Origin of the sequence: Streptomyces sp. NPDC007896 (assembly GCF_042959425.1) — a bacterium.
Taxonomy (GTDB): domain Bacteria; phylum Actinomycetota; class Actinomycetes; order Streptomycetales; family Streptomycetaceae; genus Streptomyces.
On the sequence record NZ_JBIBKX010000013.1, the window covers coordinates 259,076 to 365,798 of the forward strand.

The 106,723-nt window shown below is 70.0% G+C and carries 111 protein-coding genes and 1 pseudogene; 55 read left to right on the top strand and 57 right to left on the bottom strand.

Going from position 1 to position 106,723, the window contains the following annotated elements; all coding sequences use genetic code 11:
* The 3 genes and pseudogenes from ACFZDJ_RS36070 to ACFZDJ_RS36080 form a co-directional block, all read left to right on the top strand.
* Positions 1-498, top strand: a 498-nt coding sequence (locus tag ACFZDJ_RS36070; protein ID WP_391065287.1) for a pentapeptide repeat-containing protein, incomplete at its 5' end; no start/stop codon positions are given.
* A gap of 513 nt (positions 499-1,011) precedes the next feature.
* A pseudogene (locus ACFZDJ_RS36075) lies at positions 1,012-1,323 on the top strand (tyrosine-type recombinase/integrase); the annotation flags it as partial.
* Positions 1,324-1,380: 57 nt separating this feature from the next.
* A complete protein-coding gene (locus tag ACFZDJ_RS36080; protein ID WP_390930724.1) occupies positions 1,381-1,653 on the top strand; it encodes a ribosomal protein L7/L12 in 273 nt (90 codons plus the stop codon).
* Between the two features lie 100 nt (positions 1,654-1,753).
* Here the strand turns inward: ACFZDJ_RS36080 and ACFZDJ_RS36085 are convergent, their stop codons facing one another.
* Positions 1,754-2,515: a phosphoglyceromutase gene (locus ACFZDJ_RS36085; protein WP_168492988.1), complete on the bottom strand. Its 762-nt coding sequence runs from the start codon at positions 2,513-2,515 to the stop codon at positions 1,754-1,756.
* Positions 2,516-2,667: 152 nt separating this feature from the next.
* Between ACFZDJ_RS36085 and ACFZDJ_RS36090 the strand changes: the two genes are divergently transcribed.
* Entirely contained in the window at positions 2,668-3,921 is a 1,254-nt protein-coding gene (locus tag ACFZDJ_RS36090; RefSeq protein ID WP_391065291.1) for an MFS transporter, read from the top strand.
* A gap of 71 nt (positions 3,922-3,992) precedes the next feature.
* Here ACFZDJ_RS36090 and ACFZDJ_RS36095 read toward each other — a convergent pair whose 3' ends face one another.
* On the bottom strand, positions 3,993-4,418 hold the full coding sequence (locus tag ACFZDJ_RS36095) for a DUF2000 family protein (protein ID WP_390930730.1): 426 nt from the start codon (positions 4,416-4,418) through the stop codon (positions 3,993-3,995).
* Between the two features lie 49 nt (positions 4,419-4,467).
* Between ACFZDJ_RS36095 and ACFZDJ_RS36100 the strand changes: the two genes are divergently transcribed.
* Together ACFZDJ_RS36100 and ACFZDJ_RS36105 are read left to right on the top strand one after the other, a co-directional pair.
* Entirely contained in the window at positions 4,468-5,268 is an 801-nt protein-coding gene (locus ACFZDJ_RS36100) for a helix-turn-helix domain-containing protein (RefSeq protein WP_391065294.1), read from the top strand.
* A gap of 22 nt (positions 5,269-5,290) precedes the next feature.
* Positions 5,291-5,929: an SAM-dependent methyltransferase gene (locus ACFZDJ_RS36105; RefSeq protein WP_391065297.1), complete on the top strand. Its 639-nt coding sequence runs from the start codon at positions 5,291-5,293 to the stop codon at positions 5,927-5,929.
* 1 nt (position 5,930) lies between these two features.
* Here ACFZDJ_RS36105 and ACFZDJ_RS36110 read toward each other — a convergent pair whose 3' ends face one another.
* From ACFZDJ_RS36110 to mshA, 3 genes are all read right to left on the bottom strand, one after another.
* On the bottom strand, positions 5,931-7,616 hold the full coding sequence (locus tag ACFZDJ_RS36110) for a glycosyl hydrolase family 28-related protein (RefSeq protein WP_390930737.1): 1,686 nt from the start codon (positions 7,614-7,616) through the stop codon (positions 5,931-5,933).
* Between the two features lie 138 nt (positions 7,617-7,754).
* Positions 7,755-8,246 (bottom strand): YbjN domain-containing protein, encoded by a 492-nt coding sequence (locus ACFZDJ_RS36115; protein WP_384914538.1) that lies wholly within the window; start codon positions 8,244-8,246, stop codon positions 7,755-7,757.
* Positions 8,247-8,299: 53 nt separating this feature from the next.
* Positions 8,300-9,637, bottom strand: a complete 1,338-nt coding sequence (mshA, locus tag ACFZDJ_RS36120) for a D-inositol-3-phosphate glycosyltransferase (RefSeq protein ID WP_384914541.1) — start codon at positions 9,635-9,637, stop codon at positions 8,300-8,302.
* 255 nt (positions 9,638-9,892) lie between these two features.
* Here mshA and ACFZDJ_RS36125 point away from each other — a divergent pair, with 255 nt between their 5' ends.
* From ACFZDJ_RS36125 to ACFZDJ_RS36135, 3 genes are all read left to right on the top strand, one after another.
* Positions 9,893-10,714, top strand: a complete 822-nt coding sequence (locus ACFZDJ_RS36125; RefSeq protein WP_390930740.1) for a class I SAM-dependent methyltransferase — start codon at positions 9,893-9,895, stop codon at positions 10,712-10,714.
* Positions 10,715-11,116: 402 nt separating this feature from the next.
* A complete protein-coding gene (locus ACFZDJ_RS36130; protein ID WP_391065300.1) occupies positions 11,117-12,211 on the top strand; it encodes an NlpC/P60 family protein in 1,095 nt (364 codons plus the stop codon).
* 390 nt (positions 12,212-12,601) lie between these two features.
* Positions 12,602-13,936 carry a SpoIIE family protein phosphatase gene (locus ACFZDJ_RS36135; RefSeq protein WP_391065303.1) on the top strand — a complete coding sequence of 445 codons (1,335 nt, stop codon included), beginning with the start codon at positions 12,602-12,604 and terminating at the stop codon, positions 13,934-13,936.
* A 131-nt stretch (positions 13,937-14,067) separates the two neighbouring features.
* On the opposite strand, the gene ACFZDJ_RS36140 is transcribed toward ACFZDJ_RS36135, so the two are convergent.
* The 5 genes from ACFZDJ_RS36140 to ACFZDJ_RS36160 form a co-directional block, all read right to left on the bottom strand.
* Positions 14,068-14,403, bottom strand: a complete 336-nt coding sequence (locus ACFZDJ_RS36140; RefSeq protein WP_075026970.1) for a DUF2516 family protein — start codon at positions 14,401-14,403, stop codon at positions 14,068-14,070.
* A 206-nt stretch (positions 14,404-14,609) separates the two neighbouring features.
* Positions 14,610-15,200, bottom strand: coding sequence for a hypothetical protein (locus ACFZDJ_RS36145; protein WP_390930746.1), 591 nt, complete (start codon positions 15,198-15,200; stop codon positions 14,610-14,612).
* 99 nt (positions 15,201-15,299) lie between these two features.
* Entirely contained in the window at positions 15,300-15,827 is a 528-nt protein-coding gene (locus ACFZDJ_RS36150) for a helix-turn-helix transcriptional regulator (protein ID WP_101404299.1), read from the bottom strand.
* Between the two features lie 111 nt (positions 15,828-15,938).
* Positions 15,939-17,378: a rifampin monooxygenase gene (gene rox, locus ACFZDJ_RS36155; RefSeq protein WP_390930760.1), complete on the bottom strand. Its 1,440-nt coding sequence runs from the start codon at positions 17,376-17,378 to the stop codon at positions 15,939-15,941.
* Between the two features lie 278 nt (positions 17,379-17,656).
* Positions 17,657-18,433: an SDR family oxidoreductase gene (locus ACFZDJ_RS36160; protein ID WP_384914564.1), complete on the bottom strand. Its 777-nt coding sequence runs from the start codon at positions 18,431-18,433 to the stop codon at positions 17,657-17,659.
* A 60-nt stretch (positions 18,434-18,493) separates the two neighbouring features.
* Between ACFZDJ_RS36160 and ACFZDJ_RS36165 the strand changes: the two genes are divergently transcribed.
* Both ACFZDJ_RS36165 and ACFZDJ_RS36170 read left to right on the top strand, forming a co-directional pair.
* Complete coding sequence (locus ACFZDJ_RS36165) at positions 18,494-19,390, top strand: sigma-70 family RNA polymerase sigma factor (RefSeq protein ID WP_390930763.1); 897 nt, start codon at positions 18,494-18,496, stop codon at positions 19,388-19,390.
* Positions 19,391-19,763: 373 nt separating this feature from the next.
* The gene (locus ACFZDJ_RS36170) at positions 19,764-20,612 is read left to right on the top strand and encodes a nitroreductase/quinone reductase family protein (protein ID WP_391065308.1); all 849 of its coding nucleotides are present in this window, start codon (positions 19,764-19,766) and stop codon (positions 20,610-20,612) included.
* A gap of 82 nt (positions 20,613-20,694) precedes the next feature.
* On the opposite strand, the gene ACFZDJ_RS36175 is transcribed toward ACFZDJ_RS36170, so the two are convergent.
* Positions 20,695-22,812 (bottom strand): HelD family protein, encoded by a 2,118-nt coding sequence (locus tag ACFZDJ_RS36175; RefSeq protein ID WP_391065311.1) that lies wholly within the window; start codon positions 22,810-22,812, stop codon positions 20,695-20,697.
* An 81-nt stretch (positions 22,813-22,893) separates the two neighbouring features.
* Positions 22,894-23,499: a TetR family transcriptional regulator gene (locus ACFZDJ_RS36180; protein WP_390930767.1), complete on the bottom strand. Its 606-nt coding sequence runs from the start codon at positions 23,497-23,499 to the stop codon at positions 22,894-22,896.
* A gap of 129 nt (positions 23,500-23,628) precedes the next feature.
* Here ACFZDJ_RS36180 and ACFZDJ_RS36185 point away from each other — a divergent pair, with 129 nt between their 5' ends.
* A complete protein-coding gene (locus ACFZDJ_RS36185; protein WP_391065314.1) occupies positions 23,629-24,603 on the top strand; it encodes a zinc-binding dehydrogenase in 975 nt (324 codons plus the stop codon).
* A gap of 88 nt (positions 24,604-24,691) precedes the next feature.
* Here the strand turns inward: ACFZDJ_RS36185 and ACFZDJ_RS36190 are convergent, their stop codons facing one another.
* Together ACFZDJ_RS36190 and ACFZDJ_RS36195 are read right to left on the bottom strand one after the other, a co-directional pair.
* Positions 24,692-26,971, bottom strand: coding sequence for a phosphotransferase (locus ACFZDJ_RS36190; RefSeq protein WP_390930770.1), 2,280 nt, complete (start codon positions 26,969-26,971; stop codon positions 24,692-24,694).
* 182 nt (positions 26,972-27,153) lie between these two features.
* A complete protein-coding gene (locus ACFZDJ_RS36195) occupies positions 27,154-28,068 on the bottom strand; it encodes a GntR family transcriptional regulator (RefSeq protein ID WP_391065316.1) in 915 nt (304 codons plus the stop codon).
* A gap of 191 nt (positions 28,069-28,259) precedes the next feature.
* On the opposite strand from ACFZDJ_RS36195, the gene ACFZDJ_RS36200 reads away from it, so the two are divergent.
* A complete protein-coding gene (locus tag ACFZDJ_RS36200) occupies positions 28,260-28,460 on the top strand; it encodes a hypothetical protein (protein WP_390930774.1) in 201 nt (66 codons plus the stop codon).
* 76 nt (positions 28,461-28,536) lie between these two features.
* Here ACFZDJ_RS36200 and ACFZDJ_RS36205 read toward each other — a convergent pair whose 3' ends face one another.
* Together ACFZDJ_RS36205 and ACFZDJ_RS36210 are read right to left on the bottom strand one after the other, a co-directional pair.
* Positions 28,537-29,325 carry an HAD family hydrolase gene (locus ACFZDJ_RS36205; protein ID WP_385378351.1) on the bottom strand — a complete coding sequence of 263 codons (789 nt, stop codon included), beginning with the start codon at positions 29,323-29,325 and terminating at the stop codon, positions 28,537-28,539.
* Positions 29,274-30,128: a GntR family transcriptional regulator gene (locus tag ACFZDJ_RS36210; protein WP_391065318.1), complete on the bottom strand. Its 855-nt coding sequence runs from the start codon at positions 30,126-30,128 to the stop codon at positions 29,274-29,276. The genes ACFZDJ_RS36205 and ACFZDJ_RS36210 overlap by 52 nt, the downstream gene beginning before the upstream one ends.
* Positions 30,129-30,369: 241 nt before the next feature.
* Between ACFZDJ_RS36210 and ACFZDJ_RS36215 the strand changes: the two genes are divergently transcribed.
* Positions 30,370-30,558 carry a hypothetical protein gene (locus ACFZDJ_RS36215; protein WP_054232404.1) on the top strand — a complete coding sequence of 63 codons (189 nt, stop codon included), beginning with the start codon at positions 30,370-30,372 and terminating at the stop codon, positions 30,556-30,558.
* 18 nt (positions 30,559-30,576) lie between these two features.
* Here the strand turns inward: ACFZDJ_RS36215 and ACFZDJ_RS36220 are convergent, their stop codons facing one another.
* Positions 30,577-31,485, bottom strand: a complete 909-nt coding sequence (locus tag ACFZDJ_RS36220; protein ID WP_168493032.1) for a FadR/GntR family transcriptional regulator — start codon at positions 31,483-31,485, stop codon at positions 30,577-30,579.
* A gap of 170 nt (positions 31,486-31,655) precedes the next feature.
* Between ACFZDJ_RS36220 and ACFZDJ_RS36225 the strand changes: the two genes are divergently transcribed.
* Positions 31,656-31,841, top strand: coding sequence for a hypothetical protein (locus tag ACFZDJ_RS36225; RefSeq protein WP_054232402.1), 186 nt, complete (start codon positions 31,656-31,658; stop codon positions 31,839-31,841).
* 225 nt (positions 31,842-32,066) lie between these two features.
* Here ACFZDJ_RS36225 and ACFZDJ_RS36230 read toward each other — a convergent pair whose 3' ends face one another.
* The 3 genes from ACFZDJ_RS36230 to ACFZDJ_RS36240 form a co-directional block, all read right to left on the bottom strand.
* Complete coding sequence (locus ACFZDJ_RS36230) at positions 32,067-33,359, bottom strand: GNAT family N-acetyltransferase (protein WP_391065321.1); 1,293 nt, start codon at positions 33,357-33,359, stop codon at positions 32,067-32,069.
* A gap of 389 nt (positions 33,360-33,748) precedes the next feature.
* Positions 33,749-34,726 (bottom strand): asparaginase, encoded by a 978-nt coding sequence (locus ACFZDJ_RS36235; protein ID WP_384914599.1) that lies wholly within the window; start codon positions 34,724-34,726, stop codon positions 33,749-33,751.
* Between the two features lie 238 nt (positions 34,727-34,964).
* Complete coding sequence (locus ACFZDJ_RS36240; RefSeq protein WP_390930782.1) at positions 34,965-35,684, bottom strand: AmfC protein; 720 nt, start codon at positions 35,682-35,684, stop codon at positions 34,965-34,967.
* A 236-nt stretch (positions 35,685-35,920) separates the two neighbouring features.
* Between ACFZDJ_RS36240 and dtd the strand changes: the two genes are divergently transcribed.
* Entirely contained in the window at positions 35,921-36,358 is a 438-nt protein-coding gene (gene dtd, locus ACFZDJ_RS36245) for a D-aminoacyl-tRNA deacylase (protein ID WP_384914605.1), read from the top strand.
* A 13-nt stretch (positions 36,359-36,371) separates the two neighbouring features.
* Here dtd and ACFZDJ_RS36250 read toward each other — a convergent pair whose 3' ends face one another.
* The 6 genes from ACFZDJ_RS36250 to ACFZDJ_RS36275 form a co-directional block, all read right to left on the bottom strand.
* A complete protein-coding gene (locus tag ACFZDJ_RS36250) occupies positions 36,372-37,337 on the bottom strand; it encodes a YgfZ/GcvT domain-containing protein (protein ID WP_390930784.1) in 966 nt (321 codons plus the stop codon).
* A gap of 9 nt (positions 37,338-37,346) precedes the next feature.
* A complete protein-coding gene (locus ACFZDJ_RS36255) occupies positions 37,347-37,784 on the bottom strand; it encodes a Fur family transcriptional regulator (RefSeq protein ID WP_168509426.1) in 438 nt (145 codons plus the stop codon).
* A 73-nt stretch (positions 37,785-37,857) separates the two neighbouring features.
* Positions 37,858-38,433 (bottom strand): heme-binding beta-barrel domain-containing protein, encoded by a 576-nt coding sequence (locus tag ACFZDJ_RS36260; RefSeq protein ID WP_390930786.1) that lies wholly within the window; start codon positions 38,431-38,433, stop codon positions 37,858-37,860.
* Between the two features lie 247 nt (positions 38,434-38,680).
* Complete coding sequence (locus tag ACFZDJ_RS36265; RefSeq protein ID WP_391065324.1) at positions 38,681-39,682, bottom strand: hypothetical protein; 1,002 nt, start codon at positions 39,680-39,682, stop codon at positions 38,681-38,683.
* Positions 39,679-40,488 carry a hypothetical protein gene (locus tag ACFZDJ_RS36270; RefSeq protein WP_391065428.1) on the bottom strand — a complete coding sequence of 270 codons (810 nt, stop codon included), beginning with the start codon at positions 40,486-40,488 and terminating at the stop codon, positions 39,679-39,681. Before ACFZDJ_RS36270 ends, ACFZDJ_RS36265 begins: the two co-directional genes overlap by 4 nt.
* 14 nt (positions 40,489-40,502) lie before the next feature.
* A complete protein-coding gene (locus tag ACFZDJ_RS36275) occupies positions 40,503-41,303 on the bottom strand; it encodes a hypothetical protein (RefSeq protein WP_391065327.1) in 801 nt (266 codons plus the stop codon).
* A 99-nt stretch (positions 41,304-41,402) separates the two neighbouring features.
* Here ACFZDJ_RS36275 and ACFZDJ_RS36280 point away from each other — a divergent pair, with 99 nt between their 5' ends.
* Positions 41,403-41,765 carry a DsrE family protein gene (locus tag ACFZDJ_RS36280; RefSeq protein WP_390930792.1) on the top strand — a complete coding sequence of 121 codons (363 nt, stop codon included), beginning with the start codon at positions 41,403-41,405 and terminating at the stop codon, positions 41,763-41,765.
* 37 nt (positions 41,766-41,802) lie between these two features.
* On the opposite strand, the gene ACFZDJ_RS36285 is transcribed toward ACFZDJ_RS36280, so the two are convergent.
* From ACFZDJ_RS36285 to ACFZDJ_RS36320, 8 genes are all read right to left on the bottom strand, one after another.
* Entirely contained in the window at positions 41,803-42,063 is a 261-nt protein-coding gene (locus tag ACFZDJ_RS36285) for a DUF3099 domain-containing protein (protein ID WP_067371511.1), read from the bottom strand.
* Between the two features lie 88 nt (positions 42,064-42,151).
* Entirely contained in the window at positions 42,152-42,439 is a 288-nt protein-coding gene (locus ACFZDJ_RS36290; protein ID WP_054232391.1) for a DUF1416 domain-containing protein, read from the bottom strand.
* A gap of 30 nt (positions 42,440-42,469) precedes the next feature.
* Complete coding sequence (locus tag ACFZDJ_RS36295; protein ID WP_390930794.1) at positions 42,470-43,309, bottom strand: rhodanese-like domain-containing protein; 840 nt, start codon at positions 43,307-43,309, stop codon at positions 42,470-42,472.
* A 140-nt stretch (positions 43,310-43,449) separates the two neighbouring features.
* On the bottom strand, positions 43,450-43,530 hold the full coding sequence (locus ACFZDJ_RS36300) for a putative leader peptide (protein ID WP_350310325.1): 81 nt from the start codon (positions 43,528-43,530) through the stop codon (positions 43,450-43,452).
* A 250-nt stretch (positions 43,531-43,780) separates the two neighbouring features.
* Positions 43,781-44,533 (bottom strand): LmeA family phospholipid-binding protein, encoded by a 753-nt coding sequence (locus ACFZDJ_RS36305; RefSeq protein WP_391065330.1) that lies wholly within the window; start codon positions 44,531-44,533, stop codon positions 43,781-43,783.
* Positions 44,534-44,706: 173 nt separating this feature from the next.
* Positions 44,707-45,885, bottom strand: a complete 1,179-nt coding sequence (locus ACFZDJ_RS36310) for a hypothetical protein (RefSeq protein WP_391065333.1) — start codon at positions 45,883-45,885, stop codon at positions 44,707-44,709.
* 8 nt (positions 45,886-45,893) lie between these two features.
* Complete coding sequence (locus tag ACFZDJ_RS36315; RefSeq protein WP_101404270.1) at positions 45,894-46,148, bottom strand: MoaD/ThiS family protein; 255 nt, start codon at positions 46,146-46,148, stop codon at positions 45,894-45,896.
* 69 nt (positions 46,149-46,217) lie between these two features.
* Positions 46,218-47,126: an alpha/beta fold hydrolase gene (locus ACFZDJ_RS36320; protein WP_390930801.1), complete on the bottom strand. Its 909-nt coding sequence runs from the start codon at positions 47,124-47,126 to the stop codon at positions 46,218-46,220.
* Positions 47,127-47,411: 285 nt separating this feature from the next.
* Between ACFZDJ_RS36320 and ACFZDJ_RS36325 the strand changes: the two genes are divergently transcribed.
* Both ACFZDJ_RS36325 and ACFZDJ_RS36330 read left to right on the top strand, forming a co-directional pair.
* Positions 47,412-48,203, top strand: a complete 792-nt coding sequence (locus tag ACFZDJ_RS36325) for a winged-helix domain-containing protein (RefSeq protein ID WP_384914639.1) — start codon at positions 47,412-47,414, stop codon at positions 48,201-48,203.
* Between the two features lie 71 nt (positions 48,204-48,274).
* Positions 48,275-49,297 (top strand): LacI family DNA-binding transcriptional regulator, encoded by a 1,023-nt coding sequence (locus ACFZDJ_RS36330; RefSeq protein ID WP_101404267.1) that lies wholly within the window; start codon positions 48,275-48,277, stop codon positions 49,295-49,297.
* Positions 49,298-49,438: 141 nt separating this feature from the next.
* On the opposite strand, the gene ACFZDJ_RS36335 is transcribed toward ACFZDJ_RS36330, so the two are convergent.
* Positions 49,439-51,184, bottom strand: coding sequence for a trypsin-like serine protease (locus tag ACFZDJ_RS36335; RefSeq protein WP_391065335.1), 1,746 nt, complete (start codon positions 51,182-51,184; stop codon positions 49,439-49,441).
* 369 nt (positions 51,185-51,553) lie between these two features.
* Between ACFZDJ_RS36335 and ACFZDJ_RS36340 the strand changes: the two genes are divergently transcribed.
* From ACFZDJ_RS36340 to ACFZDJ_RS36355, 4 genes are all read left to right on the top strand, one after another.
* Complete coding sequence (locus ACFZDJ_RS36340; protein ID WP_390930806.1) at positions 51,554-52,765, top strand: trypsin-like peptidase domain-containing protein; 1,212 nt, start codon at positions 51,554-51,556, stop codon at positions 52,763-52,765.
* 34 nt (positions 52,766-52,799) lie between these two features.
* A complete protein-coding gene (locus ACFZDJ_RS36345; protein ID WP_391065337.1) occupies positions 52,800-53,048 on the top strand; it encodes a hypothetical protein in 249 nt (82 codons plus the stop codon).
* Between the two features lie 176 nt (positions 53,049-53,224).
* A complete protein-coding gene (locus ACFZDJ_RS36350; protein WP_390930809.1) occupies positions 53,225-53,956 on the top strand; it encodes a response regulator in 732 nt (243 codons plus the stop codon).
* A complete protein-coding gene (locus ACFZDJ_RS36355) occupies positions 53,953-55,434 on the top strand; it encodes an ATP-binding protein (RefSeq protein WP_391065340.1) in 1,482 nt (493 codons plus the stop codon). Before ACFZDJ_RS36350 ends, ACFZDJ_RS36355 begins: the two co-directional genes overlap by 4 nt.
* Here ACFZDJ_RS36355 and ACFZDJ_RS36360 read toward each other — a convergent pair.
* The 5 genes from ACFZDJ_RS36360 to ACFZDJ_RS36380 form a co-directional block, all read right to left on the bottom strand.
* The gene (locus ACFZDJ_RS36360; RefSeq protein ID WP_391065342.1) at positions 55,428-55,826 is read right to left on the bottom strand and encodes a hypothetical protein; all 399 of its coding nucleotides are present in this window, start codon (positions 55,824-55,826) and stop codon (positions 55,428-55,430) included. The two genes, ACFZDJ_RS36355 and ACFZDJ_RS36360, sit on opposite strands and share 7 nt — an antisense overlap.
* A complete protein-coding gene (locus ACFZDJ_RS36365; RefSeq protein ID WP_390930815.1) occupies positions 55,823-56,110 on the bottom strand; it encodes a hypothetical protein in 288 nt (95 codons plus the stop codon). Before ACFZDJ_RS36365 ends, ACFZDJ_RS36360 begins: the two co-directional genes overlap by 4 nt.
* Positions 56,111-56,151: 41 nt before the next feature.
* Positions 56,152-56,379, bottom strand: coding sequence for a DUF397 domain-containing protein (locus ACFZDJ_RS36370; RefSeq protein ID WP_391065344.1), 228 nt, complete (start codon positions 56,377-56,379; stop codon positions 56,152-56,154).
* A complete protein-coding gene (locus ACFZDJ_RS36375; RefSeq protein WP_391065347.1) occupies positions 56,376-57,209 on the bottom strand; it encodes a Scr1 family TA system antitoxin-like transcriptional regulator in 834 nt (277 codons plus the stop codon). Before ACFZDJ_RS36375 ends, ACFZDJ_RS36370 begins: the two co-directional genes overlap by 4 nt.
* A gap of 219 nt (positions 57,210-57,428) precedes the next feature.
* Positions 57,429-57,698: a hypothetical protein gene (locus tag ACFZDJ_RS36380; protein ID WP_391065349.1), complete on the bottom strand. Its 270-nt coding sequence runs from the start codon at positions 57,696-57,698 to the stop codon at positions 57,429-57,431.
* 17 nt (positions 57,699-57,715) lie between these two features.
* Here ACFZDJ_RS36380 and ACFZDJ_RS36385 point away from each other — a divergent pair, with 17 nt between their 5' ends.
* The 5 genes from ACFZDJ_RS36385 (at position 57,716) to ACFZDJ_RS36405 (ending at position 60,044) form a co-directional block, all read left to right on the top strand.
* Complete coding sequence (locus tag ACFZDJ_RS36385; protein ID WP_391065351.1) at positions 57,716-58,021, top strand: hypothetical protein; 306 nt, start codon at positions 57,716-57,718, stop codon at positions 58,019-58,021.
* A 131-nt stretch (positions 58,022-58,152) separates the two neighbouring features.
* The gene (locus ACFZDJ_RS36390; RefSeq protein WP_390930825.1) at positions 58,153-58,479 is read left to right on the top strand and encodes a DUF6247 family protein; all 327 of its coding nucleotides are present in this window, start codon (positions 58,153-58,155) and stop codon (positions 58,477-58,479) included.
* A complete protein-coding gene (locus tag ACFZDJ_RS36395) occupies positions 58,476-58,715 on the top strand; it encodes a hypothetical protein (protein WP_390930827.1) in 240 nt (79 codons plus the stop codon). Before ACFZDJ_RS36390 ends, ACFZDJ_RS36395 begins: the two co-directional genes overlap by 4 nt.
* A gap of 232 nt (positions 58,716-58,947) precedes the next feature.
* On the top strand, positions 58,948-59,166 hold the full coding sequence (locus ACFZDJ_RS36400) for a hypothetical protein (protein WP_390930829.1): 219 nt from the start codon (positions 58,948-58,950) through the stop codon (positions 59,164-59,166).
* 173 nt (positions 59,167-59,339) lie between these two features.
* The gene (locus ACFZDJ_RS36405) at positions 59,340-60,044 is read left to right on the top strand and encodes a response regulator (RefSeq protein ID WP_391065354.1); all 705 of its coding nucleotides are present in this window, start codon (positions 59,340-59,342) and stop codon (positions 60,042-60,044) included.
* Here ACFZDJ_RS36405 and ACFZDJ_RS36410 read toward each other — a convergent pair.
* The 4 genes from ACFZDJ_RS36410 to ACFZDJ_RS36425 all read right to left on the bottom strand — a co-directional run bounded on the left by ACFZDJ_RS36410 (position 60,020) and on the right by ACFZDJ_RS36425 (position 64,260).
* Entirely contained in the window at positions 60,020-61,774 is a 1,755-nt protein-coding gene (locus ACFZDJ_RS36410; protein ID WP_390930833.1) for an ABC transporter transmembrane domain-containing protein, read from the bottom strand. The genes ACFZDJ_RS36405 and ACFZDJ_RS36410 overlap by 25 nt on opposite strands.
* 92 nt (positions 61,775-61,866) lie before the next feature.
* Entirely contained in the window at positions 61,867-62,007 is a 141-nt protein-coding gene (locus tag ACFZDJ_RS36415; protein WP_390930835.1) for a hypothetical protein, read from the bottom strand.
* A 71-nt stretch (positions 62,008-62,078) separates the two neighbouring features.
* Positions 62,079-62,216: a hypothetical protein gene (locus ACFZDJ_RS36420; RefSeq protein ID WP_168509444.1), complete on the bottom strand. Its 138-nt coding sequence runs from the start codon at positions 62,214-62,216 to the stop codon at positions 62,079-62,081.
* A gap of 244 nt (positions 62,217-62,460) precedes the next feature.
* Positions 62,461-64,260: a 5'-nucleotidase C-terminal domain-containing protein gene (locus tag ACFZDJ_RS36425; RefSeq protein WP_391065357.1), complete on the bottom strand. Its 1,800-nt coding sequence runs from the start codon at positions 64,258-64,260 to the stop codon at positions 62,461-62,463.
* A gap of 270 nt (positions 64,261-64,530) precedes the next feature.
* Between ACFZDJ_RS36425 and mshD the strand changes: the two genes are divergently transcribed.
* The gene (gene mshD, locus ACFZDJ_RS36430) at positions 64,531-65,457 is read left to right on the top strand and encodes a mycothiol synthase (RefSeq protein ID WP_390930840.1); all 927 of its coding nucleotides are present in this window, start codon (positions 64,531-64,533) and stop codon (positions 65,455-65,457) included.
* 118 nt (positions 65,458-65,575) lie between these two features.
* Here mshD and ACFZDJ_RS36435 read toward each other — a convergent pair whose 3' ends face one another.
* The 5 genes from ACFZDJ_RS36435 to ACFZDJ_RS36455 all read right to left on the bottom strand — a co-directional run bounded on the left by ACFZDJ_RS36435 (position 65,576) and on the right by ACFZDJ_RS36455 (position 70,500).
* Positions 65,576-66,163, bottom strand: coding sequence for an ABC transporter (locus ACFZDJ_RS36435; protein WP_391065359.1), 588 nt, complete (start codon positions 66,161-66,163; stop codon positions 65,576-65,578).
* A gap of 257 nt (positions 66,164-66,420) precedes the next feature.
* Complete coding sequence (locus ACFZDJ_RS36440) at positions 66,421-67,995, bottom strand: ABC transporter permease (protein ID WP_390930844.1); 1,575 nt, start codon at positions 67,993-67,995, stop codon at positions 66,421-66,423.
* Entirely contained in the window at positions 67,992-68,852 is an 861-nt protein-coding gene (locus tag ACFZDJ_RS36445) for an ATP-binding cassette domain-containing protein (RefSeq protein WP_391065362.1), read from the bottom strand. The genes ACFZDJ_RS36440 and ACFZDJ_RS36445 overlap by 4 nt, the downstream gene beginning before the upstream one ends.
* Positions 68,849-69,799: a zf-HC2 domain-containing protein gene (locus ACFZDJ_RS36450; RefSeq protein ID WP_391065431.1), complete on the bottom strand. Its 951-nt coding sequence runs from the start codon at positions 69,797-69,799 to the stop codon at positions 68,849-68,851. Before ACFZDJ_RS36450 ends, ACFZDJ_RS36445 begins: the two co-directional genes overlap by 4 nt.
* A 158-nt stretch (positions 69,800-69,957) precedes the next feature.
* A complete protein-coding gene (locus ACFZDJ_RS36455; RefSeq protein WP_060895010.1) occupies positions 69,958-70,500 on the bottom strand; it encodes an RNA polymerase sigma factor in 543 nt (180 codons plus the stop codon).
* 189 nt (positions 70,501-70,689) lie between these two features.
* Here ACFZDJ_RS36455 and ACFZDJ_RS36460 point away from each other — a divergent pair, with 189 nt between their 5' ends.
* The 11 genes from ACFZDJ_RS36460 to pstB all read left to right on the top strand — a co-directional run bounded on the left by ACFZDJ_RS36460 (position 70,690) and on the right by pstB (position 82,440).
* Positions 70,690-71,076: a GntR family transcriptional regulator gene (locus ACFZDJ_RS36460; protein ID WP_391065365.1), complete on the top strand. Its 387-nt coding sequence runs from the start codon at positions 70,690-70,692 to the stop codon at positions 71,074-71,076.
* Positions 71,073-71,960 carry an ATP-binding cassette domain-containing protein gene (locus ACFZDJ_RS36465; protein ID WP_390930848.1) on the top strand — a complete coding sequence of 296 codons (888 nt, stop codon included), beginning with the start codon at positions 71,073-71,075 and terminating at the stop codon, positions 71,958-71,960. The genes ACFZDJ_RS36460 and ACFZDJ_RS36465 overlap by 4 nt, the downstream gene beginning before the upstream one ends.
* A complete protein-coding gene (locus tag ACFZDJ_RS36470; protein ID WP_391065367.1) occupies positions 71,957-72,982 on the top strand; it encodes an ABC transporter permease in 1,026 nt (341 codons plus the stop codon). The genes ACFZDJ_RS36465 and ACFZDJ_RS36470 overlap by 4 nt, the downstream gene beginning before the upstream one ends.
* Positions 72,979-73,935, top strand: coding sequence for a hypothetical protein (locus ACFZDJ_RS36475; protein ID WP_391065370.1), 957 nt, complete (start codon positions 72,979-72,981; stop codon positions 73,933-73,935). The genes ACFZDJ_RS36470 and ACFZDJ_RS36475 overlap by 4 nt, the downstream gene beginning before the upstream one ends.
* 316 nt (positions 73,936-74,251) lie before the next feature.
* A complete protein-coding gene (locus ACFZDJ_RS36480) occupies positions 74,252-76,483 on the top strand; it encodes an RNA degradosome polyphosphate kinase (protein ID WP_384914717.1) in 2,232 nt (743 codons plus the stop codon).
* Positions 76,464-77,591: a CHAD domain-containing protein gene (locus ACFZDJ_RS36485; protein WP_391065373.1), complete on the top strand. Its 1,128-nt coding sequence runs from the start codon at positions 76,464-76,466 to the stop codon at positions 77,589-77,591. The genes ACFZDJ_RS36480 and ACFZDJ_RS36485 overlap by 20 nt, the downstream gene beginning before the upstream one ends.
* Before the next feature lie 10 nt (positions 77,592-77,601).
* Entirely contained in the window at positions 77,602-78,024 is a 423-nt protein-coding gene (locus ACFZDJ_RS36490) for an NUDIX hydrolase (RefSeq protein WP_168493086.1), read from the top strand.
* 273 nt (positions 78,025-78,297) lie between these two features.
* Positions 78,298-79,434, top strand: coding sequence for a phosphate ABC transporter substrate-binding protein PstS (gene pstS, locus ACFZDJ_RS36495; RefSeq protein ID WP_390930856.1), 1,137 nt, complete (start codon positions 78,298-78,300; stop codon positions 79,432-79,434).
* A gap of 104 nt (positions 79,435-79,538) precedes the next feature.
* Positions 79,539-80,549 carry a phosphate ABC transporter permease subunit PstC gene (pstC, locus tag ACFZDJ_RS36500; RefSeq protein WP_384914727.1) on the top strand — a complete coding sequence of 337 codons (1,011 nt, stop codon included), beginning with the start codon at positions 79,539-79,541 and terminating at the stop codon, positions 80,547-80,549.
* The gene (gene pstA / locus ACFZDJ_RS36505; RefSeq protein ID WP_390930858.1) at positions 80,546-81,610 is read left to right on the top strand and encodes a phosphate ABC transporter permease PstA; all 1,065 of its coding nucleotides are present in this window, start codon (positions 80,546-80,548) and stop codon (positions 81,608-81,610) included. The genes pstC and pstA overlap by 4 nt, the downstream gene beginning before the upstream one ends.
* Positions 81,611-81,663: 53 nt before the next feature.
* Positions 81,664-82,440, top strand: a complete 777-nt coding sequence (pstB, locus tag ACFZDJ_RS36510; protein WP_101404245.1) for a phosphate ABC transporter ATP-binding protein PstB — start codon at positions 81,664-81,666, stop codon at positions 82,438-82,440.
* A 436-nt stretch (positions 82,441-82,876) separates the two neighbouring features.
* Here the strand turns inward: pstB and ACFZDJ_RS36515 are convergent, their stop codons facing one another.
* Positions 82,877-83,875: an inorganic phosphate transporter gene (locus tag ACFZDJ_RS36515; RefSeq protein WP_168493092.1), complete on the bottom strand. Its 999-nt coding sequence runs from the start codon at positions 83,873-83,875 to the stop codon at positions 82,877-82,879.
* Positions 83,876-83,880: 5 nt separating this feature from the next.
* Positions 83,881-84,501, bottom strand: coding sequence for a DUF47 domain-containing protein (locus ACFZDJ_RS36520; protein WP_054232360.1), 621 nt, complete (start codon positions 84,499-84,501; stop codon positions 83,881-83,883).
* Between the two features lie 422 nt (positions 84,502-84,923).
* On the opposite strand from ACFZDJ_RS36520, the gene ACFZDJ_RS36525 reads away from it, so the two are divergent.
* On the top strand, positions 84,924-85,241 hold the full coding sequence (locus tag ACFZDJ_RS36525; protein WP_391065434.1) for a metal-sensing transcriptional repressor: 318 nt from the start codon (positions 84,924-84,926) through the stop codon (positions 85,239-85,241).
* A 43-nt stretch (positions 85,242-85,284) separates the two neighbouring features.
* Here the strand turns inward: ACFZDJ_RS36525 and ACFZDJ_RS36530 are convergent, their stop codons facing one another.
* Complete coding sequence (locus ACFZDJ_RS36530) at positions 85,285-85,470, bottom strand: hypothetical protein (RefSeq protein WP_067371445.1); 186 nt, start codon at positions 85,468-85,470, stop codon at positions 85,285-85,287.
* Positions 85,471-85,602: 132 nt separating this feature from the next.
* On the bottom strand, positions 85,603-86,442 hold the full coding sequence (locus ACFZDJ_RS36535) for a hypothetical protein (RefSeq protein ID WP_391065376.1): 840 nt from the start codon (positions 86,440-86,442) through the stop codon (positions 85,603-85,605).
* 117 nt (positions 86,443-86,559) lie between these two features.
* On the opposite strand from ACFZDJ_RS36535, the gene ACFZDJ_RS36540 reads away from it, so the two are divergent.
* Positions 86,560-86,733 carry a hypothetical protein gene (locus ACFZDJ_RS36540; protein WP_390930864.1) on the top strand — a complete coding sequence of 58 codons (174 nt, stop codon included), beginning with the start codon at positions 86,560-86,562 and terminating at the stop codon, positions 86,731-86,733.
* 190 nt (positions 86,734-86,923) lie between these two features.
* Positions 86,924-88,495, top strand: a complete 1,572-nt coding sequence (locus ACFZDJ_RS36545) for an FAD-binding protein (protein WP_391065379.1) — start codon at positions 86,924-86,926, stop codon at positions 88,493-88,495.
* 44 nt (positions 88,496-88,539) lie between these two features.
* Here the strand turns inward: ACFZDJ_RS36545 and ACFZDJ_RS36550 are convergent, their stop codons facing one another.
* From ACFZDJ_RS36550 to ACFZDJ_RS36560, 3 genes are all read right to left on the bottom strand, one after another.
* Positions 88,540-89,241 carry a phosphatase PAP2 family protein gene (locus ACFZDJ_RS36550; RefSeq protein ID WP_390930868.1) on the bottom strand — a complete coding sequence of 234 codons (702 nt, stop codon included), beginning with the start codon at positions 89,239-89,241 and terminating at the stop codon, positions 88,540-88,542.
* 190 nt (positions 89,242-89,431) lie between these two features.
* Entirely contained in the window at positions 89,432-90,439 is a 1,008-nt protein-coding gene (locus ACFZDJ_RS36555; RefSeq protein ID WP_282190020.1) for a bifunctional lytic transglycosylase/C40 family peptidase, read from the bottom strand.
* A gap of 202 nt (positions 90,440-90,641) precedes the next feature.
* Positions 90,642-91,400, bottom strand: a complete 759-nt coding sequence (locus tag ACFZDJ_RS36560; protein ID WP_391065382.1) for a trypsin-like peptidase domain-containing protein — start codon at positions 91,398-91,400, stop codon at positions 90,642-90,644.
* 359 nt (positions 91,401-91,759) lie between these two features.
* On the opposite strand from ACFZDJ_RS36560, the gene ACFZDJ_RS36565 reads away from it, so the two are divergent.
* From ACFZDJ_RS36565 to ACFZDJ_RS36615, 11 genes are all read left to right on the top strand, one after another.
* Positions 91,760-92,605, top strand: coding sequence for a Scr1 family TA system antitoxin-like transcriptional regulator (locus ACFZDJ_RS36565; protein ID WP_391065386.1), 846 nt, complete (start codon positions 91,760-91,762; stop codon positions 92,603-92,605).
* Between the two features lie 72 nt (positions 92,606-92,677).
* Entirely contained in the window at positions 92,678-92,914 is a 237-nt protein-coding gene (locus tag ACFZDJ_RS36570; protein ID WP_168509466.1) for a DUF397 domain-containing protein, read from the top strand.
* A complete protein-coding gene (bla, locus tag ACFZDJ_RS36575; protein ID WP_391065389.1) occupies positions 92,836-93,810 on the top strand; it encodes a class A beta-lactamase in 975 nt (324 codons plus the stop codon). Before ACFZDJ_RS36570 ends, bla begins: the two co-directional genes overlap by 79 nt.
* A 372-nt stretch (positions 93,811-94,182) precedes the next feature.
* A complete protein-coding gene (locus ACFZDJ_RS36580) occupies positions 94,183-95,550 on the top strand; it encodes a peptidase S8 (protein ID WP_391065392.1) in 1,368 nt (455 codons plus the stop codon).
* 376 nt (positions 95,551-95,926) lie between these two features.
* Entirely contained in the window at positions 95,927-97,264 is a 1,338-nt protein-coding gene (locus tag ACFZDJ_RS36585; protein WP_391065395.1) for a peptidase S8, read from the top strand.
* Between the two features lie 562 nt (positions 97,265-97,826).
* Positions 97,827-98,135, top strand: a complete 309-nt coding sequence (locus tag ACFZDJ_RS36590; protein WP_054232206.1) for a hypothetical protein — start codon at positions 97,827-97,829, stop codon at positions 98,133-98,135.
* 186 nt (positions 98,136-98,321) lie between these two features.
* Positions 98,322-99,182, top strand: coding sequence for a hypothetical protein (locus tag ACFZDJ_RS36595; RefSeq protein WP_391065398.1), 861 nt, complete (start codon positions 98,322-98,324; stop codon positions 99,180-99,182).
* Positions 99,172-100,506, top strand: a complete 1,335-nt coding sequence (locus tag ACFZDJ_RS36600; RefSeq protein ID WP_391065400.1) for a hypothetical protein — start codon at positions 99,172-99,174, stop codon at positions 100,504-100,506. The genes ACFZDJ_RS36595 and ACFZDJ_RS36600 overlap by 11 nt, the downstream gene beginning before the upstream one ends.
* Positions 100,503-102,062 (top strand): SCO6880 family protein, encoded by a 1,560-nt coding sequence (locus ACFZDJ_RS36605; protein ID WP_168509470.1) that lies wholly within the window; start codon positions 100,503-100,505, stop codon positions 102,060-102,062. Before ACFZDJ_RS36600 ends, ACFZDJ_RS36605 begins: the two co-directional genes overlap by 4 nt.
* A 14-nt stretch (positions 102,063-102,076) precedes the next feature.
* A complete protein-coding gene (locus ACFZDJ_RS36610) occupies positions 102,077-103,501 on the top strand; it encodes an ATP-binding protein (RefSeq protein WP_067371420.1) in 1,425 nt (474 codons plus the stop codon).
* A 1-nt stretch (position 103,502) separates the two neighbouring features.
* The gene (locus ACFZDJ_RS36615) at positions 103,503-105,017 is read left to right on the top strand and encodes a type IV secretory system conjugative DNA transfer family protein (RefSeq protein ID WP_390930885.1); all 1,515 of its coding nucleotides are present in this window, start codon (positions 103,503-103,505) and stop codon (positions 105,015-105,017) included.
* A gap of 40 nt (positions 105,018-105,057) precedes the next feature.
* Here ACFZDJ_RS36615 and ACFZDJ_RS36620 read toward each other — a convergent pair whose 3' ends face one another.
* On the bottom strand, positions 105,058-105,600 hold the full coding sequence (locus ACFZDJ_RS36620; protein ID WP_391065403.1) for a GNAT family N-acetyltransferase: 543 nt from the start codon (positions 105,598-105,600) through the stop codon (positions 105,058-105,060).
* Positions 105,601-105,723: 123 nt separating this feature from the next.
* On the opposite strand from ACFZDJ_RS36620, the gene ACFZDJ_RS36625 reads away from it, so the two are divergent.
* Positions 105,724-106,485 carry a CDP-alcohol phosphatidyltransferase family protein gene (locus tag ACFZDJ_RS36625; RefSeq protein WP_168509473.1) on the top strand — a complete coding sequence of 254 codons (762 nt, stop codon included), beginning with the start codon at positions 105,724-105,726 and terminating at the stop codon, positions 106,483-106,485.
* The last annotated feature ends 238 nt before the right edge of the window (positions 106,486-106,723 follow it).

Genomic DNA, 106,723 nt, shown 5'->3' on the forward strand with positions numbered 1-106,723 from the left:
CGGCTTGCCCGCGTCCGGCTTGCCCGCGTCCGGCTTGCCCGCGTCCGGCTTGCCCGCGTCCGGCTTGCCCGCGTCCGGCTTGCCCGCGTCCGGCTTGCCCGCGTCCGGCTTACCCGCGTCCGGCTTACCCGCGTCCGGCTTACCCGCATCCGGCTTACCCGCATCCGGCTTACCCGCATCCGGCTTACCCGCATCCGGCTTACCCGCATCCGGCTTACCCGCATCCGGCTTGCCCGGGCCGATCTGAGTGCCACCAATGCTGTTGCCCTGGCCGCCATTTATTGTGTTGTCGACATGTATCGAGTTGTCGACAATGCTTGTCACATTGTTCGTTACTTGGTTCACTACAGAGGGTGGCAACCCAAGCTTTTGCGCTTCCGCTTTCGCTTCCCGTTGCCCTATTTTGGTCGCCTGCTCCTTGGAAGCGCCACCGCGCACTGCTTGCTGTGCCGCCGCTGTCCCCTTTGCGGTTGCCGTTACGCCGTCAGATGCCGTTGAACCTGCGGCTGATCCCGGCAACGCGCACTGAACTGTACCTACAGAAACGGGACCACCGACAGTGATCCGGGTCTGGATGTCGCCCATCGGTCCCGCCGAGACGCGGGCAATTTTTTCGCCCTTGGTTGTGACGTCATATGCATGATTGGGGGCGAAGCCGTTACCATGTATCACCCCATTTTGCAGGCTGCATGCCGCTACAGGAGCTGCGGCCGGAACGGCGGAAGCCTGGTTGCCCTGGGCGCTCGCAAACCCCGCTGTTCCGGCGAGGATCGCAGCGACGCAGGACAGGCCGGCGATGTGCGTAATGTGCTTCTTCCTTGCCATGCATATCTCCCTTGAATGATCGGCCCAGATGCTGAAATTCACTGCACGTCGGGGCCTCTTGCCTGGTGTCTCGGTTCCGTATGACGGCCGAGTGCTTTACCTGTCATCAGATTGCCGTTTTCGGACACGGAGAGAAAGCAACGAAGAGTCGGGGCTTGACAAACCGCTCGCTGGCGGTGACAGAGGCCGCGCGAAGGCCATGTCTGGCGTACGTCCCTCAACGAGGAGGCGTGGAAACGGGCGCTGGCCGGCGCCGGGGTGATCCCGTTGCCCGAGCGCGGCCTGCCCTACGCCGAGTCCCGCGAGAACGGCATGCACACCCTCCGCCACTTTTACGCCTCGGTGCTCCTGGACGCCGGGGAGAACATCAAGGCCCTCGCCGGGTACCTCGGCCACTCGGACCCTGGTTTGACGCTCCGCGTGTACGCGCACCTCATGCCGTCCAGCCAGGAGCGCACTCGCAAGGCGGTGGCCACTGTCTTCGAGGGGCCCAATTGAGGCGACATGGCGGCTGAGGGCTCGTACTCTCCGGGCCAGAGAGGGACGGGGAGAGCAATGACGGAGTACTTCTTATTGGTGTGCGACGACGTGCCTCATGACGTGCTGCTCACCGATCCTGGCACCCGTGTGCTGGACGTCGCCCAAGTCGTACGTCGACTGACGGGACTGAGTCTCTGGCGCAGCAAGGTTCTGGCAACGCAGGTTCCCGCAATGATTCTCGACGGCGTGCTTCAGGAGGACGCGGAGGCGGCGGTCGCGGATCTCCGCGATGTGGGAGCACAGGCAGAGGTGAGGGCACAGCCAGAGCCGGAATTCCTCAAGCCCTGACGGCCCGGTCAAGCAGCAGACGGCCCAGAGACGGCCCAAGGCCACCGAAAAGCCCCCTACCAGCGGAGAACCCGCAGGTAGGGGGCTTGATCAATTCAGGTTACTTCTTCTTGCCCTGGTTCTTGACCGCCTCGATCGCGGCCGCGGCCGCCTCCGGGTCGAGGTACGTGCCGCCGGGGTTGAGCGGCTTGAAGTCGGCGTCGAGCTCGTAGGCGAGCGGGATGCCGGTCGGGATGTTCAGGCCCGCGATGTCGGCGTCGGAGATGCCGTCGAGGTGCTTGACGAGGGCGCGCAGCGAGTTGCCGTGGGCGGCGACCAGGACCGTGCGGCCGGCGAGGAGGTCGGGGACGATGCCGTCGTACCAGTACGGCAGCATACGGAAGACGACGTCCTTCAGGCACTCCGTGCGGGGGCGCAGCTCCGGCGGGATCGACGCGTAGCGCGGGTCGTTCGCCTGCGAGAACTCGCTGTCGTCGGCGAGGGGCGGCGGCGGGGTGTCGTACGAGCGGCGCCACAGCATGAACTGCTCCTCGCCGAACTCGGCGAGGGTCTGGGCCTTGTCCTTGCCCTGGAGCGCGCCGTAGTGCCGCTCGTTCAGGCGCCAGGAGCGGTGGACGGGGATCCAGTGGCGGTCGGCGGCCTCCAGCGCGAGCTGGGCGGTGCGGATCGCGCGCTTCTGGAGCGAGGTGTGCACGACGTCGGGCAGCAGGCCGGCGTCCTCCAGCAGCTCACCGCCGCGGACTGCCTCCTTCTCGCCCTTCTCGTTGAGATTGACGTCCACCCATCCGGTGAACAGGTTCTTCGCGTTCCATTCGCTCTCGCCGTGGCGGAGGAGGATCAGCTTGTACGGTGCGTCGGCCATACGTCCGAGCGTAATGGAAGCCTTCGTCCCCTCGCGCCCCTGCCCGGAAGGCGGACAGTTGACGGCATCTGTTAATTGAGTGGCCCCCGGAGACCTCCCGCTCGTAAGTTGCCATCAGTACATGAGCCGCTTACATCCGTGGGGGACGACCGATGCCACTCGCCGTCATGCGACGCGCCGCCCGAGAGACCGTCTCGGGGCTCCCCCGCGAGTTCTGGTGGCTGTGGACCAGCACCCTGGTCAACCGACTCGGTGCTTTTGTCGCCACTTTCATGGCTTTGTACCTGACGCTCGACCGCGGCTACTCCGCCTCGTACGCGGGTCTCGTGGCGTCCCTGCACGGCCTCGGCGGTGTCGTCTCCTCGCTCGGCGCGGGCGTGATGACCGACCGCCTCGGGCGCCGGCCCACGCTCCTCGTCGCGCAGACCTCGACGGCCGCGTCCGTCGCGCTGCTCGGCTTTATGCACGACCCGGTGGCCATCGCCGCGGTCGCCTTCCTGGTCGGGATGGCCAGCAACGCCTCCCGGCCCGCCGTCCAGGCGATGATGGCCGACATCGTGCGGCCCGAGGACCGCGTCCGGGCGTTCTCCCTCAACTACTGGGCGATCAACCTCGGCTTCGCGGTCTCCTCCATGGCCGCCGGTTTCATCGCCGAGTTCAGCTACCTCGCGGGCTTCCTCATCGAGGCCGGCATGACCCTCGTCTGCGCGCTGGTCGTCTTCGCGAAGCTGCCGGAGTCCCGGCCGGTGCAGAACGCCAAGGAGGCGAAGGACGACGTCGGCCTCAAGACCGTGCTGCGCGACCGGCGCTTCATGAGCGTCGTCGGGCTGTCCTTCCTCGTCGCCCTGGTCTTCCAGCAGGGCTCCGTGGGACTCCCCGTCGCCATGGGCAGAGCGGGCTTCACACCCGCCGACTACGGCATGGCGATCGCCGTCAACGGCGTCCTCATCGTCGCGCTGCAGATCCCGGTCACCCGTTTCATCCAGCACCGGGATCCGCGCCGACTGCTCGTGATCTCCTCGGTCCTCGCCGGGTACGGCTTCGGGCTCACCGCCTTCGCCGGGTCGGTCGGCGTCTTCGCGCTCACCGTGTGCGTGTGGACCCTGGCCGAGATCGTCCACGCGCCCACCCAGACGGGCCTGGTCGTCCAGCTCTCCCCGACCCACGGCCGGGGCCGCTACCAGGGCATGTACACCCTCTCCTGGTCACTCGCCGCGCTGATCGCTCCCCTGATGTCCGGCGTGGTCATCGACCGGTTCGGGGCCGAGTGGCTGTGGGGACTGTGCGCGCTGGTGGGCACGGTGGCCGGGCTCGGGTACGGCCTGCTGATGCGGCGGCTGCCCACGGAGGAACCGGCGGTGGAGGCCGACCCGACACTCGCCGAGCCCGAGGTCAGCGCGGCCTGACGCCGCCGGGTACGGGGCGAAGACCGTGCCGGCACGCCGAGTACGGCCCACGACCTCGCCGTCGCCCGACCTCACGGATGCATCCGCGCCCCCTTCACCACCTTGTCCACCGCGTTCCGAGGCCCGTACACAGCCAGCCCCACCACATCCAGCCCGGCCGTGGCGACAGCCCGCACCGCCGCCCGGTTGTCCCGGTCGTTGCCGGTGCCGAAGAGATCCGACGTGAAGACGGCCCGGGGCAGCGCACGGCCGAGCGCCCTGCCATGTGCCGCCACAAGGACCTCCTTCGTCCCCTCGAAGACGAGCACAGGCTGGCGGAACATCGGCAGATACCGCACCCCGTCCGCGTCCTCGTACGGCTCCCCGATCACCTCGGGAACCTGCGTACCCAGGCCGCTGACCAGGAAGGACGTGACGTTCAGGCGCTGCCAGGGCTCAAGGTCGTCGCGCAGCAGGACGACGATCTTCGTGTCGAAGCGGATCGGTTCGCTGTTCATACGTCGAGACTGCCGACCGCCGTACGACGCCGTCTTGTACGTTCTTTGCATGGCCGCTCAGCCGGAGGTCTCCGCCTGGCGCCCGCGCGTACCGGGTGTCACGGAGGTCTTCCACGCCCACTTCACCGAGTACACCTATCCGATGCACGTGCACGAGGCCTGGACGCTGCTCATCGTCGACGACGGGGCCGTACGGTACGACCTCGACCGGCACGAGCACGGCACCCCGCACGACACGGTGTCCCTGCTGCCGCCGCACGTCCCGCACAACGGCTCCCCGGTCACCGCGCACGGCTTCCGCAAGCGCGTCGTCTATCTCGACGGCACTCATCTGGGCGAGGACCTCATCGGGTCCGCGGTGGACGGGCCCGACCTGCGTGACCCCGTGCTGCGGCTGCGCGTCGGCCAGTTGCACACCGCGCTCGGTCACCCCGGTGACGAACTGGAGGCCGAGAGCAGACTGACGCTCATCGCCGAGCGGCTGCGCACGCATCTGCGGCCCGGCACTCCCGCCGCCGCCCCGCGCAACTCCCCCACCCTCGCCCGCACCCTGCGCGAACTCCTCGACGGACACCTCACCCAGGGCATCGGCCTCGACGAGGCCGCCCGGCTCGTGCACGCCCATCCCGCCCATCTGGTACGGGCGTTCAGCGGCGCCTATGGCATCGCACCCCACCAGTACCTGATGTCCCGCCGGGTCGACCGGGCCCGCCGTCTCCTCCTCGACGGCCGCCCGCCGGGCGAGGTGGCGTCGGCGACCGGCTTCTACGACCAGTCCCATCTCACCCGGCACTTCAAGAAGTTGGTCGGGGTGACTCCGGGGCGCTACGCACGCTCGGGGCCGGCGTGACCCCCGTGGGTACGCTCCGCACATGGACTGGCATACGTGGCACGACGCGTACGACACTCCCGACTCCTACCTCGGCCGGCGACTGGCCCTCGTCCAGGAACGCGTCCGGCTCGCCCTCGACGAGGCCCCGCCGGGACCCCTCACGGCCGTCAGCGTCTGCGCCGGGCAGGGCCGCGACCTGATCGGCGTGCTCGCCGGGCACCCTCGCCGGCGCGATGTCCGCGCGCGGCTCGTCGAGCTGGACGGGCGCAACGCCGAGGTGGCGGCGCGCGCGGCCGGGGCCGCGGGGCTGTCGGGGGTCGAGGTCGTCGTCGGGGACGCCGCGTCGACCGATCACTACCAGGACCTCGCCCCGGCCGGCCTCGTCCTGCTCTGCGGTGTCCTCGGCAATCTCACCGACGAGGACGTCGAGCGCACCGCCGGCTTCTGCGCACTGCTGTGCGGGCCGGGCGGCACGCTCGTGTGGACCCGGCACCGCAAGGCACCGGACCTCGTCCCGCGCGTCTGCGGCTGGCTGGAGGAGCGCGGATTCGAGCGGCTGTGGGTCTCGGACCCCGCGCTCGGATTCGGCGTCGGGGCCCACCGGTACGCCGGTGAGCCCCGGCCGCTGCCGTCCGGGGAGCGGATGTTCACCTTCGTCGGGTACGACACGCTCGGCTGAATCAGAGGTCCCGCTGGGCCTCGTACAGATTGCGTGGGCGCACGACGTCCGTGGTCCCGTACAGCTCCAGACGGGAGTGCAGGTCGCCGGTGAAGTCGGGGACGTCGATCTGGTCGAACTCGGTCACCTCGTTGAGGCCGACGGTGGCGGAGTAGGGCGCCAGACCGTCGATCTTCATCAACCCCGCGCGGCCGTTCGTGACCCGTACGTTCCAGTGGGTGAAGCGGGCGCCGAAGAGCGGACCGGCGCTCGCGTCGCCGCCGTGGCGGCCGTTGTTGTCGACGGTGATGTCGGTGCGGACGTTGGCGAAGGGCAGGCCCCGGTGGGAGTCGAAGGTGCCCATCCGGAGGTCGCCGCGCGACCAGACGTTGTAGGAGGAGAGGCCTTCCACGTTGATGCCGTGGAGCTGGGTGTTCGGCGGGGCCGGGACCGTGCGCTGTTCGATGGTGAAGTCCTCGACGAGGTTGTCGTGCGAGCCCTCGCGGCAGAAGTACGGGTGGTGCGAGCCGCGGCCCGCCACACGGGTGCGGCGCAGGGTGCAGGCGGAGGCCGCGACCAGGCCGAAGCCGTTGTCGACGTGGCGGACCGTCACGTCGTCGACCCAGCAGTCGTACGCGCACTGGAGGACGACCCCGTTGTAGCCCTTGTCGAGGAGATGCGGGGACTGGGGCGTCTCGACGGCCTCCAGGGTGAGGCCTTCGACGCCCGAGCCGGTCAGCGGCTCGACATGGGTGGTCAGACGCGGGTCCCACTCGGGACGTATGTCGAGGGGCAGCGGGCGCTCCAGGGTGACCTTTCTGCCCCGCACACGCGCGATGCGTACGGGCCACTCGTAGGGGACGTAACTCGTGAGCTTGGTCTTGTCGTCCCAGTAGTACGCCTCGGGACCCGGACCGCCGCCCGCCATGTGCTCCAGGAGGGTGTGGCCGGCGTCGTCGGCGAGCCGCAGGAGGACGAGCCGGCCCGGCTTCAGCGGGCGGGGGTCTGCGACCGTCACCGACCAGGAGCCGCGGGTGGCGGGGGCGACGGTCGTCAGGGTCCCCCACTCGTCGCGCTTGTTGCCGGTCCAGCCCTCGAACGGCCAGGCCCTGTCCTTGATGGCGGCGACGAGGGAGTCCCAACGGGCCGTGGGCGCGAGCCAGATGAGGCCACCCGCCCAGGACCAGGACGACTTGTCGCCGCCGTAGCGGGAGCCGTAGACGCCGATCAGCTCGGTGAGGTTCTTGGTCGCGTACAGCTTCGTACGGTCGCTGCCGGCGCCGCGCAGCACGACGTTCGAGTGGCCGATGCGGATCAGGCCGTCGATGCGGAAGGTGCCGGGCGGGATGAGCACCGTGCCACCGCCGGCCCTTCCGGCAGCGGCGATGGCACGGTTGATCGCGGGCGCGCAGTCCGTGGTGCCGTCGTCCGCGACGGCGCCGTAGGCGCGGACGTCGGCCACGACGGGGCGGCGGGGGAAGCGCGCCGATCCGCCCCGGTAGCCGGCCCTGCCGACGTACGGGATCTGCGGGTGGGTGAAGGGGGTGCGGGTGAACTCCCGCCAGAGGGCGGGAACTTGGCCTGGGTCATGGGGGCGTGCGACAGCGGTCGCGGCCGTCGCCGGTCCGCCGGTCACCGTGGCGGCCGCCACGGCTACGGCACTGCCGAGCAGGCCCCGTCTGGTGATGCTCACATACTCCTTGCTCATACCCGCCCGCCTTCCATCGCACTCCATGGGCATCCATGGATGTGAATGCCGTTCAGATTTGCGTAGGCGGTGAGCATGCCACTGAGACCCCTTGCCCGGAAGGGGTCATGCACCACTTACTTGGACTGGACCTGGAATTCAGCCAGCGGGACGCTGAGTCAGATGGGTGAACGCGTCCAGATTGCGGGTCGATTCGCCGCGGGACACCCGCCAGGCGTACTCCTTGCGGATCGCGGAGGCGAAACCGAGCTCAAGGAGCGTGTTGAAAGCGCCGTCGGCGGCCTCCAGGACCGAGCCGAGCAGCCGGTCGATCTCGTCCGGCGTGACCGCGACGAGCGGCAGTTTGCCGACCAGATACACGTCCCCCAGGGGGTCGACCGCGTAACTCACGCCATAGAGCTTGAGATTGCGCTCCAGGAGCCAGCGGTGGACGCCTTCCCGGTTCTCGTCGGGGTGGCGGATCACGAAGGCGTTCAGCGACAGGGAGTGCTTGCCGACGATCAGCGAGACGGTCGTCGAGAGCTTGCGGGTGCCGGGCAGTTTCACGACGTACGAGCCCGCCTTGGGACTCTCCCACTCCAGCTCGGCCTCGGTGAGGACCTGCTCGATGATCGACGCTGCGTCAGCCATGGAGGGAGCGTACGTCAGGCGTCCGGCGGACCGGCCCTCGGGCGGTGCGCGCGTCAGCCCTGGTGGGCGCGCACCTTGCGGCGGTGGGCCTGTACGGCCGCCGTGTACACGTCCGCCGTGGCGGCGGCCGCGGTGTCCCAGCCGAAGCCCTGCGCGTGCCGGGCGGCGGCCTCGCCCATCCGGGCCGACAGCGCCTGGTCGTCGGCGAAATCGCGCAGCACACGCGCGTAGGCGACGGGATCGTGCCCCGGGATCAGGAATCCGGTCTCCTGGTGACGCACGGCGACGGGCAGCCCGCCGACCTCGGCCGCCAGCACCGGCGTGCCGGCCGCCTGCGCCTCGATGGCGACCAGCCCGAAGGACTCGCTGTAGGAGGGCATGACCAGCACCGACGCGGCCCGGAACCAGTCCGCGAGCTGCTCCTGGTCGACGGGCGGCCTGAAGCGCACGACATCGGCGATCCCGAGCCGGGCGGCGAGCTTCTGCAGCCCCTCGGGCTTGGCGAGACCGGTACCGCTGGGGCCGCCCACCACGGGGACGACGATGTTGCCGCGCAGCTCGGGGCGCTCGTCCAGGAGGACGGCGACCGCGCGCAGCAGCACGTCGGGGGCCTTCAGGGGCTGTATGCGGCCCGCGAAGAGCGGGATCAGCGCGTCCTGCGGGAGCCCGAGGCGGGCGCGGGCGGCGGCGCGGCCGTCGGCCGGGCGGAAGCGGTCGAGGTTGACGCCCGGGTGGACGACGGCGACCTTGCCGGGCTCGGCCTCGTAGTGACGGACGAGCTCGTCGGCCTCTTCGGAGGTGTTGGCGATGAGACGGTCGGCGGCGCGCACGATCTGGGTCTCGCCGATGACGCGGGCGGCGGGCTCGGGGGTGTCGCCCTCGGCGAGCGCGGCGTTCTTGACCTTGGCCATGGTGTGCATCGCGTGCACCAGAGGCGCGCCCCAGCGTTCGGCGGCGAGCCAGCCGACGTGGCCGGAGAGCCAGTAGTGCGAGTGCACGAGGTCGTAGTAGCCGGGTCGGTGCCCGGCCCAGGCCTGCATGACGCCGTGCGTGAAGGCGCACAGCTGGGCGGGCAGCTCCTCCTTGGCGAGACCCTCGTACGGGCCCGCGTCGACGTGGCGGACGAGGACGCCGGGGGCCAGTTCGACGGCCGGCCGGAGGGCGGCCGTGGTGGCCCGGGTGAAGATCTCGACCTCGATGTTGATCGCGGCGAGGCGCTGGGCGAGCTCCACGATGTAGACGTTCATGCCGCCGGCGTCACCGGTGCCGGGCTGGTGCAGCGGCGAGGTGTGGACGGAGAGCATCGCGACGCGACGGGGCCTGCGGTGCAGCCTGAGCCGTGAGGGCGCCGCCGGGGAGCGTCGCCCGAGCCTGCTGACGTACTGGCTCACGTGGCGTTCCTCCTTGCTGCGGGCATGCCGGACGGAGGACGCACGGCACCCTCCAAAGAGGAGCAACGCCGGAGCGGCCCGCTCCATTTCCCTCGCACACCCCTTTGCCGAATCATTACCGAGAGTCGCTCAACCGTTCGAGTGCGAGCTGCGTGCGCGACTCTCTTCCCTTCTTTTCCACAGGTCTACGGAGGGCTGCCGGAGGTTATCCACAGGCCCGCACGGGCTTCCTCCCGGCCGCCTACTCTCGTACGCATGACAACCCGCGCCGCGTCCCGCCCCGTGGGTACGGTGACGCGCGGGACCACCAACCCCAACCGACTGCGCCGCATGGACCGCTGGATCGCGGCCACCCACGGCGCCGAGCTGCACAGAAGCGCAGACCCGGTGGCGGTCGACCTCGGATACGGGGCGGCTCCCTGGACCGCGGTCGAGCTGCTGACCCGCCTGCGCAGGGCCGCCCCCCGCGCCCGCGTGGTGGGCGTGGAGATCGAACCGGCGAGGGTCGCGGCGGCCCGGCCGTACGAGCGCGAGGGACTCGTCTTCCGGCACGGCGGCTTCGAGGTTCCGGTACCGGGCAGCCCCTCGCTCATCCGCGCGGCGAACGTGCTGCGCCAGTACGACGAGGAGCAGGTCGCAGAGGTCTGGCAGCGCCTGTGCGGGCGCCTCGCACCGGCGGGCCCCGGCTCCCGGGGCGGGCTGCTCGTCGAGGGCACCTGCGACGAGATCGGCCGTCGGCACGTCTGGGTCGCCCTGGGCCCCGAGGGCCCGCGCACGGTCACCTTCGCCACCCGTCTGGGCTCCCTGGACCGCCCGTCCGACCTCGCCGAGCGCCTGCCCAAGGCCCTGATCCACCGCAACATCCCGGGCGAGCCCGTGCACGCGTTCCTTCGCGACTTCGACCGCGCCTGGGCCGCCGCCGCGCCCTACGCCTCGTACGGCGCGCGGCAGCGCTGGATACGCGCGGTCCGCGACCTGACGGCGGACTGGCCGGTGACGGGCGGAATACCCCGCTGGCGCCAGGGCGAAGTCACGGTGCGCTGGGAGGCGTTGGCACCCCGCGGGCCCTTCGCGTAAACGCGGGGCGCGGGGGCCGGGGACAGGTGTGCGACGTCCGGATGACGCACGGGCGTCAAGCGCCGCACTTGCATCGGACACCCGGGCGAGGCACAGGCGTTGAAGGCTGGGGTGCGACGAACCGGGACACACGGGTGTGCGAGGCCGGAGTGCCGCGCGGGCGGTTGACGCCGGGGGTCGCGCGGGCGTGCTTCGTCGGTGGAGGGGTGGCCACCGCACGCCCGTGAGCTGCACGGAACGAACTCCGTGACTGGCTCGTCACACAGGCGGGGAGATCGTTTCACGGAGGCGGGCCGGGGGGAGGGGAGTTCTTGCCCACCTCTGTCGCATTGCGCGCCGACATGGCACGATCCCCCAGGCGTCCGTAAGTTACTGACGGTAAATCAGTTTGGGGGCGGAGCAATGGGATCCGGCAAGCGGAGCCTGACCACGGCGGCCATGGTTGTGGCCTGCGCCTGCGCGGTGCTGTCAGCACCGGGTGTGGCGTACGCGAGCCCGGCACCAGCGCCGACGCGAACACCGACTCCGACACCGACACCGACTCCGACAACCTCTCCGGCCGGCAAGGACCTTGAGGCGATCCGGAAGAGGCTGGACGATCTCTACCACGACGCGGCGGTCGCCACGGACGCGTACAACGCCGCCGAGGAGCAGGCCAAGCAGCAGTCGGCCGAGATCGTCGACCTGGCTCGCGAGATCGTCAAGGGTCAGGAGAAGCTGGACGAGTTGAAGGACCGCGCGGGCGCCGCGGCCCGCGCACAGTACCGGGGCGGCGGCCTGCCGCCCGAGATGCGGCTGTGGCTGAGCGACAACCCCCAGCAGTACCTGGACGGCGCCGGGCGGGTGCTCCAGGGCGAGCACGCGACCAAGGGGCTGCTCGCCGAGATGGCCCGTACGCAGCAGGACTTGGAGCAGTACGCGAAGGACGCCTCCGCGCAGTGGCAGAAGCTGGAGGCCAACCGCCAGGCCAAGGCCACGGCGCAGAAGGAGATCAAGAAGCAGATCGCCGCCGCCGAGAAGCTGGAGTCCCAGCTCGAGAAGAAGGAGAAGGAGCGGCTGGCGAAGCTCGAGGAGGAGGCCGCGTACAAGGCGCAGACGGCCTGGCTGAGTTCCGGCGTCCTCGCCGAGATCAGCGGCAAGGCGTCCGAGCAGGGCAAGAAGGCGGTGAAGTTCGCCACCGACCAGATCGGCAAACCGTACGAGTGGGGCGCCGAGGGCCCGGGCTCGTACGACTGCTCGGGGCTGACCTCACAGGCCTGGGCCGCCGCCGGCCACGGCATTCCGCGCACCTCGCAGGAGCAGTGGAAGCAGCTCCCCCACGTCGACGTCAAAGACATGCGCCCCGGCGACCTGATCATCTACTTCGACGACGCCAGCCATGTCGCGATGTACATCGGCGACGGCGCGATCGTGCACGCACCGCGGCCAGGCCGGACGGTGACGATCGCGGGGGCCGGGTCCATGCCGATACTGGGGGTCGTACGGCCGGACGCGTGACCGGGCGGGGCGTGCGGAGCCGGGACGTACGGAGCCGGAGCGTACTGAGCCGGGACGCACGGAGCCGGGACGGATCGGGCCGACCGATCGGCCCGAGCGGCCAAATCACCATCAACCCTGGAAAAGCGCCCTGCCCGTCGTGATGCACCGCACGTGACCCAGCCCACGGTTGTACATCGCCGCAACCTCGCGGACGTGACGTTCGTCATTCCGGGCACCACCGCATCCTGTCCAAGTGCGGTACAGGATGCGGCATATGACGGTGGCCGCCTGCCGGACACCGCGACGCACACCATTCCGTTGCGGCGTCCGCTACCGCTATGGTCCCCGTCGGTGGGTCGAGGACCTTCGCCCCACCACGCCCTCGGGGGGAGGGAAGGAACCCACACGATGCCCGTACCCATACCGCGGCAGAGAGCGATCCCGGCCGCGGAGAGCGGTCAGGCTCAAGGCGCGTTCTCACCCGGCGGCCCATCCGGAGAAGCGACCGGCGGCCCGGCCGGGGCAGTACCGGCGCCCCATGCCGCCACGACCCCGGTCGACAGCACCACCAACCTGACCCTGCTGGTCATCGAGGACGACCCGGCGGGTTCGCTCAGCGTGCCCGAGATGCTCGACGCGGCCGGCAAGCCGATCCGTATCCGTACCGCCCGCAACCTCACAGAAGCCGCGCGGCTGCTCACCGACGACGTCCACTGCATCCTGCTCGACCTCGCGCTGCCCGCCCCCGGCCGGGCGGCCACCGAGAGCGACGACGAGCTGACGACGCTCAAGCACGTGCTGCGGCTCGCACCCCGGCACGCCGTCCTCGCGCTCACCGCCTCCGGTGACGCCGAGCGGGGCGCGGAGGCGGTGCGCGTCGGCGCCCAGGACTATCTGTTCCGCGACGAGCTGGACGGCCGGCTGCTGAGCCGCGCGATCCGGTACGCGGTGGAGCGGAAACGTTCCGACAAGGCCGAGCGGCGACTCACCGAGTCCAGGCTGCGCGCCCAGGAGAACGCGCGCCTGGAGCGCGGCCTGCTGCCGACCCCTCTTCTGGAGGGCTCCTCGCTGCGCTTCGCCGCGCGCTACCGCCCAGGGCGCTCCCGCGCCCTGCTCGGCGGCGACTTCTACGACACCGTCCGTACGCCCGACGGCACGGTGCACGCCATGATCGGCGACGTCTGCGGGCACGGGCCCGACGAGGCCGCACTCGGCGTGGAGCTGCGCATCGCCTGGCGGGCGCTGACGTTCGCGGGCCTGTGCGGCGACGAACTCCTGTCCACCCTCCAGCAGGTCCTGGAGCACGAGCGCGAGAACGACGAGATCTTCGCGACGCTGTGCACGGTGGACATCGCGCCGGACGGGCGTCGCGCCGGGCTCTGCCTGGCGGGCCACCCGTCCCCGCTGGTCTCCCGCCCCGGCCGGCCCGCCGAGCTGCTGCCGTACGAGAACGGCGGCCCGGCGCTCGGCCTGCTCCCCGGTGCCCGCTGGCCGCGCCAGCAGGTGGAGCTGGGCGGCGAGTGGAGTCTGATGCTCTACACCGACGGCCTGATCGAGGGTCACATCGGCGAGGGCAAGGAGCGGCTGGGCCAGGACGGCATGGTGGACCTGGTCCGCCGCCGGCTCGCCCAGGGCCTGGCGGGCGAGGAGCTGCTGCGGGCGACGGTGAACGAGGTCAGAGATCTCAACGGCGGAGAGCTGACGGACGACGTCGCGGTACTCCTGCTGGACCGGACGCCGTAACCGCCGTACGGCCGCGTGGCGGTCGGGCCCGCCCGACCGCCCGGCCCGCGTAACCGTTCAGACACGCAGGACTGACCGCCGGTGGTCGACTGTCCTGTCCGCCGGAGGGTCGGTCCTGCGGCCTCCGGTGGTCAGCGACCGCCGTTGTAGGGGCCGTACGGGCCGTCGCTGCTGCTCCCGCCGCGGCCCCGGCCACCGCCGGAGACCTGACGCAGCGCGGGGCGTACGTCCACGAAGAAGACGATCGTGGCGACCAGCCCCGCGATCTGCAGGAAGATGATCGGGACCAGCAGGTTCACGGCCACCGTGATGCCCAGGATGATCAGCCAGAACATCTTGTTCTGCTTGTCGGCCGCGCGGTATGCGTCTTCGCGGGCCACCGCGGCCATCACCAGTGCCACCACGGCGAGCACCAGCATGGCAAGGAAGATCAGCGACAAGAAGCCGCCGAATGCCGTCAACAGCACTATGCCCACCGCCCGAGTCGATTCATCTCTACGGCCACCGTACCCGCAGAACGGGCCGGGAACTCTGAGAGTGCCCGGCCCGTCGTCCTACCCTTCGGCCCGACCCTTCGGCCCGACCGTTCGGCCCGACCGTTCGGCCTGATCCGTAGTCCTGAGACGAAGGGTCTCGCCGTCTCCTACTTCACGGGCGGCTACTTCACGGGCGGCTACTTCACGGGCGGCGTCGGCTTCTTGGCGGTGACCTTGCGCGCCGGGGCCTTCTTCGCCACGGGCTTCTTGGCCGGAGCGGGCACGGAGACGCCCGCGGCCGGCTTCTCCTCGGACTTGACCTCGACCGGCTCGGCCTTCGGCTCGACGGCGATGGCCAGTTCCTCGATCTCCTCGGCGGCCTCGCCACGCCAGGTCTTCACGGTCTGCTCGCCGTGCTCGGCGACCTTCTCGTACGTCTCCTTCGCCTTCACGGCGTACTCGGCGGCGACGCCGACACCGCGCAGGGCGAAGTCCTGAGCGGACTCACCGAGCTTCTTCAGGTCGGTGTCGAGGGTGCTGATGAACTCCGTCACCTTGGCCTGGATGGTCTCCTGCGCTTCCTTCGCGCGGGTGGCGGCCTTCTCCTGGACGGTGTTCGCGTCGATGTTCTTCACGGTCTCGATCCGCGCCGGGGCCTCGGCGCGGATCTGCTCCACGAGGCCGGGGACCTTCTTCGCCTGCTGGACGGCCAGGTCGGCGGTGCCGGCCAGGAAGTACAGCGGGGTGGGGTCCGTGGCGGCCTTGCGGATGTCGTCGGTGATGGCCATGGTGATGGTCCTCCGGTCGCTTTCAGCTGAGGGTTTTGGTGTTCCGCGGCGAGACCGGCAGGCCCGCGTGAGGGCCGGCGGTGTTGCCCGTCGTTCTCGTCAACTGGCGGTCTGCTGCGGATCGGCATCGCTGCCGTCGGCCGTGCGGGGGCCCCGGACGGCGGTGTCCGGCGCTTGTTGGGTGCCCGATATGTTCTCTGCCATGCCCTGTGCCTCGTCCTGCGCCATCTCCTGGGTCACGTTCTGGGCCATGCCCTGGGCCAGGTCCGGCGTGATCTCGAATCCGTTCTCCTTGCGGAAGGACTCGTAGATCTGGAGCAGCACCTGCTTCTGCCGCTCGTTGAGCGTGGGATCGGCGAGGATGACGGCACGTGTCTCCACCTCGTCCCGGTCCCGCTCGGCGTCGAGGATGCCGGCTCGCACGTACAGCGTCTCGGCGGAGATCCGCAGCGCCTTCGCGACCTGCTGCAACACCTCCGCGCTCGGCTTGCGCAGCCCGCGCTCGATCTGACTCAGATACGGGTTGGACACCCCGGCGGCGTCGGCGAGCTGCCGCAGCGACAGCTGCGCGTTGCGCCGCTGCTCGCGCAGGTACTCACCGAGATTGCCGACGTTGAGCGATGCCATGCCTCCACCTTGCCGCACTTCCGCTAACAATTGCAAGCACCCGCTTGCAAAAGTGCGCTGCGCCACGAAGGGGGTGCCTGCGGGCCGCGCCACGAAGGGGCTCCCGCGCGCTCAGCCGACGGCAGCCCCGAACCACTTGGGCAGCCGGCCGACCAGATCCCGCTGGTCCTCACCGACCCACGCCACATGGCCGTCCGGCCGCAGCAGCACCGCGGGCACGTCCAGTTCCTCGCTGACGTCGACGACATGGTCGACCCGGTCCGCCCAGCCCGCCACCGAGAGCCGGCCGGTCTGGTCGAGCAGCAGCCCGCGGCCACCGTGCATCAGCTCGTAGAGACGCCCCCGCTTCAGCCCCACGTCCCGCAGCCGTCGGCCGAGCAGTTCATGGCCCTCGCCGAAGTCGTAGCGGACCCCGACCGCGGTGATCATCCCGGTCACGTACCGGTTCACCTCCTCGAAGTCCATCAGCTTCGACAGCAGCTCCCGCAGCGCGGTCGCCCCCGGATCGGTCCCCAGCAGCGTGATCTGCGCGCGGGTGTTGTCCAGCACACGGGCGCCCACCGGGTGCCGTTCGGCGTGGTAGCTGTCAAGGAGCCCCTCCGGTGCCCAGCCGTCGACCGCGGCGGCCAGCTTCCAGCCGAGGTTGAACGCGTCCTGCACACCGAGGTTGAGCCCCTGCCCGCCGGTCGGCGGGTGGATGTGCGCCGCGTCGCCGGCCAGCAGCACCCGGCCGACCCGGTAGCGCTCGGCCTGCCGGGTGGCGTCGCCGAACCGGGACAGCCAGCGCGGCGAGTGCACGCCGAAGTCGGTGCCCGCGAGGGCCCGCAGCCGCTGCTTGAACTCCTCGAGGGTCGGCGCGGTCGTACGGTCCTCGGCCACGCCGTCGGCGGGCACGATGACGCGGTACGTCCCGTCCCCGTTGGGGATGGTGCCGAACCGCAGTTGGGTCTTGCGGACCTCCTCGACGACGGCGGCGACCGTCGCCTGATCCTCGGTCATCTCCATGTCGCCCAGCAGCGTCTCGACCTTGGCGGGCTCGCCGGGGAAACCGACGCCGAGCTCCCTGCGCACCACACTGCGACCGCCGTCGCACCCGACGAGGTAGCGCGAGCGCAGGTGCGTGCCGTCCGCCAGCTCGACGGTCACCCCGCCCCCGGCCCCGTCATCGGACTGGCTCAGCCCGACCACCTCGCAGCCGCGCCGGATCTCGGCACCGAGTTCGAGGGCACGCTCGTTGAGCAGCCGCTCGGTGGCCGGCTGCAGGGTGGAGAGGCCGTACGGGTGAGCCGTGTCCAACCTGTCCGGCCACGGCTTGAGGATGCCGCCGAAGAAACCGCCGACCTGGAACTTCTCGCTGACCGCGAGGAACCGGTCCAGCAGACCGCGCTGATCCATCATCTCGACGCTGCGCGTGTGCAGGCCGCGCCCGCGGGACTCCTTGGTCGGCTCGGTCAATTTCTCCAGCACGACCACGTGCACACCGTGCAGCCGCAACTCACCGGCCAGCATCAAGCCGGTCGGTCCGCCGCCGACCACGATCACGTCAATCATCAAACGCCCATTCAATGAGATTGGATTTCGGCCGGCCGCACCGCGGGTCCCACCGGCGGTGCGGCATTCCCGCGCAACCCCTACGCCGACACCGGCACACGCACTTCGCGAATCTGCCATTTCCGCAGGTACTGGCCTTGGCCGGCCATTCTGCGACACCACCGGGGCCTTGCCGCAAGCCCCCCGGTGCGCTATACGTTGAGAGTGGAAAGGAGTGGGTAGCCCCCTTTCCGTCATCGCCGGCGAACGCGGCCGGGCTTTTAGCAGATCCCCCTCGATCAACCCACCCGCTCCGCGAGGAACCGCTCCCACGTGCGCTTGCCCGTGTCGGCGTCGGCGAGGGAGAGATTTTCGCCGGCCCGGTAGGCGCGGCCGGCCTTTCCGGGCATCCGCAGCGGGAGCAGCGGGCGGCGCCTGCCGTGGGCCTCGAGGTAGCCGCGAACGAGGTCGCCGAGGCCGTACACCGTCGGGCCGGCCAGATCGGGGACGAGACCGGCCGGCTCCCCGAGCGTCAGCTCGACCAGCCGGGCCGCCACCTCGCGCGAGTCCACCGGCTGGAACCGCAGCCCGCCCGGGACCGGGACGACCGGCAGCTTCGCCATCTTCTCCGCCATCGTCAGGACGAGGTCGTGGAACTGGGCCGCGCGCAGCATCGTCCACGCAATGCCGGACTCCGTGACCTCCCGCTCGGCCGCCAGCTGGGTCCTGAACCAGCCGATCGGCATCGTGTCCGCGCCGATGACCGAGATGTGCACGAGGTGCCGTACACCGGCGTTCGTCGCGGCCCGCACCAGATTCCGCGTCGCCCTGTCGTCACCCTTGTTGCCGCCCGCGAGGTGCAGGACCGTGTCCACCCCTGCCAGCGCGGGCTCGATCCCCTCACCCGTGAGCAGGTCGACCGCGACGTACTCGATGCCGGGGTCCGCCACGGACTCACGGCTGTGGCGGCTGAGGATCCGCACCTCGTGACCGGCCGCCCGCAGCAGCGGGACGACATGACTCCCGAGGGTGCCCGTGCCGCCGGTGACCAGGATGGGTGTCGTCAAATTCGTCATGGCCTCTCCAATCTCGATGGTCTACTGCTCTGACACCCGGCGAGGAAGGAACGTGACACGGTGGGGGAGAACGTGTTGGCGGCGGAACGCTTCGAGGAACACCGGTCCCATCTGCGCGCGGTGGCCTACCGCATGCTCGGCTCGCTGAGCGAGGCCGACGACGCCCTCCAGGAGGCCTGGCTGCGCGTCGACCGCGCCGACACGAGCGGCGTCGAGAACCTCGCCGGATGGCTGACCACGGTCGTGGCCCGGGTCTGTCTGAACCTGCTCCGCACGCGCGAACGACAGCGCGAGGAGTCCCTCGACGTCCACGTCGACGCACGGGTCGCCGATGCCGTCGTCGGCCCGGCGGACGGCCGGGACCCCGAAGAGGAGGCGGTGCTCGCCGACTCCGTGGGCGTGGCCCTGCTCGTCGTACTCGACACGCTGGCGCCCGCCGAACGGCTCGCCTTCGTGCTGCACGACATGTTCGCCGTGCCCTTCGACGAGATCGGCCCGATGCTCGAACGGTCCCCGGCCGCCGTACGCCAGCTCGCCAGCCGGGCCCGGCGGCGGGTCAAGGGCGCCTCACCGCTGCCCGAGGCGGATCTGGCACGGCGGCACCGGGTCGTCGACGCGTTCCTCGCCGCCACCCGGGGCGGGAACTTCGACGCGCTGGTCGCTCTGCTCCACCCCGACGTGGTCCTGCGCGCCGACCAGGCCGTCATCCCCACCCCCGAACCCGTCGTGGTCCGCGGGGCCCACACCGTGGCCAAGGGCGCGATGGCCGCGACCGGCCGCGCCGCGTTCACCGGGGTCGCGCTCGTCGACGGGACGGTCGGGCTGGCGATGGCCCCGCGCGGCCGGCTTTCCGTGGTGCTCGTCTTCACGATCGCGGACGGTCTGATCACCGAAATCGACGTGATCGCGGAGCCGGACCGGCTGGGCCGACTCGAAATCTCCGTTCTCGACAACTGACAGCAAGGAAATCCGTCGAGGCAATCCCGTATTTCGCTCGATACGGGATTGCCTCGACGCGCGTACGGCATTAACGTTGCGCCCATGACTGCCGGGTCGGCCTTGTGCCGTGAGCGAGTTGGTTGCCCGGCCTCCGAGTGAGGCCGAGGCGGGGCAGAGCCCCGCCCACCCCGACCACCCCCCTTCTTCACGTCACCTCTTGACGTCGCCTCTTGACGTCGCCTCTTGACGTCGCCTCTTGACGTCACCTCTTCACCTCACCGCGCGTCCGTTCTTCCGGAATTCCGCGCGCTCTCCCGCATTCCCTTACCGCGCTGCGCCCCAAAACGCCCCGCGGCAATTCACCGTGCCCGAAAACAAAAGAAAGCGACGCATGCCCAACCCCTTCAATCAGCAAATCATCGACGAGTTCCGTGCCCGCCACGGGAAAGTCGGCGGATATTTCGAGGCGGCCCGGCTCCTTCTGCTCACCACCACCGGCGCCCGCACCGGAACCCCGCACACCACCCCCGTCGGCTACTACCCCGACGGCGGCGACCGCGTCGTCGTGATCGCCTCCGCCGGGGGCGCGCACCGGCACCCGGACTGGTACCGCAACCTCGTCGCCCACCCGCGCGTGCGGGTCGAGAGCGGCGTCTTCACCTACGACGCCGAGGCCGTCGTCCTCGATGGCGCCGAGCGCGACCTGCTCTTCGCCCGCGCGGTGGAGGCCGATCAGGGATGGGCGCAGTACCAGGCGAAGACGGAACGGGTGATCCCCGTCGTCGCGCTCCGCGAGATCCCGCGGGACGGTCCGCCGCACGTCAACGCGGGCTCGACGGGCGAGGCGCTGAGGGTCATCCATGACGCCTTCCGGCGCGAACTGGCGCTCATCCGCGAAGAGTTCGCCGCCTCGGGCAGTTCCCTCGGTGCCCAGCTCCGGGTCAACTGCCTCTCCCTCTGCCAGGGCCTGCACCGGCACCACACCGGCGAAGACCTCGGTCTCTTCCGTGTCCTCGCCGACCGCCACCCCGGCCTCACCCCGGTCCTGGACCGGCTGCGCGTCGAACACGAACGGATCGCGGTACTGGTTGAGGAGTTGCGCCGGGTGGTCGGCGAGCGGCCCGCGGACCCGGCTCGCGTACTCCCCGAGGTGGTACGCCTGACGGAGGAGCTGGAAGCCCATCTCGCCTACGAGGAGGAACAGTTGATCCCGGTCCTGGAGGCGGCGGCCACCCCCTGACCCGCTCCTGAGGCCGGCCGGCGACCCCTGCCCCGGTGGCCGCCGGGGCACACGGCCGGTCCTAGCCCCGGTGGCCGCCGGGTCACCAGGGCAGGGGCCGCGCGTGCACGACCTCCAGCCGTGACACGGCCCGGGTGAGCACCACGTACAGCCGGTGCAGGCCGCGCGCCTCCGCCTCGGCGACGGCCGCCGGTTCAACGGCCACCACATGGTCGTACTCGAGCCCCTTGGCGAGCGTGGCCGGCACCACCGCGACACGTGCGCCCAGTTCCTCGGGCCCCGCGGCCTCGATCCCGGCGGCGTGCAGCGCCTCGCGCACCCCACCGGCGTCCGGGTCGGCCGCGATGACGCCGATGGACCCCTCGTGCGCGAGCGCGCCGCGCACCGCGTCGACGGTGGCGGGCAGTACGTCCCGTGCGTCGGGAACCGCGCGGACGGTCAGCTCCCCGTCGCGGCGCAGTGACCGAGCCGGCGGTACGCGCACGTCGAGCCGAGCCAGCAGCCGGTTGGCCAGCCCTACGACGGCTTCCGGCACCCGGAACCCGATCGTCAGCGGCACCACGGCCGCATCCGGCTTCCCGAGATGCCCGAGCAGCTCGCCCCACTCCCGGGCCGCCCACGGCGTCGTGCCCTGCGCGAGATCCCCGAGCACCGTGAGCGACCCGAAGGGGGCCCGGCGCGCGATCGCCCGGCACTCCATCGGCGACAGGTCCTGCGCCTCGTCGACGACCACGTGGCCGTAGCCTTCCGGGTGTTCGACGAGCCCGGCGACCTCGTCGAGAAGGACGAGATCGGCGGCCGACCACCGGGCCGACTTGTACGAGCGGGGCGGCTTGGCCCACAGGATCGCCTTCTGCTCGTCGGCGTCCAGCAGCCCGTCCGCGGCGCCGGCCAGCGCCTCGGCGTCGGTGAGGAGCCGGGCGAGGACCTCCTCGGGCCGCATCCGGGGCCAGACCGTGTCGACATACGCGCCGACCGGCCGGGACCCGGAGACCTTCCGCGCCCAGGCGTTCGTCTGGGGTCCGGCGCGCCATTCGGCCTGTTCCCGCAGACGGCGCACGGCCCGCGTCCGTACCCGCTCGCGCCCGATGCCGTACGGGGGTTCTTCCGCCCGTACGCCGTCCACGATGCGGTTCAGTTCCTCGACCGGTACCCGCCACCGGTACGAACCGTCGGGCACGACGAGGGCGTCGGCGTACGTGCCGATGTTCCCGTACAGGGCCCGGCGCAGGACCTCCGCCATCCGGGCGTCGTGTTTGACGGCGGCAGCGCGCTCGTCGTCGCGCGCCGTGACGGGGTGGCGGGCGATCTCGTCCCCGAGCGTCGACTGCCGTACGCCGCTCTCGCCGAGGGCCGGCAGCACCTCGGCGATGTACGCGAGGAAGGTGGGGTTGGGGCCGAGGATCAGCAGTCCACCGCGGCGGATGCGCTGGGGGTGGGTGTAGAGGAGGTACGCGGCCCGGTGCAGGCCGACAGCCGTCTTGCCGGTGCCAGGGGCGCCCTGCACGCACACGGACATGGCGAGGTTTCCGCGGACGAGGTGGTCCTGCTCGGGTTGGATGGTCGCGGCGATGTCCCGCATGGGGCCGACACGGGGGCGCTCGATCTCGCCCGTGAGAATGCTGCTCTCCGGAACCGAGGGGCCTTCATGGTCCCGATCCCGGCGGCCGTCCCCGTCCCGGCGGCCGTCCCCGTCCCGGTGGCCGTCCCGCTCCGGTCGGCCCCCTCCGATGTGTTCGTCCTCCAGACCGGTGAGGTCCGCCGAGTCCCCCTTGCTCCCCGGCGCCCAGCCGAAGCGCCGGCGCACGGCCACGCCCTGCGGATCGCGGGCGCTCGCCTGATAGAAGGCGCGTGAGACGGGGGCGCGCCAGTCGACGACGAGGGGTGGGGCGGCGGGGTGTTCGGTGATGCGCAGGCGGCCGATGTGGTAGCTCTGCCCGGCGTGTTCACCGCCCCCGGGGGCGAAGTCCAGCTTGCCGAAGAACAGCGGGCCTTCGGGGAGTTCGCGCAGATCCCTGGCCTGGCCGCGCAGTTGCCGGCCGAGGACTTCGGCGTCGGCACCGGAGGCGGAGACGTCCTCGCCGGTGACGACCTGCTCCTCGGCGCCGTCGACCATCGCGGCGAGGCCGGCACGGCAGGCGTCGTGGTGGGCGCGTTCATGGGTGAGGGAGCGGGCGAGGGCGGGGTCGGTAGACGTCACTCGACCAAGGATAGCGAATAGCGTTACCGAGTAACATTCTTTACTCGGTAGCTCTACCTGTCGGTCACCCCACCCCAGGGGCTACACATAGCGCGGAAGACCCACCCCCAGCTGTGCGAACGCCTCCTCGGCCGCGGCGACCGCGTCGGGGCGCACCTGCTCGACGGCCTCACCGTCGGCGATCCGCCGCCAGTTCTCCAGGGCGAGGACGCGCTGTACGGCGATGATCTGAGCGGCGGCGAGCCGGGCGCCGAGGTCGCCGCCGAGCGCCCCGGCGAGCGCGGCTTCGGACCGCTCCAGGTATCTGAACATCCCGGCGGCCAGGGAGGGCGTCCCGTAGAGGAGGCGGTGATAGGCCAGGACCTGCGGGGCGTCGTTGAGGCCGGTGACGGGATCGCGGCGCTCCAGCCCGTCGAGGAAGTGACGGCGCAGCGCCGTCAACGGGGACGGCCCGCGTGCGGCCACGCGCGCGGATTCGTCCTCGTGATCGGCGAACCGGTGCAGGACCAGGTCCTCCTTGGTCGGGAAGTACCGGAAGAGGGTCGGCTTGGAGATCTCGGCGGCGGCGGCCACCTCCGCGACGGACACGGCGTCGAACCCCTTCTCCAGGAAGAGTCCGATCGCGATGTCGGAGACAGCCTGGTACATCCGCTGCTTCTTGCGCTCGCGCAGTCCGATCTCACCCATGCCCCGAGCCTACGCACGCCCCGGCACCTCCTTTGACCCTGCTTGACCCTCCTTGACCTCAACCAGGCTTCAGGTCGAAGACTGTCCGGCGTTCGGCCCTACCTCTTTCCGACTTTGAGGAGCGTTCCGATGCGTGCAGTGCAGGTGAAGGAGTTCGGCGGCCCCGAGGTCCTGGTTCCCGTGGAGCTTCCCGATCCGGTTCCGGGGCCGGGGGAGGTCGTGATCGACGTGGCGTACGTGGACACGATCTTCGTGGAGACGCAGGTGCGGACGGGGTGGGGCCGGGAATGGTTCCGGGTGGCTCCGCCGTACGTCCCCGGGGGTGGTGTGTCCGGTGTCGTCGGCGCCCTGGGGGCCGGCGTTCCCGACGAGTGGCTGGGGCGCCGGGTCACGTCCTATGTCACGGGCAGCTATGCGGAGCGGGCCGTGGCGGCGGTGTCGGCGCTGACGGTGGTGCCCGACGTCCTGGACCTGCGCAGCGCGGCGGCCCTGGTCCACGACGGCGTCACCGCCACCGGCCTGCTCGAACTGACCGCCGTGGGTCCCACCGACCGCGTACTGGTCCTCGGCGCCTCCGGCGGCATGGGCACGCTGCTGGTCCAACTGGCCCACGAGCGCGAGGCGCGGGTGATCGGTGTGGCCCGCGGAGACGCCAAACTCGACCTGGTAAGGGACCTGGGGGCGGACGACGTGGTGGACGCCACCCGGGACGACTGGGTGTCCGCCGCCCGCAAGATGCTCGGCGGGGCCGTCGAGGGGGCGGACGTCGTCCTGGACGGTGTGGGCGGCGATCTGGGAGCCGCCGCCCTGCCCTTGACGGCCGACGGCGGCCGGTTCTCCGCCCATGGAGCGGCGTCGGGCGGCTTCTCTCCCCTCGACACGGAGGAGGCCGCACGCCGGGGAATCCAGCTCTTCGGCATCGCCGACGTCCAGTTCAGCCCCGCCGACCTGCGGCGCTTCACGTCCGACGTCTTTGCCGCCGCCGCGGCGGGGCGGCTGCGGCCGGTGATCGGTGAGGTGTTCCCCCTGGGACGGGCGGCGCAGGCGCACGCGGCCATTGAGGGGCGGGGGTTGGTGGGGAAGGTGGTGCTGGAGGTGTCGTAGGTGTTGTAGGTGTTGTAGGTGTTGTAGGTGTTGTAGGTGTGGGAGAGCGCCGGCTCGGGGCCGACGACAGTCGGACGACCGCGGAGGGTCAGAAGTCCGCGGAGACCCCGGCTGTCCGTCGGCCTCCACGGTCCCCGTGCGGCAGCGCGCGGGCGAGATAGGGATTCGCCGTCAGTTTCCCCGACAGTCCCAGCGCCGCCGTGGCCTCGGCCAAGGTCATCGCGTAGCTGTCCACCGCCCGGCGGACGTTGGGGGCGTCCAGACTGTCGCCGGTCACCAGACGGTCGAGATCCACGTAGGCCGAGCGGACGACCTCCATCCAGCGGTACACGCGCCAGTCCTCGCTCCAGCCCTTGGTGCACTCCTCCGGCAGCAGCCGATCCCAGCGCGAGAACAGCCGCTCGCGGATCTCGGGACGCGTGGGGGTGAGGTGCATGTGGCGGACGAGGTCGTACAGCGGGTCACCGACGATCGCCATCTCCCAGTCGATGAGGATCAGGCCGCCGTTGTCCTGGCGCACGAGGTTCCACGGGTTGAGGTCGCCGTGCAGCAGCACGGGCCGACGCGGGACCAGGGTGTGGCGGTCCAGGATCTCACCGAGTCGGTAGCCGTTGGGCAGACCCAGTTCCCGCGCCAAGTCACCGGTGGCCTTGGGGAGGTGGTTCACCATACGGACCAGTTCGTCGCGAAGGCCCCGGTAGAAATCCCATCCCCGTAGATCGGGGTCCAGCCGCTCGCAGTCGACGAAGGTGAGCGCCAGGAGCTGATCCACGAGGTCGTCCGCCTCGTGCGGCCGGAGTCCGTCCGCGGGATGCTCCGGTGGCCGGAACTCGTCGGCCGACCCTTCGTACGAATGGATGGTGAACTGTTCCTTCAGTCCACTGGTGCCCAGGGCCAGCACGCGCGGGGCCCGCACCCGCGGAGCGCGCACCCGCGGACTCGCCCCCGGGGCCCGCAGGGAAACGTTTGACCGCTCGATGGCCTCCAGGACGGCGTGCTCATTGAGGAACCGGCGCTCCCGGGCGTTCGCCGCGCCGACCTTTCGGCGGACCATGACGGGAAACGTCACTTCTGGCACCCGCACGGCCGTGTTGAGATGAGCCGTTCCCTTGAACACACGGTCCGCGGCCGCCGCCCCCTCCTCGAACAGTGCCTTGCTGACAGCCGAAGCGGGGAACTCCGGATGCGGGGGGACGCGGTGGTCGCGTTCCCAGACGATCTCCGAGACCGACCGGTCGCGGTTGTGCAGGCCTCCGTGGGACTCGTTCCAGCGGAAGAGGGTGCGCTCGATCTCGCTCTCGTCCGGCACGCTCATGAGCCGCAGTGGCGCCTCGGCCTCCAGCAGCGCCCGGTGCACCGCACGGGTCGCGGCGTCCAGCCTCTGCTGGTCGAAGGAGTCACCGAGCGAGGAGGCGGCCCGCATCACATCCGGGTAGACGGACTGGGCGCGCTCGAAGGCCAGGTAGTGCTTGAGGTCGCGGTCGAGACCGTGCACGGCTTTGGGGCGCCGCCGTCCCATGGCCTCGCGCCACGCCTCGATCACCGCGGGCCACTGGTGATCGGGATACTCCATCCGCACCAGATGCGTGGCGAGGTCGTGCAGCGGGTCCCCGTAGGTCGCCAGCTCCCAGTCGACGCAGATCAAGGGGGGATCACCGGCGTAGGAGACGATCACGTTGTCCCGGTGCAGGTCCGTGTGGAGGAGGCTGAAGGGACGACTGACGAGCGCCGGCAGCCGCTCCGCGAAGCGCACCATCGCGTCTTCCGGGATCCCCAGCATCGCGAAGAGCCCGCCGAACTCGGCCCGGTTGCGCTGCCGGATCTGCTCCTCCGCCGCGAAGGCCAACGCTCGCAAAAAAGCTCTGCTGTCCCGGCTGGACCGGGGCCACGACGCCGGCAGCGGAGGAAGGTGCTGCCTGCGCACCTGCGTCATGTCCGCGAGGAGCTCCGCGAGCGCGGCGACCAGGTCCGAGTCCACATGGTTGCCGTTGGGGCAGACCCTCGACAGCGGAACACCATCCACGTAACTGAGGATGGTCACGTCTGCGTGCTTGACCAGGCACCGCGGAACGTGAGGCAGCACACCGCAGATCGTGTTGAGGATCTCCGCCTCGTCCTGCCACGTCCTGATGACCACGGGCAGCGCCGAGGGAATCCGCACCCGCACGGTCACCGGCGCCCCGTCGTCGCACACCACCAGACGGGACTCGTCGTCCGTGAGCGGCCGCACCATGTAGTTCAGGTTGTGGTGTCCTCGGCCGAACGAGCCGAGCGCCCTGGCGTAGCGCACGAAGTCGTCGTACGCCGTGTCCGCCGCCCTTTCCAGAGCCGGTGGGCCAGGCGGTCCCGGCATCGGCGGAACGCCCACGGGTCACTCCTGAATAACTGTGCGTCATTACAGATGTTCATGCGCCCCGACCGGGGTGAGCACACCTTAGTGCCCACCCGCGCTTACCGCAGAGCCGACTGCGGAATCTCTTCCTACCTGAGAGAGAGTTGTATATCTCCACGGCGTTACTCCGTTGGAGGCCCGGTGGAATGTGGGTCGCCTCAGGGCGCTTCCGCGAGCAGGTGCCAGCAGGAGTCGAACCAGGCCTGCATGCTCTCCATGAACACAGAACCCGGGGAGTCCGGATCACCCTCGTCGTTGACGTGACGGGTCAGGGTCGCCCCCAGACCAAGTACGTCCGTGGCGTCGAGCTCCGTGCCGTCGTCCAGCAGGACGGACCGCCGCACTATTTCGTACGGCCCGAACAACGCCTCGGCCCCGGGGCGCAGATAGAGCTTGAATGCCGGGGCCAGCGGTACGTGCCGGATCTCCACCTGTACGAACGGCACCAGACCTTCGCCCTGGAGATCACGCAGGGCGGCACGCAGCGACATCGTGTGCCGGCGGGTGATGGCGCGCAGTCGTTCCTGGAGCTGCTCGTGCAGGCGTTCCAATTGGCCGGGTTCCTGAGGCTCCGCACCGTCCTCCGGCTCCTTGGCGCGCGGATACGGAAGCACAAGGGCCTCCGAGGGCAGCAGCATGCGCAGTTCGATGCGGTCGGGCCGCACCATGCCGAGGCGGATGCTCTCGGCCTGCAGGCGGATATGGGTGTCCAGGGACTCGGACGTGAGGGTGAACACGTCCAACCGAACGACGGGTTGGGCGAAGGCGCGCGCGATGAAGGGACCCAGGGCCGCACGCACCCTGGGTGCCTCCTTCTGCGGCGCTCCCAGGTGGATCGGGCTCTTCACCACACGTGATCCGCTGCCCTGACGGGACTTGATCCAGCCTTCGCTGTTCATCTCCCGCACCACGCGCTGCACGGTGTCGCGTGAGACCCCGAGTTCCTCGGCGAGTTCACGTTGGGGGGGCAACTGGGATCCCACCGCGTACGTGCCGTCGGCGATCCGGACGCGCAACGTCTCCAGGACGCGCACGAACTCCGTTCCCCCTCCGTCGCCGCGTTCTTCCGTCACACCGCGACCGTACCTCGCTCACCTCACGGACAAACCGCTTCCAGTCACATTGGCGGCTGGATTCGGCCGCCGAAAAGCTGGAAGTGGCCTGACTCGTTAAGGGATCAAAGAGATAGGGCAGACCAGATTCAAGGCAACCAGTCCAATTGGACAGTTAGTTGATCGATTCACTGAAGTGGACGGGGGGAACCATGATCTTCTTTCAACTGGTAGGCATAGGCATCGAATTCTGCGTGTCCCAGCTGGTGCAGACACGACTCGGGTTCACAGGTCTGGTCGTGTTCACCGCGGCCCTGGTGGGCGTACAGGCGAAGCATCCCCGCCTGGTCCGCTGGTCGGCCGGAGCCCTGGCCGGCCTCTTCTTCCTGCTGACCCTTCAGCTTCAGGCCTGACCTCCTCAGGCCCAAAACCTCCGGGCCAGACGCTTCAGGCTCGACACTTCAGGCTCGACACTTCAAGCTCGACACTTCAGGCCGACCCCCGAAGCACCCTCAGCACCGGTTCCAGTGAGCTCACCACGTCCTCGGCGCCCGCTTCGCGCAGGAGCTTCTCCTTGTAGGCGGTGTGGGCGTAGCCGAGGAAGGGGACGCCGGCCTGGCGGGCGGCCTCGTAGTCCGAGGGGGCGTCGCCGATCATCAGGGCGGCGGCGGGGGCGGCGCCCAGGGCGTTCAGGGCGCGGTTGAGGCAGTGCGGGTCCGGTTTGAGGTGGTGCAGGTCCTGGCCACGGCCGTAGATGTTGGGGGCGAAGCAGCCGGTGAGATCCCGGCTCGCGAGGTAACTCGTGGCCGTGCGGGCCGAGTTGTTGGTCGCTATGGCCAGCCGCGCGCCGACCGCGCTCCAGGTCCGGATCAGCGGGTCCGCGTACGCGGTGGGCCAGGCGGACGGCACCGCCTTGAGTTCCTGCTGGGTGAGGCGTTCCTCCAGCTCGCTCACCAGATCACTGTGCGGATGGCGGCGGTGGACGGCGTAGAGGACGACCATCGGGTCCGGGTGGACCTGTTCCTCTTCGGTGAGCAGTCCCCGCAGCCCCTGTCGCTCCAGCCACTCCACCAGGTCCTTCGCCACGTCCTCCGCGGAGTGCCCCGCGAACAGCCGGCAGATCGGCCCGTCGAAGTCGAAGAGCACAAAGCGAGCGCGTTCGATCACTTCCCGCAAGTTATCGGTCTCTGCTGCCACAGGTTCAGTCTGCGCCGTATCAGAAGTCACTAGGAGAGTGTCAGGTCCGTGGTGATGGTTTCCCAGAGGGCGTCGAACCACTTCTGGGATTGGTCCACGAACGCGGCGTCCCGCTGACCGGTCCGCTTCTCGAAGGAGAAGAGGAGGGACTCCGAGCCCACGGCGTCGTACATGTCCAGCATTCCGTCGGCCACCTCCTCCTCGCGCCGCATGACCATGTAGTAGGCGATTAAGGCCTCGACGCCGTTGAGCAGGTACAGCTTCACGGGCGGGGTGAAGGGCAGGGCCCGGAACGCCACGCGTACGTCGATGCCGTGCGAGGAGCGCAGGGCGCGCAGGTTGTGCTGGAGGACGTGGACCTGGGCGTTGCGCTGGGCGAGCCAGCGCTCGTGGACCGGGTCGTCGTCACCGCGGCCGTCGACGGGGACCGGGAAGGCGAGGTTGATGTTCCGGGACGGGAGCAGGATACGGACGTCGATCGACTCCGGGAGGATGCGGCCCTCGTGGATCTGGCGGACGGGTTCACCGAGCGCCAGCATCAGGGTCTCGGCGGTCAGGCAGGCGGCGTCGACCCGGACGTGCGGCGCGGAGAACGCGTCCGCCAGCCGGGGAGCCAGTCCGACCATCGTCGTCTGCGGCTCGTTCCGGGCCGAGGCCGGCGGCTCCGCGATCCGTGGGGGGCTGCCCTTGCTGACGTTGCTCAGCAGTCCGTCGTCCTGGAGCGCGCGCAGGGCCTGGCGGACGGTGCCCCGCTCGACACCGAACTCCTCTGCCAACTCGGCCTGAGTTGGCAGACGGTCGCCCGCCTTGAGCTCACCGGCCCGGATCCGATCCCGCAGGGCGTCGGCGATCTCCTGGGGCGAGAGCCTTCTGCTGCCGTTCACTGCAACGTTCTCCTGGGTCACGACCAAACGCTACAACTCTCGCCCATCTACGGGGAGTTGTTTGAAAGTTGTTTATAGCTAGTAGCCAAGTGGGGACAACTTAATCAGAGTTGGTCACCAACTTGGCCAAGTTGGCGGAAGTTTTGCCTCCCTCACCCGAGTCCGTCTCCGACTCACCCGGCCTCACCATCGCACACCCCAGAGGAACCACCACGCCACAGTAGAAGCAGGAGAACCGCCCATGCCCGCCATCGCCCTTCTCTCCGCCCTCTTCGTCGTCGGCTTCGACCAGTTCGTGCAGTGGCAGTACGGCACGACAGGCGTCATCGGCCTGCTGCTCCTCACCATCGGCATCAAGGCGAAGAGCCCCACCTGCAGCTCCATCGGCGCGGTCGTCCTCGCCCTGATGGTCGCGGGTCCTGCCCTGTGACGTGCAGGGGAGAGTCGGTCAGCTCGAGAGCAGCAGCTTCGAGCTGATGGTCTCCCACAGCGCGTTGAACCAGAGGTGGGACTGCTCCACGAACGTGGTGTCCCGCAGCCCGGTCCCCTGCGCGAAGGGGAACAGCATGGACTGGGTGCCCTGGACGTCGTACATCTCCAGGTACTCGTGGTCCACTTCCTCCTCGCGCCTGGTCAGCGTGTAGTAAGCGAAGAGCGCCTCGACCCCGTTGAGCAGGTACAACTTCACCGGCGGGGTGAAGGGGAGCGCGCGGAAGGTGACGTTGACGTCGATGCCGTGCGTGGCGCGCAGGGCGAGCAGGTTGTGGCGCAGCACCTGGCCCTGGGCGTTTCGGTTGGTCAGCCAGCTGCGCTGGAGCCGGCCGGCCGCCGAGGCGTCCACCGGCGCGGGAAAGGCGAGGTCGATGTCACTGCTGGGAAGCAGCACGCGGACGTCCACCCTGGCCGGTTTTATTCGGCCCGCGTGAATTTGCCGGAGGGGTTCGCCCATGGCAAGGGTGAGCGATATCGACGTCAGGCACAGCGCGTCGATCTCCACGTGCGGGGCTTCGAAGGCGGCCGTGATCCGGCCACCGAGTGCCACCGTGGTGGGCTGCGGCGAGGCTTCCGGGCCGGTCAGAGCCCGTTCCAGGGTGTCGGCGACAGTCGCCGGGCTCCCTTTGGACACATTGACGAGCAGATGTTCCGACTGCAGGATGCGCAGCGCCTGCCGGACCGCCCCGCGTTCGACACCGAACTCGTCGGCCAGCTTGGCCTGCGTGGGCATGCGCTGCCCCGGCCGCAGCCGGCCGGACCTGATCCGGCTGCGCAGCTCGTCGGCCACCTCGCGGTGTGACCTCTGTGGCCGTGGTGACCTGTTCCGTCCATTGACGGAGGCGTGTTCCGGTTCCACGACCAAACACTACAACTTCGCGCCATCTTTGGGCAGTTGCGGGATAGGTGGTTATGAGTCGACCCAACGCGGAGATAACTATCAATGAGTTGGTTGCCAACTTGCACAACATGGTCACACTTCCCGAGGGTTGGCCGCCACAGTCGTCCTCCCCAGGGCCCCAAGGAGGGAACGTCATGCCGCTCATCGCCCTCGCCGTCGCCGCCCTCGCCATCGGATTCGAGCAACTCATCCAGTGGAAGTACGGGCCGCTGGGCATCATCGCGTTCGTCGCGCTGTCCGTCGGCCTCAAGGCCAAGAACACCACCATCAGCGGCATCGGAGCCGTCCTGCTCGTGATGCTGCTCGCCCAGTCCGGCTGATCGGACGCCACCGTCCGGCAGTCCGGCTGACCGGGCTCCCCTCCGGAGGGGAGCCGGGAGCTCGGTCAGTCCGTACCGCACCACCGCACCACCGCACGGCTACGGATGCAGTGCACCACCACGCACCGACGGAACCGGAAGGAGCACCCGCAGCACACCGCGCACCACCACACCAGCCGTACAGGCCACACCATTCGGAAATCGGAATCGGAATCGGAATCGGAATCAGAAGATGTCCGGGCACCACGGTCGCCTGGACGTGCGGAGCAGGGCGTCGGCGAAGACGGCGGCGCCCTCTCGTTCTTCCCGCACCCGCCCGAGCGCGGCGAGCCGCACCGCCGACTCGTCGCCCAGCCACAGGGCCGCCAACTCACCCACGTTCAGGGTGAGATCGGCGGTCGTCGTGGTCGGTGCGCAGGTCGCCCCGTCGGGTCCGGCCTCCAGGCGGTAGCGCCCGGCGGAGAGTCCGTCCCCGTCGGTGACGTCCAGGACCAAGGTCCCGGACCCCGCGTACGTACGCGCCTCCAGAGCCCGTACGACATCCAGGATCCGCACCCACAGCCAGTCCGCCTGGGTCGTGATGCGGGCGGCGCGCGGATCGGGGAGGAAGTGCGGGAGCAGGTCGTCGGGGGCGCGCCAGCCGGTCTTGACGTGGGCGATCCAGTCGATCGAGCAGAGGTAGTGCCACAGGGCGCCTTCGGCCGCCGGGGTCACCGTGATCAGCCAGTTCACTTCCGCCGTGTTCAGCGGTTGCTTGACGTCGCTCCAGTTGTCGTCCGACTCGTACGAGACCAGGCCCTCGACCTCGCCGGTCGCCGAGCGGTACACGGCGTAGAAGGGTTCCTTCCACGAGTCGTCGCTCAGGCTCAGTACGCCGGTGTTGATCTGCCACCAGCGCTCGTCGCGGTCGACCGTGCCCGGCTGGGTGCGACGCAGGCGGTCGTGCAGGTCCGGGCCGAGCTTGCGTACGTCCTCGCCGTCCACCAGGTCGATTCGGGCGCCGTCGGACGGGCCCGACCAGCGGGGGTCCAGGCCCGACCTGGTGACGTCGATGGTCCACTCGGTGGCGGTGGTGGCCTGGCCGAAGCCGTACCGCCCGTAGATCGGGTACTCCGCGGCGATGAGGGTGGCGACCACGTCGCCGCGGTCCTTCGCGGCGGTGAGGTCGGTGGCCATCATGCGGGTGAGGAGGCCTCGGCGGCGGTGGGTGGGGGTGACGGAGACGTTGGTGATGGCGTCGGCGGGGACGGGGGTGCCGCCGACGGTGGTGAGCTGCTGCGGGAACGATCGGAAGGTGGCGACGATGGGGGTCCCCCCGCTCGAGCGAAGTCGAGAGTGAGGGAGGTCGGTGTCGAATGCGCCGAGGGTTCGCTGCGGGAGGATGATCGAACCGCGGTTGGTGATCTCCTGGTCCGATACGACCGGGGAGCGCAGGAACCCCGTGTGCAGCGCGCGGATCCAGGCCGGGATCTCGGTCTCTGTGATCGTTCGTACGTCGATTTCTTCGCGACGGCTCATGGGTTCACGCTAGGACGCCGAGCACGCCCCGTCGCACCGTTTTCGCCCCCGCCGCCCCTACCCGACCCATCCCCGGGGCTCCGCCCCGGACCCCGTAAGCCGTCCTTTCGACTGCGGGTGAGTGGGGGCTGATCGCGCAGTTCCCCGCGCCCCTAAGGGGCGCTGCGCGCATCTTCAGCCCGCCCGGCGTTTGAGGACGAGCCCTTCGGGCGATGCGGGGTGCGGGGCGCAGTGATGCGGGGGTGCAGGGGGCGGCAGCCCCCGGTGGGGTGCAGGGGCGGAGCCCCGCGGGGGGTTCGGGGGCGTAGCCCCCGGTGGGGTCGAAGGGGCGGAGCCCCTGGGATGGGTCGGGTAGGGGCGGCGGGGGCGAGGAACGCTGGGGGGCGGGCCTAGAACACCGCTCGGATCTCGCCCACCTCAACGCCTCCGCCCGTCAGGGGAGCGTGGCCGATTTTGGAGAGGATCGGGGATTGCGTGCCCAGGAGGGACAGGGCGCGGGCGAGGACGGGGCCGAGTGCTCGGGTGGCGCCGTCGTCGATCTTGAAGGCGAGGGCCCTGCCGTCGGGGAGGGCCACCGCCTGGACGGCCTCCGCACCCATCTTGGAGAGGGCACCGGGTATCTCGCGCATGAGCCAGGTGTCGGGACGGCGCGTCCCGGCGACGTACTCGGGGTGGGCACGCATGGCGTCGGCGACACGCCGTTCGGCGGAGCCGGGGGCAGCGAGGACGAAGGAACGGAAGGCACGGGCAAGGCCTGTGAGGCTGATCGCCATCAGCGGCGCACCGCAGCCGTCCGTACCGACCGCCGCCACCGACTCCCCCGCCGCCTCCTCGACCACCGTGTGGATGAGCTGCTGGAGTGGATGCCCGGGGTCCAGGTAGGAGTCCAGGGGCCAGCCTCGCAGCGCGCACACCGCGAGCATCGCCGCGTGCTTGCCGGAGCAGTTCATGGTGACCCGGTCACGGACCGCGCCCCCGGCGAGATAGGTCTCCGCCTCCGCCGGGTCCAGCGGCAGATCCGGCGGGCACTGCAACTGCCCGGCGTCCAGCCCGTGCTCGGCCAGCATCTTCTGGACGAGATCGCGGTGGAAGGCCTCCCCGGAGTGGCTGGCGGCGGCGAGAGCCAGCCGTTCGCCGGCCAGGTCCAGCCCCGCCCGCAGCACACCCGCCGCCTGCATCGGCTTGTTCGACGAGCGCGGGAAGACCGGCGCGGTCACCTCGCCCAGCGCCAGCTCGACCGACCCGTCCGCGCCCAGCAGCACCAGGCTGCCCCGATGACGCCCCTCGACGAATCCCGAACGGACGACCTCGGCGAGAACAGGCGGTATGAAGGGGTCTGCGGGGACGGCAGGAGCGGCGGCGGACATCGGCGGTGGCCTTCCATGACAGGGACCCGCCCGGTGATCGAACCGCGGCGCCGTACGGGAGGTCCCCCGATGGCGTATCCCCGGCCGAGCCCCACGACCGCGGCCCGGGCCGTTCCCGGGCGCGGCCGCCGCGACCGCGGAACCGGGCGGAGCCATGGGGCCCGGCCCCGGATGTCCCGGACCACCGGCACCGCCGCAGCCGCCGCACGTGCCCCCGGGATCGCCGGGGGCCACCGCGTCACATGAGCAGGTCGTCTACTTGTGCTTCCCCATCACGGTACCTGCGGGCGATCTCGGCGCTGCAATCGTCGGCGGTCCGCTGCAGGTGCTGGCGCCGCCGGGAGACCTGCTGCTCGTAGCGCACGAGCCGTCCCATCCCCGCGCCGAGCTCGTCGTCCGTACGTGCTTCCAGGTCCGACAGCTCCACCTCGGCGAGCATGTCCGCGGCCAGCCGCCGGTACTCCTCGCCGTACGGTGTGCCCACTGTCACATGGCGGGCCGACGAACGGTGCCGGGCGGGCGCGTCCGTCAGGATCTCCGCGAGCCGGTCGACGACCGACGCCCCGCCGGAACCGGAACCCGCCCCCCTCCCTACGGCCGGGCGCAGACCCGGACTCGTTCCCAGGCCCGAGACCAACGGCGAGCCCGATGTCGCGGAGGGCGCCCGCAGTCCCCCGCGGCGCGCCAGCTCAGCCCGCAGGATGTCGATCCGCCCCTGGAGCAGTCGCCGCACATAGCTGAGGTCGGCCTCGTCGCGCTGCGCGTCGCGCCGCAGGGTCCGCAGTTCGGGCAGCCGCAGCAGGGGCAGTTCGGGTGCGGGCGGGTCCGGGCGCAGCGGACTGTCGGTGCGCTGCACGGGAGGACGATGAACCCCCGTACGACCGCCTTCCGCCCTTGGACTCGTACGGGTCAACGACACAGCCCCGGGCGGCTGCTGCCCGGTACTCGGTGTGCTCATGTGCCTCTACCGTCCCCTCGACCGGCGCGGTCCACCCCACGGTTGCACCGCAACACACGCATCGTGCCACCCCAAGTGGCCGCTATGTGACCGAGTGCCCCCGATCGGCCCCAGATGGGGGGGTAAGGAGCAAAAAGAAACCCCCAAAGGACCCCTCGAAAGAGGTCAGGGGATCACGCGCGAAGGCGTTCAGCCCCGTGAAGGGGGGCTCCTCCCCGCACGGCATGATGGTTCCCATGCGTGCGGTGGTGCAGAGGGTGGACGGCGCGAGCGTCGTCGTGAACGGGGAACACGGTCCGGAGACGGTCGGAGCGATCGACGGCGAAGGGCTGTGCGTCCTCGTCGGTGTCACGCACGAGGACACCAAGGAGAAGGCGGCCCAACTCGCCCGCAAACTCTGGTCCATCCGGATGCTGGCGGACGAGAGGTCGTGCTCCGACATCGACGCGCCGCTGCTCGTCATCAGCCAGTTCACCCTGTACGGCGACGCCCGCAAGGGCCGCCGCCCCACCTGGAACGCGGCCGCCCCCGGCGATGTCGCCGAACCCCTCGTCGACGAGGTCGTGGCCCAGCTCCGCGCGCTGGGCGCCACGGTGGCGACGGGCCGGTTCGGCGCGCAGATGCGCGTCTCGCTGACGAACGACGGCCCGTTCACCGTGCTCCTGGAGATGTGACCGGTCGAAGGCCCTACGGCTCGACCACGACCTCCTGCGCCGCCGCCGTCGTGTCCGCCAGCAGCCGCGCGTCCAGCGGCACGTTCCGCTTCACCAGGCCGAGCGCGATCGGGCCGAGCTCGTGGTGGCGTACGGAGGTGGTGATGAAGCCGATCTTCCGGCCGTCGGGGCCGTCGTCCGCGAGGCGCAGTTCGGCGCCGTGCGGCGGCAGATGGACCTCGCTGCCGTCCAGGTGCAGGAAGACGAGCCGGCGCGGGGGCTTGCCCAGGTTCTGTACGCGGGCGACGGTCTCCTGGCCCCGGTAGCAGCCCTTCTGGAGGTGCACCGCGGTGCCGATCCAGCCCAGCTCGTGCGGGATCGTGCGGTGGTCGGTCTCGAAACCGAGCCGCGGGCGGTGGTGTTCGACGCGCAGCGCCTCGTAGGCCAGCAGCCCGGCCGGCGGACCGGCCTTCTCGGCGTACGACTCCAGGTCCGTACGCGGCAGGAAGAGATCACGCCCGTACGGCGTCTCGCGTACGACCACGCCCTCGGGGACCTCGGCGATCGAACCGGCCGGCAGGTGCACGACCGCGAAGTCGTCCGTGCGGTCGGCGGTCTCGACGCGGTAGAAGAACTTCATCGACTCCAGGTACGCGAGCAACGCGTCCTGGGTGCCGGGTTCGACGTGGGCCCAGGTGGTGGTGCCGTCGTCGACGAGGTACAGCGCGTGCTCGATGTGGCCGTGCGCGGAGAGGATCAGCGCCTCGGTGGCGCGGCCCGCCGGGAGGTCCGTGACGTGCTGGGTGAGCAGCAGGTGCAGCCAGCTCAGCCGGTCGTCGCCGGTGACGGCGACGACACCGCGGTGCGAGAGGTCCACGAAGCCGGTGCCGTCGGCGAGGGCGCGCTGCTCGCGGAACAGGTCACCGTAATGGGCTGCGACCTGTTCATCCACGCCTTCGGCGGGGACGGCGCCGGGCAGGGACAGGAGAGGGCTCTTCATACACCCAGCCTACGACTTGGTAGTTGAACTCTTGAGAGAGCAGTCCTTGCACCGGCCGAAGATCGCGAAGTGCTTCATGTCCGTCTCGAAGCCGAACGTGTCACGCAGCTTGGCCCGGAACTCGGCGGCCACCTCGACATCGGCCTCGATGACGTTCGTGCAGTCCCGGCAGACCAGATGGATGTGGTGATGCCGGTCGGCGAGATGGTAGGTCGGCGCGCCGTGCCCGAGGTGCGCGTGGCTGACCAGACCGAGCTCCTCCAGGAGCTCCAGGGTCCGGTACACGGTGGAAATGTTGACCCCCGACGCCGTCTTCCTCACCTCGATGAGGATGTCGTCGGGGGTCGCGTGCTCCAGGGTGTCCACGGCTTCGAGGACAAGCTGGCGCTGCGGCGTCAGCCGGTAGCCGCGCTGCCTCAGGTCGCTCTTCCAGTCGGTGCTCACCACACAGGAAGTCTAGGACCATTCCGGGATGTGACGACCTGAGGAGAGCCTCTGAACCGGCCCGACCACTTCCGGACTACTTGAAGAACGCGATTCCGTCGTCCGGCATGTCGTCCGGGAGGGCCTTGGCCCAGCGCTCGACGTCCTCCGGAGTGACGACCTTCTTCAGGTGCGCGGACATGTAGGGGCGCAGCTCGACCTCGGGGGTCTGCTTCTCACCGACCCACATGAGGTCGCTCTTCACATAGCCGTAGAGGCGCTTGCCGCCGGTGTAGGGACCCGCAGCCGCCGTGCGTGCCACGGCATCGGTGACCAGGTCGATCTGCGGCGTCTTGGGGGCCAGGCCGCCGTACCAGATCTCGACGACACCGTCGTCGCGGGTCATGACGACCTCGACCTTGCGGTCGGAGTCGACGCGCCAGAAGCCGGACTCGGTCTCCAGCGGCCGGACCTTGTTCCCGTCGGCGTCGAGCACCCAGGTGCGCGAGTGGTACTCCAGGAAGTCTCGCCCGTCGTGGGTGAAGGTGACCTCCTGCCCGAAGTTGCACTTCTCGGAGCCGGGGAAGTCGTGAACGCCCGCACCGGCCCAGCTGCCGAGCAGGAAGGCAAGGGGAAGCAGGTCCTTGTGCAGGTCGGACGGGATCTCGATCATGAGCTCGGCAGTTCCTCGATGGGGGTCAGCGCTGGCCCTGGTACAGCTTCTTCACGGTCAGCCCGGCGAAGGCGATCACGCCGACGCAGACCAGGACCAGCAGGGTTTCGAAGAAGATCTCCACGGGGTGCTCCTCGGATGAGCGGGTGGGCGGTACAAGAGCCGAGCCCCAGCTTAGTGGGCCGGGGCTCGGGGCTCTCTGCGAGGTACTCCCGGGCGGTTCTCCGCGCGGTACGCCCAGGTGTGGTCAGCCGAGCAGCTGGCTCTGGAGGACCACCGTCTGCTGGAACGGGACCGCCCGCGCGGCGCCCTTGCGGGACTGCACGATCAGGGCGAGGGTGTCCCCGGCCGAGAGGTACGCCTGGCGGACCTGCTCGGCGCCGTACGGCTTGATCTCGTCGTACGCGTGACGGACCACGTCGTCGACCGCGGCGCGGTCCGGGAACCGGTCGTCGGCCATCGTCCGCTCGGCGCCGCGCACCGCGTAGTTCGGCATGTTGTAGCTGGTCAGCCCGGGCGAGTTCACCTCGTCCGCGACGACGACCGAGTCGAACTGCAACAGGTAGATCCGGGTGTGCGTGCCGTCCGGGGTCGTCCAGCCGCGGGCCGCGATGTGCCGCAGACCGTTGTCGGTCAGCTGCTGCCCGACCGTCTCCCGGTCGTCCCGCGTGGCGTACTCCGCCAGGAACCTCGTCGTCGCCAGCCAGCCGTCCGTCCCGCGCAGCGCCGTGTCGACGTGTGCGCCCTTCGGGGCGGGCAGCACGAGCCTGCGCAGATCGGCGTAGTGGGTGCCGGTCTTGTTCGACTCGGCGAACGGGCGCGGGCTGCCGGAGGGCAGCGGCGGCCGGGTGATGGTCGGGTAGTCCCAGCGCCCGTCCGACTCCGTCGCCAGACCGGGTACGTCGGTGCGGTCCATGCGGGTGATGCCGTACGCGACCGACGTGCCGACCGCCGCGAAGACCACGGTGGCGGCGGTCCAGCGCAGCACGGCCCGCAGCACCCGACGGTCCTTGCGCACCCGGGCCGGGGGCACCTCGGCCCCGACGGCCGTGGACGGCACCTCCGGGTCGACGACCGCGGGTACGGCCTCGGGACCGCCGACCGCGGCCGGCGCCTCGGGCGCGGGTGGCAGCGCGTCCTGCGCCTCGGGCGCGGGTGGCAGCGCGGCCTGCGCCCCGACCGGCGCCGTGGTCCCGTCCTCGACGGGCGTCGCCGCCGCGTCCTCGACGGAGCTCGTCCGCTCGGTCATACCGCCTCCCCCGGCTCGGCGATGCGGTCGAGCTGCTCGCGCAGCAGCATCGCGACACCCTTGGTGTCCAACGGCTTGGCCCCGTAGGCGGTCGCGCTGACCAGCACGTCACCCTGGTAGGCGGAGCAGACCATCATGTCGAGCTTCTCGTCCTTGTCCTTGGGCGGCAGGAAGCACTTCGCGTTCTTGTGGCCCTTGATCTCCGGACCCTTGCGGAAGATCTTGAGGGCGTCGAGAAACTCGTTCTGGAACGTCGACATGCCCTTCACCGCCGCCTTGTCCTCGATCTGGGCCAGCTCGACGCTCATGGTGAAGGCGCTGTCGGCGTACAGCGTGGAGGCGTACCCGTTGGAGGTGCTGAGGTAGCTGCGCATCGCGATGCCCTTGGTGTGCTGCTTGTCGATCCGCTTCTCCAGCTCCCGCCGCTGGGAACGCGGCAGATCCCGCAGCGCCTCCTTGCGCAGAGCGGTGGCCTCGGGCCCGCTGAGCGAGGCGTCGGAGCCGAACTCCCCGATGTCCGGGCCCCGGCTCCAGCCCTCGGTGCCGTACGGCACGAGCATCGCGGCGAGTCCCGCGGGGGCCTTCGCCGACTTGGCGTCGTCGTGGGCGGCGTCCGGGAAGGTCCAGGAGGGCGCGCCGGGGTCCCGGTCGGCGTCCTGGACGGTCACGACGGTGTAGCCGGCACCGCCGACGACGGCCGCGACGAGGAGCACGGAACCGGCGACGGCGGCGATGCGACCCCGGCGGAGGGGTTTCTTGACGGGGGCGATGGATTCGGGCGCGACGGGCACGGGCTGCTCGCTCATCGGTTGCTCGTCGGTCACAGCCGCTCCATCTGCCGCTCGGCCAGGTCCATGATCTTGGCCTTGGAAATCGGCTTGGTGTCGTAGATCCAGACCTCCATGGCGATGTCACCGCGCCAGGCGTGTGCCTGTGCGCTGTACACCGGTAGGTAGCCGGGCTTGGTGTCGGGCTTGGTCGTCACGTACGCCATGCCGTCGCCCGTGCCGGGGACGGGCCAGCTGCGGGTGCCGTCCACGTTCCAGTTGCCGGCCTGTTCGGAGGCGGAGAGTTTCTCCTCCTGGCGGTACTGCACGAGCCTGATCCCGACGCTGTACGTGCTGCCGACCCGCCAGTCGACGCCGGCCGCACGCCGGAACTCCGCGCCGACGAGCTGCCCGAACGCCTGGTCCGGGTCCTTGAGCTGGTCCGCGTACTCGGCCATGGTCAGCCAGCCGCCGCGGCCCGGTGCGTACTCGGTGTCCTGGGCCCCCTTCGGCCGCTTGATCAGCAGCTTGCGCAGGTCGCCGTCGGTCTTCACGCGGCGGTCCTGCGCGGCGGACAGGGGTTCGGGCCCGGCGCCCTTGGCCTGGGCGACCACGGGCTGCGAGAGCGACGGCAGCCTGGTCGGCTCCCGGTCGGCCTGGATCAGATAGCCGACGCAGGTGCCCCCGACGAGCCCCAGCACGGCGGCCGTGGCGATCAACAGGGCCGTACGCCCCCGCCGGCGTACGCGAGGCGCCTCCTCGGGTGTCTCCTTGCCCGTTGCCTCAGGACCTGGCACGGGTACTTCCTCGACTTCCACGACATCCCCCCACGGAACGCGACGCACGGATTCCATATCCGCGCGCACAGGAGACCCATGGGAATCTCATGGAGTTGTAAGGGACATGATCACGATTCGGACTCTCTCCGAACTCCCCCGGACTACCATGCGGCCATGGCGAAGAAGCTCGTGATCAAGGTGACGGCGGGGGCCGATGCCCCCGAGCGCTGCTCGCAGGCGTTCACGGTCGCGGCGGTGGCCGTGGCCAGCGGGATCGAGGTCTCCCTGTGGCTGACCGGCGAGTCCTCGTGGTTCGCACTGCCGGGCCGGGCCGCCGAGTTCGAGCTGCCGCACGCGGCGCCGCTGCCCGATCTGATCGACTCGGTCCTGGCCGCGGGCCGGCTCACCCTGTGCACCCAGTGCGCTGCGCGCCGGGACATCACGGAGAAGGACGTCATCGACGGCGTACGCATCGCGGGCGCCCAGGTGTTCGTCCAGGAGGCGATGGCGGACGAGACGCAGGCGCTCGTCTACTGAAGGTGCCGCGTGTACTGAAGGTGCCGCGCGCGCCCTCCTACGGGCGGCGCTTCTTGCCGTCGAGCTCGTCCCACCACTCGTCGGACTTCTGATCCCCGGACGGGTCGTCCCACCAGCGGTCCTCGGGCCCCCGCCGGTTGGCGACCATCGCGGCGAACGGCGGAATCACCATCGCCACCACACACATCCCCACGGCCACGGGAATCGACCAGATCCTTACGACTCCCCAGGCCAGGACGAAAAGACCGATGCACGTCCCCATCATGGCGAAGTAGACGTGTCGCCGTCGCGCGTACATACCTCAAGCCTAGGCCCGTACATACCGAAGGGCCGCACCCCGAGCGTCCAACCCTGGGGTGCGGCCCTTCGGCCACTCAGAAATGCCGTCAGACGGCGATCGCGACCTCGGCGAGGCCGCCCGTCTGGGCGACGACCGTGCGGTCCGCGGTGCCACCGGGGACCAGGGCGCGTACGGTCCAGGTGCCCTCGGCCGCGTAGAAGCGGAACTGGCCCGTCGCGGAGGTGGGGACCTCCGCCGTGAACTCGCCGGTCGAGTCCAGCAGGCGCACGTAACCGGTGACGGGCTCGCCGTCGCGGGTCACCTGGCCCTGGATGGTGGTCTCACCGGGCTTGATCGTCGAGGCGTCGGGGCCGCCGGCCTTCGCTCCACACATATTTCGATTCCGTCCTTCAGGCCTTGAGGGTTACTTGTTGGCGCCGAGCTCGATCGGGACGCCGACCAGGGAGCCGTACTCGGTCCAGGAGCCGTCGTAGTTCTTGACGTTCTCCACGCCGAGCAGCTCGTGCAGCACGAACCAGGTCAGCGCGGAACGCTCACCGATACGGCAGTACGCGATGGTGTCCTTGGCGAGGTCGACCTGCTCCTCGGCGTAGAGCTCCTTGAGCTCGTCGTCCGACTTGAAGGTGCCGTCGTCGTTGGCGTTCTTCGACCACGGGATGTTGCGGGCGCTCGGGACGTGGCCCGGACGCTGCGACTGCTCCTGCGGCAGGTGGGCCGGGGCGAGCAGCTTGCCGCTGAACTCGTCGGGCGAACGGACGTCGACCAGGTTCTGCGAACCGATGGCCGCCACGACGTCGTCGCGGAAGGCGCGGATCGCGGTGTTCTGGGCCTTGGCCTTGTAGTCGGTCGCGGCACGGTTCGGGACCTCGACGACCAGGTCGCGGGAGTCGAGCTCCCACTTCTTGCGGCCACCGTCGAGGAGCTTGACGTTCTCGTGGCCGTACAGCTTGAAGTACCAGTAGGCGTAGGACGCGAACCAGTTGTTGTTGCCGCCGTAGAGGACCACCAGCGTGTCGTTGGCGATGCCCTTCGCCGACAGGAGCTTCTCGAAGCCCTCCTGGTCGATGAAGTCACGGCGGACCGGGTCCTGGAGGTCCTTGGTCCAGTCGATCCGGATCGCGTTCTTGATGTGGTTCTTCTCGTACGCGGACGTGTCCTCGTCGACCTCGACGATGGCCACGCTCGGGTCGTCCAGGTGGTCCTGGACCCAGTCGGCGTCGACCAGGACGTCGCTGCGGCTCATGCTGTTTCTCCTCCGGGGCAGTTGCGGCGGGGCGGTGCGTTAGACAGAGGGTGCGCGGTCATGCCTGTCGAGGCTGCGCGGCGCGCACGGGGACCCTGGCGAAGAGGGGCCAGGGAAGGGCGGACGGACGAATGTCCCGCTCAGAAGGTGCGACAGAGCATGGCGGCGACGCGGCACAGGTCTACTGCCCGCCGCTTCGTGAGATCCGCCTGTCGCTTCATGGGTCCGATCGTAGGGACGGACAGGCGGGCATGTCACCGGTGTGTCGGATGCTGAGATGCGATCGTCCGCGATGTGGGACGCCTTCACCATCGGTGCGGCCCCGCAGGGATTCCGGGCGCCGGCATCCGTCATCACACCGACCGCACATCTGCGGTACGGACGGGCCCGTCTCGCCCTTCGGACAGCTCTCCGGCCGCGGTCTCCCCGGCCGCGGTCTCCCCGGCCTCCGGCCTGCGGACGCTGACCCTTCTACCCGACCAGCTTGACGTTCGAACCCTTCACGGAGACGTCCACGCCGTTCGCGGCCGCCTGGACCGTGTCGAGCTGGATGCCGCCCGGCAGCTGGCCGATCTTCTGCTCGAAGTCGGTGATCGCGCGCACCCGGTTCTCGGCGAGGTCGGCGCCCAGCTTGGGGAGGGAGTCCGCGTGCACCTTGACCGTGTTGCCGCCGACGACCGTGACCGAGCTGAGCACGGAGACCGGCTGGGGCACCTTGGTGCCGCCGATGCTGACCTCGACCGCCACCTTGATCTTGCCGTTGCCGCCGTCGGAGAGGCCGACGACCCGGGCGGTGACCCCGGGGCCGACCTGAGTGGGCTGGGACTTGGCGGTCTTGAGCAGCTCGGCGTACCCGATGGACGCGGAGCCGGTGGCGCTGTGGGCGGTGGCGGAGCTGTAGTCGCCGTTGAAGCTGACGCCGTGCATCTCGGCGTTCAGGTCGTCGATACGGATGGTGCCGGTGCCCCCGGCACTGCCCGCGCCGCTCGTCGACGCCTCGTAGTCCTTGATGCCGATCTTCACGTCGTCGAGTTCGCCGCCGACGACCTGGGTGAGGAAGGGGAAGCCCTCGATGGACACGTCCGGCGTGCCGGCCAGGCCCTCGGTGGTCTTGATCCGGTCCGCCGCCTTGTTCTCCGCGAAACCGACCGCCACCCGGTCCGCGATCACGAACAGGCCGCCCAGGATGACGGTGACGATCAGGATTATTCGCAGTGCACGCATGCGCGGTGTTCCCCACCTCGAACGGATCCGGGCGACCGAGTGGTCCTCCCTCGCGAACCTAACCCCGGAGGGCCCCGCGACGGGGGCCCTCCGAAGTAGTTGTAGATCACCTGTGACGAACAGCCACTGGACCAGGCCCCAGGAACTGTCCGGCGGATCACGCCGGACGCCCCCTAGCCCAGGGCGCGGCCCAGCAGGTAGACCGCCGGGGCCGCGGCGGCCAGCGGCAGGGCCACGCCCGCGGTGAAGTGGACGAAGCGGGACGGGTAGTCGTAGCTGGCGACCCGGTGGCCGATCAGCGCGCAGACCCCGGCGACGAGGCCGAGGAAGGCCCCCTTGCTGCCCAGGTCCGTCGTGCCGCCGACCGCGATACCGGCGCCCGCGGCGGCCAGCAGCGCCACCGCCACGGAGGCCGCGGTGGGCAGCGGCAGGGCGCGGGCGAGGATCGCGACGGCGACCGCGGCGGCGCCCACCGTGACGGCGTCCGGCTCGGCCGCGAGGTGCCCGGTGGCGATGATCGCGAGCGCCGCCGAGGCGACGGTCGCCATCAGGCCGGACATCCGGGTGTCCGGGTCGGCATGACTGCGCAGTTGCAGGACGAGGGTGAGCAGGACCCACACGCCGAGGGTGCCGAGGATCGCGGCGGGCGCGTTCTCCCGGCCCGCCGCGAGGAGCGCGACGTCCGCGGTGACCGCGCCGAGGAACGCCAGCGCGATGCCCTGGCGGGCCGGCCACATCCCGTTCAGCCGGAACCAGCCCGCCGCGGTGACGGCCTGGAGGAGGACGAGGGGGACGACGAGGGCGTACTGCCCGATCGCCGCCGTCCCGGAGAGCAGCAGCCCGAGTACCGCGGTGAGCACGGCGGGCTGGATGCCGGGTTCGATGATCGGGGAGCGGCCCTCGGCACGGGCGCGCTGGGCGTCGGTGACGCGGGCGTTGCCGGTGACGGTCGGGGGGCCGTAGCCGGAGGCGGTCTCAGGGATGGCCGCACTGCCGGTGCCGGTGCCGGGCGCCTGCTGGGCGGAGGGCTGGTACGCGGGCGTCCACTGCGGTGTCGGAGTCGGTGCCTCCTGCGGCAGCGGCTGCCCGACCGTGTACGTCTGCGGCTCGGGGTACGCCTGGTAGCCCCGCGGCGGCAGGTACGCCGTGTCCGCCGCCGGCATCGGGTGCTGCGCCTGGGTCTCCCAGGTCTGCCCCTCCCACTGCTGCGTGTGCTGCTGCCACTCGGGCTGCTGCTGAGGCTGTTGCTGCTGCTGGGGCCGTTGCTGCGGCTGTTGTTGCTGAGGCTGCGGATACGGGTCGTACCCCTCGTAGGGACCCTCGTACCGGCCCTCGTACGGCTGGTCGCTCATCGTCTCGCTCACCCTCCTGCGAACGGCGGGAGCACCTCGACCGTGCCGCCCTCGGCCAGCCGTACGGTCTCATGTTCGCGAGTGCCCACGGGGTCACCGTCGATGAGGAAGGAGCATCGCCGCAGGACGCGGACGAGTTCGCCGGGGTGTCGCGCGCGGGCCGCGTCGAGCGCCTCGGCGAGCGTGCCCGCGTCGTACGGCTCCTCCGCGACGCCCGCCGCGGCCTTGGCGGCGGCCCAGTAACGCACCGTGCCCTGTGCCATCTCGTTCCTCAATCGGTGTTTTCCGTGAACACGGATCAGTCATCAGTGGTTTCTGTGAACACGGTCAGGCTAGCCCGCCGCCGCGACGGCCCATGCCCCGATGCGGCCGAGCAGCCCGTCGTCCGCCGCGTGCTCGGCGTGGCCCATGCCGTGCTCGATCCACAGTTCGGCGTGGCCGCCGGAGGCGGCGGCGAGCATCCGCGGGTGGTCGACCGGGAAGTAGCCGTCCTGGTCGCCGTGGACGATCAGCAGCGGAGTGGGCGCGATGAGCGGGACCGACTCGACCGGGGAGGCCGGCACCGGGTCCCAGTCACGGTGGTGGATCCGGGTGCGCAGGCCGTAACGGCCGACCGCGCGGCCCACCGGCCGGGTTACCAGCCAGTGCAGGCGCCGCATAGGGGCCGTACCCCGGTAGTACCAACGGGCGGGTGCGCTCACCGAAACCACGGCGTCCGTACGCGCCTCGGTGCGCCCCTCGTGCTCCATCTCCGCGCCCCGGTCCAAGCCCCGGTCCGAGCCCCCGTCCGGGCCACGGTGCAGCGCCGCGTGCCGCAGCACCACCGAACCGCCCATCGAGAAGCCGACGGTGGCCACACGCGTGTGCCCGAGTTCACGGGCCCAGGCCACCGCGGCGGCCAGATCGTGGACCTCGCGGTCACCGACCGTGGAGTTGCCCCCGGAGGCGCCGTGACCACGGAAGGAGAAGGTGACGACCGCCGCGTGCCGGGCGAGGACGGCCGCCGCGTGGCGCACGTGCGGACGTTCCAGATCGCCCGTGAAGCCGTGCGCGACGACAATGACCACATCGTTCAAGCCAGTGGCCGAGTCACCAGAAGGCCGCGTTCCAGGGTCGTACGCCGCATCGATCGTCACCCCGTCGACCGTGTGCAGAAACCTCCGCAAAGGGGTCCGCGAGGGCGTCTCAAGGGGTGGACGATCGGAAGATCCTGTCGCTTGACCTGCCGGACCTGAGCTCATGTGGGCTATTCTGCTGGGCAGAGGACTCGGGCAGCGTAGCCCCCGGGTCCTTTTGTGCTTTCTGAAGCGTTGTATACGAAGCGGGAAACCGCAGGTGTACGAAGCCCACGAACGCATAGAACGTGTGGCGGCCCCCAGTGGGCCGTCCGGCGACTCCCAGGGGCGCGGGAGCCGCACCGTAGGAAGCAGTGCCGCAAACGTCCTCGCAGGGACCGAGGAGGAACCAGACGTTATGGGCGAGCGAACCTTGCATGACCGTAGGACGACCCAGGCAGGTGGGGCACGATGAGTTCTCTGCTGCTCCTGACCAATGCTCTTCAGCCGTCGACGGAGGTGCTTCCCGCTCTCGGCCTGCTCCTGCACAACGTGCGAGTGGCTCCGGCGGAAGGCCCCGCTCTCGTCGACACCCCCGGTGCCGACGTCATTCTGATCGACGGCCGGCGCGACCTCCCACAGGTGCGCAGCCTGTGCCAGCTGCTGCGCTCGACCGGGCCCGGCTGTCCGCTGATCCTGGTCGTGACGGAGGGCGGTCTCGCGGCCGTCACCGCCGACTGGGGCATCGACGACGTGCTCCTGGACACCGCGGGTCCGGCGGAGGTCGAGGCGCGACTGCGGCTGGCCATGGGCCGCCAGCAGATCGTCAACGACGACTCCCCGATGGAGATCCGCAACGGCGACCTCTCGGTCGACGAGGCGACCTACAGCGCCAAGCTCAAGGGCCGGGTCCTCGACCTGACCTTCAAGGAGTTCGAGCTCCTCAAGTACCTCGCGCAGCACCCGGGCCGTGTCTTCACGCGCGCCCAGTTGCTCCAGGAGGTCTGGGGCTACGACTACTTCGGCGGTACGCGGACGGTCGACGTCCACGTACGACGGCTGCGCGCGAAGCTCGGACCCGAGCACGAGTCGCTGATCGGTACCGTCCGGAACGTCGGTTATCGATTCGTTACACCCGAGAAGGTGGACCGCGCCTCGGACGAGGCGAGGGCCAAGGCGGCCCAGCCAAAGCCGGAGGATGCGGACGAGACGGCGCACCTGGACGCCGTCGAGACGGTCGAGGCGGCGGCGGAGGCGCAGTAGGCGGTAACGGAGGCGCAGCAAGCCTCCGTACGCCCTGCCCAGCGGCGGGTCCATCCGCGTAGACTCCGCGCGTGGCCAAGGTGACGAGGGACGATGTAGCGCGACTGGCGGGTACGTCCACCGCCGTTGTCAGCTATGTCATCAACAACGGACCGAGGCCGGTTGCCCCGGCCACGCGCGAGCGTGTTCTCGCCGCGATCAAGGAACTGGGGTACCGGCCCGACCGGGTCGCCCAGGCCATGGCGTCGCGGCGGACCGAGCTCATAGGCCTGATCGTGCCGGACGCGCGCCAGCCCTTCTTCGGGGAGATGGCGCACGCCGTCGAGCAGGCCGCCGCCGAGCGCGGGAAAATGGTGCTCGTCGGCAACTCCGACTACATCGCCGAGCGCGAGGTCCACTACCTGCGCGCCTTCCTCGGTATGCGCGTCTCCGGGCTGATCCTCGTCAGCCACGCGCTCAATGACAACGCTGCCGCGGAGATCGACGCGTGGGACGCCCGCGTGGTGCTGCTGCACGAGCGCCCCGAGGCCATCGACGACGTCGCCGTCGTCACGGACGACATCGGCGGCGCCCAGCTCGCCACCCGCCACCTCCTCGAACACGGCTACGAATACGTGGCGTGTCTCGGCGGCCTCGCGGAGACCCCGACCGTCGGCGACCCGGTCTCCGACCACGTCGAGGGCTGGCGGCGCGCGATGCAGGAGGCCGGGATCTCCACCGAGGGCCGCCTCTTCGAAGCGCCGTACAACCGCTACGACGCCTATCAGGTCGGTCTCCAGCTGCTCGGCGGTCCCGACCGGCCGCCCGCCATCTTCTGCTCCACCGACGACCAGGCGATCGGCGTGCTGCGCGCCGCGCGTGAGCTGCGCATCGACGTTCCGGGGGAGCTGGCCGTGGCCGGTTTCGACGACGTCAAGGAAGCCGCGCTGACGGATCCGCCGATGACGACGATCGCCTCCGACCGGTCGGCGATGGCGCGGGCCGCGGTGGATCTCGTACTGGATGACGGGTTGCGGGTCGCGGGGTCGCGGCGCGAGCGATTGAAGGTGTTTCCGTCGCGGTTGGTCGTCCGGCGTTCTTGTGGGTGCGAGTAGCTGTGGGCTTGTGGTGGTGAGTAGCTGCGGGCCGGATGTGGCTGGTCGCGCAGTTCCCCGCGCCCCTGAAGGGGCGCGCCTGCCCCCGCGGGATCACGGGGGCAGGCGCATCCTGGTGCTGAGCTGGAACAGCAGGTTGTACTAGAACAGCAGGTTGTACTGGTTGAAGCCGCTGCCCAGGCCGATCCGTGAGCCGAAGAGGCTGCTGGAGGCCTTGTTGGTGCCGGGGTAGAGCCAGAGCTTGCCGGCGGAGTCGCGGGTGATGACGTCGGCGATGCCGTCGCCCGTGACGTCACCGTTGGAGACGTACGAGGTGAAGTTGAAGCCCGTACGCGCCTGGATCCGCGCCGCGAACGGGGTCTTCTCGACCTGCGTGCCCCGGTAGAGGTACAGGACGCCGGAGCTGTTGCGGACCAGCAGGTCGGCCCTGCCGTCGCCGGACAGGTCGCCGTGGCCGAAGATCTTCACGTTCTTCCAGGCCTTGTCGACGACCTTGACCTTGGCGTAGAACTGGCCGTTGCCCTTGCCCGGGTAGAGGTAGACCGAGCCGTCGGCGTCCACCGCGACCAGGTCGGGGCGGGCGTCGCCCGTCATGTCGCCGGGGATGGCGTACGACTTGTAGCCGCCCCACACCGAGCTGATCTGCATCCAGTCGTACTCGCCGGAGCTGTGGTTCAGGTAGCTGCGGTACAGCTTGCCGTCACCCTTGTCGCGCATGATCAGGTCCTGGTAGAAGTCCCGGTCCAGGTCGGCCTGGAGGACCCAGTCGGCGTTCTGCCAGCCGTTGCCCTGGTAGGCGCGGGTGGCGAGCGAGGTGCCCTTGCTGTCCTGCTGGAAGAGGCCGCCGGACGGCGTGCGCTCCAGCAGGTCGGCCTTGCCGTCGAAGGTCAGGTCCGCGTCGTCGATGCGCGGCTGGGCGGCCCAGGTGTACGAGGACACCTTGGTGAACACCGGGTAGGCGCCCTTCGCGGTGCAGCCCGCGACGCCCCACGAGACGATGCCGACGACCTTGCCGCCGACGATGACGGGACCGCCGGAGTCACCGTTGCAGGGGCTCTTGGTGCCCTCGTCGGTACCGGTCGCCGGGGTGCCCGCGCAGAACATCGCGCCCTCGACGAAGTCGTCCTCGCCGAGGACCGACTGCATCGCGGAGTTGCAGGTGGAGTCGGCGACCAGCGGCAGGGTCACCTTGCGCAGGTTCGCCGACAGGTCGGCGCCGTCGGCGCCGGAGGTCAGGCCCCAGCCGTAGACGGTGGCGGAGTTGCCGGCCTTGTAGGAGGCGCTGTCACCGGCGGCCACCAGCCGCTGCCACTGCTGGTCCAGCGGGCGGTCGAGCGTGAGGACCGCGATGTCGTTCTGGACGGTCGTGGAGTTGTAGTGCGGGTGGTTCCACTGGCGGTAGACGCCCGCGACCGTGCCGCTGGTGTCGTCCAGCAGTCCGGTGGCGCCGGCCAGCACCGCGCCGTTCTTCACCCAGTTCAGGCCCGCGACGCAGTGGGCCGCCGTCAGGACCTTGTTCGGGGCGACGAGGGTGCCGCCGCAGAAGTAGCCGACTCCGGCCGTGCTGTCGTAGTAGGAGAGCTGGACCATCCACGGCGCGGAGGAGATCGTCGTCTCGGTGCCGCCGATGATGAAGGGTGTCTTCTTGGGGGTCGTGTCCGGGGTCGCCCGGTCCTTGACGGCCGCGGCGACCCGGCCGCGCAGCTCCTTGTCGGAGACGGCCGGCTTCGCGGGCTGGGACTGGTTCACCTCCGGCAGCGAGGGTCCGTCCGCCGCGGTGGCGGGGTGCGCCGCGAAGGCGCCGGCGCAGGTCAGCGCCAGCGCGAGAGCGGCCGTCGGCAACGCCGTGGCGGGGCGTCTCCAGCGGTCGCGCAGGGCACGTATCACTCAGGGCTCCTGGTGTGGGTGCGTGTGGTGTCCATGACGTAGGAGGCCCGAGAAGGGCGTACGACGCACCGGCCCGATCGACGGCAGCGGTCGCCGGCCATGGCCGACAACCGCCTGCATCGATTCAGGCACACCGCGGAGCCCCCCTCCGGCGCGGAGATCGTAGGCCTCATCCGCCCCAGAACACATGTACTACACAGCAGACAGACAAGTATTCGTCCGTCGCCTTCCGTGACATCACCCCCACGCAACCCGCTGTTTCCCGGTTTTCAGCGGGCCCGGGCGCCTTTATATCGGGCATACGAGGTTCTGTCGGGCTTCTCAGCGGCCACTCAGGGAGCTCTCATGATCGGGGGACAAGCTTTTTCCATGACCGAGAGCTTCCGCCGCAGCGGCGAGTATCCCCAGGGCGACGACCACCAGGCGACCGACCCCATGCGGGCGGCGTACCCCCAGCAGCAGCCCGTCTCTTCCTCTCCCGTGAACCCCGAGTGGCCCCCGCCGCCGGCGTACGAGCCGGTCGCTCCGGTCGCCGTCGACCCGGGTACCACCGTGTGGCCGGGCTCCGGTCAGGGTGGCGACGGCGGTCACGGCGCAGGCGGCGCCTACGCCGGCTACCCCGAGCCGGACGCCGTCTCCTCCACCGCGGTACTCCAGGCGCAGTCGGTCCCGGCCGCCCCGGCCCCCGCTCCGAAGAAGCGCGCGAAGGGCACGATCGCCCTGCTCGCCGCCGTGGCGATAGTCGCGGCCGCCATCGGAGGCGGCACCGCGTACGGCATACAGGAGCTGACCGGCAAGGACACCGCGTCGAGCAGCACCAGCACCACCGTGGTGCCCGCCGCCAAGAAGGGCACCGTCGCCGGTGTCGCCCAGGCGGTCAGCCCGAGTATCGTCGAGGTCAGTGCGACCTCGAACGCGGGTTCGTCCACCGGCTCGGGTGTGATCATCTCGTCCAGCGGCGAGATCGTCACCAACAACCACGTCATCTCGGGCGCCTCCGAGATCAAGGTGCAGCTGAGCAGCGGCAAGTCGTACACCGCGAAGGTGGTCGGCACCGACAGCAAGAAGGACCTCGCGCTCATCAAGCTCGAGAACGCGCCCTCCGGCCTGAAGGTCGCCACGCTCGGCAACTCCGACGGCGTCCAGGTCGGCGACGACGTCGTCGCGATCGGCTCCCCCGAGGGGCTGACCGGCACCGTCACCAGCGGCATCGTCTCGGCGCTCAACCGTGACGTCACCGTCTCCACGGACGAGAGCCAGGGCCAGCAACAGCAGCAGGGCGGCGGCAGCGGCCAGTGGCCGTTCTCCTTCGGCGGCCAGCAGTTCAACGGCGACACCGGTTCCTCGACGACCACGTACAAGGCCATCCAGACCGACGCGTCCTTGAACCCCGGCAACTCCGGCGGCGCCCTCATCGACATGAACGGCAACATCGTCGGCATCAACTCCGCGATGTACTCGGCCGCCAACTCCTCGTCCAGCTCGTCGAGCGCGGGCAGCGTCGGCCTCGGTTTCGCCATCCCGATCAACACCGTCAAGTCGGACCTCGCCAGCCTGCGGGCCGGCGGTTCCGACAGCTGAGTCCTTCTCGGCCAAGTCCTTCTCGGAGGTTGAAATGATCACTCGCGTCTCCCACAGCATCGAAGGCACCGACCCCGCCGGCCTCGACCTGGCCCTCTCCGTCGCCCGTGACCTGCACCGGCCGGTGCCCCGGGCTCCGGAAGTGACGGTCCCGCAGTCGCAGAGGACGGTCCCGCAGCCGCAGATGATGGGCCTGCACACCTCCGCCGATCACCCGCACCGCCGCAAGGTCCCGCTGAGCCGCCTGAGCCGCCTGAGCCAGCTGAGCACGTTGGGGGTCTGAGCCCTCCGAGCAGGCCGAGCAGGCTGCGGACCTGCGCCGACGAACCGATCCCCGTCGGTCCCCGCTGAACTCCACCGGTCCCCGCTGAACGCCGCTGATCCTTTCTGCCCCGGCCGGAACGTGCGAGGCTGAAAGCGTCCAGCCCCGTCCCACCGCACCCCTAGGAACCCACGCCCATGAGCCCCGCCGAAGGCGACCGTGAAACCCAGCGCATCCTGATCGTCGACGACGAGCCGGCCGTGCGCGAAGCACTTCAGCGCAGCCTCGCCTTCGAGGGATACGACACCCAGGTCGCGGTCGACGGAGCGGACGCGCTGGAGAAGGCGACCGCGTACCAGCCCGACCTGGTCGTCCTGGACATCCAGATGCCCCGGATGGACGGCCTGACAGCCGCCCGCCGGATGCGCGGGGCGGGCACGACGACCCCCATCCTGATGCTGACGGCCCGCGACACCGTGGGCGACCGCGTGACCGGCCTCGACGCAGGCGCGGACGACTACCTGGTCAAGCCGTTCGAGCTGGACGAGCTGTTCGCCCGGGTCCGGGCACTGCTGCGGCGCAGTTCCTACGCGGCCGCGACGGTCGGCACCCCGGACGACGACGCGCTGACCTTCGGCGACCTGCGGATGCACCTCGCGACGCGCGAGGTCACGCGCGGGGGCCGGGCGGTCGAACTGACCCGCACCGAGTTCACCCTGCTGGAGATGTTCCTGGCCCACCCGCGTCAGGTCCTCACCCGCGAGCAGATCCTCAAGGCGGTCTGGGGCTTCGACTTCGAGCCCTCCTCCAACTCCCTCGACGTCTACGTCATGTACCTGCGCCGCAAGACCGAGGCGGGCGGCGAGCCGCGCCTCGTGCACACGGTGCGGGGCGTGGGGTACGTCCTGCGGTCGGGCGGCGCGGAGTGATGAGGATCCTGCGCCGGTTCAAATCCCTGCCGATCCGCTCCCGGCTGGCCATGCTGGTCGCGGCGGCGGTGGCGTTCGGGGTGGCGGCGGTCTCGGTGACCTGTTGGTTCATAGTGCGGGGGAAGTTGTACGACGAGATCGACAACAACCTCAAAGCACAGAAGACACCCGTTTCCTATGGATCGTTCCATCGCGCCATAGAGAACTGCGGCCAGGACCCGAAGAGCGGCAGCGACGGCCCCCGCGGGCGGTCCGAGTACTACTCCCAGGTGGTCCAGGCAAACGGAACCGTCTGCGCGTTCGACGGCTCCGCGGGCACGGTGAAGGTCACCGACAGCGACAAGGACGAGGCCAAGAACCCGAGCTGGGCCAGACTCCGCACCGGAACCGACAGCGAAGGCAACGACGTACGGGTGATCACCATGCCACTCGTCGTCGCCGGCCAGGTTCCGGGCAGCAGCCCGGTCCTGATCCAGGACGCGTCCTTCCTCGTGGCCACCCCCCTGAAGAGCACCCAGGCCACCCTCAACGACCTCGCCCTCGTCCTCCTCCTCGTCTCGGGCATCGGAGTCGTCGGCGCCGGAGCCGCCGGCCTGGCGGTCGCCCGCGCGGGTCTGCGCCCGGTCGACAAGCTCACCGAGGCCGTGGAGCACGTGGCGCGCACGGAGGACCTCTCCATCCGCATCCCCGTCGAGGACGACAGCGAGGACGAGGTCGCCCGTCTCTCCCGCTCCTTCAACTCGATGACGTCCGCCCTCGCCAACTCCCGCGAGCTGCAACAGCAGCTCATCGCCGACGCGGGCCACGAGCTCCGTACGCCGCTCACGTCGCTGCGTACGAACATAGAGCTCCTCACCCGCAGCGAGGAGACGGGTCGCCCGATCCCCCCGGCGGACCGCAAGGCACTGCTGTCGTCGGTGAAGGCGCAGATGACGGAGCTGGCGGCGCTGATCGGCGACCTGCAGACGCTGTCGCGTTCGGACGCGGGCCAGTCGGGCGACCGCATCCAGGTGGTCGACCTCCAGGAAACGGTCGAGGCGGCCCTGCACCGAGCCCGCCTGCGCGGCCCCGAGCTGACGATCACGGCGGACCTCCAGCCCTGGTTCGTACGGGCGGAGCCGTCCGCGCTGGAGCGGGCGATCGTGAACATCCTCGACAACGCGGTGAAGTTCAGCCCCGAGGGCGAGGCCATCGACGTCATCCTCAAGGGCGGCGAACTGACGGTCCGCGACCACGGCCCCGGCATCCCCACCGAGGAACTCCCGCACGTCTTCGACCGCTTCTGGCGCTCCCCGAGCGCCCGCGCACTGCCGGGCTCGGGCCTGGGCCTGTCGATCGTGGCCAGGACCGTGCAGCAGTCCGGCGGCGAGGTGTCCCTGCAACCGGCGCAGGGCGGCGGAACGGTGGCGACGCTACGACTGCCGGGCGCGCCCACACCGCCTCCCGAGCTGGGTCAGGACGGGGCCGAGGATCAGTAGAAGCCGAGCATTCCTGGTGCGTTGATGTCGATGGCGAGGAATCCCGGCGGGTAGTCGTCCTCCCGGCCCGTCAGGATGATCGACATGCCGCCGGTCTCCAAGTGCGGTGTCGCGATGTAGATGGCGTGGCAGGTGTCCGCGCCGCCCCACCCATCGCGAACCATCCCTCCGACCAGGGTGGCCGCCGTCTGGCCCAGCGGGTCGACGAGGACCCCCGGCAGCGCGAGCAGCTTGCTCGCGGCTCCTTCGTCGGCCTCTTCCGCTCGCATAAGGCACAGGGCTGGGACGTGGAGCCAGTCGCCAGGCGTGTGCGCAACGTTGTCGACCAAGCGGTGCAGCGCGACGTGCCCCTGCGTGAGTGCCGTAGCCGCGCTGGTGTCGAGGATGATCACGCAGCATGCCCTCGGAGGGCGTGGGCCTTCTCCGCCGCCATCGCGTACACATTGGCCAGTACGTCCGGCCCGTTGCCGAACTCCTCGTCGCTAAGGGTGCAGCCCATGCGCTCCCGCAGGACTTTGCGCGTGGCCGCCACGCGTTCGGCGATCTGCTCAGCGGTCGGCTGCTCGGCCGCGAGTTGCTCGACGAGCTGCCCAAGGGTCACACCGCGGTCCTTGGCAACCTGAGCCAGGTGGTCGCGGACTTCCTTGGTCACCTGGATGGTCGTGTGCTCTGCCATGGAATCACCATAGCCTCACCATTATCGACCGACAGCCCGTCTCATTCGAACGAGACGCCGCCGAACGCGTCCACGTTTCTGACCGCCCCCACGAAAGGCGCCCACGCCCCGGCACCGAGCACCAGCACGGGGCCCTGCGGGGCTTTGCTGTCACGGACGGGCACGAGGCCGGGGTAGCAGTCGGCGACCTCGACGCAGTTCGTGCCACCCCCGTCGCTGTAGGACGACTTGCGCCAGACAGCGGTGGTGAGGTCGGGGGTTCGGTTCATGATCTGCAATCCTCCAGAAGGCGCTTGATGAACGCCGTCGACTCCGCCGGAGTCAGAGCCGCGTCCCTGACCAGATCGTAGGACAACCGCAAGGACAGGACCTTGTCCGGATCGTCGATCAGCTCGCCGATGCCGTTGCCCTCCACGTAGGCAACGGGCTCGCCAACTCGCTGCCAAAGGAGCCAGAGGTGACTGTCCATAAGATCGTGCACACCGGCCGTGAAGGGCAGTACCTGGAGCGCGACGTTCGGACGTTCCGCCGCGTCCAGCAGGTATGACAGCTGGTCCGCCCACACCTTCACGTCAGGAACCGGGCGCCGCAGCACCCCCTCGTCCAGGATCACGCGCACTCTCGGCGCCGGTTCGCGGTACAGCAGCTCCTGCCGTCCCATGCGCAAGGCCACCTGCTCCTCGACGTCCTCGTCGTTGCCAGCCGTTGTCTGAGCTCCAGACAACCCTGACAACACCGCTCGGGCATACTCCTCGGTCTGCAACAGGCCCGGCACTCGCAGCTGGAACATCAACATGACCCGCGCGGTCGCTTCCAGCTCCATGAACGCCTTGTACTTGTCCTTGATGACGTCCTTGCGCGCATCCCGCCACAACCGAACCAGCAGGTCACCGGAGTCGTAATACCTGTCCAGGTCCTCCATGACCGCCTGCTTGGAGAGCCGCTGCCCCACCTCCAATCGGTACAGATAGCTCTTGTCGTACGACGTCTCCTCGGCCAACTGCCCCAGCGTCTTACCAGCCTTCTCCCGCAGAAGCCGCAGCGTCCGCCCGAGCGCGACACGCCCCGATTCCCCTTCTCCGTCAACCCGTTCGGCCATGTCACCCCTCCCCGTTGCCTGGCGCCCAGACAACACCGGCCCTCTTCCGCAGCGTACGGCGGAGCAGTGACGATCGGGACACGAACGGTAACGACCGCTCGTCAGGACCACAGCCACAACAAACCCCCGCGGTCGATAGCAGGTCGACCCGGGGGCGTGGCCGACGCTGTGCAAAGGAGCGCCGACATGGCCGAACGTATCGCGGGATTCTGCGAGTTACTACTGCTCGCACTGGTGCACGCACTGCTTCCCGCCCGGGGCCGCCACCGAGCGGTTCCGGCCCAACGGCCGGACGTAGGCAGGCCCCCGGCACCCTCCACCCCCGTGCACCGCCCCGTCGACGTACAGCCCTTCGAGCGGGACACCCACCTCGTACGCCCGTATCTCCTCACGGCGGAAGAGCGCCGCGCGCGGCGATCGCAGCGGCAGCGCCGACGTGCCCTCTGGCTGGCCGTGCACGGAATCGACGTCGGACCCCGCCGTATTCACGGAGCGGAGGTGTCCGCGTGAACAGCGCTGCCGGAGCGCCCGAACGGCTGCGACTCCTGCCGTGGACAACACCCGACGGCAAGCCCTGCTACCTGAGCACCGACAGCGACGGCAGCCGTCTCTCCCTGCTCGCCGACGACATCGAAGCGGCCCAGCTGGACTCCGGCGAGCAGGTACTGGCCGGTGCCAAGGCCGTACTCGCCGACCCCAAGGCCGGCGAGCGCGCGGTGCGCTTCGCGCTCACCAGGGCGACGGAGTCTCTCGCCGATGTGCTCCGTGTCGCGGTCAGCCGAGGCGAACGCATCCTCGGAGACGAACGGTGAGCGTGACAACAACACACCGTAACCGCCCCGCCCCGCCAACACCCTCATCCTCCAGCACTCGGCACCCAGCACCCTCTACCGTGGAACTCCGGTCACGACACACCGCCCCCGCCGGAGAAGAGAAACCGATCATGGCTCACGAGGTGGATCCGAACTCCTGCGAGAGAACACCCGAGGCGATCCGCACGGCCCTGCAACGGCGCCCCGACTGGCTGCAGGCCTTCGAGCAGGACTGGCTGAGCGCGGCGGCGGACTTCGATCAGGCGGCGCTCGACGCCGTGACCGAGAAGTGGTTCCCCTTCGCCTGTGCCTGCGCAACGCCCGGCTACCTCGACGACGTGGAGCAGACCGTCAAGCGCATGACCGAGGGCGACACCGAAGGCATGATTTTCCGCGACGCGGACGGGAACGCCTACGACGCTGACAACCACCCCATCGACGCGAGCAGGCGCGGGTGAGCGCGTACGCGATCAGGTACGCGGACCGTGCGGCTCAGCGTAAGGCCGCGCTGCCCGCACCTCAGCGTGCGTCCCTGGAGGAATTAGAGAAGCGCCTCAGCCTCAACCCGTTCGGCAGCCCCGCGATCAGCAACCGGGACAACAGCTGGTCGGCCTCGTTCAAAGGCGGCTTCATCACGTACGTCGTATCGAACCACCACGTCGTGATCAACGTCGTAGATCTGGTGGCGCTCTGACCGTCCCTTCCGCCCCGCTCACTTCGGCAGGTCGACAAACCGTCGGGCCATGCGGAGGGGTTCGGTCCGGAGGGTGTCGTCATCGAGGGTCACCTGAGTGAACAGCACCCGCGCCCCCGTCCCTCACCGGACGGGGGCGCGTTCGCGTTGCCTCACGGCGGCAACCTTTCCTCCCCCGGTGGCGACTGCCTCGTGACGGACCCCCTCCACAGCAGTCGAACGGGACCACCACGTGACTGAGATCCGCAAGGCGCGCCACCGCAGACGCAGAACCGCCCTCGTCGTCGGCGTGCCGCTGGCCCTGACCGCCGCCGGAGCGATGGCGTACGGCACGGTGTTCGGACTCTTCGGCGACGACGCCCAGCCGAAGGCGTCGGCCGCGACGAACACCCCGGCCTGGGCCACCGAGGCCGTCCACCGGGACCTCGTGACGTCCACCGCTGCCTCTTGACGTCCATCGCTGCTTCTCGACGTACATCGCTGCTTCATGACTCCCCGGGAGGCCGGGGGGCCTCCTGGGGAAGGCCGGGTCTTTCCGGCCGGGGAGGCTGGGCGCGGACACCGCCCAGCCTCCCCACACCCCTCTCCAAGCCCTCCCACAGCGCCCCGTTACACGTTGGGGGGATGGCGCGGAAGATCCTGCTGGCCGATGACGACAAGGCCGTACGTGAGGGGCTCGACCGGCTGCTCAGGTTCGAGGGGTACGAGACCGTCCTCACCGGGGACGGCCGCGAGGCCCTCGAACTGGTGGCCGGGGTGGACGAGCGGCCCGACCTGGTGCTGATGGACGTCACCATGCCCGGCCTCGACGGGCTGGCCGCGACGCGCCGGATCAGAGCCTCCGGGTCCACCGTCCCCATCCTCATGATCACCGGCCGGGACGCGGTCGGCGACCGTATCGTCGCCCTCGACAACGGCGCCGACGACTACCTCATGAAGCCGTTCGCCGCCGAGGAACTCCTCGCCCGGGTCAGGGCCTTGCTGCGCCGCAGCCCGCAGCCGAAACAGTGCGCTCCCCGTCTCGACGACCGGCTCGCCTTCGCGGACCTCGCCATGGACCGGCCCACCCGCACCGTCACCCGCTCCGACCGCCCCCTCGACCTGACCAGGACCGAGTACGCCCTGCTGGAGTTTCTGCTCCGGCATCCCGCCAAGGTCCTCAGCCGCGCCCAGATCCTCAAGGAGGTCTGGGGCTTCGACTTCGAGCCGACGTCGAACACGCTGGATGTGTACGTGATGTACCTGCGCCGGAAACTGGAGAGCCGCGGCGAACCGCGGCTCATCCAGACCGTGCGGGGGCTCGGCTACACGCTCCGCGCCGCCAAGTAGTCGAGTTCCGGTGTCGCGAGCCGGGCGTACGCCCCGCCCCACGCCATCAGCTCGTCGTGCGTGCCCGCCTCCACCAGCCGGCCGCCGTCCACCACCAGGATCCGGTCGGCGTCGGGGGCGAGGCTCAGATCGTGCGTGATCATGATGGTCGTACGGCCCGCCATCAGCCGCCGCAGCGGCTGCACCACCCGGCGTGCGGCGATCGAGTCGAGCCCGGCGGTCGGCTCGTCGAGGACCAGGACGGGCGCGGCGCGCAGCATCGCGCGGGCGATCGCGATCCGCTGGAGCTGGCCGCCGGACAGGGTGGCCGTGCCGGGCGCGATCTCGGTGTCGTACCCGTCGGGCAGCGCGCTGATGAAGTCGTGCGCGACCGCGTCCGTCGCCGCCCGCTCGATGTCCGCCTGGGACGCGCCCGGCCTGCCGCACTCGATGTTCTCGCGGATCGTGCCGTGCAGGATCAGTGTCTCCTGGGGCAGCAGCGCCACGTTCTCGCGCAGGAACTCCAGGGACACGTCGGGCAGCGGGACGCCGTCCAGGCAGACCACTCCGGCCGTGGGGTCGTAGAAGCGGGTGAGGAGTTTGGAGAGCGTCGACTTTCCGGCGCCGCTCGGACCGGTGACGATGACGAGTTCGCCGGGGCCCGCGGTGAAGGTCACGTCGTGCAGGGACTCGCGCTCGGCGCCGGGGTAGCGGAACGACGCGCCGTGGAAGCTGACCCAGCCGTGCACGGGCCAGTCCCGGACGGGCTCGGCGGGTTCGGTGACGGCCGGTTCGGTGTCCAGGATCTCCTGGATGCGTTCCGCGCCTGCGGTGGCGGCGGTGAGGGTGAGGCCGAGCTGCCCCAGATTGCGGATCGGCGGGTACAGGTAGCCGAGGAACGCGGCGAAGGCGAGCAACTGGCCCAGCGACATGCGCCCCTGCGAGATCTCCCAGGCACCGAGGCCGATCACCGCGAGCACGCACAGCGTCTCGACGACCTCGACGAACTGCTCGTACATCTCGCTCGCCCGTGCCCCGCGCACCGACGCCCGCATCCAGGCACGCGCCTCGCGGTCGAGCCGCCTCTCCTCGGCGCGGCGGCGGTTGTACGCCTGGGTCAGCACCACGTTGCCGAGGGACTCCTCGACGACCGAGGTGATCGCGCCGTCGGCGGCCCGCTCCTCCTGGGAGGCGGTCTTGATGCGGCCGGCGAACCGGCGGGCGGCGACGAGGAAGAGGGGGGCGAGGAGGAAGGTGACGAGGGCGAGGTCCCAGCGCAGCCAGAGCGCGGCGGTGGCGTAGAAGACGGCGGAGAAGGCGGCGGAGACCGTCCCGACGACACCCGACACGACCATCTGCTCGATGGCCTCGACATCACCGGTGAGCCGTTCGACCAGGTCGCCCTGGCGGTGCTTCTGGAAGAAGTCGGGCGGCAGGTCCTGGACGTGCCGGAAGACACTCGCGCGCAGGCGCAGGACGAATCTCTCCGCGGTCCACACGGCGAGCGAGTTGCCGAGGTAGCCGACGATCGCGCCGATCACGGCCACGCCCAGCCAGGCTCCGGCCGGCTCCCAGAACGCGGAGAGCGAACCGGCCTTCAGGGCATGGTCCGTGAGCTGTGCGAAGAGCAGGATCGAGGCCGTCTCGGCGAGCGCGGCCACGACCACGCAGCCGATGATCAGCAGCAGCCATTTGCGGTCGCCGCGCGTCAGCGGCCAGAAGCGTGCGAATGCCTCCCGTACTTCCCGCATATCAAATCAACTTCCCTTTCCGGTCCGGAACATGGCCGAGGCGGGGCCACCGGAAACCGATAATTCCCGGGGACCCCGCCTCGTGCGGGCTGCTACTGGCCCTGACGGCTGACCGGGCGCTTCTTCGGAGCGACGGCCTTCTTCGCCACCGGAGCCGACTCGGCCGGCCGGCGCTTCGCGACCGGGGCGGCCTTGTGGTGCTTCTTGACGGGGGCGATCTTGTGGAAGCTCATGATTTTCCCTCTCGTAGCTTTGACTGATCCGCTGGTCGCGGGTGGATCTGTTAATCGGGGGTGGATCTTGCTTACTTGTTGCCGACAGGGCGGCGCCCGGGCTTCTGCGCGATCGGGGCCGGCTTCGCGGGCTGGCGCTTCGCGGGCTTCTTCGGGGCCGGAGCGGGCTTGTGGTGCTTCTTGACCGGGGCGATCTTGTGGAAGCTCATGGGTGTCTCCTTGTTCCCTGCGGGTGAATTCCCTTTGCCGTTTGCGCTGTTCGCTTTCGACATGGAAAACACTACGGGACTCCGGACCCTGAAATCGCCAATTCGGATAAGACCTCAATGAATTACAGCTAAAACAAATTTTCAGATGGGCCGTGGAACCAATCCACTACTCACACAGAATTTAGGTCGAAAAAAGCGGGGCCGGTACGCATCCGCGTACCGGCCCCGCCTGTTCCGTAAGGGACTACCGCACGACCGTGATCCGGTCCGCCGTCGGCACCGGGTACGGCGCCGTGGCCGAGGAGGTGGCCGTCAGGTAGGACTCGAAGGCCGCCAGGTCGTCGCCGCCGACCACGACGTCCGCGCCCTTGCCGAGCTCGGCGAAGCCGTCGCCACCGCCCGCGAGGAAGGAGTTCATCGCGACGCGGTAGGTGGCGGCGGGGTCGATCGCCGCGCCGTTGAGCTTGACCGAGTCGGCGACCACCCGTGCCGCGCCGGACTTCGTCAGGTCCAGCGTGTAGGTCAAGCCCTTGGAGATCTGCAGGATCTTCGGCGCGGCCTCGTTGGCCCCGCTGACCTGCTGCTGAAGTGCCGTGATCACCTGAGCGCCGGTGAGGTTCACCAGGTTGACGGTGTTGGCGAACGGCTGGACCGTGTACGCCTCCCCGTACGTCACCACCCCGTCGCCCTCACTGCCGCTCGCCGCGTAGGTGAGCCCGGCGCGGATGCCGCCCGGGTTCATCACCGCGAGGTCGGCCTCGGGGTCGACGGACTTGGCGTACGCGAGCTGCGCGTCGGCGATCATGTCGCCGAGCGGGGACTCGTTACCGGTGTTGCCGATCTCGCCCGCGATGTAACCGATGGGACGCGAGGCGATCGGGGCGGAGAGCGTCTTCCACTTGCTGATCAGGGACGTCATGTCGGCGGCCTTCGCGACGTCACGGGTGACCACGTGGTTCGCCGACTTCACCGCCGTACGCGCGATGTCGCCGGTCCAGCGGTCGTACGTCAGCGTCGTGTCCGTGTAGAGGCGGCCGAAGGACGAGGCCGACGTCACCATGCGGGGCCGGCCCGACGGGTCCGGGATGGTGCAGGCGTACGCCTGGTGGGTGTGACCGGTGACCAGGGCGTCCACGGCCGGCGTGACGTTCTTGGCGATGTCGACGATCGGCCCGGAGATGCCGTCACCGGCGCCGGGGCTGTCGCAGTCGTAGTTGTACGCCGTCGACGCGGGCGCGCCGCCCTCGTGGATCAGCGCGACGATCGACTTCACGCCCTGGCGCTGGAGCACCTTGGCGTACTTGTTGATCGTCTCGACCTCGTCGCCGAACTTCAGCCCCTTGACGCCGTCGGCCGACACGATGTTCGGGGTGCCTTCCAGCGTCACGCCGATGAAGCCGACCTTGACGCCGTTCTTCTTCCAGACCCAGTAGGGCTTGAGGATCGGCTTGCCGGTCTTCTCGTCGGTGACGTTCGCCGCGAGGTACGGGAAGTCGGCTCCCTGGAACTTCGCCTTCTTGTCGTAGCAGCCGTCCGTGGGGTGGCAGCCGCCGTTCTGCAGGCGGGCCAGCTCCTTGGCGCCCTCGTCGAACTCGTGGTTGCCGACGCTCGTCACATCCAGGTCGAGCTTGTTCAGCGCGTCGATCGTGGGCTCGTCGTGGAAGAGCCCGGAGATCAGCGGGGAGGCGCCGACCATGTCTCCGGCGGCGGCCGTGATGGAGTACTTGTTGCCCTTGCGGGCCTCGCGCAGATGCGTGGCGAGGTACTCGACACCGCCCGCGTCGATCGACTTCGTCGTGCCGTCCGCCTGGAGCTCCGTGACCCGGCCGGACGATCCGGTCGGCGGCTCCAGATTGCCGTGCAGGTCGTTGAAGGACAGCAGCTGTACGTCCTGGTAGCGGCCGCTGCCGGGGTGGTGGTGCGGGGTCGACCCGTCCTGCCCTGCGCTCGCGGGCATCGCGGCGGCCAGGGCGCCGACCGTGGCCAGCCCAGCGGCGGCGGCGAGGATGCGATGGGTACGTCTGTGCCGGGGCGTCGGCGGCATGGGTTCCCCCCTGGGAGCTGTCGGAGCCGTCGGAGCTGTCCGAGCCGTGGGTGCTGCGAGAACTGCAAGAGCTTTGAGAGCTGTGGGACGGCCGTGGTTTTACGCGCACTTTAGAATCAACGCGCGTAGCGCAACAGGGGGTTCGGGGTTACAGACTGGTTGCCATCGCCTCACCACCACCTGACAGAAGCCCCTCCACACCCCGCCACGAGCCACATCGACTCCGCGCAACTCCTTGTCCGCAAAACACCGCGCCGTACCCTCGTATCCATGACCAGCGACGACACCGCGCCCCACGCCCTCACCCGCTCCATCGAGACCCACACCGCGCTCTCCCCGGCCCAGGCCGAGGATGTGCTCCGGCTGCTCGCGGAGGCCGCCCGGGCCGACGGGCAGCAGGCGGTCTCCGAGCAGGGCCGGCTCCAGCTGAAGGGCGGCGCCCGCGAGGGCGTGCGCCATCTGCTGCTGACCCTCGGCGACGAGCTGATCGGGTACGCGCAGCTGGAGGACACCGACCCGGTGGAGGCCCCGGCCGCCGAACTGGTCGTGCACCCGGCGCACCGCGGCCACGGCCACGGCCGGGCCCTGGGCTCGGCCCTGCTCGCCGAGTCCGGCAAGCGGCTGCGCGTGTGGGCACACGGCGGTCACTCCGCAGCGCGGCATCTCGCCCAGGTCCTCGGCCTCACCCTCTTCCGCGAACTGCGCCAGCTGCGGCGGCCGTTGACCGACCTCGACCTGCCCGAACCGAAGCTCGCGGACGGCGTGCGCGTCCGCACCTTCGTGCCCGGCGAAGACGACGCGGCCTGGCTCGCCCTGAACGCCGAGGCCTTCGCCCACCACCCCGAGCAGGGCTCCCTCACCCAGCGCGACCTGGACGACCGCAAGGCGGAGGTGTGGTTCGACCCGTCCGGGTTCTTCCTCGCCTTCCGCGGCGACGAACTCGTCGGCTTCCACTGGACGAAGGTCCACGCCGAGGAGGGCCTCGGTGAGGTGTACGTCCTCGGGGTCCACCCCGGCGCCCAGGGCGGCGGCCTCGGCAAGGCCCTCACCACGATCGGGCTCCGTCACCTCGCCCGGCAGGGTCTGCCGACCGCCATGCTCTACGTCGACGCCGACAACAAGGCGGCCCTGACCGTGTACGAGCGGCTCGGCTTCCGCACGCACGAGACGGACCTGATGTACCGAAGCGAGTCCTGACCGTCGGTCCGCTGTCCTTGTCGGTCCGCTGTCCTTGTCGATCCGGCGTCCCTGCCTGTCCGGCGTCCTTGTCGGTCCGGCGTCCCTGCCTGTCCGCGCCCGCGTCTTCGTGTCCGTGTCACCGGTGAGCGAAGACGGCGGGCCGCCACGTCCGTAGGGGTTCCACGCTGGACCACGCCCCGGCCAGCGCCGCCGTGACCAGGACCACCACCCATGCCTGGTGGGCGCCGTCCCAGCGCGGGTCCGACGGAGCGGGGAAGAGCGTCCACCGGTGGGGGAGCAGCAGGGGGGCCAGCACTGCCATGGCCAGTAGTCCGACGCACACCGCGCCTCCCGGCTCGGCCCGGTTGGTGAACCGCACCATGACCGCCGCGGCCGCCGTCGCGAGCAACGCCGTGGCGGCGGCCTCCAAGGTCGCGGCGCCCACCGGCGGCCGGGCCTGCTCCGGTATGAGGAACAGCGCGGCCGTCCACCAGAGCACGGCCGACGGGGCGACGAGCGCCACCCGCAGGCCGACCCGCACGGGACGCCGGGTCGGTACCGCCGCGGTGATGTGCCGGGCCGGATCGTCCAGCAGGAAGGCCAGGCCCAGAGCGAGGGTGAGCGCGGCGGCCCGCAGGAGGTTGAGGCCGGCTCCCGTGTCGAGCCGGAGGGAGAACAGCCGCGGCACCCCGGCGAGCAGCAGCCCCAGTACGGCACCGGTCATCAGCGACCTCCGGGGGAGGGTACGCCAGAGGGGACGGAGAAGGGCGCGGGCCACGGTGAACGGCCGCCCCCGGGACGGGATGCCGCCCCCGGTCACCCTACTTCCCACCGTTCCCGCCGTTCCCGCCGTTCCCGCCGTTCCCGCCGTTCCCGCCGTTCCCGCCGTTCCCACCGTTCCCGCCGTTCCGGCGCTCTCCACACCCCCGGTGCTTCCGGCACTCTCCGCGCTTTTGGCCGTACCTGCGTCGTCGAGCACGGTCACTCCTCGCATGTCTTGACGTTCAGCGCGCCCGGGCCGGTCGGCGCCGGGACTCCCAGCAGCTCAGCCACCTGGGCCGTCGTCGTCTTGGAGGAGGTGAGCTCCGCCCAGTGGGCCTTCACCTTGGGGATGACGCTGTAGCGGGGCTTGCGCAGCAACTCCTTGATCACCTCTGTCTGTGCGGCGTTCATGGAGACCGGGTTCGTGGGCGCGAGGGCGACCGCTCCGCCGTCGATGGAGTCGTCGATACGGAGATGGCGCAGCACGGTCAGCGGGTGGGACTCCGAGCCCAGCGCCAGCCACATGATGATCACCGCGCGGGCGTCGCACACTTCGCCGCTGGACGTCTCGTCCCCCGTCACCAGAACCGAGGCCACCCCCACGGCGAACTCCGGGACCCGGTTGCCGCCCCAGCGTGTAGTGACAGTCACCACCCCTGGCGCTTTGGCCGGGTCGAGCGCGGAGTCGCCCTCCAGGCCGTAGCCGGCGTTCACCCGCTGCCGTACGGTCAGCCGCTCGGCCGCGGCCGGGCCGCCCGCGAGGGACTGGACGCGCTGGACCACCTCGGCCCAGTCGGCGGTCTGGCCGGTCCACTCGGGGTAGGCGCAGTAAGTCGACCTTTCGTGCGCGACGCAGGTCTGCACCTTCTCCGGGGTGGCGGACGCCTTCGCGCGGGCCGCGATCAGCGCGGCCGAGTCACCCGGGGCCTGCCCCGCGATGCCCTGGGCCATCGCGGCGAGGGCGAGGACCGTGATCGCCTTGATCCTGGGCGTACGACCGCCGTTGATCAGCAGTGCGAGGCACAGCAGCAGCACGATGAGCCCCACCAGATACAGCACGTGCCAGGCGGCCGGGCGGCCCAGCAGGTCGGAGGGCAACGGGTGGGCGCCTTCCTCGGTGACCACCGGTGCCAGCCATCGCACCCAGTGCGTGCCCTGTGTGCTCGCGGACACGAGGGTCGTGATGACGTACATACCGATGACGAAGGGCGGGACGACGAACGCGAAGGGGATCGACCGTGCGACCAGGACCCCGAGGGCTCCGGCGAGGAGTATCGACAGCGGGCCCACGAGCAGTTCGGCGAGCGAGCCGTGGCCGACCGCGCCGGGTTTCAGGGCCGCCCAGGTGAACTCGAACCCCACGACCAGCGCGGTGAAGACCGCGAACGGCACGGCCGACAGGGCGTGGGCCAGCGACCGCCGCCACGGCTCCATGACCAGCACGTCGAAGTGCTGGTCGGTGCCGTGCCTGCGGGAGCGGAGCACGGCGCGGTTGATGCTGACGAACAGCACGAGGGCGAGGAGCAGGGGGGCGCTCTGGGTGGACCGGTCGACATCGTGGAGGACCGGATAGTCGTCCATGCCCTCCCGGCCGTTGAACATCCCCCAGCCGGTGTAGGCGACGTACAGGAGGAGGAAGACGAGTACCGGGATCTGCATCAGCAGTTCGCGTGCCTCGAAGCGGGCGAGGGCGATGAGGGCCCTCGCCCTGTTCGGGTGCAGGTCCCGGGCGGGCGGCTCCACCCCCGTGGGGGCCGCCTCCTCCACGACCGTGCGGGTCACCAGCTCGCTCATGCCGCCACCTCCGCCGGCTCGCCGTCGAGAGTGAGCAAGTAGCCGTCTTCCAGGGTCGGTTCGAGGAGATCAGCGCCCTTGGGCGGGTCGCCGACATTACGGAACGAGCCCGTGCCCGTACGCCAGCCGGCTCTCGCGCCGGGGTCGCGGGCCGTACTGCTCCACACCCGCCCCGCCGCCCGCGCGGTCAGCTCGGCCGGGGTGCCCTCGAAGCGGATGCCGCCGCGGACCATGACGATCACGCGGTGGCAGAGCATCGCGACGTCCTCGGTCTGGTGGGTGGAGAGCAGGACCGTGCGGCCCTCGCCTGCCTCGGCGATCATTTCCCTGAACCTCATGCGCTGTTCGGGGTCCAGGCCGACGGTCGGCTCGTCCAGGACGAGGAAGCCGGGGTCGCCGACCAGCGCGGCGGCCAGCCCGACCCGCTGGCGCATACCGCCCGAAAGCCTCTTGATGCGCTTGCCCCGCACGTCGGACAGGTCGACGGTCTCCAGCACGCGCCGCACCTCCCGGTGCCGGGCCGAGCGGTCCGTCAGCTCCTTCAGGATCGCCACGTAGTCGACGAACTCGAAGGCCGAGAAGTCCGGGTGGAAGGCCGGGGTCTGCGGCAGATAGCCCAGCGCGCGCCGCACGTCCAGGCGGCCCGAGGACGTGCCGGGGTCGTGCCCGAGCACCGTGAAGGCTCCCCGGTCGGCGGGCACGGCGGTGGCGAGCACCCGCAACAGGGTGGTCTTCCCGGCGCCGTTGGGCCCGAGCAGCCCGGTGACGCCCCCGCTCAGGCGCAGGGAGACGTCGTCGAGGGCGACGGTCCCGCCGTACCGGAGAGTGAGCCCGGAGGCGGAGACGGTGGGGGTCATGCGGCGCTCCTGTCGGAGAAGTCGGAGTGGTCGGCGAAGAGGGTGTGCGCGGGGGAGAAGTCGAACCGGTCCCGCACGAGATAGAGCAGCCCGGCGGCCAGTACCGCGACCGCGCCGGCGACGCCCTGGCCCAGTGCCGTGAACGGCGCGAGGGTGCCGCCGCCGGCCTTCGCGTGGGCCACCATCAGCAGCGTGACCCACGCTCCGCCGACCAGGCAGGGCGGGAGGACCGGCCCCCAGCGGGCGGTCAGTGCGAGCCCCGTCCCGGTGAGGGCGAGGGCGGGCAGCAGCCAGGCCAGCGCGCGCAGCCCGTAGGCGGGGAGTGCGAGGGTCGCGAGGCCGTTCAGAACGAGGCCGGTGGTGAGCACGGCCACCGTGCGGATCATCAGCAGCCGGAATCCGTGGAGGGGTGACACCACGGCCATCTCGTACGTCGGGTCGAGCACCGGTCCGTAGGACAGCGCGACGCCGGCGAGCGGGAGCAGGGGGGCGAGGGCGAGGAACAGCGTGGGCGAGGGCGCGACCCCTCCGACGTCGGTCGCCACCACCGTCATGAGGAGCACGAGGGCGACCGCGGCCAGCCAGGAGCGGCGCAGCACGGGCGTGGCCGCCAGCAGCCGTGCCGTGTGGTCGGCGACGCCGATCCGCACCAGCAGCGACTCGAGCAGCCGTGGTCGTGGCGCGTCCAGCTCGGCGTCGAGGCGCTCCCATCCGGCGTCCAGGACGACCGGATCGCTCACGGTGGCGAGCGCCTCCCGGCAGGGCGCGCACGCCACGAGGTGGGTGTCGACGGACCAGAGCCGGGGCGGCGCCAACTCGCCCCGCGCATAGGCCCGGAGGTCCTCGGCGTCCGCGTGCCACCGACCGTCCGGGGAGCCGCCGGCGCCGGGCGCGGGCCGATCGGCGTCACCCGCACCGGACGCGCCCCGACCGGCGGCCGGGTCCATCCCGCCACCGCCCGTGCCACCCGTACCGGATGCACCGCCCGTACCGCCCGCGCCGGACGTACCGAAGGCTGCCGCGTCCTCGTCCAACCCGCTCATGTTCTCTCCACCGCCACCCATGTCCCGGCGGTCTCCGCCGATGGCCTCGTCATCTCCGCCGCTCATGCCAGCTCCTCCCGCAGCTGCTTGCGCGCCCGCAGGGCCCGCGTCTTGACCGTGCCGGGTGGAATGCCGAGCAGGACGGCCGCTTCCCGGGTCGTGAGTCCGTCGATCACCGTGGCCTGGAGGACCGCGCGCAGCTCGGGCGAGAGCCGTATCAACGCGCCCGCGAGGTCGCCGTGTTCGACCCCGGCGAGGACACGCTCCTCGGCGGAGGCCTCGTGCCGGTGGCGGAAGCGGGCCAGCGTCTGGCGCAACCGGCCGCGCGCGCCGTCGCCGCGCAGTGTGTCGATCAGCCGCCGCGAGCCGATGCGCCACAGCCAGCCCGCCGCGTCGCCCTCCTCCCGGTAACTCGCGGTGCCGCGCCAGATGGCGAGGAAGGTCTCCTGCACGACGTCGTCGACGACCCCGGCATCGGCGCACCGGCCGCGCAGCCGCGCGGTCAGCCACGGCGCATACCGCCGGTACAGCTCCTCGAAGGCGCGACGGTCCGTGTCCGCCGCGATGGCCCGCAGCAGCTCCCCGTCGCTTCTCGTTTCCCTCACATCCCCTCATCGGACGAGCCCCGCCGAACGGTTCACGCATCCGGCATCGAATTTTCCGGGCTCGCCTCCGCGACGTCCCGGCTCACCTCCGCGACGTCCCGGCTCGCCTCCGCGATGTTCGGGCTTGACTCCGGACACCCCCTTGCACCACCCTTTCACTACTCAATTAGTGAAAGGGTGGTTGTTCGAGTGGTCGAATACCGCATCGACCGGCACAGCGGCGTGGCCACCTACGTCCAGATCGTCCAGCAGACCAAGCAGGCGCTGCGCCTGGGGATGCTGGAGCCGGGCGACAAGCTGCCCACGGCCCGCGAGGTCGTCGAGGCCACCGCCATCAACCCGAACACCGTCCTGAAGGCCTACCGCGAGCTGGAGCGCGAGGGCCTGGTCGAGGCCCGCCGCGGCCTGGGCACGTTCGTGCGCCGCGGCCTGAACACCACGCCCGCCGACTCGCCCCTGCGCACCGAACTCGACGCATGGGCGGAACAGGCCCGGGCGTCCGGTCTGGGCCGGGACGACGTCGCCGCACTCTTCACCGCCGTACTCGAAAAGCACTTCCAGGGAGAACCCTCATGACAGGCACCGCCGCGATAGAGGCCGCCGCGTTGGGCAAGCGTTTCGGCAGGCGGGGAAGGTGGGCGCTGCGGGACTGCACCTTCCGGCTGCCCGCCGGGCGGGTCTGCGCCGTCGTGGGCCCCAACGGCGCGGGCAAGTCCACGCTCCTCGCGCTGGCCGCCGGGCTGATGGCCCCCACCGAGGGTGCGATAGCCGTCCTGGGGGAGCGTGCGGGCGCGGCCCGCGAGCGGGTCGCCTACGTAGCCCAGGACAAGCCGCTGTATCGGCAGCTCACGGTCGCCGAGACGCTGGCCATGGGCGCCGACCTCAACACCGACCGCTGGGACGCGGCCACCGCCGAGCGCATCGTGGCCCACGGCGACCTGAACCCGAAGTCCCGCATCCGTTCGCTCTCCGGCGGCCAGTGCACCCGCGTCGCCCTCGCCCTCGCGCTGGCCAAGCGGCCCGAACTGCTGCTCCTGGACGAGCCGATGGCCGACCTGGACCCGCTGGCCCGGCACGAGATGATGGGCCTGCTCATGGCGCAGGCCGCCGAGTTCGGCACCACGATCGTGATGTCCTCGCACGTGATCGCCGAGCTGGAGGACTCCTGCGACCACCTGCTCCTGATCAGCGGCGGCCAGGTCCGCCTGGCCGGCGAGATCGATGACCTGCTGGCCGCCCACGTACATGTGTCCGCTCCCGCACAGACGGTCCTCGACCCGCACTCCGTCGTCGAGTCCCACACCACCGGCCGCCAGCTCACGGCGATGATCCGCCCGGCGGCCCCGATGCCCGACGACTGGCGGACCGGCACGCCCTCGCTGGAGGAGCTGGTCCTCTCCTATCTGCGCAACCCACAGGCCACCACCGCCCCCGTCAAGACCCAGGAGACCGTCGCGTGACCGCCCTCGCCACGCCCGCACCCCCGTCCACCGGACGCCGGTCCGGTGCGCCGAGCCTGCTCCGCTGGCTGCTGCGACTGCACCGGCCGGCCCTGCTCGCCTGGGTAGGACTCGTGATCGTTGTCGGCGCCCTCCTGCTCTGGCTCGGCGGTCCGCTCACCGACGCGTCGGCCGAGGCCTGGAAGCAGTACGACGCCTGCAAGACGGGCACCTGCGCCTACGACCAGCACGCGATCGGCCGCTACAAGGACTGGTACACCTACACGACGATCGCCGTCCTCGCCCTCCCGTTCCTGGTCGCCGCCTGGTCCGGCGCCACGCTGACCAGCCGCGAACTGGAGAACGGCACCGCACAGTTGGCCTGGACCCAGTCGATCTCCCCCGCCCGCTGGCTCGCCGCCAAGCTCACCCTCCCGGCCGTACTGGTCACCGTCGGCTCCGGCCTCCTGGTGGGCCTGCACCACTGGGCCTGGTCGACGGGCCAGGGCCGTATCGACACGGCCAAGAACTGGTACGACATCGGGACCTACGCCGCCAACGGCACGGCGACCTGCGCCATGGCCCTGGCGGGACTGGTGAGCGGCGCCTTCTTCGGCCTGCTCAAGCGGGCCTCCCTCGCCTCACTCATCGGCTCGCTGTGTGCCACGGGCTTCCTGTGGAGCGTCATCGCGCTGGCGACGCCCCACCTCTGGCCCACCGTCACCAAGGTCAGCAGCCTCAAGCACAGCGTCCCGTCGGGCTCAGGCATCAGCCTCTCCCAGGGCCTGCTGACCTCCACCGGCGCGCGCATCGCCAGCCCCCAGTGCGGCCCCATCACCGACGGGAACTGCCGGACCGTCTACACCAAGCTCGACGCCGTCAGCTACTTCAACGACTACCACCCCTACTCCCACTACTGGCCCCTCCAACTGACCGCGACCGCGATCATCCTCACCGTCACCGCCGCCCTCGCCGTGGCCACGTTCCAGCTCCTCAAGCGCCAGACCGGTTCGACGCACATCCGCAAGGAGTTCGCCGTATGACCGCCCTGGCCACCGCCCCGACAGCCGGTCCGCGACCGGCCCGCATGTGGCACGCGGTGCTGCGCCTGCACCGCGTCGCCCTGATCATCTGGGCGGTGATCTTCTCAGCCCTCTCCGCTGTCCTGCTCTGGGCCTACGGGCCCGGGGCGAGTGCCGCCCTCGCCGACCGGCGGCGCAAGTGCGGCGCCCACGGCTGCAACTGGAGCAGCGCCATCAGCAGCTACCACCTGGCCCACGCCGCCGCCGAGGTCGCAATCGGCGCCATCCCCTACGTCACCGCCGTCTGGGCGGGAGCCGTCCTCGTCGGCCGCGAACTGGAGAACGGCACCGCCCACCTCTCCTGGACCCAGGGCGTCTCCCCGACCCGCTGGCTGGCCACCACGCTCGCGGCGCCCGCCGCGCTGATCACCGCCGGCAGCACGGTCCTGGTACTGGTGCACCGACTGCTGTTCGACGCCCACAAGGTGCCGGTCACCTGGAACTGGTGGGACGACGCGACCTTCACCGCCAACGGCCCCCTCGCCATCGCCCTGCCGCTGCTCGGCCTCACCGTCGGCGCCCTCGCCGGCCTGCTCCTGCGCCGCGCCCTGGCCGCGGGCGGCCTCGCGTTCGTCGCCACGGCACTCGTCGACACCGTCCTCACCACCGCCCGCCCGTACCTGTGGCCGTGGGCGACCAGCCACGGCACCCTGGCCACCGGCTACGCCACACCGGCGAACGTTCTCTTCGGCGACGAGGGCGCCGTCACCTCCACCGGCGCCCACATCGCCGACCCGGGGTGCGGCCAGAGCGAGAAGTGCCTGGCGGCCCACGACGTCACCGGCTACTTCAGCGACTACCACCCCGCCTCCCACTTCTGGCCCCTCCAGCTGGTGGAAACCGGCATCGTCCTCGTCGTGACCGCCGCGGCCACCGCCGCCGCCTTCCGGCTGCTGCGCCGCCGCACCGCATAGCTCCCCCCGTGCCGGAGCCGCGTACGCCCGCGCGGGGGCGGGGCGTACGCCGCTTTCGGGCATGTAGACGTCCGGGAGCCGCTCCCCGATATCCCGCACGTCATGTCGCCGTAACCATCGATTCAGACGGGCTTGCGACGCTCAGCCAATGAAGCCCGCCGTGCCAGAGCCGTCGCCTCCACCGGAGCACGAGACCTCTCCGACGACGGGGAGCAAGGCGGTACCGGGGACGCGGAACGGGAACATCCGCCTCACCCCGCTGCCGCTCGCGCTCTCCGACGCGCCGGTCTCGCTCCCGGCGCGGAAGAATGGGTCCATGAACCAGCCCAGCGCCCAGGCACCGGTGCAGCACCCGCAGCCCTCCGTCGGCTCCATCGCCGCGCACCGCCCGCACACCGTGGCGGCGAACGTCTCCGACCTCGAGCCCGACATCGACGCCGACCTCGACGCGTACGAGGACATGGTGCAGGACGGCATCATGTTGCCGCAGGGCCGGTTCCTGGACCGCGAGCGCAGCTGGCTGGCGTTCAACGAGCGGGTCCTGGAACTCGCCGAGGACCCGAACACGCCCCTGCTCGAAAGGGCGAACTTCCTGGCGATCTTCGCCAGCAACCTGGACGAGTTCTTCATGGTCCGGGTGGCCGGACTGAAGCGCCGCATCGCGACCGGCGTGGCCACCAAGTCCGCCTCCGGCCTGCAGCCGCGCGAGGTACTGGAGATGATCTGGGCCCGCTCGCGCGAGCTCATGGCCCGGCACGCGGCCTGCTACCAGGAGGACGTCGCCCCCGCGCTCGCGGAGGAGGGCATCCACCTGGTCCGCTGGAGCGAACTGACGGAGAAGGAGCAGGCCCGCCTCTTCACCCTCTTCCGGCACCAGATCTTCCCGGTCCTGACCCCGCTGGCGGTCGACCCCGCGCACCCCTTCCCGTACATCTCGGGTCTGTCCCTGAACCTCGCGGTCGTCGTACGGAACCCGGTCAGCGGCCACCGGCACTTCGCCCGCGTCAAGGTCCCGCCGCTGCTCTCCCGCTTCCTGGAGGCCTCCCCCAACCGCTACGTCCCCATCGAGGACGTGATCGCGGCACACCTGGAGGAGCTCTTCCCGGGCATGGAGGTCCTGGAGCACCACACCTTCCGGCTGACCAGGAACGAGGACCTGGAGGTCGAGGAGGACGACGCCGAGAACCTGCTCCAGGCGCTGGAGAAGGAACTCATGCGGCGCCGCTTCGGGCCGCCGGTGCGCCTGGAGGTCGAGGAGTCCATCGACCGGTACGTCCTCGATCTCCTCGTACGGGAACTGAAGATCTCCGAGGCGGAGGTGTACCCGCTGCCGGGTCCCCTGGACCTCACCGGCCTGTTCGGCATCGGCGCCCTCGACCGGCCCGAGCTGAAGTACCCGAAGTTCATCGCGGGAACGCACCGCGACCTGGCCGAGGTCGAGTCGGCGTCCGCGCCCGACATCTTCGCCGCCCTGCGCGAGCGCGACGTCCTGCTGCACCACCCGTACGACTCCTTCTCCACCTCCGTGCAGGCCTTCCTGGAACAGGCGGCGGCCGACCCGGACGTGCTGGCCATCAAGCAGACGCTGTACCGGACCTCGGGCGACTCGCCGATCGTCGACGCGCTGATAGACGCCGCCGAGTCCGGCAAGCAGGTCCTCGTCCTCGTCGAGATCAAGGCGCGCTTCGACGAACAGGCCAACATCAAGTGGGCCCGGAAGCTGGAGGAGTCCGGCTGCCATGTCGTGTACGGACTGGTCGGGCTGAAGACACACTGCAAGCTGTCGCTGGTCGTCCGGCAGGAGGGCGAAACGCTCCGGCGCTACTCCCACGTCGGCACCGGCAACTACCACCCGAAGACCGCCCGGCTGTACGAGGACCTCGGCCTGCTCACCGCCGACCCGCAGGTCGGCGCGGACCTGTCCGACCTCTTCAACCGGCTCTCCGGCTACTCGCGCCGCGAGACCTACCGCCGTCTGCTCGTCGCCCCCAAGTCCCTGCGCGACGGTCTGATCGCGCGGATCAACAAGGAAGTCCAGCACCACAAGGCCGGGCGCCCCGCCTACGTCCGCATCAAGGTCAACTCGATGGTGGACGAGGCGCTCATCGACGCGCTCTACCGCGCGTCCCAGGCCGGAGTGCCCGTCGACGTGTGGGTGCGTGGCATCTGCGCGGTCCGGCCGGGCGTCACGGGCCTGTCCGAAAACATACGCGTACGGTCCGTGCTCGGCCGCTTCCTCGAACACTCCCGTGTCTTCGGCTTCGGCAACGGCGGAGAGCCGGAGGTCTGGATCGGCAGCGCGGACATGATGCACCGCAACCTGGACCGGCGGATCGAGGCCCTGGTCAGGATCACCGACCCGGCTCACCGGGCAGCCCTCAACCGGCTGTTCGAGACCGGGATGTCCGACACCACCGCCTCCTGGCACCTGGGCCCGGACGGCGAGTGGACCCGGCACTCGACCGACGCGGATGGCCAGCCCCTGCGGAACGTCCAGGAGATGCTCATAGACGCCCGGAGGCGCCGGCGTGGCACAGCAACACCTTGAACCCCCCACCGACTCCCCGGCCGGGCCCATGTCAGGAGACGCCCTCGCGGGCTACCTGAGGGCCCAGGCCACGGAGTTCCTCCGCTCCCTGCGACAGCACCGGGAGAACGGCACCGACGCGGGTACCTCCGCCCGGGCGAAGCCGAGAGCGGAGTCGCGCGCCGAGTCGCGCGCCGAGTCGCGAGACGTGTCACGAGACGTGTCACGGGCGGGGGAGAACGGCTCGGGGGAATCGGTCGACGCGGCGCGCGCCCTGCGCCGCTCGGCCCGCCGCATCAGCGGCACCCTGCACACCTTCCGGCCGCTGCTCGACGCGGAGTGGTCGGAGGGCATGCGGCCCGAACTGGCATGGCTCTCGGGCACCCTGGCCCGTGAGCACGCCTACGCGGCCCGCCTGGAACGGCTGCTCGGCGCGCTGAACCGGCTCTCGGGCGCGGCCGGCCTCCCGACACAGGCCGCGCAGAACACCGGGGCGTCGGCCAAAGGCAGTCTGACCGTCGGCGCCGCGAAGGCGGGCGCGCTGCTCGACCGCCAGCTGACGCTGGCCCGCACCCGGGCCCACTCGGCCGCGCTCCAGGCGCTCGGCTCCTCCCGCTTCCACGCCGTCGCGGACAGCGTCGCCGTGCTCGCCAGCGAGGTGCCGCTCACCCCGGCGGCCGCCACGGCCGACCTGCGCCCGCTGGCCGCCGCCGCGACGGACCGGCTGACCGACGCGGTCACCGCGCTGCCGCTGGTCACCGCGGGCCACCCGTACAACGCCGAGGCCCTCGTGCACGGCCTCTCCGCGGACACCGCGCCCCATCCCCAGGACGCGCCCTGGCACCAGGTCCGGCTGCTGCTGCGCCTGCACCGCTACGCGTGCGAGGTCCTCTACGGGGAGGACGCCCCCATCGACGTACGACTGCTCCGCGCGGGTCAGGCCCTCAACCGGCACCGGGACGCGGCGGAGGCGGCCGCAGCCGCCGCGTCGGCGGCCCGCACCCCGCGCATCGCCCCGGCCACCGCGTACGCGCTCGGCGTGCTCCACGCCGACCAACGGCACGAGGTGGAGGCGGCACGGTTCGCGTTCCAGCAGAACTGGCAGAAGGAAACCGTGCGCACCCCGTGAGGGAGGCCAGATGACCGAGGACACCTTCAAGGCCGTACGGGCGGCGGGCTGCGTCCTGTGGCGCCGCTCGCCTCTCGGCGGTGAGCTGGAGATATGTCTCGTCCACCGGCCGAAGTACGACGACTGGTCGCATCCGAAGGGCAAGCTCAAACGCGGCGAGGAACCGCTCGCGGGGGCGCTGCGGGAGGTCCAGGAGGAGACGGGGTACACCGCCGCGCCCGGCGCCGCCCTGCCCACCGTCCGTTATCCCGTCGCCGGCCGCCCCAAGGAGGTCCGCTACTGGGCGGCCGAGGCGACGGACGGCCGCTTCGCGCCGAACGACGAGGTCGACCGCGTCCTGTGGCTCTCCCCCGCCGCGGCCCGCGACCGTCTGACCCAGCCCAGGGACGCCGATCTGGTTGACGCCCTGCTGAGCGTGCTTCACCTGACCTAGGGCCCGTCCGCCCGGTCATATGCGTACATGGGTGGTCATATGCGGTTAGCTCGATCGGGATCCCACCGTGTCCTCGACGTAAGCGTTCCGTGACCTCACCGCACCGCCCGCAGGGGTTCACCCTCCGTTCACTTACGGCCATCGACGCCTTCACCTGATCTGCCTAATTTCGGCCTTACCCGGTGCGGAACGCCTCCTGCGTGTGGCCTCCGCATCACACAGACCTCGCACGCCGCCAACCAGACGGCGGCTCCTGGAAGGAACACCCCAACAGTGAAGCTTCAGCGCAAGAACCGGCTTCGCGCCCTTTCGCTCGGTGCTGTCGCCGTCTCCGGCGCCCTGGCCCTCACGGCGTGCGGCTCCGACGACACCGGCACCAAGAGCAGCGCCACGGGCGGCTCGACCACGGGCTCCGCCAGCTCGATCAAGTGTGACAACGCCAAGGGTCAGCTGCTCGCCGACGGCTCGTCCGCGCAGAAGAACGCGATCGACGCCTGGGTCAAGGAGTTCAGCGCCGCCTGCTCCGGCGTGCAGATCAACTACAAGGGCGGCGGCTCCGGCGCCGGTGTCACCGCGTTCACCCAGGGCCAGGTCGCCTTCGCCGGCTCGGACTCCGCGCTGAAGCCCGAAGAGGTCACCGCCTCCAAGAAGATCTGCACCGGCGGCGGCCAGGGCATCGACCTCCCGATGGTCGGCGGCCCGATCGCGGTCGGCTTCAACGTCCCGGGCGTCGACAAGCTGGTCCTGAACGCCTCGACGATCGCCAAGATCTTCGACAGCAAGATCAGCAAGTGGAACGACGCGGCGATCGCGAAGCTGAACCCGGGCGTCAAGCTGCCCGACCTCAAGATCCAGGCGTTCCACCGCTCGGACGAGTCCGGCACCACGGACAACTTCACCAAGTACCTGATCGCCGCGGCCCCCTCCGACTGGAAGTACTCCGGCGGCAAGGCCTGGCAGGCCAAGGGCGGCCAGTCCGCTCCGCAGTCCTCCGGTGTCGCCCAGCAGGTGAAGCAGACCTCCGGCGCCATCGGTTACATGGAGCTGTCGTTCGCCAAGGACGGCATCAAGGCGGCCAGCATCGACACGGGCGCCAGCGCCCCGGTCGAGGCCACCGTCGACAACGCCACCAAGGCCATCGCGGACGCCCAGGTCATCGGCACGGGCAAGGACCTCTCGCTCAAGCTGAACCGCGCCACCAAGGCCGACGGCGCCTACCCGATCACCCTGGTCACGTACGAGATCGTCTGCGACAAGGGCAACAAGTCGGACACCCTGGCCGCCACGAAGGCGTTCCTGACCTACATTGCGAGCGAGGACGGCCAGAAGGTCCTCTCCTCCATCGACTACGCGCCGATCCCGGCCGACATCATCACCAAGGTCCGCACCACCATCGCGGGCCTGAGCTGACCTAAGTGTGCGGCCCGGCCCCGAACCGGGGCCGGGCCGCACCGTCCGGTGCACCGCCGCCAGGAGCCGCACACCAAGTACGGCTCTGCAGACCGGAGATCCCGATGGACATATCGACACAGAACACAGACGAAGCGCCTCCCCCCACCCCCCAGCCTTCCGTGGCCGTGCAGAAGCGCGAGAGCCGCGGCGCCACCCGACCCGGTGACCGGATCTTCCTCGGTCTCTCCCGCGGGTCGGGCATCTTCCTGCTGGTGATCATGGCCGCCATCGCGGTCTTCCTCACCTATCGCGCCTCGCTCGCGATCAGCAAGGACCACGGCAACTTCCTCACCACCTTCGAGTGGAACACCAACACCATCCCGCCGGTCTTCGGCATCGCCGTCCTGGCCTTCGGCACGGTGATCTCCTCGATCATCGCCATGGCCCTGGCGGTCCCCGTCGCGGTCGCCATCGCGCTGTTCATCACGCACTACGCACCGCGCAGGCTGAGCGGCCCGGTCGCCTACGTGATCGACCTGCTCGCCGCCGTGCCGTCCATCGTCTACGGCCTGTGGGGCGCCCTCGTCCTGGTGCCGCACATGAACGGCCTCTTCGGCTGGCTGGACAAGTACCTCGGCTGGACCGGCATCTTCAGCTGGCAGGGCGGCGCGCCCCGCTCGATGCTCACCGTCAGCATCCTGCTCGCGATCATGATCCTGCCGATCATCACCAACGTGAGCCGCGAGGTCTTCCGCCAGGTCCCGCAGATGCACGAGGAGGCCGCGCTGGCCCTCGGCGCCACGCGCTGGGAGGTCATCCGCATGTCGGTGCTGCCCTTCGGCCGCTCCGGCGTCATCTCCGCGTCGATGCTGGGTCTCGGCCGCGCGCTCGGTGAGACAATGGCCGTCGCCACGGTCCTCTCACCGACCTTCGACATCAACGCCAGCCTGCTCGACCCGGGTGGCGGCACCTTCGCACAGAACATCGCCAGCAAGTTCGGCGAGGCGACCGCGGACGGCCGTGACGCGCTGATCGCGTCCGGTCTGGTCCTCTTCGTCATCACCCTGCTGGTCAACGGCGCGGCCCGGGTCATCATCGCCCGTCGCGCGGAGTACTCGGGGGCCAACGCATGAGCCACTCAGCACCCGTCGCGGACAAGCGTCCCAGCACCCTGCGCGGCGCGACCCTGCCCAAGTGGTCCCCGTGGGCGATCGCCGCAGGCGCCGTCGTGGTCGCCGTGGTCATCGGCCTTGTCGGCGGTCTCGACAGCAAGGTCCAGTGGGGCCTGATCGCCGGAATCCTCTTCGTCCTCGGTACGTACGGCATCGCCGCGCGCGTCGAGGGCCGCCGCCAGGCCAAGGACCGCGTCGCGACCAGCCTCGTGTGGGTCTGCTTCCTCATCGCCGTCGTCCCGCTGGCCTCCCTGATCTGGACCACCGTCAAGCGCGGTGTGAAGGTCTTCGACGTCTACTTCCTGACCCACTCGATGGGTGTGGTCGCGGACTCCGAGCCCGGCGGCGGCATCTACCACGCCATCGTCGGCACGCTGGAGCAGGTCGGTCTCGCCACCCTGATCGCGGCGCCGATCGGTGTACTCACCGCCGTCTACCTGGTGGAGTACGGGCGCGGCAAGCTCTCCACTGCCATCACCTTCTTCGTCGACGTGATGACGGGCATCCCCTCGATCGTCGCCGGTCTGTTCATCCTGAGCCTGATGCTCATCCTGGACCTGCAGCCCTTCGGCTTCGCCGGTTCGCTGGCCCTGGCCATCCTGATGATGCCCGTCGTGGTCCGCTCCACCGAGGAGATGCTCAAGCTCGTACCGAACGAGCTGCGCGAAGCCTCCCTGGCGCTCGGCGTGCCGAAGTGGCGCACGATCCTCAAGGTGGTCCTGCCGACCTCGATCGGTGGCATCACGACCGGTGTCATGCTCGCCGTCGCACGCATCACGGGCGAGACCGCCCCGGTGCTGCTGCTGGTGTGGGGCACGAACTTCATCAACACCAACCCGTTCTCCGGAGCGCAGGCCTCGCTGCCGCTGTACATCTACCAGCAGTACGCGAACAGCGCCGGTTCGAACGCGGCGTACGACCGCGCCTGGGCGGCGGCACTCGCCCTGATCGCCTTCGTGATGATCCTCAACCTGGTGGCTCGCGGCATCGCCCGCTGGAAGGCACCGAAGACAGGTCGCTGACGCGGCCATATCAGCGACCAGCAGCATCCCCCTCGAAAGAAGCAGTGATTGACATGGCCAAGCGAATCGACGTAAGCGGTCTCACCGCCTACTACGGCTCCCACAAGGCGATCGAAGACATCTCGATGACGGTCGAGCCGCGCTCGGTGACGGCGTTCATCGGCCCCTCCGGCTGCGGCAAGTCGACGTTCCTGCGCACGCTGAACCGTATGCACGAGGTCACCCCCGGCGGCCGGGTCGAGGGCAAGGTCCTCCTCGACGACGAGGACCTCTACGGCCAGGGCATCGACCCCGTCGCCGTGCGCCGCACGATCGGCATGGTCTTCCAGCGCCCCAACCCCTTCCCCACCATGTCGATCTTCGACAACGTGGCGGCGGGTCTGCGTCTGAACGGCTCGTACAAGAAGTCCGAGCTGAACGACGTCGTCGAGAAGTCCCTCAAGGGCGCGAACCTCTGGAACGAGGTCAAGGACCGCCTCAACAAGCCCGGTTCGGGTCTGTCGGGCGGTCAGCAGCAGCGTCTGTGCATCGCGCGGGCGATCGCGGTGGAGCCGCAGGTCCTCCTCATGGACGAGCCCTGCTCGGCCCTGGACCCGATCTCGACCCTCGCCATCGAGGACCTGATCGGCGAGCTGAAGGAGCGCTTCACGATCGTCATCGTGACGCACAACATGCAGCAGGCCGCGCGCGTCTCCGACCGCACCGCGTTCTTCAACCTGGCCGCGGTGGGCCAGCCGGGCCGGCTCATCGAGATCGACGACACGGAGCGCATCTTCTCCAACCCGTCGGTGCAGGCCACGGAGGACTACATCTCCGGCCGCTTCGGCTGAGCCGTTTCCCCCATACCCCTCGCGGTGCTGCATGGCGGTGCCACCGCGAGGACGAGAAGGGCCCGCCCCTGGCTCCCGGGGGCGGGCCCGCTCGTCTTCAGCGAACACCAAGTCCGCCGCGACGACGGGCCGACGGGGGCTCGCCACGCAGGCCCTTTGACCACCGGCCGACGGGGGCTTGCCACGCAGTTCCCCGCGCCCCCTGAAACGGGGCTTCGCCCCGAATCCCCCACCCACCCATAGACCTTCGGCTGCCGGCCGGTGGGGGTTACTCGCGCAGTTCCCCGCGCCCCTGAAGGAGCGCTCCGCGCGTCTCCGGGCGACGGCCCCAGATGGGGGTCCGGGGGCGGAGCCCCACGGGGGTCCGGGGGCGGAGCCCCTGGGGATGGGTCGGGTAGGGGCGGCGGGGGCGAGGAGTGTTGGTGCGTCCGGCGGCCTACAGGAACGCCAGGTCCACGATCCAGAAGCTCGCGGCAGCCACCAACGCCGCCGCCGGCATCGTGATGAACCACCCCATGACGATGTTCTTGGCGACGCCCCAGCGAACCGCGTTCACCCGCTTCGTCGCCCCGACACCCATGATCGCCGAAGTGATGACATGCGTCGTCGAGATCGGCGCCTTGAAAAGAAACGCCGTGGCGAACATGATCGACGCCCCCGTCGTCTCCGCGGCGAACCCCTGCGGCGGATCCAGCTCAATGATCTTGCGCCCGAGCGTCCGCATGATGCGCCACCCACCGGCGTACGTACCCAGCGACAGCATCACCGCACAGACGATCTTCACCCACACCGGGATCGGATCGTCCGACTTCTGGACGTCACCGATGACGAGCGCCATCACCACGACGCCCATCGTCTTCTGGGCGTCCTGAAGACCGTGCCCGAGCGCCATCCCCGCCGCGGACACCGTCTGCGCGATCCGGAACCCCCGCTTGGCCTTGTGCGGATTGGCCCGCCGGAACAGCCACATGATCGCGCACATGACCAGATAGCCGACGATCAGACCGACGACCGGCGACAGGAACATCGGAATGATGACCTTGTCCACGACCCCGGACCACAGCACCTTCGTACCGCCCGCGAGCGCGGCCCCCACCAGTCCCCCGAACAACGCGTGCGAGGAGGACGACGGAAGCCCGAAGTACCAGGTGACCAGGTTCCAGACGATCGCCCCGACGAGCGCGGCGAAGAGGATTCCCATCCCCTTCGACCCCTCGGGCGTCGCGATCAGCCCCTTGCTGACGGTGTTCGCCACCCCGCTCCCGAGGAACGCACCGGCGAGGTTCATCACCGCGGCCATGGCGAGCGCGGCCCGCGGGGTCAGCGCCCGCGTGGACACCGACGTGGCGATGGCGTTCGCCGAGTCGTGGAAGCCGTTCGTGTACGTGAATCCGAGCGCGACCAGAATGGTCACGACCAGCGCAAAGGTGTCCACGAAGTTCAGGACTCCTTGACGGCGATGGTCTCCACCGTGTTCGCCACATGTTCGAACGCGTCGGCCGCTTCCTCCAGCACATCCACGATCTGCTTGAGCTTCAGGACCTCGATGGCGTCGTACTTGCCGTTGAAGAGATGGGCGAGCAGCTTGCGGTGGATCTGGTCGGCCTGGTTCTCCAGCCGGTTGACCTCGATCCAGTACTCGGTGAGGTTGTCCATCGTCCGCAGGTTCGGCATGGCCTCGGCCGTCAGCTCGGCGGCCCGGGCCAGTACCTCGATCTGCTGTTCCACGCCCTTGGGGAGCTCCTCGACCTGATACAGCACAACCAGGTCGACGGCCTCCTCCATGAAGTCCATGATGTCGTCGAGGGACGAGGCCAGGTTGTAGATGTCCTCGCGGTCGAACGGCGTGATGAAGGAGGAGTTCAGCTGGTGGAAGATCGCGTGAGTGGCGTCGTCACCGGCGTGTTCGGCGGCCCGCATGCGCTCTGCGATCTCGGCCCGGGCGGAGGCGTCCGCCCCGAGCAGTTCCATCAGGAGTTTCGAGCCCGTGACGATGTTGTCCGCGGAGGCGGAGAACATGTCGTAGAAGCTCGTCTCCCTGGGGGTCAGACGAAAGCGCACTTGAGGTCCTCGGGGTCCTTTTGTTCGGTCAGGCTGATGCTAGGCGCATCATCCGGCCACGGCTAACCGGCCGTCCCCCAGTGTCGCCCATCGGGCACAGTGATCAGCACAGGGTCCGGTCCCGGCATCCGGCAAGGGCCCTATACCCAGCAAAGTTCGTTACCATATACCCACCAGGGGTATATATACCGGACCATCAGGAGGACGCGATGACGACCACCGAGGCCGGCGCGACGGCGCCCTCCGACAGGGTCGAATCGACTCAGGACGTCCCGGACATTTCGAACATCCAGGCCCCCACCGAGACCGAGGAAGCCGGGAGCGACGGAACCGGGAGCGACCGAGCCGGGAGCAAGGACGTCGCGGGCGAGGTAGCCGAGCCCGGAGGCGTCGAGACAGGAGACGTCGAGACCGGAGGCGTCGTGACCGGAGGCGTCGTCACCGACCACGACCGCGGCATCCACGGCTACCACAAGCAGAAGGCCGAACACCTCAAGCGGCTGCGCCGCATCGAGGGCCAGATCCGCGGTCTGCAGCGGATGGTCGACGAGGACGTCTACTGCATCGACATACTCACCCAGGTCTCCGCCTCCACGAAGGCCCTCCAGTCCTTCGCACTCCAGCTCCTCGAGGAACACCTGCGCCACTGCGTCGCGGACGCGGCCCTCAAGGGCGGCGAGGAGATCGACGCGAAGGTCGAGGAGGCCACGAAGGCGATCGGCCGCCTGCTGCGCACATGACACACGCACACGGGGGATACCGAAGTGCGCACGTGAAGCGGGCCTACTCCCCCGTGCCACTCCCCCGGGTGCGCTCTTCGGCCACCTTCAGTACCTCGTCGATGCTCTCCAGGCTGAGCCGCTCCTCGTGGGCGGCCGAGGCCGCGATGATCAGGTCGCCGCACAGCTCGATCTCGGCGAGGGCCACGTGGTCCTGAACTGCCGTACCGCCGACCGGAGCCACGTGCATCACCTCTTCCTGCCGTCACCGACTTCCTAGAGTAGGGAGCGGCCTACACACCGCGCATGGCACGGAAGGGCCATTTCCAGCCCTCAACTCCTCCCCGTACACGCACCGGCAGCCACGCCGGCGGACGGACGCCTACGGCTCCGCGATCTTCCCCGCGAAGATGTCCTCGGGTTCCGGAAGCCGTACGTGGGCGGGGACCCCGAAGTCGTACAGCAAGGTCGTCGAGGCGACCGCGACGGTGCCCTTCTGCCGCCCGTTGATGAAGCTGAACCGGTTCCGGAGCTTGCGGACGCGCCCCTGGTCGTCGAGGTAGACGTCGAACGGGACTTCGGCCGTGGCGAACCCTTGCGCCGCCGCCGCGAGTGCCTTCCGGTTCCCCCACGAGGCGCTCCGCGCGGCGATGTCCAGGTCGGCGGTCCCGCGATAGTGCCGCACCGGCGTCCCGGCCACCTCCGTCCTCCCCATGTACGTCGCCGTCCGCGCGCCCCGCAACAACTCCGCCGCGGCGAAGGGGTCGGTGGCGCCGCCGGTCACGAGATTCCCGTCGGAGAGGGTGGCCGTGTCGACGCGGACCCATTTGTCGGCGGGCACACCGGCGCCGCGGTTCTTCATGAACAGGGCGCCCGGGGCGAGGAGTTCGGTGATCGGCCGGTGCTCGACGGCGCCCGCGGGATCCTGCGGCAGCAGCACCTTCAACTGCCCCAGCTGCTTCTTGAAGTCGTAGACACCCTGGCCGCGGATGGTGACCCGGGTCCCGCCCGTGGCCATCTCCATCGACGTGCGGGTCTTGGCGCTGCCGGCGCGCTCCAGTGTGGCGGCGGCCCGGTGCAGTACCTCGACGGAGGTGACGCCCTCACGCGCGTCCTCGGCACCGGCCCGGCCGACGGAACATCCGCCGACGCAGACCATGAGCCCCGCCACCGCGACCGCGACGACGCCCGTGCCCGTCCGACTCTGCTGCTGCGCCACCATCGTCCGCCGACCCCCAGCCGGTCCGTCCCGGGCCTCCTGTCGTTCCGGTTAACGACGGGTAGGGACGGCCGTCACGCGGTGGGGATTCATTTGCTTGCCTTGGGTAACGTTGTCGGTGTGGCGCAGCCGGAGGAGACCCGTCCCGTCCAGGAACACCGGACGACAACGATCGAACAGGGTCGCTTCTGTCTGGCGCGCTGCACCTGCGGCTGGCGAGGACCGGCCCGCCGAGCCCGCAGCATGGCCCGCACCGACGCCGAGGGCCACATGGAGAACACCCCGCTCGCCTAGCGCCCCGTGAGCGGCGTGACCAACCTCTCGCCCAGCCTCAGCCGAAAAGACCCACCCCAGGTTCAGGATGGTGCGAGATCCGCGCGGGATCACGGTGATGTCCCGGTTCCGTCCCGCGCCCGTCCGCCGCGGAACCCCCAGGACCCGGCACACGTCTCGTCCCACGCACGGGAAGCAACGGGAGGCGCACATGCAACGGCGTACGTTCATCGGTGGCGGCGCGGCCGCACTCGCGGCGGCGGCCACGGCCGGGTGCAACGGCAAGAGCAGCGGGGGCAAGGCGGCGGCCACGGAGACGGCCGGCACCTCGATACGCACGGCCACCACCAGCACGGGCACCGGCATAGCCGCCCACGCCGCCGCCAACTGGACGGCCCTCGCCAAGGACCTCGACGGCCCGCTGGTCCGCCCCGGCGACCGCAGCTGGTCGACGGCCCACCTGCTGTACAACACCCGCTTCGACTCCCTGAAGCCCACCGCCGTCGCGTACGTCGCCCACGCGGACGACATCCGTACGACCATGGCCTACGCCCGCGCCCACAACATCCCGCTGTCGATCCGCAACGGCGGCCACTCCTACGCGGGCTGGTCCTCCGGAAACGGCCGACTGATCCTGGACGTGTCCAAGCTCAACACCATCCGGGCGTCCGCGAACGAGGCGGTGGTCGGCGCCGGTTCCAAGCTGATCGACGTCTACCGGGCGCTCGCCGCGAAGGGCGTCACGATCCCGGCCGGCTCGTGCCCGACGGTCGGCGTCTCCGGTCTGACCCTCGGCGGCGGCCACGGCGTCGTGTCACGGGCGTACGGCCTGACCTGCGACAGCCTCACCCAGGCGACGCTGATCACCGCGGACGGCAAGCAGCTCGTGGCGAACGCGAGCGAGAACAAGGACCTCTTCTGGGCCCTGCGCGGCGCCGGCAACGGCAACTTCGGTGTCGTCACCGAGCTGCGCTTCAAGACCCACGCCGCCCCGCAGGCCGTGTCGGCGTACATGACGTGGCCCTGGGCGAAGGCCGCCGCCGTGGTGAAGGCCTGGCAGGAGTGGGGCCCCAGCCAGCCGGACGAGATCTGGTCCTCGCTCCACCTGGAGAACGGCAGCGGCACCCCCACCGTCGCCGTCGCCGCCTTCTCCCTGGGCACCTACGGCGAACTCCAGAACGCCGTGGACCGCCTGGCCACCAAGGTCGGCGCCCCCGCGCGCAGCGTCTCGCTCAAGAAGCGCACGTACAAGGAGTCGATGGAGGCGTACGCGGGCTGCTCCTCCTTCCCCACCGAGGCCCAGTGCCATCTGCCGGGCTCGACGCCGGGCCGCTCCCCGCAGGGCTCCCTCAGCCGCGACACGTTCGCGGCCCGCTCGGACTTCTTCGACCGGTCCATCTCCGCGGCCGGCATCCAGACGCTGCTGCACCAGATCTCCTCGGTCCGCGGCGGCGCGGGCAGCATCGCGCTCACCGCGCTGGGCGGTGCGGTCAACCGGGTCTCGCCGACCGCGACGGCCTTCGTGCACCGCCGTTCCCGGATGCTCGCCCAGTACTTCGCCTCCTGGGGCGCCGGCGCCTCCGGCACCACGGTCCAGTCCTGGCTGACCTCCGCCCACTCGGCGATGGCCCCCTACGCCTCCGGTGCCGCCTACCAGAACTACACGGACGCAAGCCTCACCAACTGGCGCAAGGCGTACTACGGCGACGCGGCGAGCCGCCTCGCGGCCCTGAAGAAGCAGTACGACCCGAACCGCTTCTTCACCTTCCCCCAGGCACTCTGAGCGCCAGGGGGAACCTCCCCGAGAACACCCTGCAGGGGGAGCGCCTACGCGGCGAGGTCCGGCTCCTCGGGGCGCTCCGCCCGCGCCCCGGGAATCAGCGCCTCCTGCCCCGCACGCCCCGCGCTCCGCGCCCGGATCAGCCATCCGGCGCGCGGCGAGTGCTCCACGGCCTTCATCACCGGGGTCAGCAGGGCCATGGCGAGCGGGGACAGCAGCAGGGCGACGGCGGTGCCGAGGGCGAAGCCGCCGATGACGTCCGTCGGATAGTGCACGCCCATGTAGACCCGGCAGAAGCCTTCGAGCAGTGCGATCCCTATCCCGACGAGCCCGAACTTCCGGTTCGCGACGAACAGCCCGACGCCGATCGCCATGGTGAGCGTCGCGTGGTCGCTCACGAAGGAGAAGTCGGTCTTGCCACTGACCAGGACGTCGAGCCCCTGGTGGTCCACGAAGGGGCGGGGTCTCTCCACGAAGCCCCGTATCGGCACGTTCACCAGCACCGCGACGCCGGCCGCGAGGGGCGCCCAGACGAGCGCGGCCACCGATGGGGCGGCGTTCTCGTCGCCGCGCCGCCGCACGGTCCACCAGCACCACAGCACCAGCAGGACCATGGCGAGCAGCAGCCCGTACTCGCCGACGAACTCCATGCCGCGGTCGAACCAGTGCGGCGCGTCCTTGGCGAGGCCGTTGATGTCGTACAGCAGGTCCACGTCGGGGTTCGAACCGGATTCGGCGAGTCCAGCCATGGTGCTGCGGCCCCTTCGTCGTCTTTCCGCGGGCGCAGCCTTTCGTGCGCCCCCCGATCCACCCCCGTGGTCGTAGATCAGCTCTACGTCAACAGGAACGCACATTCCCCCTCAGTACGTTCCACCCTCCACCGAATGATCACGCAGACGTTATCGAAGAGAGATACATCGCCGCAGCTCAGGGGTGGGATCAAACCGTCGTCGGCAACGCTTTCGCGCCATCTTCGGTCACGCGCGTGGCGCCGAAGTAGTCGGGGGTGTCGATGGGGTCGAAGCGGATGACGGCACCCGTTCGCGGTGCGTCGATCATGTACCCGCCACCCACATAGATACCGACGTGCCGAATGGCCCGCGAGTTGGTGAGGTCGTCGGAGAAGAACACCAGATCGCCCGGAAGCAGTTCCGCGCGCGCGGGGTGTGCTCCGGCGTTGTACTGGTCGTTGGCGACGCGCGGCAGGGTGACCCCGACGCTCTCGTACGCCGCCTTGGTCAGACCCGAGCAGTCGAAGCGTCCACCCTGGTCAGCGGTTCCGTTGCCGCCCCACAGGTAGGGCGTGCCGAGCTTCTTCTGCGCGTAGTAGATCGCCGCGGCGGCCTGCTGCGAGGGATCCACCCGGCTCACCGGCCGCGCGAAGCTCTTCTCCAGAGTTGTGATCGTCTTCACATAATTCTGGGTCTCCTTGTACGGCGGCACGCCCCCGTACTTGATGACCGCGTAGGCCCCCGCGTTGTAAGCGGCGAGCATGTTCTCCGTGACGTTCCCGGGCGCGTCCTTCACATAGGACGCGAGCTTGCAGTCGTAGGAGGCCGCCGACGGAATCGCGTCATTCGGGTCCCATACGTCCCGCTTGCCGTCCCCATTGCCGTCGATTCCGTGCGTGGCCCAGGTGCCGGGGATGAATTGCGCTATCCCCTCCGCCGCCGCCGGACTCTTGGCGTTCGGGTTGAACCCGCTCTCCTGATACAGCTGTGCGGCGAGCAGCGCCGGATTGATCGCGCTGCACAGATTGCCCCACTTCTGTACGAGCGTCTGGTACGCGGCCGGCACGGCACCCTTGGCGAGACCGACCGATCCGCCGCCGACCCCGTTGGCGAGGTTCCCGGCCACCATGTAGACGCCGACGACCAGCGCCGACATGAAGGCGAGCCCCACCCCGGCGACGGCGGTCACCACGACCCACGTCTTACGCACCGTCAACCGCCCCTCGCCGCACGGGAGTCCGCCGGACGTCAGTCTAGAGGCGACCCCTGCGCGAGGAAACGATCACACACGACAAGAAACGGGGCGCGAAGTGCGCCCCGAACCCCTACCGCACGCCCCGAACCCCTCCCGCACACTCCGAACCCGCCCCGCACACTCCGAACCCGCCCCGCACACTCCGAACCCGTCCCGCGCGCCCCTAACCCGCCTTGCGCGCCGCCTTGTACAGTGCCGCGGCCTCTTTCCCGAGGACGATGCTGAACGAGACGTCGTCGGTGTCCCCGCCCGCCTCGTGGCCGCCGATGACCCCGACGACCGCCCCGTCGCCGTTCACCCAGGGGCTGCCGCTGGTGCCGCCGGCGAAGGCGGGGCACTCGATGCGCTGCTGGGTGCGGCTGTGGACGGTCGGTTTGTTCGTACAGATGATCGGCGCGTCGAGGGTACTGGGGTAGCCGGTGACCGTGACGGCGGTGGCCCCGGTCTCCCGCCCCGTGGCAAGGGCGTTCCCGCCGACGACGTCCTCGATGCCCTTCGCACCCTGCTTGGCGACCTCGGCGAAGGCGACGTCGCTGTCCTCGTCCTGACCGCCGGTCCAGGCGTCACCGACGAAGGTCTTCTTGACGTCCCAGATCCCGTACGGCGCCTTGCCGTCCCGATAACCCGGGACGAACCGCAATTTTCCGCCCCCGTCAAGACAGTGTGCGGCGGTCACCAGGAGGTCCCGCCCCTCGCTGTGCACGACGGAGGCGGTGCAGAAGTGCCCGCTCAGGCCGTCACCCGCGCCGAACAAGGCGCCCACACGGGCGCTCGCCTTGTTCGTGTCGGCCTGCACGGTCACGCCGAACGGCCCGGGGCCGTCGTCGGCGGACGCCACGGACGCGGACGTGACGGCCAGCATCACGACCACGACGAACAAAGCGTTCCGCCGGTTACCAGGGGGACGAGTGGTGCGCTTCATCGGTTCACACTCTGGCCCACGGAATTAAGAAAAATCCTGGAACCACACTGAGAATCTCCTATGAGTCACCGGTGGGAGCCAACGGAGTCACAACGGCAGGTCCACCGTACGGCCCATCCCCGGCCCTCGCACGCACACTCGACCCTCCACATTTCACCCCACATTGCCCACAACCTGTGGACGAACATCGCCGAACCCGGCCGGGACTTGTGGATCCGACGGTTCGGACGGTTCGGAGGGGGCGAGGCGTTCAGGTAAGAAGGCAGCGGCGAGCGGTAAACTCATTCACCGGTTTGCAGGAATCGGGTTCACTACCACTCGTGCGGGCGACCGGTGACATCCAGGAGACGGAGGTGCCCGTGAGGAGCAACCCGACGGGTCGCCAACTCCGCTTCGGCGCGGAGCTGCGCAAACTCCGGGAGCGCGCGGGCCTGACCGCCACCGGGGCCGGTCAACTCATGGGCATCAAGCAGACCCAGGTCAGCAACATGGAAGCCGGGCGTGTGGGCGTGAGCGCCGAACGGGTGCGCGCGCTCGCCTGCCACTACGACTGCTCGGACAAGGCCCTCGTCGACGCGCTCAGCACCATGACCACCGAGCGCTCGCGCGGCTGGTGGGAGGAGTACCGCGAGATCCTGCCCGCCGCCCTGCTGGATCTCGCCGAGGTGGAGCACCACGCCAGGCGGCTGCGTACCGCGGCCACGATGCACATCCCGGGCCTGTTCCAGACCACCGATCACGCCCGTGAGCTGCTCGGGCACGTCGTGCCCGAGCTCTCACCACCGGAGATCGAGCACCGGGTGTCGTTCCGCGTCAAGCGCCAGACGGTCCTCTTCGGAGACGCCCCGACCACTCTGGTGGCGATCATCCACGAGGCGGCCCTGCGCATGCGGTTCGGCGGCCTCACCGTGGCCAAGTCCCAGTTGCGGCACCTGCTGGACATGAGCGAGCGGGACCACATCACCCTCAAGGTGATCCCGTTCGCCACCGGATCCTTCCCGGGTTCCGGCCAGTCGGTCTTCTACGCCGAAGGACCGGTCCCCCAGCTCGACACCGTGCACCTCGACCAGTCCCACGGCCCGGCGCTCCTCGACGCCGAAGCCCAGTTGCAGATGTACCGCGCTCTCCTCGACCGGATGGAATCGGTGTCCCTCGCCCCCGAACACTCACGAGACTTCATCCACAAGCTGATCCACGATCTGTGAAAGGGACCGAGACACTCACCGCCACGCCCACCACCTTCCACGCCCGCCTCCTCACCCCTAAGGAAGCCCCTCGTGGCTGACGTCCCCCCGGACCTCCACTGGGTCCGCGCCGCCCCGGACGACGCGACCGGCCCCGGCCCCTGGATCGAACTCGCCTTCGGCGCCGACGACCTGGTCCACATCCGCGAAACCAGCGACCCCACCAACATCGTCACTACCACTCAGAAGAAGTGGGACGCCTTCGTCCTGGGCGTACAGGCGGGCGAGTTCGACCACTTCGTGGAAGGACTGGAGGACGAGAGATCTTAGGGACCACGACAACACGCCGCACCCTGCTCACCGCGGCCACCACCACCGCCGCCACCCTCGCGCTCGGCGCGGGACCGGCGTACGCGGAGGATCCCCGACACCGGGACACCCACGCCCGGCTCCGCGAGCTGGAGGCGCGACACAGGGCGAGGATCGGCGCGTTCGCGTACAACCTGAGGACGAAGGCCACCGTGCGCCACCGCGCGGCGGAACGCTTCCCCATCTGCTCGGTGTTCAAGACGCTCGCGGCGGCGGCCGTGCTGCGGGATCTGGACCGGCACGGGGAGACACTCGCCCGGCGCATCCACTACACGGTGGCAGACCTGGCCGGGTACTCACCGAAGACGGGTGAGCCCGAGCACCTGGCAGACGGCATGACCGTCGAGGAACTGTGCGACGCGGCGATCCGCTACAGCGACAACACGGCGGCCAACCTGCTGCTCCGCGAGCTGGGCGGCCCCACGGCGATCACGCGTTTCTGCCGCTCGCTCGGGGACCCGAAGACCCGCCTGGACCGCTGGGAGCCGGAGCTGAACACGGCGGAGCCCTGGCGGGTGCAGGACACGACCACCCCGGGTGCCATCGGCGGCACGTACGCCCGGCTCGTCCTCGGCGACGCGCTCCACTACCGGGACCGCGACCGCCTGACGACGTGGCTGCTCGGCAACACCACCAGCGGCGACCGTTTCCGCGCGGGCCTGCCCGAGGACTGGACGATCGCCGACAAGACCGGCACCGGCGACTACGGCACCAGCAACGACGTGGGCATCGCCTGGACCCCGGACGGAGCCCCCGTGGCCCTCGCCGTCCTCAGCACCAAACCCGCGCGGGACGCCGCCGCAGACAGCCCCCTCGTCGCCGCCACGGCCTCGGTCCTGGCCGCGGCCGTGGGCTGACGCGAGCCCCCTGGAAGTCGGCGGCCCCCGTCGTCACTCGGCCGGCGCCGCCCCCGTGTACGCCGCGGTCGTGCGATCCGCGGCGCCACGGGCGGCGGCGTCCGCCGTCACCACCCGCGCCTCGCCCGATGCACAGCCGATCCGCGAAGCGAGTCAAGCCGACGTCAACTTCCAGCCATCGAGGGGCCATTGACGGGTAACCCGATCACCCGGGTTCGGTATGGCGGAAGTCAGAATTCCAGATCTCTCTTGTTTGTCGCGTACTCAACAAGCGAGTGTCTACGCGGGTCACACGGCCCGGCCGCCGGAGGCACCGCACCGACGGCAACAGCACCCGCACCGCCCCTGTCAACCTCTCTCAGGAGCTGTACGTTGCGTACTACACCCCCCATACCCCCCACACCCGGCAACAGATCGGCCGCACGCACCAACTGGCGCCGCATCGGCTCCGCGGCCGCCGCCACCGCCGCCCTCCTGGTGGCCGGTTTCGGCACCGCCGTCGACGCGAGCGCGGCGGCCGGCACGACCGCGACGAAGACCGTCGCGAGCAAGGCCACCGCCGCCAAGGCCGGTTCCACCAAGGTCACCTGGACCCGTTCCTGTGCCGAGCCCAAGAAGAAGGGGGAGATGGCCTGCAACGCGCTGCGCGTGACCGGCGGCACGACCGCCTTCATGAAGGCCAACGCCCACGCGAACGCCGTCACCCCCAAGGCCGCCGCCGACTCCCCCACCGGCTACGGCCCCAGTGACCTCCAGGACGCCTACGGCCTGACCGACGCCGCCGCCTCCAACGGCTCGGGCGAGACCATCGCGATCGTCGACGCCTACGACGACCCGAACGCGGCCTCCGACCTCGCCGCGTACCGCTCGTACTACGGCCTGTCGGCGTGCACCGTCGCCAACGGCTGCTTCAAGAAGGTCAGCCAGACGGGCTCCACGACCTCCCTCCCCTCCGCCGACAGCGGCTGGGCCGGCGAGATCTCGCTCGACCTCGACATGGCCAGCGCCGTCTGCCCCAACTGCAACATCACGCTGGTAGAGGCGAAGTCCTCCTCCATGGCCAACCTCGGCACCGCGGTGAACGAGGCGGTCAAGCTCGGCGCGAAGTACGTCTCCAACAGCTACGGCGGCTCGGAGTCCTCCTCCGACACCTCCTACGACAGCTCGTACTTCAACCACCCGGGCGTCGCCATCACGGTCAGCGCGGGTGACTCCGGCTACGGCGCCGAGTACCCGGCCGCCTCCAAGTACGTGACCTCCGTCGGCGGCACCGCCCTCTCCTCGAGCTCCAACAGCCGCGGCTGGACCGAGAAGGTGTGGAACACCAGCAGCACCGAGGGCACCGGCTCCGGCTGCTCCGCCTACGACGCCAAGCCGACCTGGCAGACCGACACCTCCTGCTCGAAGCGCATGATCGCGGACGTCTCGGCCGTCGCCGACCCGGCGACCGGCGTCTCGGTCTACGACACCTACGGCGACGGCACCGGCTGGGTCACCTACGGCGGCACCAGCGCCTCCTCGCCGATCATCGCGAGCGTGTACGCCCTGGCCGGCACCCCGTCCAGCGGCTCGTACCCGGCGGAGTTCCCCTACGGCTCGGCCGGCACGTCCGCGCTCAACGACGTGACGTCGGGCAGCAACGGCTCCTGCTCCACGAGCTACTTCTGCACCGCCAAGTCGGGCTACGACGGCCCGACCGGCTGGGGCACCCCGGAGGGAGTCTCGGCCTTCACCGGCTGATCGCTTCCCTCCGCACGGCACGGAGCCGCCGGGCGACGGATTAAGTGGGGATCCACCGGCGGCGTCTGAGACGGGCCGCGGCAGCCTGCCGCGGCCCGTTCGCCATTGTGTCCAACCGGTCGGAGACTTTGGTACATCCCTTGACCTGCCTGTGAGTTGAGTCAAGCAGCGCTCAGCCGCAGTCCATCGAGCGGCCATCGAGGAGTAACGCGGCGGCCTCGTTCAGTAATGCGGAAGTCAGGATTCCAGACGGCCCTTGTTGTCGCGTACTCAACAAGAGGATGGTCATCGGCGGGCCGCTCGGCCCTCCGCCGGGGACACCGCACCGGCGGCGCACCCGCACTGCCCCTGTCAAACACTCTCAGGAGGCTGTCCGTTGCGTACCTCGAATCCCCAAGAGCCCGCAAGACCCGCCATACGCGGCAGGTGGCGCCGTATCGGAGCGGCCGCCGCCGGCACCGCGGCTCTCGTCCTCGCCGGCTTCGGCGCCGCGGGCCCCGCGAACGCCGCCCCGGCCGCCAAGGCCACCTCCACGACCGCCTCCACCTCCTCCAAGGTGACGTGGAGCCCGGCCTGTTCCACCCCCGCGAAGGGCCAGATGGCCTGCAAGGCGCTGCGGGTCACCGGCGGCACGACCGCCTTCCAGAAGGCCAACGCCCACGCGGACGCCGTCACCCCGAAGGCCGTCGACGCCGCCACCCCGTCCGGGTACGGTCCGAGCAACCTCCAGAGCGCCTACGGCCTGACCTCCGCCGCCGCCTCCAACGGCTCTGGCGAGACGATCGCGATCGTCGACGCGTACAACGACCCGAACGCCGAGGCGGACCTCGCCAAGTACCGCTCGTACTATGGCCTGTCGGCCTGCACCACGGCCAACGGCTGCTTCAAGAAGGTAAGCCAGACCGGCTCGACGACCTCCCTGCCCTCCAGTGACGCCGGCTGGTCCGAGGAGATCTCCCTCGACGTCGACATGGCCAGCGCCATCTGCCCGAACTGCAACATCCTGCTCGTCGAGGCCACCTCCGCCACCATGGCCAACCTCGGCAAGGCGGTGAACGAGGCCGTCACCCTGGGCGCGAAGTACGTCTCCAACAGCTACGGCGGCTCGGAGTCCTCCTCCGACACCTCCTACGACACCTCGTACTTCAACCACCCCGGCGTCGCCATCACCGTCTCCGCGGGTGACTCCGGCTACGGCGCCGAATACCCGGCCGCCTCCAAGTACGTGACCTCCGTCGGCGGTACCGCCCTGTCCACCAGCTCCAACAGCCGCGGCTGGACCGAGAGCGTCTGGGAGACCAGCAGCACCGAGGGCACCGGCTCCGGCTGCTCCGCCTACGACGCGAAGCCGACCTGGCAGACGGACACCGGCTGCTCGAAGCGGACCATCGCCGATGTCTCGGCCGTCGCCGACCCGGCCACCGGTGTCTCGGTCTACGACTCCTACGGGGTCACGGCCGGCTGGTACACCTTCGGTGGTACGAGCGCGTCCTCGCCGATCATCGCCGGTGTGTACGCCCTCGGCGGCACCCCCTCCAGCAGCTCCTACCCGGCGTCCTTCCCCTACGCGTCGGCCGGCACCTCGGCCCTCAACGACGTCACCTCCGGCAGCAACGGCAGCTGCGGCTCCAGCTATCTGTGCACCGCGAAGTCGGGCTACGACGGCCCGACCGGCTGGGGCACCCCGGAGGGAGTCTCGGCCTTCACCGGCTGACCCGCCGGAGACACGGAAAACCCCCGAAAGCACGGGAAAGCGGGGGGAACTGCCGGGGAGGACGTGGGGATCCTCCGGCAGTGCGAGGAACGGGCCGCGGCAACCAGCCGCGGCCCGTTTCCGTGCGCCACGGCGACGGGGATAGCCTTCGAGGCAGCGGCCACGCGTCCACATCGGGCGGACGCGCGGCCCGGAGAACATCGGCTCGACAACCCGTCAGAAACGCGACGGGCACGCAGGGATGCTGCGAGGAGCGACGGGGCCACCGCCCCGCACTCGTCGTAGAAGGGGTTAACGACGGAACCACACCACAGGTTCCGGTTCGACTTCATTGCCCGGCGTGACCAGCCGTGATACACAGAGTGACCATACGACTCTTTGCATACCGTCGCACGCCTCCCGAAAGGGGCCCGCGTACGCCGGTGACAAGGGATTCGTACGAAAACCGCCAATCAATGACGCCAAGTCGACATACGACAGCGGCATTGTCGGCGAGAATGGGCCCGACCTCTGCGCACAGTGGCAGGGGGTGCAGAACTACCCACTAGGGGCGGTGACTTACATGCTTTTCGCAGCCGACAAGGGCGACATCACCACAATCATCGGCGGAATCGCCCCGGACTGGGGTCCCTTCGGCAGCCTGGGCAACGAGGCCAAGACGATGATCCAGGTCGTGATGGCCGTCGCCATCCTGCTCTGCCTCGGGATCGCGATCTGGGGAGCGGCGAAGCAACGCATCGGAGCGACGGCGCTCCGCGACACGTTCAGCGCCGAACAGGGCAAGGGTCTGATCATCGCGGGCCTCACCGGAGTCTTCATCATCGGCTCCCTCGGCACGCTCTTCACCATCGTGTACGGCATGGCCGTCTAGCTTCGGCCGGGCACCCGGCTCCTCACCTCATCTCCTCCTTTCCTGTCCGACCCACCCGTCCGACGTGCCCACCGGCTGAGGTTGCGTTTCCCTGATGTCGAGTCACCACACCGCGTCCGCGCGGGAACCAGCACGGCTACCGTCGTACTACGCGGTTCAGGAAGAGGTTGAGGGGGCGTACGCGACATGAGTCTCGGTGACGAACCCGGATACGGGGACGGCTCCCGCGGCGACGACGGCGGATACGGGGGGACGGGCCAGACCCGGACCCGCCTCCCCGACCGCCCCGGAGACGTCTACGGCGGCGCCCGCCGCGGCCGATCCTCCTCGCGAAGCCTGGTGACGGTGGTCGGCGTCGTCGTCCTCCTCATCGCGGCCATCGCCTTCGCGAACCGTGGAGGAGACGATTCCTCTTCCTCCTCCGGAACCGGCAACGGAGGCGGCACCGCCACCAGAACCTCCCCCACGTCCCCCTCGGGCCAACGCCCGGTGGACACGAACACGGGGGGCATCCCCACGGGGTTCGCGCACAGCGAGCAGGGTGCGCAGAGCGCGGCGGCGAACTACGCGGTGGCGCTGGGGTCGACGAGCATGTTCCAGAAGGCCGGTCGGCACAGCCTGGTCGACACCCTCTACACCTCCGCCGCGGCCGGCCGTCTCCAGGGCCCGCTGGACGACGCCTACTCGACGGGCTTCCTCGACAAACTGGGACTCGACGCGGCCGGCAACGCACCGCAGGGCAGCACCTTCGTCTCCCGCACGATCCCCGTCGGCAGCAAGGTCGAGCGGTACAGCGCCACCGACGCCAAGGTCTCGGTCTGGTACCTGGGCCTCATCGGAATGTCCGCGCAGAACTCGACCGACCCCGTCACCTCGACCTGGAAGACGTGGACCTTCGAGCTCCAGTGGTCCGGCGGGGACTGGAAGATCGTCACCGACTCGCAGAAGGACGGCCCCGCCCCGGTCCCCGGCGACGACAAGGCCGCCACCTCCGACGAGATCAGCAAGGTCATCGAGGAGTACGGAGGGTTCACTTATGCCCGGTAGCCCGCGCCGTGTACTCAGGCTCACCGGAGCCGTCGCGGCCGTACAGACCGCGGTCGTTCTGCTGGCATCCCATGCCTACGCCGCTCCACCGAGCCCGACGCCGAACTCGAGCCCCAGTCCCAGTGCAAGCGCGAGCGCCTCGACCGACTCGTGCAGGCTCATCGTCGGCGAGGCAAAGAAGTACTGCGAAAAGGGCAGCACCAACGGCGGTACCACCGACCCCGGTACCACCTCCACGCTCGACCCCCTCTCCTCGCTGGCCAAGGGCTGCGCCGAGGCCGCGTCCTGGACCATCGACAAGCTCTCCGCGGCGGTCAAGGACACGGCGAACGTCGACTTCACGAACCAGAAGTTCCTCCAGCAGTACGCCGTGGTCTTCGCGGCGTCCACCATCCTCACCCTCCTCCTGTGGCTGCTGGCCGTGGCGAAGCGGGCGGTGCGAGGCGTCCCCCTCGGCACCGCGATCTCCGAGGCGATCGGCTTCCTCTGGCTCACGGTGCTGGCGTCGGCGTTCACCCCGCTGATCCTCTACACCGTCGTCTCGGCCAGCGACGGCGTCACCGACGTCCTCGCCAAGACCACCGGCAACCAGACCGACACCTTCTTCGGCACCTTCTCCGGCGCCCTCGCCAAGGGCGAGAACATCGGCGGCGGCCCGATCATGCTGATCGTCGTCTCCCTGGTGTCGATCCTGGCGGCAGGCGTCCTGTGGCTGGAGCTCGTCATCCGCGCCGCCCTGCTGTACGTCGGCGCCCTGCTCGGCACCGTCGTCTACGCCGGGCTCGTCGACAAGAACCTGTGGGGCCACGTCCGCCGCTGGGCCGGCATCATGATCGCCGTCATCCTGGTCAAACCGGTCATCGTGATCGTGCTGGGCCTCGCCGGCGCGCTGTCGACCAACGGCGGCCCGGACTCCTTCTCCGCCGTCGTCTCCGGCCTCGCGATCATCCTGCTCGCCATCTTCGCCAGCGCGATGATCTACCGCTTCGTGCCCGGCTTCGGCGACGAGATCGCCAATGGTCGCAACAACCGCATCATGCAGGGCGCCGAAGGCAAGGCCGCGGCCGTGATCAGCTCCCCCGCCACCCTGGTCGCCCAGGGCATCAAGACCCACAGCACCCGCGCCGACAACAACGGCGGAGGCGGCGCAGGCGGCGGCAACAGCCAGCCGCGCCCCGCGAACCCCGTCTCCGGAGGCGTGTCCGCCCACAGCACCCGTACGCCGAACGGGGGCGGCGGATCTGTCCCCTCCGCCGCACCCCCACCACGTACCGGCAACACCCGCAACAGCAGCAGCAACCGCACGGGAGGTGAAGGGCGTTGACGACCGATTCCCACGTGTCCCATCCGGTCACGCCCCGCCGTACATATCTGATCGGCCGCGCCCGGCCGAACGCGATCGTCGGCCGGAACCGCGAGTCCGGCGAGATCGCGCTCATCATCGCGGGCGCGTTCCTCGGCATGATGTGCGGCTTGCTCGTCCCCGTCCTGTCCCTGCGGATCGTGCTGCTGATGGGCTTCCCGCTGGTGGCCATCGCCGCGGTGTACGTCCCGTACAAGCGCCGCACCTTCTACAAGTGGTTCGAGATCAACCGCAGTTACAAGCGCAACCTGCGCCGCGGCACGGCGTACCGCAGCAGCGTCCAGGAGGCCGGTACACGCCTCGACGGCAAGGAGGTCGAGATCGGGCCGCCGCCCGGCATCGGCCGGATCTCCTGGCTCGCGGCCCCCTTCGGCCCCGACGAGATCGCCGTACTCCTGCACGCCGACCGCCGCACCGTCACCGCCGCGATCGAGATCGAAGGCCCGGGCGTCGGCCTGCGCGACAGCGAGGACCAGGAAGCCCTCGTCGACCGCTTCGGCACGCTGCTCAAACACGTGGCGAACGGCGACGGCTTCGTCACCCGCCTCCAGATGCTCGCCCGCACCCTCCCCGCCGACCCGGACGCCCACGCCAAGGACGTCTCCCAGCGCGGGGACGAGAAGGCACCGGCCTGGCTCCAGCAGTCCTACGACCAGCTCCAGTCCATGGTGTCCACCAGCAGCGAGCAGCACCGCGCCTACCTCGTCGCGTGCATGCACTACAACCGTGAACTCGCCGCCGAGGCCCAGACCATGGCGCGCGCCGCCCGTCCCCAGGGCGGCAAGAAACTGGACCGCGACGCCGGGCTCGCCGTCGTCATGGCCCGCGAGCTGACCGACATCTGCTCGCGCCTCCAGGAAGCCGACATCCGCGTACGCCAGCCGCTCGGTCAGGGGCGCCTGGCCTCCCTCGTGCACTCCATGTACGACCCCGACCACCCGATCGACCACATCCAGGCGATGACGAAACGCAATGCCTGGCCCGCCGAACTCGACGCCATGGAACCCACCTACCTCCAGGCGAAGACCCGCGAGTCCTCCACCCGCGCCCCCTGGTGCCACGCCACGGCCTGGGTGAAGGAATGGCCGATGACCCCGGTCGGCGTGAACTTCCTGGCCCCGCTCCTGGTCCACACCCCGGACGTCATCCGCACCGTCGCCGTCACGATGGACCTCGAACCCACCGAGGTCGCCATCGAGCGCATGCTGACGGAGAAGACGAACGACGACGCCGAGGCCAGCCGCCAGTTGAAGATGAACCGCACGGTCGACCCCCGCGACATCGCCTCCCACAACCGTCTGGACCAGCGCGGCGAGGACCTCGCGAGCGGCGCGGCGGGCGTCAACCTCGTCGGCTACATCACGGTCAGCTCCCGCTCCCCGGAGGCCCTCGCCCGCGACAAGCGCACCATCCGCGCCTCCGCCGGAAAGTCGTATCTGAAGCTGGAGTGGTGCGACCGCGAGCACCACCGTGCCTTCGTCAACACACTGCCGTTCGCCACCGGAATCCGCAGGTAGGAGCTGATGTTCTGATGCGGGATCCGCTGTCCGCCGCGACAGACGCCTTCACGGGCTTCCTCTTCGGCAAGGTCGAGACGACCCGCCTGCCGGTGCGCACCTCCACAGGCCAGGCCCAGGCGGTCTACCTGCCGACCGCCGCACCCGGCCTCGGCGACTCGGGCGTCATCATCGGACGCGAGGTGTACTCCGGGAAGGGCTACATCTACGACCCCTTCCAGTTGTACGGCCAGCAGCTCCCCGCGCCGCACTGGCTGGTGCTCGGCGAGTCCGGCAACGGCAAGTCGGCGCTGGAGAAGACCTACGTCCTGCGCCAGTTGCGCTTCCGCGACCGCCAGGTCGTCGTGCTCGACGCACAGGGTGAGGACGGCGTCGGCGAGTGGAACCTCATCGCGGAAGAGCTGGGAATAACTCCCATCCGCCTGGACCCGACAGCGGCCCTGGACATGGGCATCCGCCTCAACCCGCTCGACCCGGCGATCACGACGACCGGCCAGCTGGCCCTGCTGCGCACGATCATCGAGGTCGCGATGGGACACGGCCTCGACGAGCGGTCCGGCTTCGCCCTCAAGGTCGCGCACGCCTATGTCAACGAGACGATCGTCGAGCGCCAGCCCGTACTGATGGACATCGTCGAGCAGCTACGGCACCCCGAGCCGGAGTCGGCCGAGGCGATGAACGTCGCCATAGACGACGTACGGGCGTGGGGTCTGGACGTCGCCCTGGTCCTCGACCGTCTGGTCGACGGTGACCTCAGGGGCATGTTCGACGGCCCCACGACGGTGGGCATCGACCTCGACGCCCCGCTCATCGTCTTCGACCTGTCCCACATCGACCGCAACTCCATCGCCATGCCGATCCTGATGGCGATCGTCGGCGTGTGGCTGGAACACACCTGGATCCGCCCCGACCGCAAGAAGCGCATCTTCCTGGTGGAGGAGGCGTGGCACATCATCAACAGCCCCTTCGTGGCCCAGCTCTTCCAGCGCCTGCTGAAGTTCGGCCGACGCCTGGGTCTGTCCTTCGTGGCGGTCGTCCACCACCTGTCCGACGTGGTGGACGGCGCGGCGGCCAAGGAGGCGGCCGCGATCCTGAAGATGGCGTCCACCCGCACGATCTACGCCCAGAAGGCGGACGAGGCACGGGCGACGGGCCGGGTGATCGGCCTGCCCCGGTGGGCCGTCGAGATCATCCCGACCCTGACCCCCGGCATCGCCGTCTGGGACGTCAACGGCAACGTCCAGGTGGTCAAACACCTCATCACCGAGACCGAACGTCCCCTCGTCTTCACCGACCGCGCCATGACCGAGTCCTCCGCCGACCACCTTGCCGACGACGCGCTGCGTGCCGCCGAACTGGAGGCCGAGGAACGCGCCGCGGCCTTCGTGGAGCAGCACCTCGCCGATCTCGACGGTTCGTCCGAGTCCACGGTGGCGTGAGATGAGCCGGGACGGGCGGGACCGCCGCAAGGCGGAGAGCGAGGGCGGCATCCCGGACGGCCTGCTGGTCGGGGTGCTCGCCTTCCTGCTCGGCATGACCTTCCTGATCTGGTCGGCCACGGGGCTCGCCGGCTGGTTCGCCCACGGCGCCTGGCCGAACACGGTCACCTTCGCCCGTACGCCGCTGGCCCTGCGGCACCTGATCGGGCACCCGCACGACGTGACGGGCGCCTGGCCTGACACGCCCGCGGACCAGCTCTCGGGGTACGGGCTCTTCTGGGGCCTGTTCATCGGCCAGCTGATGGTGCTGGTCGTGCTGACCATCTTCGTGATGGGGACGTGGGCACGGTGGCGGGCGGTCCGGGCGAGACGCAGGGCAGGGGCGTACGCGAGACAGGCGCCGGCGCCGGTACCTGAACCGGCTCCGACCCCCGCTGCCGAACAGGTCCCCCCGCGTCATGAGGTCCCGCTGCCACGACCCGAGCCGCAGCCGGCCGCCGAGCTGTCCAAGGAGACTCCGCAGACAACGCCTTCGACGGCTCCCTTGGCGGCGGACAGTAAGCGGGTGGGTGGGTGGGAAAGAAATCGCACCGCAGCCGCGCTCATCCTCGCACCACCAGAAACCCGCCACACCACCGCAACTCAAGCCGTACGAGACGCGGACGGCCCCGCCCTGGTGGTCACCTCCAACCCCGCCATCTGGTCGGAGACCAAGGACGCCAGAGCCAAACTCGGCCCCGTCCTCCTCTACGACCCCTCCCACCTCTGCGACACCCCGGCCCGCCTCCACTGGTCCCCCTCCACCGGCTGCGAGGACAAGGCGACGGCGGCGTCAAGAGCCACCGCCCTCCTCGGCCCCGTCCGCCCCACCGCCAAGGTCGACCAGGCCATGGCAGACGTCGCCGAAACGCTCCTGCGCAGCTATCTGCACGCCGCCGCGGTGGAGGGCAAGGCCTTCCGCCACGTCCACCGCTGGGCCCAGGGCAGCCAGGTGCAGGACGCCGTACGAGCCCTCCGTACCAACCCCAAGGCCGCCTCCGGCGCGGCGGGCGAACTCGAGGCCGCCCTCACCTCGCACCCGGAACGCCGCGACATAGCACAGGAGTTGACGGCCCGCGCCCTGTCCGCCCTCTTCACGGTCAACGTCCGCGAATCCTGCACCCCGAACCGAAGTGACTCCCTCACACTGGATTCCTTCGTCAACGAAGGGGGCACGCTCTATGTGGTCGGTGAACCCATCGAGGACCCCAAGGCGAACCCCGGCGCGATGCCGCTCCTGACGGCCCTCGCCTCAAGCGTGGTCGAGCGCGGCCGGCGCATGGCCGAACGGTCATCCTCCGGTCGCCTCGACCCACCACTTACGCTCGTCCTGGACGACGTCGCCGCGGTGGCCCCGCTCCCCCAGCTCCCGGAGCTGCTCGCCACCGGAGCCGACCAGGGCCTGCCCACCCTGGCCCTCCTCCGCTCCCAGGAACAGGCCAGGGCCCGCTGGCCCCAGCACGAACTCCCGGTCTGACGACGCATAAGGGCCGGCGACACCCAGGACCTGGCGGCGCCTACGGCCTGGCGATCACAAACTCCAGATCCCGGGTCCCCTCGTTCCCCTCGGATGCCACAGATCCCCCGGTCGGCACGAACCCCGCCTTGCGGTAGAAGGCCTCGGCGCGTCCGTTCTTCTCGTGCACGAACAGCCGTACACGCTCAAGCCCGCGCTTCCAGGCCCAGGCGAGAGCGCGGTCGACGAGCGCGTCCGTCACACCGCTCCCCCGGTGCTCGGCCCGCACGAAGACACCCACCAGATGCCCCTGCTCCTGCTCGATCACGGCATCGAAGAAGTCCCGCTGCCCGGCCTTCTCGACCAGCATGACCACGGAACCGCCCCACACCCCGTCCGGTCCGACCGCGACGAACTGCCGCGCCCCGTCCCCCTCGGCGGCCCCCGCCGCCCGTTCCTGCCAGAACGAGTCGGGCCGGGCCGCCGCCTGCTCGTAGGTCTCCAGGAACGCGAGATGCGCCACGGGGTCCTTCAGGGCGTCAAGCCGCAACTCCTTGACCGCGGGCCACTCGTGGGCACTTATGGAGCGAATTACATGGTTCATGGAGCCCACCGTAGTCTCCGCGTCCGACGTCGCTCATCTCAATTCCACCCTGCCGATCCCCGCCGTCCGGGACCCCGTCATGCTCTTCCCTGTACTCACATTGATCCCAGGGGAGAAAGCCGCATGACCAAGGTCCAACTAGAGGAACTCCGCGAGGTCATTCACCCCGCGGGCAAGCTGGAGAGCAGGGCGGAACACTGGGCCGGCCGCCTTTACATGCGCTCGCTCTCCCTGCGGGTGACCCGTCAGATGCTGGGCACCCGCGTCTCGCCGAACCAGATCACGACGGTCATGGTCTTCGCGGGCGTACTCTCCGGAGTCGCCCTGGTCGTCCCCGGCCTGGGCGGCGCCGTACTGTCCGTCCTCTTCATGCAGTTGTATCTGCTCCTGGACTGCGTGGACGGCGAAGTGGCCCGCTGGCGACGCCAGTTCAGCCCGCTCGGCGTCTATCTGGACCGCCTCGGCGCCTACCTCGCCGACGCCGCCGTCATGGTCGGCATGGGCATCCGCGCCGCCGAACTCGGCCTGAACCTCTATCTGGTGGCCGGCCTGGCGGCCGCGATCGGTGTGCTGCTCCTGAAGTCGTCCTCCGACCTCGTCCACGTGGCACGCTCCGACAGCGGCATGGAGAAGGCCACCGACCAGTCCGTCGTGCCGCGCTCCAGCGGCCTCGCCCGGGTCCGCCGCCTCACCTCGGCGGTCGGCCTTCACCGCCTGGTCAACGGCATCGAGTGCACCATCCTGCTGCTCGTGACGGCGATCGTCGACCTGGCGCTCGGCGACCTGACGGCGACGAAGATCGTGACCGTGGCCGTGACGGCGATCGTCTGGCTGCTCGTCCCCGCGCACATCGTCTCGATCGTCGCCTCATCCCGCCTGAAGTAACCGAGCGAGGGGCACACGGGGCTGTTGTTCGGCCCCGTGTGCCCCTCGCGGATGCGTATCTGGCACTCAAGGCAGCGGGACGGCTGTAAACCGGCACAAAAAAAGGGGGCCTCTCGAATCGAGAGGCCCCAAAAAATGATCCCGAACGCAGAAAACCCCCGTACCGATTTCCCGGTACGGGGGTTTTCCCTAAAATGAGTTCGGCGGCGTCCTACTCTCCCACAGGGTCCCCCCTGCA

What these genes read in the sequence shown, in the direction of transcription:
- ACFZDJ_RS36080 (WP_390930724.1), top strand. Translation starts at nt 1,381, where the DNA reads ATGACGGAGTACTTCTTATTGGTGTGCGACGACGTGCCTCATGACGTG.
- ACFZDJ_RS36085 (WP_168492988.1), bottom strand. Translation starts at nt 2,515, where the DNA reads ATGGCCGACGCACCGTACAAGCTGATCCTCCTCCGCCACGGCGAGAGC.
- ACFZDJ_RS36090 (WP_391065291.1), top strand. Translation starts at nt 2,668, where the DNA reads ATGCCACTCGCCGTCATGCGACGCGCCGCCCGAGAGACCGTCTCGGGG.
- ACFZDJ_RS36095 (WP_390930730.1), bottom strand. Translation starts at nt 4,418, where the DNA reads ATGAACAGCGAACCGATCCGCTTCGACACGAAGATCGTCGTCCTGCTG.
- ACFZDJ_RS36100 (WP_391065294.1), top strand. Translation starts at nt 4,468, where the DNA reads ATGGCCGCTCAGCCGGAGGTCTCCGCCTGGCGCCCGCGCGTACCGGGT.
- ACFZDJ_RS36105 (WP_391065297.1), top strand. Translation starts at nt 5,291, where the DNA reads ATGGACTGGCATACGTGGCACGACGCGTACGACACTCCCGACTCCTAC.
- ACFZDJ_RS36110 (WP_390930737.1), bottom strand. Translation starts at nt 7,616, where the DNA reads ATGAGCAAGGAGTATGTGAGCATCACCAGACGGGGCCTGCTCGGCAGT.
- ACFZDJ_RS36115 (WP_384914538.1), bottom strand. Translation starts at nt 8,246, where the DNA reads ATGGCTGACGCAGCGTCGATCATCGAGCAGGTCCTCACCGAGGCCGAG.
- ACFZDJ_RS36125 (WP_390930740.1), top strand. Translation starts at nt 9,893, where the DNA reads ATGACAACCCGCGCCGCGTCCCGCCCCGTGGGTACGGTGACGCGCGGG.
- ACFZDJ_RS36130 (WP_391065300.1), top strand. Translation starts at nt 11,117, where the DNA reads ATGGGATCCGGCAAGCGGAGCCTGACCACGGCGGCCATGGTTGTGGCC.
- ACFZDJ_RS36135 (WP_391065303.1), top strand. Translation starts at nt 12,602, where the DNA reads ATGCCCGTACCCATACCGCGGCAGAGAGCGATCCCGGCCGCGGAGAGC.
- ACFZDJ_RS36145 (WP_390930746.1), bottom strand. Translation starts at nt 15,200, where the DNA reads ATGGCCATCACCGACGACATCCGCAAGGCCGCCACGGACCCCACCCCG.
- ACFZDJ_RS36150 (WP_101404299.1), bottom strand. Translation starts at nt 15,827, where the DNA reads ATGGCATCGCTCAACGTCGGCAATCTCGGTGAGTACCTGCGCGAGCAG.
- rox (WP_390930760.1), bottom strand. Translation starts at nt 17,378, where the DNA reads ATGATTGACGTGATCGTGGTCGGCGGCGGACCGACCGGCTTGATGCTG.
- ACFZDJ_RS36160 (WP_384914564.1), bottom strand. Translation starts at nt 18,433, where the DNA reads ATGACGAATTTGACGACACCCATCCTGGTCACCGGCGGCACGGGCACC.
- ACFZDJ_RS36170 (WP_391065308.1), top strand. Translation starts at nt 19,764, where the DNA reads ATGCCCAACCCCTTCAATCAGCAAATCATCGACGAGTTCCGTGCCCGC.
- ACFZDJ_RS36180 (WP_390930767.1), bottom strand. Translation starts at nt 23,499, where the DNA reads ATGGGTGAGATCGGACTGCGCGAGCGCAAGAAGCAGCGGATGTACCAG.
- ACFZDJ_RS36185 (WP_391065314.1), top strand. Translation starts at nt 23,629, where the DNA reads ATGCGTGCAGTGCAGGTGAAGGAGTTCGGCGGCCCCGAGGTCCTGGTT.
- ACFZDJ_RS36200 (WP_390930774.1), top strand. Translation starts at nt 28,260, where the DNA reads ATGATCTTCTTTCAACTGGTAGGCATAGGCATCGAATTCTGCGTGTCC.
- ACFZDJ_RS36215 (WP_054232404.1), top strand. Translation starts at nt 30,370, where the DNA reads ATGCCCGCCATCGCCCTTCTCTCCGCCCTCTTCGTCGTCGGCTTCGAC.
- ACFZDJ_RS36225 (WP_054232402.1), top strand. Translation starts at nt 31,656, where the DNA reads ATGCCGCTCATCGCCCTCGCCGTCGCCGCCCTCGCCATCGGATTCGAG.
- ACFZDJ_RS36230 (WP_391065321.1), bottom strand. Translation starts at nt 33,359, where the DNA reads ATGAGCCGTCGCGAAGAAATCGACGTACGAACGATCACAGAGACCGAG.
- ACFZDJ_RS36235 (WP_384914599.1), bottom strand. Translation starts at nt 34,726, where the DNA reads ATGTCCGCCGCCGCTCCTGCCGTCCCCGCAGACCCCTTCATACCGCCT.
- ACFZDJ_RS36240 (WP_390930782.1), bottom strand. Translation starts at nt 35,684, where the DNA reads ATGAGCACACCGAGTACCGGGCAGCAGCCGCCCGGGGCTGTGTCGTTG.
- dtd (WP_384914605.1), top strand. Translation starts at nt 35,921, where the DNA reads ATGCGTGCGGTGGTGCAGAGGGTGGACGGCGCGAGCGTCGTCGTGAAC.
- ACFZDJ_RS36250 (WP_390930784.1), bottom strand. Translation starts at nt 37,337, where the DNA reads ATGAAGAGCCCTCTCCTGTCCCTGCCCGGCGCCGTCCCCGCCGAAGGC.
- ACFZDJ_RS36260 (WP_390930786.1), bottom strand. Translation starts at nt 38,433, where the DNA reads ATGATCGAGATCCCGTCCGACCTGCACAAGGACCTGCTTCCCCTTGCC.
- ACFZDJ_RS36265 (WP_391065324.1), bottom strand. Translation starts at nt 39,682, where the DNA reads ATGACCGAGCGGACGAGCTCCGTCGAGGACGCGGCGGCGACGCCCGTC.
- ACFZDJ_RS36270 (WP_391065428.1), bottom strand. Translation starts at nt 40,488, where the DNA reads ATGAGCGAGCAGCCCGTGCCCGTCGCGCCCGAATCCATCGCCCCCGTC.
- ACFZDJ_RS36275 (WP_391065327.1), bottom strand. Translation starts at nt 41,303, where the DNA reads ATGGAATCCGTGCGTCGCGTTCCGTGGGGGGATGTCGTGGAAGTCGAG.
- ACFZDJ_RS36280 (WP_390930792.1), top strand. Translation starts at nt 41,403, where the DNA reads ATGGCGAAGAAGCTCGTGATCAAGGTGACGGCGGGGGCCGATGCCCCC.
- ACFZDJ_RS36285 (WP_067371511.1), bottom strand. Translation starts at nt 42,063, where the DNA reads ATGTACGCGCGACGGCGACACGTCTACTTCGCCATGATGGGGACGTGC.
- ACFZDJ_RS36290 (WP_054232391.1), bottom strand. Translation starts at nt 42,439, where the DNA reads ATGTGTGGAGCGAAGGCCGGCGGCCCCGACGCCTCGACGATCAAGCCC.
- ACFZDJ_RS36295 (WP_390930794.1), bottom strand. Translation starts at nt 43,309, where the DNA reads ATGAGCCGCAGCGACGTCCTGGTCGACGCCGACTGGGTCCAGGACCAC.
- ACFZDJ_RS36300 (WP_350310325.1), bottom strand. Translation starts at nt 43,530, where the DNA reads ATGAAGCGACAGGCGGATCTCACGAAGCGGCGGGCAGTAGACCTGTGC.
- ACFZDJ_RS36305 (WP_391065330.1), bottom strand. Translation starts at nt 44,533, where the DNA reads ATGCGTGCACTGCGAATAATCCTGATCGTCACCGTCATCCTGGGCGGC.
- ACFZDJ_RS36310 (WP_391065333.1), bottom strand. Translation starts at nt 45,885, where the DNA reads ATGAGCGACCAGCCGTACGAGGGCCGGTACGAGGGTCCCTACGAGGGG.
- ACFZDJ_RS36315 (WP_101404270.1), bottom strand. Translation starts at nt 46,148, where the DNA reads ATGGCACAGGGCACGGTGCGTTACTGGGCCGCCGCCAAGGCCGCGGCG.
- ACFZDJ_RS36320 (WP_390930801.1), bottom strand. Translation starts at nt 47,126, where the DNA reads ATGAGCTCAGGTCCGGCAGGTCAAGCGACAGGATCTTCCGATCGTCCA.
- ACFZDJ_RS36325 (WP_384914639.1), top strand. Translation starts at nt 47,412, where the DNA reads ATGAGTTCTCTGCTGCTCCTGACCAATGCTCTTCAGCCGTCGACGGAG.
- ACFZDJ_RS36340 (WP_390930806.1), top strand. Translation starts at nt 51,554, where the DNA reads ATGACCGAGAGCTTCCGCCGCAGCGGCGAGTATCCCCAGGGCGACGAC.
- ACFZDJ_RS36345 (WP_391065337.1), top strand. Translation starts at nt 52,800, where the DNA reads ATGATCACTCGCGTCTCCCACAGCATCGAAGGCACCGACCCCGCCGGC.
- ACFZDJ_RS36350 (WP_390930809.1), top strand. Translation starts at nt 53,225, where the DNA reads ATGAGCCCCGCCGAAGGCGACCGTGAAACCCAGCGCATCCTGATCGTC.
- ACFZDJ_RS36365 (WP_390930815.1), bottom strand. Translation starts at nt 56,110, where the DNA reads ATGGCAGAGCACACGACCATCCAGGTGACCAAGGAAGTCCGCGACCAC.
- ACFZDJ_RS36370 (WP_391065344.1), bottom strand. Translation starts at nt 56,379, where the DNA reads ATGAACCGAACCCCCGACCTCACCACCGCTGTCTGGCGCAAGTCGTCC.
- ACFZDJ_RS36375 (WP_391065347.1), bottom strand. Translation starts at nt 57,209, where the DNA reads ATGGCCGAACGGGTTGACGGAGAAGGGGAATCGGGGCGTGTCGCGCTC.
- ACFZDJ_RS36390 (WP_390930825.1), top strand. Translation starts at nt 58,153, where the DNA reads ATGGCTCACGAGGTGGATCCGAACTCCTGCGAGAGAACACCCGAGGCG.
- ACFZDJ_RS36405 (WP_391065354.1), top strand. Translation starts at nt 59,340, where the DNA reads ATGGCGCGGAAGATCCTGCTGGCCGATGACGACAAGGCCGTACGTGAG.
- ACFZDJ_RS36410 (WP_390930833.1), bottom strand. Translation starts at nt 61,774, where the DNA reads ATGCGGGAAGTACGGGAGGCATTCGCACGCTTCTGGCCGCTGACGCGC.
- ACFZDJ_RS36415 (WP_390930835.1), bottom strand. Translation starts at nt 62,007, where the DNA reads ATGAGCTTCCACAAGATCGCCCCCGTCAAGAAGCACCACAAGGCCGCC.
- ACFZDJ_RS36420 (WP_168509444.1), bottom strand. Translation starts at nt 62,216, where the DNA reads ATGAGCTTCCACAAGATCGCCCCGGTCAAGAAGCACCACAAGCCCGCT.
- ACFZDJ_RS36425 (WP_391065357.1), bottom strand. Translation starts at nt 64,260, where the DNA reads ATGCCGCCGACGCCCCGGCACAGACGTACCCATCGCATCCTCGCCGCC.
- mshD (WP_390930840.1), top strand. Translation starts at nt 64,531, where the DNA reads ATGACCAGCGACGACACCGCGCCCCACGCCCTCACCCGCTCCATCGAG.
- ACFZDJ_RS36435 (WP_391065359.1), bottom strand. Translation starts at nt 66,163, where the DNA reads ATGACCGGTGCCGTACTGGGGCTGCTGCTCGCCGGGGTGCCGCGGCTG.
- ACFZDJ_RS36440 (WP_390930844.1), bottom strand. Translation starts at nt 67,995, where the DNA reads ATGAGCGAGCTGGTGACCCGCACGGTCGTGGAGGAGGCGGCCCCCACG.
- ACFZDJ_RS36445 (WP_391065362.1), bottom strand. Translation starts at nt 68,852, where the DNA reads ATGACCCCCACCGTCTCCGCCTCCGGGCTCACTCTCCGGTACGGCGGG.
- ACFZDJ_RS36450 (WP_391065431.1), bottom strand. Translation starts at nt 69,799, where the DNA reads ATGGACCCGGCCGCCGGTCGGGGCGCGTCCGGTGCGGGTGACGCCGAT.
- ACFZDJ_RS36465 (WP_390930848.1), top strand. Translation starts at nt 71,073, where the DNA reads ATGACAGGCACCGCCGCGATAGAGGCCGCCGCGTTGGGCAAGCGTTTC.
- ACFZDJ_RS36475 (WP_391065370.1), top strand. Translation starts at nt 72,979, where the DNA reads ATGACCGCCCTGGCCACCGCCCCGACAGCCGGTCCGCGACCGGCCCGC.
- ACFZDJ_RS36480 (WP_384914717.1), top strand. Translation starts at nt 74,252, where the DNA reads ATGAACCAGCCCAGCGCCCAGGCACCGGTGCAGCACCCGCAGCCCTCC.
- ACFZDJ_RS36490 (WP_168493086.1), top strand. Translation starts at nt 77,602, where the DNA reads ATGACCGAGGACACCTTCAAGGCCGTACGGGCGGCGGGCTGCGTCCTG.
- pstC (WP_384914727.1), top strand. Translation starts at nt 79,539, where the DNA reads ATGGACATATCGACACAGAACACAGACGAAGCGCCTCCCCCCACCCCC.
- pstA (WP_390930858.1), top strand. Translation starts at nt 80,546, where the DNA reads ATGAGCCACTCAGCACCCGTCGCGGACAAGCGTCCCAGCACCCTGCGC.
- pstB (WP_101404245.1), top strand. Translation starts at nt 81,664, where the DNA reads ATGGCCAAGCGAATCGACGTAAGCGGTCTCACCGCCTACTACGGCTCC.
- ACFZDJ_RS36530 (WP_067371445.1), bottom strand. Translation starts at nt 85,470, where the DNA reads ATGCACGTGGCTCCGGTCGGCGGTACGGCAGTTCAGGACCACGTGGCC.
- ACFZDJ_RS36535 (WP_391065376.1), bottom strand. Translation starts at nt 86,442, where the DNA reads ATGGTGGCGCAGCAGCAGAGTCGGACGGGCACGGGCGTCGTCGCGGTC.
- ACFZDJ_RS36545 (WP_391065379.1), top strand. Translation starts at nt 86,924, where the DNA reads ATGCAACGGCGTACGTTCATCGGTGGCGGCGCGGCCGCACTCGCGGCG.
- ACFZDJ_RS36550 (WP_390930868.1), bottom strand. Translation starts at nt 89,241, where the DNA reads ATGGCTGGACTCGCCGAATCCGGTTCGAACCCCGACGTGGACCTGCTG.
- ACFZDJ_RS36560 (WP_391065382.1), bottom strand. Translation starts at nt 91,400, where the DNA reads ATGAAGCGCACCACTCGTCCCCCTGGTAACCGGCGGAACGCTTTGTTC.
- ACFZDJ_RS36590 (WP_054232206.1), top strand. Translation starts at nt 97,827, where the DNA reads ATGCTTTTCGCAGCCGACAAGGGCGACATCACCACAATCATCGGCGGA.
- ACFZDJ_RS36595 (WP_391065398.1), top strand. Translation starts at nt 98,322, where the DNA reads ATGAGTCTCGGTGACGAACCCGGATACGGGGACGGCTCCCGCGGCGAC.
- ACFZDJ_RS36600 (WP_391065400.1), top strand. Translation starts at nt 99,172, where the DNA reads ATGCCCGGTAGCCCGCGCCGTGTACTCAGGCTCACCGGAGCCGTCGCG.
- ACFZDJ_RS36610 (WP_067371420.1), top strand. Translation starts at nt 102,077, where the DNA reads ATGCGGGATCCGCTGTCCGCCGCGACAGACGCCTTCACGGGCTTCCTC.
- ACFZDJ_RS36615 (WP_390930885.1), top strand. Translation starts at nt 103,503, where the DNA reads ATGAGCCGGGACGGGCGGGACCGCCGCAAGGCGGAGAGCGAGGGCGGC.
- ACFZDJ_RS36620 (WP_391065403.1), bottom strand. Translation starts at nt 105,600, where the DNA reads ATGAACCATGTAATTCGCTCCATAAGTGCCCACGAGTGGCCCGCGGTC.
- ACFZDJ_RS36625 (WP_168509473.1), top strand. Translation starts at nt 105,724, where the DNA reads ATGACCAAGGTCCAACTAGAGGAACTCCGCGAGGTCATTCACCCCGCG.